The following is a 90,473-nucleotide window of genomic DNA, read 5'->3' as shown; positions in this document are numbered from 1 at the left end:
CCCCTAAATGCAAAAAACTTTTCAAGCGCGGTATTTTTCGACAAAACGCTGCACAAGCCAGCGTTTTCGTCACTTTTCATACTGAATATGGCCAAACTCTTGGGCAAAACGTTCCACTTGCTGCCAATCGGTGTATTCCACTTCTTTACTGCTGTCTGTTTCGCCCCCGGTCATACGCATAATAAGTTGAATCATTACGCGATCGAGCCAGCGATAACGTGGATAACGCAGTGCGCCGGCAAACACGGCGCACTGTTTTGGCTGCCAAGGCGACGCCAGCAGGAACTTACGGGTATAAGCATTGGTCTGCGGGGAACGTTTGTCCGCTTTACGGGCGGTCAGGTTGACGCTAAAGAATGCGCTCGGCATCCGGTTCAATTGTTCAGCGTGGCGTTTGACGAACTTTCCCAATGTCGGATGGAAATGACCATAACGCACCGATGCGCCAATCAATACCTGCTGATACTGCGTGAGGTCAATATTATCCGCCTGCAGCAAATCGATCACATCGCAGCGCAGCGTATCCTGCAGTTTGTTTGCTATATAAGAGGCGATAGAACGTGTTTGCCCATCACGGCTAGAATAAAGAATCAGTGCCTTCACGGCGTTACTCCTTTTATCAAGGTCATTCGCGCCAGAACGTCGGCGTAAACAGAACCAGCAGTGTAAAGACCTCAAGGCGACCGAACAGCATCGTCAGAACCAGGATCCACTTTGCCGGTGCAGGCATGGTAGTAAAGTTATCCGCCACCACCCCCAACCCCGGCCCCAGGTTGTTCAGCGTCGCCGTCACAGCAGCGAAGGCAGAGAAATCATCCACACCGGTTGCGATAATGGCCAGCATGCTGACGATAAAGACCAACGCATAAGCCGAGAAGAATCCCCATACCGCCTCCAGGATCCGTTCCGGCAGTGCGCGGTTACCCAATTTTATCGTGTAAACCGCGTTAGGGTGCACCAGCCTTTTTAGCTCACGCGAGCCCTGCAAATAGAGCAACAGAATACGGATCACTTTCAGGCCGCCCCCCGTCGAACCGGCACAGCCACCGATAAAGGCAGAGCAAAGCAGCAACATCGGCAAGAATAACGGCCATTTGGAAATGCTGTCGGTAGTAAAGCCCGCCGTCGTCGCCATCGACACCACCTGGAAGAATGCCTGATTGAGCGTTTCCATACCGGTTTTGTAAACACCATGCCCCCAGAGTACGCCAGTGCAGACCACCACCAGCGTCAACTGGACGGCGATAAACATGCGAAACTCAGGATCACGCCAGTACACTTTCAGGCTGCGCCCGCTCAACAAGGCAAAGTGCAGGCCGTAGTTACAACCGGAGATCAGCAGGAAAATAGCAATAATGGTGTTGATGGTGGGACTGGCGTAGTAACCGATGCTGGCATCGTGGGTAGAGAAGCCGCCAATGGCGATGGTCGAGAAGCTGTGTCCTATGGCGTCGAACATCGACATGCCTGCCCCCCAGAGCGCCAACGCGCAGGCAATGGTCAGCAGAACATAAATCAGCCACAGGGTTTTAGCCGTTTCGGCAATGCGCGGACGCATTTTGTTATCTTTCAGTGGACCCGGCATTTCTGCCCGGTACAACTGCATCCCCCCGACACCGAGGATCGGCAGTATCGCTACGGCCAACACAATGATCCCCATCCCGCCCATCCATTGCAGCATCTGCCGATAGAACAAGATGGCTTTGGGTAACGAGTCCAACCCCACCAAGGTTGTCGCCCCCGTGGTGGTCAAACCGGAAAACGACTCGAAGAAGGCATCGGTCAGCGACAGGTTAGGCCGCTCCGAAAATAAAAACGGCAATGCCCCGACGCTGCCCAGCACCGTCCAGAACAGCACCACGATCAAAAAGCCTTCCCGCGGCTTCAACTCGTGCTTTTGTTTACGGTTAGGCCACCACAGCATCAGGCCAATGGTCACCGCCACAAAGAAGGTCTGGCTGAACGCCCGCCCTGCCCCATCGCGGTATATCAATGCCACCAGACCAGGAATAAACATCGTCCCGGAGAACAGGATGACCAACAAACCCACGATACGGGTAATAGCGCGAAAATGCATTTCAGCACGATCCTTAGCAATTCAGTTGGGGGGAATTATTGCGAAATGGGGGTTAATTGCAAATTACCGCGACTGAGATCACGTAATTTATTCCCGAACGCCTCAACGCCGGTGACCGGTAAAGCCAGATGCAGCACGACGGAGGCACCATATTCCCCCTGTACAATCCGCCCTTCTGTTTGCTGCAACAGATTCTCTACCAGTGCCAACTGAGCATAGTCGCATTGCAAAGTATATTCGGCCTGCGGGATCTTGTAGCTTACGGCCAACTGTTTTAATGCCTGCTGCACCCCGCTGCCGTAGGCTCTTACCAAACCGCCGGTGCCCAACTTGATACCGCCGTAGTAACGTACCACTACGGCGGTGATTTCGCCTATGCCACTACCCATAAGCTGCGCAAGGATAGGTTTACCCGCCGTGCCGGAGGGCTCCCCGTCATCTGAGAAGCCTAATTGCTGAGAATCGGTCGGCGGCCCGGCGACAAATGCCCAGCAATGGTGCCGCGCTGCCGGGTGCTCATCACGTACCTGCTGAATAAACGCCTTGGCCGCATCAACCCCGCTGGTCGGCGCCAGCAGGGTGATAAAACGGCTCTTCTTGATTTCCTCGCTGACGCTAATGGGGCCTGCGGGGATCGGATAAGGCTGCATCAGGCCAAGTTCAGATCGCGCGTCATGTTCTCAATGCGCTTTTCATGGATCACGATATTGTCTTCAATACGGATACCACCATAAGGTTTCAGCGCATCGATACGATCCCAGGCAAAGTGTTGGCTGAATTCGCCGCTGCGCCACGGTGCAAGCAGGGATTCAATAAAGTAGAGGCCAGGTTCGATGGTCAACACCATGCCAGGTTGTAATACGCGGGTGCAGCGCAGGTATGGGTACTTAGATGGCGCGGCCAGGTGAGTACCTTGTTCATCCTGCATAAAACCGGCTGAGTCGTGTACCTGCAGGCCCAGAGGATGGCCCAAACCGTGCGGCAGGAATGGCGTGGTAAGCCCTTGTTCCACCATGGCTTCTTCGCTGATACCGCTCACCAGTTTGTGGCTTTTAAGCAATTTGGCGATGCGCTGGTGCATCTGCACATGGTAATCGGTGTAACGCACACCGGCTTTGATGGTTTCCATCAGCGCCAACTGCTCGTTATTAAGATCTTTAACCAACTGGGCGAAATCGCTGCCGCTCTGGCCAGCATAAGTACGAGTCAGGTCGGCCGCATAGCCGTTATATTCCGCACCAGCATCGATCAAGAAGCTCAGCATTTCAGCCGGCGGTTGGTGATCCAGCGTGGTGTAATGCAGTACCGACGCATGCTCATTCAGCGCAACGATATTGTCGTAAGGCACATCGGTATCGCGATGGCCTGTCGCCGTGAGATAAGCCAGGTTGATATCAAACTCACTCATGCCTGACAGGAAAGCTTCGTGGGCAGCACGATGCCCCATAACCGCGGTCTTCTGCGCTTCACGCATGCAGGCCAGCTCGTAGCCGGTTTTGATTGAGCGATGGAAGTCGAAGTAGTTCAGCACCGCTTTAGGGTTAACGTTCTCTGCCGAAATACCGAGATCGCGAGCGCGCTGTTGCGCATAACCGATATAGCCCACGCGCTCACGCTGGGCTGGCAGCTGCTGAGCGATATCGTCAGCATTAGCCAGCGGTATCAGTTCAACAGATTTGGTCCAGAAACTGTCCGGCAGCGGCTCAACGCTATGCCAGTAATCGACCGGCGAATAGAACCACAGCTTCGGTTTGTTAACGCCGTCCACCCACAGCCAGCAGTTTGGAACCGAAGTCACCGGTACCCAGGCTTTAAAATGCGCATTCACTTTGAACGGATAACTGCGGTCGTCCTGGAATATCCGCTGCAGTTCCCCTGAGTGAATCAGCAACGCGTCCAGTTTGTTGCGCGTTAACACTTCACGCGCGCGTTTTTGCAGTTCTGCTAGGTGGTCGTTATACAAAGAAGCCAGTGTTTCCATCACAATACCCTTTTACATACCATTAGAACGGAATGCCTCATCTTAGCACACCGTTCCTGCGTACCAACCTCATCGCCTCTGGCATGCGGGGCGCTTCGCAAATCACTGTAAATGTCGTTACATCCGCAGCTTAACAATTAACCAGGCGATAAAACCTGACGAGGCGATCGCGGCGGCCCACAGACCGTGATGCTCAAGCAAAACGGCACCGGCCGCAGCGATACCCGCCAGGCACTGCTGCAGAAACCCACACAACGCCATGGCATAGGCACCCTGCTCTTTGGCATCGCTGACGGCCATCGCCATACTGTTAGGGAACAATACCGCCTGGCCAAAAATCGTCAGGCAGTACAGCACAATGAATAACGCCATGCCGGAAAGCCCCACCAGCACACCGCTCCACCACAGCAGCATGATCGCGACGGTCGTCATAGCGACAATACTCACTCCTACCTGCATTAGCCGTTTGCCGCCGAAACGCGCCACCGTCCGATTCACCGCCATCGCCCCGGTAAAGTAAGCTACGCCGATCACCAATCCTAGTGCCCCAAAGGCCGTCACGTTCAGACCAAACCCCTGCTGCATAATAAACGGGCTCACCTCTTGCAGGGTTACCGTAGTAGCGAACCCTAATCCACCGACGCATGCCGGCCAGAAAAATCCCGGTCGACGCAAAATGCGCCAATAAGCCGTGGCCATCGGCGGACGAGGCCCCGCCCCCCTGCCAGCTTCCAACGGCAGCGTCTGCATAAGCAGCAGGATCGCCAGCCCGGTCAGCCCCATCAGTACAAAGCCCATTTGCCAGTGCGAATATTGACTCAGCAACCCACCGATAAACTGCCCACCGCCCAACGCGGCGATAAAGGCAATCGACAATACCGAAAGGCGTCGTGCCAGCTCGTCGCCGCTCCAGTTATCGCGAACAATAATGCGTGCGATGATCGCGGCGCCCCCGGCGGCAATGCCCTGCAGTGCCCTCAGCACCAATAATTGGGTGCCATTGCTGCAAAACGCCAGCAGCGCGCTGCAACTGATAAACAACGCCAACGACAACGTCAGCGGCAGACGCCGCCCAAAGCGATCGGCTGCCGCGCCCCAGAACAGCACCGGTAGCGCGGCGCCAATGACGAATATTGATATCGATAGTTCGGTGGCACGGCGCGTCATCGACAATTCCTGCATCACCGTCGGCAACGAAGGCAGATACACCGTTGTCGCCATCTGCGCCATGAAGACCAGCAAGCAGGCCAGCGTCATGGTTCTGGCGGGAAGACTCCAAAACCCACTCTGTTTTGCACATACCGCTTTACTCATTTCGCACCTCTGGGTGTTTAGCGCTTCGCTCCGGCAAGTGTATGAGGGGTTTCCCACACCAGCAAATCACCATAAGACATAAAATATAACTTCGTTTTAAATCAAAATATTAACCCAGAGTCATGTGATCCGCCCTGCAAAAATGCAATCTCTTATTTGCATATTGTTAACATAAAAACCACACTCCTCATCATCTGGTCATACCAGATCAAACGCTGATTCAGGAGATAGACATGCTCTACCAAGGCGAAACATTACAACTGCACTGGCTCGACAACGGCATCGCCGAGCTGGTGTTCAATGCCCCAGGTTCTGTAAACAAGCTGGATACCCGCACCGTTGCCAGCCTGGGCGAAGCGCTCACGGTTTTGGAAAAGCAGACCGAGCTGAAAGGCCTACTGCTGCGTTCCACGAAAGCCGCCTTTATTGTCGGCGCCGATATCACCGAGTTCCTTTCTTTATTTGCGGCTCCAGCAGAAAAACTGCAGGAATGGCTGGTCTTTGCCAATAGCATCTTTAACCGGTTGGAAGATCTGCCGGTACCGACCATTTCGGCCATTAACGGCTATGCGCTCGGCGGCGGTTGCGAATGCATTTTGGCTACAGACTTCCGCGTCGCTTCACCGGATGCACGCATTGGCCTGCCGGAAACCAAACTGGGCATCATGCCTGGTTTCGGCGGTTCCGTACGTTTACCACGCCTGTTGGGTAACGACAGCGCACTGGAGATCATCGCCGCCGGTAAAGACGTCAGCGCCAAAGACGCACTGAAGGTTGGCCTGGTAGATGCAGTGGTTGCCCCGGAAAAATTGGTCGATGCCGCGCTGAAAATGCTGCAACAGGCGATCGACGGCAAACTGGATTGGCGCGCTTATCGTCAGCCAAAGCTCGAGCCATTGAAGCTTAGCCCAATCGAAGCCGCCATGAGTTTCACTACCGCCAAAGGCATGGTGATGCAAACCGCGGGCAAACATTACCCGGCACCGATGACCGCGGTCAAAACCATTGAGGCCGCTGCCAAGCTGGGTCGCGATGAAGCGTTGAAATTGGAAACCGCCAGCTTTGTGCCATTGGCCCGCTCCAAAGAGGCGCGCGCCCTGGTCGGCATTTTCCTCAACGATCAGTTTGTGAAAAGCCAGGCGAAGAAGCGGGCGTTGAATGCTGAAGCACCGAAGCAAGCTGCTGTGTTGGGGGCCGGTATCATGGGTGGCGGCATCGCCTACCAGTCCGCGCTGAAAGGCGTGCCGGTGATCATGAAAGACATCAGCGACAAATCCCTGACGCTCGGCATGAATGAAGCCGCCAAGCTGCTGAACAAGCAACTGGAGCGCGGCAAGTTGGACGGCATGAAGATGGCCCAGGTGCTGTCGACCATTCAGCCAACGCTGGACTATGCCGGTATCGAGCGCGCACAGGTCATCGTCGAAGCCGTGGTCGAGAATCCTAAGATCAAGGCGGCAGTGCTGTCCGAAGTGGAAGGCCTGATTGGCGAGGATACCGTCCTGGCCTCCAATACGTCGACCATTCCGATTAATCACCTGGCGAAATCGCTGAAACGTCCGCAGAATTTCTGCGGCATGCATTTCTTTAACCCGGTACACCGTATGCCGCTGGTAGAAATCATCCGCGGCGAGCAGACCAGCGACAGCACTATTGCTGCGGTGGTGGCCTACGCCAGTCGCATGGGTAAAACGCCGATTGTGGTGAATGACTGCCCGGGGTTCTTCGTCAACCGCGTGCTGTTCCCGTATTTCGCCGGTTTTAGCCTGCTGCTGCGCGACGGCGCGGATTTCCGTCAGATCGACAAAGTGATGGAAAAACAGTTTGGCTGGCCAATGGGCCCGGCTTATCTGCTCGACGTGGTGGGGATTGATACCGCGCACCATGCCCAGGCAGTGATGGCTTCCGGTTTCCCTGAGCGTATGGGCAAAGATTACCGTGACGCTATCGACGTGATGTTCGATAACCAGCGTTTCGGTCAGAAAAATCAGTTGGGCTTCTATCGCTACAGCCAGGACAGCAAAGGCAAGCCGCGTAAAGACAACGATGAGCAAACCGATGCCCTGTTGGCGACCGTCAGCCAGCCACGTCAAACCGTCAGTGACGAAGAAATCATTGCCCGCATGATGATCCCGATGATCAATGAAGTGGTGCGTTGTCTGGAAGAAAACATCATCGCCAGCCCGGCCGAGGCCGATATGGCACTGGTCTACGGCATCGGTTTCCCGCCGTTCCACGGAGGGGTATTCCGCTACCTGGATACGCTTGGCACCACCCATTACGTCGAAATGGCTCAGCGTTACGCGCATCTTGGCGCTCTGTATCAGGTGCCTGCCGGCCTGCGTGCCAAAGCCGAACGTAATGAAAGCTACTACCCGGTGGCAGCGCCGCTGTCCGATGTCTCCACTGGCCAACCGGCATGAGGTCATAAAGATGGAAAACGTAGTTATTGTTGATGCCGTACGCACGCCGATGGGCCGCTCCAAGGGCGGAGCCTTCCGCCAGGTACGAGCCGAAGATCTTTCCGCTCACCTGATGCGTGCCGTACTGAGCCGCAATTCGGCGTTGGACGCAGCCGAAATTGACGACATTTACTGGGGTTGTGTGCAACAGACGCTGGAGCAGGGCTTTAACATCGCCCGTAACGCTTCGCTGCTGGCTGAGATCCCGCACAGCGTACCGGCCGTAACCGTCAACCGGTTATGCGGCTCCTCCATGCAGGCGCTGCACGATGCAGCGCGCGCCATTATGGTCGGCGACGCGCACGTCAGCCTGATTGGCGGCGTCGAACATATGGGCCACGTGCCGATGAACCACGGCGTGGATTTCCACCCGGGGCTCAGCCGCAGCGTGGCAAAAGCCGCCGGCATGATGGGCCTGACCGCCGAGATGCTGGCCAAGATACACAATATCAGCCGTCAGATGCAGGACGAGTTCGCCGCGCGTTCACACCAACGTGCGCATGCCGCCACCCTGGCCGGCTACTTCAAGAATGAAATTATTCCCACCACCGGCCACGACGCCGACGGTGTGCTGACACGTTATGACTTCGACGAAGTGATCCGCCCGGAAACCACCGTTGAAAGCCTTGCGGCACTGCGCCCGGCATTCGATCCGGTCAACGGCACTGTGACCGCCGGCACCTCTTCGGCCTTGTCCGACGGGGCATCCGCCATGCTGCTGATGAGTGAATCTCGTGCCAAAGCGCTCGGTCTGAAAGCCCGTGCACGCATTCGCTCAATGGCGGTCGTCGGCTGCGATCCGTCCATTATGGGCTACGGCCCGGTGCCTGCCAGCAAGCTGGCGTTGAAGCGCGCCGGACTGACCGTGCAGGACATCGACCTGTTCGAACTGAACGAAGCCTTTGCTGCACAGTCATTGCCATGCATCAAGGATCTGGGCCTATTGGACAGCATCGATGACAAGATCAACCTGAACGGCGGCGCCATTGCACTGGGTCACCCGCTGGGTTGCTCGGGCTCCCGCATCTCTACCACCCTGCTGAACAACATGGAACGCCGCGATGTGCAGTTCGGTCTGGCGACCATGTGTATTGGCCTGGGCCAGGGGATTGCCACCGTCTTTGAACGCGTTTAGCTGTGTCTATTTGGCCTGACTGCGTCACACTTTAAACCGCAGCACGCCAACAAGTTTAGTTGCCGTACTTCCCGCCTGTCAGGGGCGGGTTTTTTTATGCCTGAAATCCGCAGACGGCCAATAAAAAAGGGCAGCCATTGGCCACCCCAATTTTTCCCGCTTCGCCGCTTAGATAAACGAGAAGGCGTCGCCAAACATGTGCGCTTCCAGCGCGCCACGTTCGGCACAGAAGCGTTCACGAGCGATTTTCGCCATCTCGAAACGACCGGCAATATAAATGTCGTGCTCCGCCAGCGTACCGAAATCCTGCAATACCGCACTGAGCACCGTGCCGCTACGGCCACGCCACTCTTCTTCCGGCTGTTCAACCACCGGAATGACTTTCAGGTTCGGATGCTGCACTGACAGCGCTTCCAGCTCGCTCAAATCATACAGGTGCTTGAGCTCGCGCCCGCCCCAATAGATAGAGATATCGCGGTCAGGCTGCTGCTCGAGTGCGGCCAACAGAATCGAGCGCGCATATGAGAAGCCGGTACCGCCGGCGATCAACACCAGTGGACGGCTGCCCTCTTCACGCAGCCAGGCGTCACCGTGCGGAATATCAACGGTAATCGCCTGCTCTTTCAGAATGCGATCCATCACTGCCATGGCGTACAGATTCAGTTCCGAAGCACCGATATGCAGTTCAATATAATCCTGCTCTGTCGGGGTCGATGCCAGCGAGAACGGACGCTTGTCGCGCTCATCCATCACCACCATCAGATACTGCCCTGCCTTGAAAGAAAACGGCGCCTCTGGCACCAAACGTACCCGGTAAACCGTATCGGTAATGGCCTCTACGGAGGTCACTTTACAGCTCAATATTGTCATGCGTTCCCTCTGTCGGGTCATCAATGCAAAACTGAGAACAGAGCCTGACATACCCTTCATATTTGAAGCTGCATCTTTGTTGGCTTTTCTCGCTTACCCCAGTCACTTACTCAAGTAAGCTCTTGGGGTGCGCTGCGTTGCCGCCGCAATGCAACTCCAATTATTTTGGGTACATTATAATGTCGGTTCTCTGTCACTGAAAATTGCGAGCTCATCCCAGATGTCATCGATGCGCGCACGCACCTTTTCATCCATCTCAATCGGACGGCCCCATTCGCGCTCGGTTTCACCCGGCCATTTATTGGTGGCATCCAGCCCCATCTTCGAACCCAAACCGGAAACCGGTGAGGCGAAGTCCAGATAATCGATCGGCGTATTCTCCACCATCACGGTATCCCTTGCCGGATCCATTCTGGTGGTAATCGCCCAAATCACATCATTCCAGTCACGCGCATTGACGTCATCGTCGCAGACGATAACAAACTTGGTGTACATAAATTGACGCAGGAACGACCAGACGCCCATCATTACGCGTTTAGCATGACCAGCATACTGTTTCTTGATGGTCACCACCGCCAGACGATAAGAACAGCCTTCGGGCGGCAGATAGAAGTCGACAATTTCCGGGAACTGCTTTTGCAGAATGGGAACGAAGACTTCGTTCAGCGCCACGCCCAGCACCGCAGGCTCATCCGGCGGACGGCCGGTGTAGGTCGAGTGGTAAATGGCATCGCGACGCTGGGTGATGTGAGTGATGGTAAATACCGGGAAGTGGTCGATCTCGTTGTAGTAACCGGTGTGATCGCCATACGGGCCTTCCGGCGCCATTTCACCCGGTTCAATGTAGCCTTCCAACACGATTTCCGCGCTGGCCGGCACTTCCAAATCGCAGGAGAGGCACTTGACCACTTCGGTTTTGTTGCCGCGCAGCAGCCCGGCAAAAGCATATTCAGACAGGGTATCCGGTACCGGCGTCACCGCGCCGAGGATAGTGGCGGGATCCGCCCCTAATGCCACCGCAACCGGGAAACGCTCACCGGGATGCGCCTGACACCATTCCTGATAATCCAACGCGCCGCCACGGTGGGACAGCCAACGCATGATCACTTTATTTTTGCTCAGCACCTGCTGGCGATAGATGCCCAGATTCTGGCGCTCTTTTTGCGGCCCGCGGGTTACCGTCAGCCCCCAGGTGATCAGCGGCGCAGCGTCTTCCGGCCAGCAGTGCATCACCGGGATACGGCTGAGATCAACGTCATCGCCCTGCCATACTTGTTCCTGACAAGGGGCTGAACCCAACACCTTGGTCGGCATGTTCAACACTTGTTTGAACTTCGGCAGTTTGTCGAACAGATCGCGAAAGCCCTTCGGCGGCTCTGGCTCTTTCAGGAACGCCAGCAATTTGCCGACCTCGCGCAACGAGCTGACATCTTCCTGGCCCATGCCCATCGCAACGCGGTTGGCGGTACCGAACAGATTGCACAACACCGGCATATCGTACCCTTTAGGGTTTTCGAACAGCAGTGCCGGGCCGCCCGCACGTAAAGTACGATCGGCAATTTCTGTCATTTCCAGATAGGGATCAATCGGCTGGCTGATGCGTTTTAGTTCCCCTCTCTTTTCCAGCAACGAGAGGAAATCGCGTAAGTCACGGTATTTCATGCTGATCATTATAACGGCCAGTGAGGAGGGCATTATAAGCCCTCTTCACAGTTGTTGCTGCACTTTTGTTAAACACCGGTAAAGACATCGTCGGCGTTAGTGGCAGGTAAAGGGCACCAGCGGACGCAATGCCCGGGTATCGCGATATTCCTGAGTTTCCACACCGTGGCGGAACACCTTGAAATCTTGATCTCTGGCGCTAAAGTAACGCAGATCATTACCCTCAACGTGCAACAGGCTGCCCTCGCGCAGCGCCACCACGGATTCGCTCGGGTTAACCGCGCAGAACTCGGCCAGGCGTTCATCACGGGTTTCCCCCATGTGGCCGCTAATATGGGCGTCGATGTAATGCGGGTTAATCTGCACCGGGAACAGGCTCAGTGCCGGCAGTACGACGCTGTTACGCACCGGCATGTCATTGGTGGTGCGAATACTTGGTGTGGCAACGTTACACCCGGCGCTCCATCCCACGTAGGGCACGTTACGTTCACGAACCGCCCGTTGAATCGGGACGATTAGGCCGTTTTCATGCAGCATCTGGTTCAGCATCCAGGTATTGCCGCCGCTGACCAAAATGCATTCTGCCTGTTCAATCGCCGCCGCGGGAGAGTCGGCGTGGTGAATACTGGTGACCTTGATGCCGAGAATTTTCGCCAGTTCCTGTGCACGCTGATCGTAATCGCTGCGGATCATGGCATAGGGGATAAATACGGCGGACGTAATGCCACGGCGCGCGATCATCGCCAGCAAGTGGCTCTTGGCATAACCCAGCAGCTCATCCTCACCGGACAGCTTGCCGTTGCTCAACAAAAATAACTCCATTTTTCCCCCTCAATCGAAAACGATGAATAACGTCACACCCGACGAAAGCAGCACAAGGCATACTCCGACGGTAACAAATTTTTAGCCCTCTGTTATACCCAAGCCGTGCGAATAAGTGTGTGACCCCTCGCTAATTGCCAACGATTCATGCAGATAGCGGCCGTTACATGCTGAAACTTGCATCACTATGTATCCGTAATGGCTTTTGATATGCTTACCGGCTGACAGAAAGGCATGTGAAATTATGGAATCTTGGTACCTACTGTATTGCAAGCGCGGCCAACTTTTACGGGCGCAGGACCATTTGGAACGGCAGGAAGTGAACTGCCTGAGTCCGATCATAACGCTGGAAAAGATCGTACGCGGTAAACGCATTGCGGTCAGCGAACCCCTGTTTCCGAACTACCTGTTTGTGAAGTTCGATCCGGAGCGCATCCACACCACAACCATCAGTGCAACTCGTGGTGTCAGCCACTTTGTACGCTTTGGTTCAACGCCGACCACTATCCCGCAGAAAGTCATCGAAGAGCTGCAGACGCATACCGGTGAAACCTACGTCGATCCGGAAATGCCACAGCCGGGTGATAGCGTGTTAATCGTCGATGGCGTGTTCGAAGGGCTGAAGGCGATTTACACCGAGCCGGACGGCGAAGCCCGTTCGATGCTGCTGCTGAATCTGATCAACAAGCAGGTAAGCCAAAGCGTGGATAACCGGCAATTCCAAAAACTGTAATGCAAAAAGGCGCCCAGGGCGCCTTTTACATAGATGACTTACGCCTTAGCGCTGCATCGCTTCGTCATGCATCCACTGAGCGACTCGCTTGGCGAAGTAGGTCAGTACGCCATCGGCGCCGGCACGCTTAAAGCACATCAGCGATTCCATCACCGCCGGTTGCTCCTGCAACCAACCGTTTTGAATCGCCGCCATGTGCATCGCATACTCACCGGAAACCTGATAGGCGAAAGTCGGCACGCCAAAGGTATCCTTCACCCGACGCACTACATCGAGATACGGCATACCAGGCTTCACCATCACCATATCCGCACCTTCCTGCAGATCCTGTGCGATCTCCTGCAGCGCTTCGTCGCTGTTGGCCGGGTCCATCTGATAGGTTTTCTTGTTGCCGCCTTTCAGATTACCGCTGGAACCGAGCGCATCGCGGAACGGGCCATAGTAGCAAGACGCATATTTGGCGGAGTAAGCCATGATTTGAGTATTCACCAGGCCCTGATGTTCCAGGCGATCGCGGATCGCGCCGATACGGCCGTCCATCATGTCACTCGGTGCCACGATCTCTGCTCCGGCTTCCGCGTGAGACAGCGCCTGGCGAACCAGGATCTCTTTGGTGATGTCGTTAATGACATAACCTTGTTCGTCGATAACGCCGTCCTGACCGTGAGTGGTGTAGGGATCGAGCGCCACGTCCGTCAGAATACCCAGCTCAGGCACCGCGTCTTTCAGTGCACGCACCGTACGCTGTACCAGACCTTCCGGGTTATAAGCTTCTTCCGCATGCAGTGACTTCAGGCCAGGTTCAATCACCGGGAACAGGGAGATCACCGGCACGCCAAGCTTGGCGATAGCTTCCGCTTCTTTGATCAGCAGATCGATGCTCATGCGCGATACGCCGGGCATCGATGCCACCGCTTCCTGACGGTTACTGCCTTCCATGACAAATACCGGATAAATCAGGTCGTTAACCGTCAGTTGGTTCTCGGCCACCAGGCGGCGGCTGAAATCGTGACGGCGCACACGGCGCATACGGCGACCCGGGAAGGTACCCGGAAATGCATAGCTCATAGTTTTCTCCTAACTCATTCCAGCCGGAATAGCCGGCGGGCGTTCTCATCGGTTTTCTGCCCCAGCCATTCGGGATCTTCTTGTCGCCAGGTAGCCACCTGCCGGACGATATGAGGCAAAAAACAGGGTTCGTTGCGGCGAGATGCAGGTTTCGGATGTAAATCCCGGGGCAACAGATAGGGTGCGTCGGTTTCCAACAACAGACGTTCGGCCGGGATCTGCGGCAGCAATGCACGCAACTCCAGGCCACGTCGCTCATCACAGACCCAACCGGTAATCCCGATCGACAGGCCCAGCGACAAGCAACTTTCTAATTCTTCGGCGGTGCCGGTAAAACAGTGCACCACCGCCGCGGGCAGTTTATCCAACCACGGCGTCAACAGTGCGGCAAAACGTGCGTGCGCATCACGGCAGTGAAGAAAAACCGGCATCTCCAGCTCCGCCGCCAGCGCCAGTTGGGAGCTGAATGCCCTCTCCTGCTGCTCTGGGGTAGAAAAGTTACGGTTAAAGTCCAGCCCGCATTCACCTATCGCTACGACCTGCTGCTGCGAGGCCAACTCGCGGATCCGCTCCGCGGTCTGCTCATCCCAACTGCTGGCCTGGTGGGGATGCACACCGGCGGTGGACCAGCAATAACCAGGATGCTGCTGCGCCAGTTCACAGGCAGCCTGGCTTTCCTGCAAATCAGTACCGGTAATCAATAGCCCTGTCACGCCTGCGGTTCGTGCGCGATCCAGCACCGCTGGGCCGTCTTTGGCAAACTGTGAACTGGTGAGGTTTACGCCAATATCAAACATGGTTTTCCCAATGCAAAAGCCGCCCATCGGGCGGCTCAGGAGCAAACAAATTTAAGGTGCCGGGGGTTCGTCACCCTCGTCTTCTTCTTCCGGTTGCGGACGACGTTTACCGGTGTAGAAACGAGCAAAGAACACGCCCACTTCAAACAACAGATACATCGGAATGGCCAGCAGGGTTTGCGAGAACACATCCGGCGGGGTCAGAAGCATGCCGACCACGAAAGCCCCGACCAGAACGTAAGGACGTTTCTTTTTCAGATCTTCCGGTGAGGTGACGCCACTCCAGCACAGCAAAATAATGGCAACCGGCACCTCAAATGCCACGCCAAACGCCATAAACAGCGCCATGACGAAGTCGAGATAGTTATTGATGTCGGTGGCAATCATCACCCCGGCCGGCGCGGTTTTGGCAAAAAAGCCGAACGCCAGCGGGAAGACGATAAAGTAGGCAAAGGCCATGCCGAGATAAAACAGCAGGCTGCTGGAGACCAGTAAAGGCATCATCAGACGGCGTTCATGCTTATACAACGCCGGCGCGATGAAGGACCAGACCTGATACAAGATAACCGGTGCGGACACGAACACCGAGACGATCATCGTCAATTTGATCGGGGTAAAGAAAGGGGAGGCCACGTCTGTGGCGATCATGCTCGCCCCGGCAGGCAACTGCTTGATCAGCGGCGCGGACACCAGTTGATAAATATCATTGGCGAAAAAAACCAGCACCAGGAAAATCGCCAGTATGCTGATAATCGAGTTTAACAACCGCTTACGCAGTTCTATCAGATGACTGATAAGGGGTTGGGTATCTTCAACAGCCATGTTTTAACGATCGCCACTAGGTTGGTGAGACGCTGGGGTTTTATCCACAACAGGTTCTGGGGTTGCCTGAACAGCCGGCTCGACCGGTTGTTTCACCGGTGCAATGACCGGCTGCGCAGCCTGCGGCGTTGCCGTTACAACCGGCTCCGGCACTGCAGCCGGAGAGGATGCTACGGCCGCGGCTTCCGCCGGCGTCACGCCGTCATGAATGGCTTCCGGGTCTGTGACCAGAGGGTTATGGATGGTGTGCGCAGGTTCGGTTTTGGTGCCACTGTCACCCTGATAGGAGCGTTTCAGCGATTCCGCTGCGTCTTTCAGCTCATCCATTGACGCCTTCAGCTCCGGCGACAAATTCTGCATGCCCGCCTTCTCTACCTTTTTCAGGCTGTCCTGCAGTTCCTGCAGCTTCAGTTCCTGAGAAAGTTCGTTCTGCACCGAAGCCGCAAGCGAACGCAGCGCGCGGATCCAGCCCGAAACTGTTCTTACCGCTACCGGCAACCGTTCTGGCCCGAGTACCACCAGGCCAATCACCAGAACCAGCAGCAGTTCACTAAACCCAATGTCAAACACGGTTTATACCTGCTCTTTGTTCTTCGACTCTTCCGCTTTCACTTCCGGCTGCTTATCGGTAATAGGCTTGGCCGTGAAGTCAGCGTCATCCAGGCTGCTTTTCTCAGCCGTGTTGGTTGGCGGCGTGTTGTCATCGCCGATCGCCTTTTTGAAGCCCTTGATTGATGCACCGAGATCAGACCCCAGAGTACGGAGTTTTTTGGTACCGAACAGCAGCACCACGATCACTGCGATGATCAACAATTGCGTAATACTAATACCGCCCATTGCAATTACCTCTATTTTTACAGGGTTTTTTCAAAATCCGTCGCATTATACGGCAGATTTTACCAGAGTTTCGAATCAATTCAGGTGGTTCGCTTCCAGCCAATCATCCAGGATACGATGCCGGCTGCCATCAGCCATGCGGGAAACACCTCGACGTCCCCCAACAGCAAAATCGTACCGCTTACTAACAGTGTAGCGCCAACGCCGAACAAATAACGTGATTGCCCTTGGCGAACGCGCTGAGCCTGCATCTGGTTGGTGAGCTTATCAACGCTTTGTTGCAACAGCTTATGTTGCTGCAGGCTATCGTAAAATAATTCAGGCAGTTCGGGCAGCTTCTCCGCCCAAAACGGCGCTTTTTCTTTCAGTGCCCGGATCACCGCCGGAATACCGACCTGATCGCGCATCCAACTTTCCAGGAAAGGCTTGGCGGTAGTCCACAGATCCAACTGCGGATAGAGCTGGCGTCCCAGACCTTCAACATACAGCAAGGTCTTCTGCAATAACACCAGTTGGGGTTGTACTTCCATATTGAAACGGCGCGCGGTGTTGAACAGGTTTAACAAGACGTTGCCGAACGAAATTTCCGACAGCGGTTTTTCGAAAATAGGCTCGCACACGGTGCGGATAGCGAATTCGAAATCCTCCACGTTGGTGTCGCGTGGCACCCAGCCTGAATCAACATGCAACTCTGCCACCTTACGGTAGTCGCGATTGAAGAAGGCGATAAAGTTTTCCGCCAGATAGCGCTTATCATCTTTGTTCAGCGAACCGACAATACCGCAGTCAATGCCGATATAGCAGGGATCTTCAGGATGCTCATAGCTGACAAAGATATTGCCGGGATGCATGTCCGCATGGAAGAAGCTGTCGCGGAAGACCTGGGTAAAGAACACCTGCACCCCGCGTTCGGCCAACAATTTCATGTTGGTGCCCTGCTTCTCCAGCGTCGGAATATCTGAAACCGGAATGCCGTAGATCCGCTCCATCACCAGCACGCTTTCGCGGCAGTAATCGGAATACACCTCAGGCACATACAGCATCGGACTGCCGTCGAAATTACGGCGCAGTTGAATGGCGTTGGCCGCTTCGCGCAACAGGTTCAGTTCGTCCAGCAAGGTCTTTTCATATTCGCGCACTACTTCACGCGGGCGCAAACGGCGACCGTCCGGCATCAGTTTTGGCACCCAGGCCGCCAGGCGATACATCAGGCGAACGTCGGCCTTGATGATCGGCCCGATATCCGGCCGGATCACCTTCAGCACCACTTCCTGCCCGGTGGTTTTCAGCCGTGCGGTATGGACCTGAGCTATGGATGCCGAAGCCAGCGCCTGTTGGTCAAAATCATCGAACCAGGTTTCCAGTGGGCCGCCCATCGCCAATTCGATATGCTTGCGCGCCAGGGCGCCGTCGAAGGGGGCAACCCTGTCCTGCAGCAACGTCAGTTGATCGGCAATCTGTGGCGGGAACAGGTCACGACGGGTAGACATCATCTGACCAAACTTAATCCATACCGGCCCCAGTTCCTGCAAGGCCAGCCGCAGACGCTCCCCCAGCGGTTTATCCGCGTGGCGGTTTGGCATCCAAAACAGCAGACGTCGGCCAAAGCGCAACGGCAGCGTCAAACGCATCTTGGGGATCAGTTCATCCAGGCCATAACTGAGGAAAACGCGGACGATCAAATACAGGCGGCGTAGTTCGCCAGGGGTCATCGTTTACCCTCCAACTTGTCCATGCGAGCAATCAGCGCTTCGGCACTGCGAACGGTGGCGTCAACTTCCTCGTTAAACCACACCACTTCCAGCGGGCCAGGAGCCACACGCCACTCTTCCGTCAGGGTTTCGGCCACGTAATTCTGTTGACGCTGCAAGCCTTTCTTCAGCAAATTCGCGCCCTTGCCGAACGCCTGAGTGACACCTTGTGCGGCAATATCGCCGATATAAGGCGCCAGCCATTCCGCCGGATCCCACTCAGCCAGATCAAGCAGGCCAACCAACTGCTGTACCACCTGAATATCACCTTCAACAATCAGCTCGCCACTGCGCATCAAGGGCGAAAGCTGTTGGCGGTCCCGCAGTTTCAACAGTACCGATATGCGGCTGCGCACCGTGCAGTCGGCGGTATCGTCAGACTGACCAAGCACATCGACTCGCTGCTCACTGAAGATCAGTACCAACGGCGAAGCAAGCTCCTGCAACTCTATGCGCAGCACCTTGCCAGCCAGGCGAAGACGGGCAGCCTTCATGCTGCGATCGCGGAACAGCAGGCTATTGAGCGATGTTTCCAGCACGCCGGTCAACAAAGGGGTTAGCAGCATCGGCATGTCCATATCAGAATTTGAAGCCGCGATGCAGGGCTACAATACCGCCGGTCAGGTTAAAATAGGTCACGTTGTCAAACCCGGCAGCGCCCATCATACCCTTCAGCGTTTCCTGATCGGGATGCATGCGGATCGACTCGGCGAGATAACGGTAGCTTTCTGGATCCTTCACCACCAGTTCGCCGATTTTCGGCAACACGTGGAAAGAGTAAGCGTCGTAAGCCTTACTCAGCGGGGCCAGCAAGGGTTTGGAGAACTCCAGCACCAACAAACGGCCACCCGGTTTCAACACGCGGAACATGGAGCGCAGTGCCTTGTCTTTGTCGGTGACGTTGCGCAGGCCGAAGGAGATAGTGATACAGTCAAAATAGTTGTCCGGGAACGGCAACGCTTCGGCGTTGGCCTGCACATAGCTGACGTTGCCGACAATGCCGCGGTCCCGCAGCTTCTCGCGCCCCATTTTCAGCATGGAATCATTGATGTCCGCCAGCACCACCTGCCCCTGCTCACCGACCATGCGGGAGAACTTGGCGGCCAGATCACCAGTACCACCGGCCAGATCCAACACACGCTGCCCACGGCGCACGCCGCTGCAATCAATGGTAAAACGCTTCCAGATACGGTGGATACCAAACGACATCAGGTCGTTCATCACGTCATACTTTGCCGCTACCGAATGAAAAACGTCTGCCACCATGGCCTGCTTTTCGTCTCGAGCTACGGTGCGAAAACCGAAATCGGTGGTTTCCTGCGGTTGATCTGCCATTGTCCTGCCTGCTATTCAGTCAATTTAGTGTGGTTGAGTGTACCAGAACCCCACGAAATACCCCACCTCGCCGCGGCTGTCATGCCTGCGATGCGGAGCGTGGTTGCTCTGCGGCGTCGTCATCCTCCGCCCCCGGCAGCGCGTCAATGTCATCTTCGCCCGCTGCCTCGAATTCTTCATCGTGCTGTGCGCTGGCCTGCTGGGCCAGCAGCGGGTTGATAGGTCTTTTCACCTCAACCCCCAGCGCGCGGAACCCCTCGGTCTGGCCGATAAGATTACCACGGCCTTCACTCAGTTTGTTCATCGCCTGGCGATAACTCCCCTGAGCCTTGTCCAGGCTCTGCCCAAGCGCCGACATGTCGTCAACGAACAACCGCATTTTGTCATACAGCCGCGCAGCCCGGTCGGCAATGCGTTGAGCATTCTGGCTCTGATGTTCATAGCGCCACAGGTTGGTGATGGTGCGCAGGGCGACCAGCAAGGTGGTTGGGCTCACCAGCATAATGTTGTGCTTGAGCGCTTCGCTAATCAGCTCCGGCTCACGATCAATGGCCAAAAGAAAAGCCGGCTCCACCGGTATAAACATCAATACGTAGTCCAGCGAACGCAGGCCGGGTAATTGCTGATAATCCTTACGGCCCAGCAGACGAATATGGCCACGTAGTGAGGCAATATGCTCACTCAGTGCCGCCTCACGCTCCACTTCATCTTCGCTGTTGAAGTAACGTTCATAGGCCACCAGCGACATTTTTGCATCGATCACCACGTCCTTGCCCTGCGGCAGGCGCACGATAACGTCGGGCTGCATCCGACTCTGATGGTCCAGCCGCACGTTGACCTGCGTTTCGTATTCGTGCCCTTCCCGCAGGCCTGAGGCTTCCAGCACCCGACTTAATACCACCTCGCCCCAATTGCCCTGGGTTTTATTATCCCCTTTCAGGGCCTTGGTCAGGTTAATAGCCTCACGCGCCATTTGCGCATTAAGCTGCTGCAGGTTGCGTATTTCGTGGGTCAGCGTATGACGTTCGCGAGCTTCCTGGCCAAAACTGTCCTGCACCTGGCGGCGAAAACCGTCCAGTTGCTCACGCAACGGCAACAGCAGGCGATCCAGACTTTGCTTATTTTGCTCATCCACCTTGCGACCGCTGTGTTCAAAAATGCGGTTGGCCAAATTTTCAAACTGGGTGGTGAGACGCTGCTCGCTGTTGATCAACAGGCGCTGCTTCTCTTCCGCCGCCATGCGGGTTTCCTCCAGACGGATGGTCACCTCACGCAGCTCGGCTTCTTGGGCGCTGTTCACTTCACGCTGGGCACGCAGTTCCTGGTTCAACAATTCGAACTCGTTGCGCCAGTGATTAAGCTGCTGAAGCTTTTCGTGCCCGGCAGCCAGCTGGCTGTGCAAATTGCGCAGCTCCATATCGTTCTGCCGCATTTGCTGTTCATTGCGCAGGAGCGTCTCTTGCCGGGATGCCGTTTCCTGCTGCGCCTGTTGCAGCGATTGTTCCAGCAGCCGCAGCTCGGTTTCATGCTGCGCATGGGACTGCTGCACCCTCAGGCTGGCGATTAACCAGCCCAACAGCAGGCCTATCGTCACCCCGCCTATACCGTAAACCAAACTGGTATCCACCCTGCCTCCTGTTACACCTGACCGTTCCGGCGTTTTATCCGCCCGCTGCCCGTCACGTTAAGGGGATGCTGTATGGATGTCCAGCCTGATTTCGTCCCAACGGCGCATTATTGCGAAACGCTGCGCAAGTCAGGCAAAGATTAGCCAAACCACTGGCTTAACCACTTGATGCCAAACGCTCCCGGCGCGAGAATGCCGAACGCCCAGATCATCGCCGAAGTAATATTCGCCACCTGAAAATAACGCTGGGGCATACCGCAAATGCCACCAACCAGCGGGACTACGGCCCGCAACGGACCAAAGAAACGGCCAATGAAAATGCCCAGCACGCCCCAGCGCTCAAAAAACGCATGGCCGCGGGTCAGCAGCTGCGGATTACGCGATAGCGGCCACATGTGCGCGACGCGATCTTGATAGTGGTAGCCAATCCAGTAAGAAAGCCAGTCACCAAAGAAAGCGCCCGCAGCAGCGGCGGCCCAGATAGGCCAAAAGGCAATGCCGCTTTCGCCAATCAGCGCGCCCAGCGCCAGCAAGATCACCGTGGCCGGCAACAGCAGCGACAGGAACGCCAGCGATTCGCCAAACGCCAGGAAGAAGATAATCGGGATGGCCCAGCCTTCGTGCTGACGCACGGTCTCGCTGATCCAGTGGATAATGTCATTGAGGCTCAATACGGGCTCCTGATGCGGGATTTACTGCCCCTAAGGATACGCAATGCCAGCCGGCGTCGGTTAAACCCCGGCTAAACATCCACGCGGTTTACTCGAGGTAGAACGCCTGTAGCGCTGCTCGCTGGCTTTGCCCCAGCCCGTATTCCGCCTCCAGCCAACGGTCGGTAGAACCGTATTGGTCACGGATGCAACCCAGGGCAGTCATCAGGAACTCTTCTCGGGCGCTAAGCACATAGGCAAACTGCCCCAATGCCGAGTCACTTAAACGAATCGACAGTTGATCCAACATTTGTTCACGGAAGGTCGCCAACGTGGTTTCGGTCAGCAGGTAATCTTCCACCACCGTCGCCTCATCGGCACCCAGTGCGAACAATACCAACGCCGATCCGACCCCCGTGCGGTCCTTACCGACTGCACAGTGCTGGACGATAGCACCGTTATCGGTATGGCTCAGCAACTGAGTCAACTGTTGGTAGGCCGGATTGCCGAACGGCAGTCGGCGATATAACTCCAGCATAAACGCCCGCGCATCGAAACCGGCCAGCGTTTCGCTGGTCAGTTTTTCCAGGTTGGCATTAACCTCATTGCTCAACGGGTTGGCAGGAAAATGGTGGTAATCCGCGCCCTGCCACAGGATATCGGGCTTGGCCTGCACTTCATCGGGATCGCGGTAATCCAGTACCGATCGCACCGGCACGCCGGCCAGGAAGGCGCAGTCGTTTTCCGTCAGGCGCTCCAGCGACCCGGAACGGAACAGTAATCCTCGCTTGATGCGACGGCCATCAGCAACGCTGTTACCACCGAGATCGCGAAAGTTAATGCCGCCATCAAGCGGTGCCAATGAAGGATGAAGCAGGATCTGGGCGGTCATAGACGTCCTCGTGTTTATTGTCTGATAAAACGCAACCTGAGAGCCAAGGTAAAACCGGGCTCAACGGGTCAAAGAGGTGGCCAGTTAAGATGGCGCTGATGATGATAACCGTAACAGATTACGGCTGAATGGAAAAACGGGCCGCGTGGCGGCCCGTTGAATTGCGGAGGGATTACAGCAGGCGACGCGCCGCATCAACCACGATCTGCACCGCTTTGCTCTCGGTGTTTTTCATGGTTTCCGCGTTCGGAATTTCCTGCTGGGTACGGTTAACGATCACACCGGCAACCATACCGGCACGCAGGCCCTGGCTGGCACACATGGTCAGCAGCGTGGCGGATTCCATTTCATAGTTCATCACGCCCATCGATTGCCATTCTTCCATCGAACCTTTGAAACGGCTAACGACGCGCCCGGAGAAGGTATCGTAACGTTCCTGGCCTGGATAGAAGGTGTCGGAAGACGCGGTTACGCCGATGTGCGTGGTCGCGCCTGCTGCCTTGGCAGCTTCGACCAGTGCGGTAGTACAGGCGAAGTCGGCCACCGCCGGGAACTCCATCGGCGCGAAGTGCAGGCTGGCACCGTCCAGACGAACCGCCGCGGTGGTGACCAGCACGTCACCTACATTGATGTCTGACTGGATCGCACCGGTGGTGCCGATTCGCAGGAAGGTACGAATACCCAGCTGTGCCAGCTCTTCAACCGCGATAGACGTCGAAGGACCGCCGATACCGGTGGAACAGACGATCACTGCCTTGCCGTCCAGCTCTGCACGCCAGGAGGTGAATTCACGATGGGAAGCCAGGTGCACCGGATTTTCCATCAGCTTGGCAATTTTCTCTACGCGCTGCGGATCGCCAGGAACGATGGCAAGCTGGGCCCCTTGTAAATCGTTTTTGGTCAGGCCGAGATGGAAAACGTCAGATTGAGACATACGAGACTCCTCATAGATCATGTTTATTGGGAGGAACAAAAAAGTACTCTACTGAAAATCGCCACGCAATTTCGTGACGGCAATCACTACAGACAAAGAAACAGAATGCAATCTACATAACTCTTGTGACTAAAGTCACAAAAATCAGCAAGAAGGCCCGCCTGTTGGCCCCAATAGCCACCAGTCTAGTCGACAAATCGCCCCGCCGGTTTCCCCTGCCACTCGGAGTTTATCAAGGCGGTTTGCCAATAAATCCCCTATGCAGTCACAGAAAAATAGCCTTGGTTTGTCGGGGACTTAGCCCGAATAAGCGGAACTAACGCACCTTATGGTACTAATGCAGGTCAACTTGCGTAATAGCATGATAAAAAGACAATAAAAACGCGGTAAAGCCGGATATTTAATCGTTTTTTACAGACTTGACTGAAAATGCTCCACTCGATGCCAATAACGGGTAATCTTTCCTATAGTTAATCGCAGCGCTTTTCTCTATTGATTGCACGGAGACCGCAATGAAAACCGATCATGTGATGACATTAAAACAGGCCCAGGGGGGATTCACCCCGGCCGTAACCCCCCTGGCGGCTTCTACCATCCTCACCGACGAGCAGGGCATTCATACCGGGGAAACCACCATTCCTTCTCAGGGTGACAACCTGCCTGCCTATATCGCCAAACCGGCGGACCACAGCGGCCCCTTCCCGGTCGTTCTGGTGGTACAGGAGATATTTGGCGTACATGAACATATTCAGGATGTGTGCCGTCGTCTGGCGAAGCAGGGTTATCTGGCGATAGCGCCGGAACTGTACTTCCGTCAAGGGGATGCCCGGGAATACACCGATATCAGTGAACTGTTCCAGAATCTGGTGAGCAAGGTGCCGGATCGTCAGGTGCTGGCGGATCTGGATCATGCTGCCCATTGGGCAACGCGCCACGGCGGCGATGCCGGCAAGCTGGCGATTACCGGTTTCTGCTGGGGCGGGCGTATTAGCTGGCTCTATGCCGCGCACAACCCGCAGTTAAAGGCTGCGGTGGCCTGGTACGGTAGGTTGGTGGGTGAAAAAACGCTGAATTCGCCAAAACACCCGGTCGACGTTGCGACACAGCTGACGGCACCGGTGCTGGGACTTTACGGCGGCCAGGACAGCAGCATCCCGCTGGAGACGGTGGAAAGCATGCGTCAGGCGATCCGCGCGGCCAACGCCAATGCCGAGATCGTGGTGTATCCCGAGGCCGGCCATGCCTTCAATGCCGACTACCGGCCCAGCTACAACGCCGAAGCGGCAGAGGATGGCTGGCAACGTATGCTGGCTTGGTTCGCGCAGCACGGAGTGCCAGGCGTTAAATAGCCTCTCATCTTAAGGCTGCCCGATCGGCAGTCATTTGCGATATGAAAAAGGGCGCCGAAGCGCCCAGAATAATCTACACCCAAATGTCGCTATCAGACCTGCTGTTCACGCAGGCGCTGTGCGGCCAGCACCATGTTGGTCAGCGACTGACGGGTTTCCGGCCAGCCACGGGTTTTCAGGCCGCAGTCCGGGTTCACCCACAGGCGCTCAGCCGGGATGTTCTGCGCAGCTTTGCGCAGCAGCGCTTCGATCCATTCCACGCTTGGCACGTTCGGCGAGTGGATGTCGTACACGCCCGGTCCAATCTCATTCGGGTACTCAAACTCTTTGAAGGCTTCCAGCAGATCCATATCAGAACGCGAGGTTTCGATGGTGATCACGTCGGCATCCAGCGCCGCAATGGAGTCCATGATGTCGTTGAACTCGCAATAACACATGTGAGTGTGGATCTGCGTGTCGTCTTGCGCGACAGCGGCGTTCAGTTTGAAAGCCTCCACCGCCCAGTTCAGATAGGCAACCCAGTCGGATCGACGCAGCGGCAAACCTTCGCGCAGTGCAGGCTCATCAATCTGGATAATGCCGATACCGGCTTTTTCCAGATCTTCCACTTCGTCGCGCAACGCCAAGGCAATCTGTTTGGCGATCACTTCGCGGGTCACGTCTTCGCGCGGGAACGACCAGCAGAGAATGGTGACCGGACCGGTCAGCATACCTTTTACCGGCTTGTCGGTCAGCGACTGAGCATACTTCGCCCACTCGACGGTAATGGCTTCAGGGCGACTGATATCGCCAATGATCACCGGCGGTTTTACGCAGCGGGAACCGTAGCTCTGTACCCAGCCGTTTTGAGTGAACACGAAGCCGTCGAGGTTTTCGCCGAAATATTCCACCATGTCGTTACGCTCGGCTTCGCCGTGCACCAACACGTCCAGCCCCAGGCGTTCTTGTTCAACAATCGCCTGTTTGATGTGTTCGCTAATACTGGTGCGGTAGTTATTGCCGTCCAAACGCCCCTGCTTGAAGTCCAGGCGCAGGCCGCGAATTTCCGTGGTTTGCGGGAAAGACCCTATCGTGGTAGTCGGCCAGGCCGGCAGGTTAAAGCGCGCACGCTGTGCCTGAGCACGCTCGGCGTAAGGGCGCTGACGTTCGCTGTCCTGTGCGGTAATCGCCGCCAGGCGTTGGCTTACCTGCGCATTATGCACGCGGCTGGACTGGCGACGAGCGCGGATTGGTGCGCTATAGGCGTCCAGTTCGGCCTGCTTTTCTGCACCCGGTGCGTTCAGCGCCGCGCTCAACAGGGCCAATTCGGTGCATTTTTGCAGAGCAAAGGCGAACCAGCTTTTCACCTCTTCGTCCAGGCGAGTTTCCACGCTCAGATCGATAGGGCTGTGCAGCAGTGAACAGGAAGTGCCGATCCACAGTGGGCGGCTGCCGACCAACGGCTGCAGGCGTTCAAACCAACTGCTCAGATCCGCACGCCAGACGTTGCGACCATTGATGACACCCAGAGACAGCAGCCACTCTGTTGGCAGCGCCTTGTTCAATGCGTCGATATCGTCATGACCGGCAACCAGATCAACGTGCAGCCCCTGAACCGGTAGCTCGCGGACGGTGTCGAGATTATGGCCCACGCTGTCGAAGTAGGTGGTCAGCAGCAGTTTTACCTGACCTTGCAGCGCTTCGTAAGCCGGCTTGAAGGCGTTCAGCCATTCCTGCGGCAATTCCAGCACCAGTGCTGGCTCGTCAATTTGTACCCACTCCACGCCGCGTTGCGCCAATTCAGCCAGCACCTGCTGGTAAACCGGCAGGATGTCTTTCAGCAGCGACAAACGGTCAAACGCTTCACCTTTCACTTTACCCAGCCACAGATAGGTCACCGGCCCCAGCAACACCGGCTTGATTTTGTGGCCCAGAGCCAGCGCTTCGTCCACTTCTTCCAGCAGTTGGGTCCATCCCAGTTTGAACTGCTGACTTTTGTGAAATTCAGGCACCATGTAGTGGTAGTTGGTGTTAAACCATTTGGTCATTTCTGCCGCCGCTGCCGGTTTTCCGGTTGGTGCGCGACCACGGCCGATGCGGAATAGCGTATCCAGATCGATTGAGCCATCCGCATTCTGATGACGTGCCGGCACGTTGCCCAGCAGCAGGCTGGTGGTCAATACATGGTCGTACCAAGCGAAATCGCCGACCGGCACCAAATCCACTCCGGCCTGCTGTTGTTGTTGCCAATGGCGAGCGCGCAGCTCGCGGCCAACCGCCAACAGTTCTTCCTGCGTTGAGTTACCAGCCCAGTAGCTTTCCTGAGCTTTTTTCAGTTCACGTCTTAGCCCAACGCGAGGAAAACCCAGTGTGTGATTTAAAATTGCCATCGTCATATTCCCCATTTAGCCGTCCAGATGTTTACACATCCATAATCCGCAGGTACTGTATTAACCACAAGCGCAATTTATTCACTGTCACTGTGAAGGACTCTCATGATCGAACTGAAACACTTACGGACGCTGCAGGCGCTGCGCAATACCGGCTCGCTGGCGGCCGCGGCGGCCCAACTCCATCAGACACAGTCTGCTCTGTCGCATCAGTTCAGCGATCTGGAGCAGCGTCTGGGCTTCAAGCTGTTCGTTCGCAAAAGCCAGCCGCTGCGCTTTACCGCGCAGGGAGAGATCCTGTTGCAGTTGGCAGAACAGGTACTGCCGCAAATCCAGCACGCGCTACAGGCGTGTCACGAACCTCATCAGGCCACGTTGCGCATCGCCATTGAATGCCACAGCTGCATTCAATGGCTGACGCCCGCGCTGGATAACTTCCGTCAGAGTTGGCCACAGGTGATCATGGACTTCAAATCCGGCGTGACCTTTGATCCGCAGCCGGCGCTGCAACAGGGTGAACTGGATCTGGTGCTGACCTCCGACATTCTGCCGCGCAGTGGGCTGCACTATTCACCGATGTTTGATTTCGAAGTACGCCTGGTGCTGGCGCCGGATCATCCATTGGCCAGCAAGCTGCACATTGAGCCTGAAGATTTGATTGACGAAACGCTGATGATTTACCCGGTACAGCGTCAGAGACTGGATATCTGGCGCCATTTCCTGCAGCCCGCAGGCATCAGCCCGGCGCTGAAAAACGTGGATAACACCCTGTTGCTGATCCAGATGGTATCGGCCCGCATGGGGATCGCGGCGTTGCCGCACTGGGTGGTGGAAAGTTTTGAACGCCAGGGGTTAGTGGTGACCAAAACCCTGGGGGATGGGCTTTGGAGCCGCCTGTACGCGGCGGTACGCGACGGTGAACAGCGCCAGGCCGTCACCGAAGCCTTTATCCGCTCGGCTCGGCAACATGCCTGCAACCATCTGCCATTCGTGCGTGATGCTGCACGCCCAAGCGCCGGTGTCGCCAGCGTCAAACCGCTGGCTTCGCAACCCTAAATATCAGGGCAGCTCGCGCTTGGGCTGCCCGTTTATTTGCTGACTATTTTAGGCGCCACCCAACGGCGATGCACCCACAGCGAAGCGACAATCACCGCCCCGCCGATAATGAAACTTGGCCAATGCGGCTGTTGCTGCCAGATGGCCAGATTAACCAACAGTCCTGCCGGCACATGCATGTTATTCATGATGCCCAAAGTACCGGCATCCACCTGCGTTGCGCCGTAGTTCCACATGAAATAACCCAGCCCGGAAGCCACTACGCCCAGCCAGACCAAAATGCCCCACTGCAGGTTAGTGGTTGGCAGCTGCTGCGGATTGCCCCACAGGCACCAGGCGACCACCGCCACGACCAAGGCCCCCAGATAGAACCAGGAAAATGCGGTGTGTTGCGGCAGCGGGTGCACTTCCATCAACCGTTTGTAACCGACCATGCCGATGGCAAAGCTGATGTTCGCCGCCTGCACCAGCAACAGCCCCCACCAAAAATGCTCGCTCAATTGATGATATCGAATAATCGCAGCGCCCAGCACCGCCAATAGCGCACTGAACACATAACCCCAGCGCAGGCGCTGTCCACTGATCAAGTCATAAATCAGCGTAACGTACAGCGGCGTCAGCACGGTAAACAGCAGGAATTCCGGCACCGTCAGGTACATGTACGCGCGGAAGCTGAACAGATACATGATGCCAAGCTGGCAAGCCCCCACCAGCATGTACAACAGGATCACTTTTGGCTTGATGTTGCGCCAGCGCAGGAAAGGCAGGAACACCGCCGCCGCCAGGCCGATGCGCATCAGCACCGAGAACCAGCTGTCGACCTGGCCCGCCAGGTATTCGCCAATCAGGCTGAAAGAAAATGCCCACAGGATGGTAGTAATCACCAGAAGCAGCACGATGGGTTCACCCTAAAGATTCAGAAAGGGCGATTGTAACGGAAGGCAGAAAGGGGTGTAGCGAAAAGAAGGTTTACATCTGAGCAAAATACAAACTTTCAGCAAATTTGCACCGCTGGGTTAGGCTTAATAAAAGACGAGGAGAACATCATGAAAAGTTATCATCTGCTCTATGGCCTGTTGCTGCTGTCCGGATTGGCCACCGCGGCCAACGGCGTCACCGAGCTCAGCTCGCAACAGCAGTTTCTCAACCAACGCACTCAACAGGCGCAGCAACAGCGTATGTTGAATAATCAGCAGCTGGATCAGCGCCGCCTGCAACAGCAGCGGCAGTTCGATAATAACCAGCAACAACTGCAGCAAACGGCGCCAAACGGTGGGAAGTTGTTACCCAACGGCAACCAGCCGCGCAGCCCATTTAACCGCACAGCACCTGCAGTCCCCCAGGCACCGCTGCCGGCTAGCCCCGCACGCCCATGATGGTCAGGATCAATGGCGTAGTCACTGCTGCCAGCACGGTGGACATCACCAGGCTGGTGGCGGCAGGCCCGGTCAATACGTTGAACTGGCGTGACATCAGGTAAACATTGACCCCGACCGCCATCGAACCCAGCAACACCACCACCCGGGTTTCCATCGGCGGCAGGTCCATCATCCAGGCCAGTAGCCAGATGATCAGCGGTTGAACAATCAGCTTGAGGAAACAGATGCCGCTGCTGAGGCGCCAGCCTTCGCTGATGCGATACTCCGCCAGCCCCATACCCAGCACTACCAGCGACAGCGGTGCGGCAACCTGACCAAGCATGCTGACCGGCTGGTCGACAAACGTCGGCAGCGGCAAGCCGGTCAGGCTGAACAGCGTGCCGGAAAGAATGCCGATAATCAGCGGGTTGGTCAGCACGCTACGCGCCGTTTTGATAAAGCCCTGCAGCGTCGGCGAACCATTGCGCGCCCATTCGATGGAGATAGTCACCAGCGTCCAGAGGATCAGGCCGTTAAACACCAACACCAAGGCCACCGATGGGATTGCCGCCTCGCCAAGCATGACGCTGGCGATGGGCAGGCCCAGCATCACGTTATTGGAGAAAATTCCACCCAACGCGAAAACCGATCCCGCCACTCCATCCAGTTTAAACACCCGACGCGCGGTGATGCGACCGATCACGAACACAATCAGGCAACTGCCGAAAAAGGCGATCAACAGGCGGGCATCTACCGCTGGACGCTGCGAAAAGTCGCACATCATGCGGAACAACATGGCGGGGAGAGCCAAAGAGAAGACAAAACGCGTTAAACCGTCGGTGATGGTCGCTGGCCATTTACCCCAGCGGATAAGCCCATATCCCAACACGATCAGCACAAATAGCGGCAAAGACAGCGCTATTTGATGCCATAACGAACCCATAAAAACAGACATCACATCCCTTCCGTTAGCGCGGCGGCAAAGGACTGACGTCGCAAAATTCAACAGGCGCCGACGACTTTCTCACGGACGCAGCAAACTGCGTCCATGGCAACGGGATCACGCGTTGGGAAAGTCCGGGCCGATCAAATCTATCCGGTCAGTGCAAATGCAGTCAACGCCCCAGTTCAACAACAAGCGCGCACGCGCCGGCTGGTTAACGGTATAAACCAGGATGCGCAGCCCTGCCGCTTTCAGCGCCGACACCCGTTCGGCCGTCAGTTCTTTATGGTTGATGTGCAACGAAACGCAGCCCAATCGTTCGGTCAACGCCTGCCAGTTGTCGTCCCACTGATCCAGCAACAGGCCGCGCGGGAGTTCCGGCACCGTACGCTGCGCCGCCTCAAGCGCCTCAATCGAGAAAGAAGAGAGCAGCGGATCGGTCTGCCCCTGCCACAGCAAACGTGCGGCTAGCGCCACGACACGACCGGTTTCATCATCGCTGCCGGTGGTAGGCTTGATTTCAATGTTCGCCATCATGCCGTGCTGCTGACAGCGCTCCGCCACTTCGGCCAACAACGGTAAACGTTCGCCCTTGTAAGCGGAGTTATACCAGTTGCCGGCATCCAGCTGTACCAGCTTGTCCCACGGCAGCTCACCCGCCACGCCCCAGCCGTTGCTGGTGCGATCCAGGGTATCGTCGTGCAACAGAAATATTTGCCCGTCCTGCGCCAGCTTGGCGTCGAACTCAATCATTTTATGACCGTGGCGTGCGCCGACGTCGATCGCCGCCAGGGTATTTTCCGGTGCCAGAGAACCGCCGCCGCGGTGGGCGACAATGTGAGGGTAAGGCCAGGCTGTGGTCATGATTCCATCCGTAATCCGCTATCGGTATCAAAAAAGTGCAGCGCCTGTGCAGGCAACTGCAAATATAGCGTGCTGCCCGCCGTCGGCATAGTTTCATGCGACAAACGCGCAATCACGCCGTGACCGCCCCACTGCCCATGCGCCAGGTTATCTGCGCCCAATAACTCCAGCGTTTGCAGCGCCAGGGGCACGCCCCCTTGCTCGGCGGTGGTCAGTTGAAGATGTTCCGGGCGGATGCCAAGCGTCAACCGGCGGCCGCCCCACTGCGCCTTGGGTTGCGGTAAATTCAGTGTCATCCCCTCTGCCAGTTGCAGTTGGCTGCCGTCGGCGCTCAACGTGCCGGGCAATAGGTTCATCGCCGGCGAACCGATAAAGCTGGCGACGAACAGCGACGCCGGGCGCTGATAGACCTCACTGGGGGTGCCAATTTGCTCTGCCACGCCTTTGTTCATGACGATCACCCGCTGTGCCAACGTCATCGCCTCTACCTGATCGTGGGTCACATACAGGCTGGTGGTTTTCAGCCGGCGATGCAGTTGTTGCAGTTCCAGGCGCATTTGGACGCGCAGCTTGGCATCCAGATTCGACAGCGGTTCATCAAACAGGAATACCGCCGGCTCGCGCACGATAGCGCGCCCCATCGCCACCCGTTGACGTTGGCCGCCGGAAAGCTCGCGCGGCTTGCGTTGCAACAACGGCTCCAGCTCTAAAATGCGCGCGGCTTCCTCCACCCGCTGTTGAATATGCTGTTTGCCGAAGCCGCGAATTTTCAGGCCATAGGCCATGTTGTCGTATACGCTCATGTGCGGATACAGCGCATAGTTCTGGAACACCATCGCGATACCGCGATCTTTCGGCTCCATATCCGTTACGCGTTGACTGTCGATATAAATATCGCCGCTGGTGGTGCGTTCCAGCCCGGCCACCATGCGCAACAGCGTCGATTTACCGCAGCCGGACGGGCCGACCATCACGATAAATTCGCCGTCCGCCACGTCGAGGTCAATTTGCTTGATCACCGGCGTTTTACCGTCGTAAGACTTGGTGACTGCCTGTAGTTTTAAACCTGCCATGTGAAAATTTCTCTCGTTACTTTTCGCTATCAACCAGGCCGCGTACAAACCAACGCTGCATCAGAAGAACCACCGTCAGCGGTGGAATTAAAGTCAGAATCATCGCCGCCATCACCTGATTCCACTGAGTCGGCGCGCCGGAGGTGGAGATCATGCTCTTGATACCCGCCACTGCGGTGCCCATCGAGGCATCGCTGGTGATCAGAATCGGCCACAGGTACTGGTTCCAGCCGTAGATAAAGGTGATGACAAACAGCGCCGCCAGATTGGTCTTCGACAGCGGCAACACGATATCCCAGAAAAAACGCATCGGGCCGGCGCCGTCAATCCGCGCCGCTTCCAGCAGTTCGTCCGGTAACGTCATAAAGAACTGGCGCAGCAGGAAGGTGGCGGTCGCCGACGCCATCAGCGGCAACGTCAGGCCGGTGTAGCTGTCCAGCAGGTTGAGGTTGGAGATAACCTCCACCGTCGGGAAAATACGCACCTCAACCGGCAACATCAGGGTGAGGAATATCAGCCAGAAGAACAGGCTGCGCAGCGGGAAACGGAAATAAACGATGGCATAGGCGGACAACACCGACACCACAATCTTGCCGAAGGTGATGGCCAGCGCCATCACCACGCTGTTCAGCAGCAGCAGCGAAAACGGCACCTTAAGGTTGCCCACGCCACCCTGCCAAATATTGCTGATGTTTTCCCACAGATGACCGCCGGGGATCAGGGTCATCGGCACCTGAAACACCTGTTTGTCGTCCAGCGTAGCCGCCACAAAGGCCACGTACAGCGGGAACAGCACCACCAGCACGCCGATAATCAGCATTACGTGGCTGAAAATGTCCAGCCCGCGTCGGTTCTCAATCATTGGTAACGCACCTTACGTTCGACAAAACGGAACTGGATCACCGTCAGGCCAATCACCAGCAACATCAGGATCACCGACTGTGCCGCGGAGCTGGACAGATCCAGACCGGCAAAGCCTTCACGGTAAATCTTGTAGATCAGCGTGGTGGTGGACTGTACCGGTCCGCCGCCGGTCGCAGCATCGATCACCGGGAAGGTATCGAAGAAGGCGTACACCAGATTCACCACCAGCAGGAAGAAGCTCACCGGCGTGATTAACGGCAGCACCAGATTGAAGAAACGCCGCACCGGGCCGGCACCGTCAATGGCCGCCGCCTCAACCAGAGAGCGGGGAATTGACTGCAACGCGGCCAAGAAAAACAGGAAGTTATAGCTGATTTGCTGCCATACCGAGGCCAACACCACCAGGAACATCGCCTGCCCGCTGTTTTGCGCGTGGTTCCAGCTGTAGCCCAGTCCATTGAGGAAATGGGTAATCAACCCCAGGCCGGGGTTGAACAGGAAAATCCACAGCACCGCCGCCACCGCGGGCGCCACGGCGTAAGGCAGGATCATCAGCGTCTGGTAGATCCGGCTGCCGCGCAGCACGTAATCCACTAACGCGGCGAAGAACAGCGACACGACCAGCCCGATACCCGCCACCAGGAAACTGAAAATCAGCGTGGTGTAAAACGAGTCCAGGTAGTAAGGGTCGTGGAACAGTTGGGTAAAGTTGTCCAACCCGACAAACTGGCTGGACAGGCCAAACGGGTCGAGGCTTTGCACCGAATACCACAGCGCCTCGCCGGCGGGCCACAGAAAGAATATTGCGGTGATCAGCAACTGCGGCAGCACCAAAACATAGGGCAGCCAACTGCAGCCGAAACCGGGACGATGTGAACTCATCATTAGGGACTCATGAAGACAAAAAACGGGTGACTCGAGCAGGGCGTCGCGAGCAAAGCCAGTCTGGGTGCGGACAGCGCACAGCTCCCGGAGTGGACATAAAGTCCATGAGGAGAGCGAGCACTGCCCAATCCCAGAATGGCAAAGCGCAGTAGCCGCTATTACTTAGTCTGAGACTCGAAGCGACGCAGCAACACATCACCGCGCTGTACGGCGGCATCCAATGCCTGCTGTGGCGTTTTCTTACCGGTCCACACGCCCTCCAGCTCTTCATCCACGACGGTGCGAATCTGCGGCATATTGCCCAAACGCAGCCCCTTGGTGAACGGCAATGGCGGCTTGTTCAGCATTTGACGCGTCGCCACGTCCGCCCCTGGGTTCTTGTCATAGAACCCCTGTTGTTTGGTCAGGTCGTACGCTGCGGTGGTGATCGGCAGATAACCGGTCTTCTGGTGCCACTCGGCGGCGATTTCCGGCTGTGCCAGATACTGCAGGAACTCGGCTACGCCTTTATAGGTGGCGGCATCTTTACCGTTCATCACCCACAGGCTGGCGCCCCCGATAATGGCGTTCTGCGGTGCATTTTTGGCATCGGCGTCATACGGCATCATGCCCACGCCATAGTTGAATTTGGCGTAATGCTTGATGTCCGCCAGCGAGCCGGATGAAGCGGTGGTAATCGCACAGTCACCGCTGTAGAACTTCTCGGTGGATTCGTCTTTACGGCCGAAATAGGTGAAGTCACCTTTTTTGTTCATCTCTTCCAGCAGTTGGATATGCTTGACCTGCAACGGCTTGTTGAACTCCAGCTTGGCGCTCGCGCCCCCAAAACCATTGTTCTCCGTGGCGAATGGCACGCCGTGCCAGGCACTGAAGTTCTCCAGTTGGATCCAACCCTGCCAACCGCTGGCATAGCCGCATTTCATGCCGGCTTCACGCAGTTTGGCGGTGTCCGCCGCCAGCTCCTGCCAGGTTTTTGGCGGCTGGTCTGGGTTCAAACCGGCTTTCTTGAAGGCATCTTTGTTGTAATACAGCACCGGGGTGGAGCTGTTGAACGGCTGCGACAGCAGGTGTCCGCTTTTGTTGTCGGTGTAGTAACCGGACACCGTAGGCACGAATACCGATTCGTCAAAGCTGATGCCCGCGTCTTTAAACACTTCGTACACCGGCTTGATCGCCTTGCTGGCCATCATGGTGGCCGTACCCACTTCATACACCTGCAGGATCGCCGGCGCTTTACCGGAGCGGTAGGCCGCGATGCCCGCTGCCAGGCTCTGTTCGTAGTTGCCTTTGTAAACCGGAACAATTTTGACGTCGGTGTGCGACTGGTTAAAGCGGTCCGCCAGGGAATCCACTTCTTTACCCAGTTCGCCCTCCATCGAGTGCCAGAACGGGATCTCGGTCGCCGCCAGTGCCTGAGTGCTGACCGCCAGGGTCAACGCGACGCACAGCGTGGTTTTGCGAATAGCGTAGGTGAGCATGCCTAACTCCTGAAAAAGCTGGTGTATCCCCTGCATCTTTCACGCCGCAGCCGTGTTGGTTTCCCGCCATCACCTCAGTCATTTACCTATATGTAAACTCCTGAGGATTCTGGCGGTCACCGCCTTGCTGCTACGTGAAATCTTTTGGGGCAATAAGCGCGTGAGCGAAAAGAATCAGTTTTTTGTTCGGAAGCTAACATGCCATGCTCGGATGACAGAAAAATAACCGTTAGATGACAGCCATATGACGGAAGAGTGAAGTGCAGATTGCGGTTTGATGTCGGCGACGGGGAAAGATCCCCGCCGCCGTGAGGATCACAGTGAACGGCGCAGGCGGGCAACCGCTTCCTGCATTTGCTGTTCAGTGGCGGTGGCGAACGACAGGCGGAAGGTAGAACGGTCCGGATTGTCTGAGAAGAAGTATTCTCCCGGCACAAACACCACGCCCTGCTGCAGGGTGGTTTTCAGCCATTCGGTGGCGTTGAACGGCTGACGGAAACGCGCCCACAGGAACATGCCGCCTTTCGGCATATCGAAGTTGATATGGTCACCCAGCTCTTTTTCCACCAGCCCGGCCAGGATCTCACCCTTTTGTTTGTAAGCCGCGCGGATCTTTTCGATCTGCGCCGGCAGGCGATCCAGCCCCAGGTAACACTCTACGATGCTCTGCGACAATGCGCTGGCATGCAGATCCGCCGCCTGCTTGATGATTGCCACTTTATGCAGCAAAAACGGCGGCAGTATAGCCCAGCCCAAACGCAACCCCGGAGCCAGGATCTTGGAGAAGGTCGAGGTATAGATAATGTTATCGGTATGGCCCAGCACCTGCTGCGAAACCTGGTGCAGCGTCGCGTTACGCTCTTCGGTAAAACGCAGTTCGCCGTACGGATCATCCTCGATGATCAGGAAATTGTGCTCGGCCGCCAGCTTGACCAACAGTTCGCGACGCGGGGCGCTCAGGGTAATGCCGCTTGGGTTGCCGAAGTTCGGCACCACATACACGCCCTTGATGCGCTGCGTTTTCAACAGCTCGGCCAGTTCTTCGACCACCATGCCATCGCTGTCGGACGATACCGACATGATGTTGGCTTCCGCCAGTTCCAGCGTCTGCAACGCCGCCAGGTAGGTCGGACGTTCCACCACGAACACGTCGCCCGGGTTCACAATGGCGCGCATCACCAGATCCAGCGCCTGCTGGGAGCCGGCCGTGACCATCACTTCATCGGCGGTGGCGGTGACGCCGCGTTCGGCACACAGCTCGCAGATGCGTTCACGCAGCACCGGGCTGCCTTCGGTCAGACCGTACTGAAAAGCGCTTTTCGGCTGTTCGGTGATCGCCTGATGAGTGGCGATGCTCAGCCCTTCGAAATCAAACAGGGCATCAGAGGGGATGCCGCCCGCCAGCGAAATGACGTTTTCCATCTTACTGTGCTTGAGCAATTCACGGATTGCCGAGCTTTTTACTTTTACGATGCGCTGCGCGAGTAACCCTTCTGTGTTCATTTCTTATTCTTCTCGTAATCGTTAAAAATGTTGTAGGGGTCCGATACGCTGCGCCCGAGTCGCTCGGGGCGAAGATATTCGCCCCCTACCGCTTCGACGGGTATTTCAACCGCCCAGATACGCCGACCTAACTGCTTCGTTTGCTAACAATTCGGCCCCCGTATCTTCCAACACCACGCGCCCGTTTTCCAGTACATAACCGCGATCTGCCAATTTCAGCGCCTGATTGGCGTTTTGTTCGACCAGGAAGATGGTCATGCCCTCTTCACGCAGCTGCTGAATGATGTCAAAAATCTGCTGAATGATGATCGGCGCCAGCCCCAGAGAGGGCTCGTCGAGCAACAGCAGCTTCGGCTGGCTCATCAGTGCACGGCCTATCGCCAACATCTGTTGCTCACCGCCGGACATGGTGCCCGAGCGTTGTGTACGGCGTTCCAGCAGGCGCGGAAACAGGCCAAACACCCTTTCGATGCGCTGTTGATATTGGTGACGGTCGGCAAAGAAACCGCCCATCGCCAGGTTCTCTTCCACCGTCATGCGCGAGAATACCCGCCGGCCTTCCGGCACGATCGCCACCGCTTCGCGCATGATGCGCGACGTCTGCCACTGGGTAATGTCCTGATCGAGAAAGGTGATGCTGCCTTCGCTGGCGCGGGGTTCACCGCACAGCGTGCCGAGCAGCGTGGTTTTACCGGCGCCGTTAGCGCCGATCAGAGTGACAATCTCGCCCTGCTTTATGTTCAGGCTAACCTGATGCAGCGCCTGAATTTTGCCGTAATGGGCGGATACCTGATTAAATGACAACATAAATTATTCGCCCAGATAGGCCCGGATCACGTCCGGGTTGTTACGGATTTCTGCCGGGGTGCCCTGCGCCAACGGCGTGCCCTGGTTCACCACGTAGATACGATCGGAGATGCCCATCACCAGTTTCATGTCGTGCTCGATCAGCAGCACCGACACCTTATGCTGATTGCGCAATTCGACGATCAGGTGATCCAGCTCGTCGGTTTCCTTTGGGTTCAGGCCCGCCGCCGGCTCGTCCAGCATCAGTAATTCCGGCCGGGTGACCATGCAGCGCGCAATCTCCAGCCGCCGTTGCTGGCCGTAAGCCAGATTACCCGCCGAACGGTTCGCCATCTCCAACAGGCCCACCCGTTGCAGCCAAACCGAGGCACGCTCCAGCGCATCGGCTTCGGCACGGCGGAAGGCCGGCGTTTTCAGCAGCCCGGCGAACACGCCGCTTTTCAGATGCTGATGCTGTGCGACCAACAGGTTTTCGATCACCGTCATCTCGCGAAACAGCCGTACGTGCTGGAAAGTCCGCACCACGCCCATCCGGGCGATGGCCTGGCCGGGCAACCCTTCCAGATGGCGCTCACGCAGTTTGATGGTGCCGCTGGTCGGACGGTAAAAGCCGGTCAGGCAGTTAAACACCGTGGTTTTTCCGGCACCGTTCGGGCCGATCAGCGAGACAATCTCGCCCTCGTTGAGCGTCAGCGCCACGTTATTGACCGCCAGCAGGCCGCCGAAACGCATCGACAGCCCTTCGACCTTCAGCAAAGGTTGCATGCTCATACTTGCTCCCCCTTGCCTGCTTGCATATCCGCCGCCTTCAGTTTTAGCTGTGGCCGCTTCATCGGCAGCAGCCCCTGCGGCCGCCAAATCATCATCAATACCATTAAGGCACCCAGCAACAGCATGCTGTATTCGTTCAGGTCACGCATCAGTTCGCGCGACACCACCAGCAGGATCGCCGCCAGGATCACCGCGAACTGCGATCCCATGCCGCCCAAGACCACGATCGCCAACACGAAGGCCGACTCGACAAAGGTGAAGGATTCCGGGCTGACGAAGCCCTGGCGCGCAGCGAACAGCGTGCCGGCAAAACCGGCGAAGGCGGCGCTGATGGTAAAAGCGGTCAGTTTGATTCTGGTCGGATTAAGCCCCAGCGAACGGCAAGCGATTTCATCTTCGCGCAAGGCTTCCCAGGCACGGCCCAGCGGCATGCGCAGCAGGCGGTTGATCACAAACAGCGTCAGCACCACCAGCAACAACGCCACCAGGTACAAAAAGACAATGCGATCGCTCGGATCATATTTCAGGCCAAAGAAGTTATGGAAGGTATCCCAGCCGCCGTCACGCGCGCTGCGGTTGAACTCCAGGCCGAAAAAGGTCGGTTTCGGGATCTGGCTGATGCCGTTCGGCCCGCCGGTGATCTCGGTATTGTTCAACAACAGGATGCGCACGATCTCACCGAACCCCAGCGTGACAATCGCCAGATAATCGCCGCGCAGGCGCAGCACCGGGAACCCGAGCAGAAAACCAAAGAGGGCGGTGACCATACCCGCCAGCGGCAGGCTCTCCCAGAAACCCAGGCCGTAATAATGGTTCAGCAGTGCGTAAGTGTAAGCGCCAATCGCATAGAAACCGCCGTAGCCCAATACCAGCAAACCGGACAGCCCCACCACCACGTTCAGGCCGAGGCCCAACATCACATAGATCAACGTCAGCGTGGCGATATCCACCGAGCCGCGTGAGACCAGAAATGGCCAGGCAACCGCGGCGATAATGATCGCTGCGGCCAACAGCTTCTGCCGGGCAGTCGTGCCATCGAAGCTCGGTAATACCCAGGCCGGGCCGGAGATTTTTTTCAGCCCGTGCTGCATCAGCGGGCGCAGCAGTTGGAAGAAAAACACGATGACGCAGCCGATGCCGATCCACATCCAGCGCACTTCCGCTGCGCCGTGCACCACCAGTTTGGTACCGTCCAGGCTCAGCTGCATGCCCATCAGGAATGAAGCCATCACAAACAGCACCAGGGTGGCGATCAGCGCGTTGAGCAAATTGAGTTTCATACCTTCTCAACCTCCGGACGCCCAAGGATGCCGGTAGGCATGATCAGCAGCACCACAATCAGCAGCGCGAACGACACCACGTCTTTATATTCGGTACTCAGGTAAGCCGAAGTCAACGCCTCTGCCACCCCCAATACCAGGCCGCCAATCATCGCGCCGGGGATGCTGCCGATGCCGCCCAACACCGCCGCGGTGAAGGCCTTCATGCCGGCCATAAAGCCGATATAGGGGTTAATCACTCCGTAGAATTGCCCGAGCAGTACGCCGGCGACCGCCGCCATCACCGCACCGATCACAAAGGTCAGCGAGATAACCCGGTCGGTATTGATGCCCAGCAGGCTGGCCATCTTCAAATCCTCCGCACAGGCGCGGCAGGCGCGGCCCATACGTGAATAACGAATAAACATCGTCAACGCCAGCATCGCCAGGAAAGTGACTATCCAGATAATCAGCTGCATGGTGCTGATGGTGGCGGCAAAGCCGTTGCTTTCCCCCAGAACCCATTGCCCGGTGACCAGGCTTGGCAACGCCAGGTCGCGCGAGCCCTGGGTCAGACTGACGTAGTTTTGCAGGAATATCGACATCCCTATGGCGGAAATCAGCGCGATCAGGCGTTTGGAGTTGCGTACCGGCTTGTAGGCCACCCGCTCGATGCTCCAGCCGTAAGCGCTGGCGATCACGATCGATACCAGGAAAGCCGCGCCAATCAGCAGCCAACCGACGTCGATGCCGATCATCATCAGGGCGGCGATAACAATAAAGGAGACATAGCTGCCGATCATATACACCTCGCCGTGGGCGAAGTTGATCATGCCGATGATGCCGTAGACCATGGTGTAACCGATGGCGATCAATGCATAGGTGCTGCCCAACGTGACGCCGTTGAACATTTGCTGCAGAAAATAGAGAACCTGCTCAGACATACTCTAACCCTTGGCTGTGCTTTCTATACCCATCACACTTGAAGCTGCATTTGTGTTGGCTGCACTCATTCACCCGAATCGTTCCCTTGCCGCCTTGATGCAACTTCAATTTATTTTGGGTAAAGCAAACCTGAAATGACAATCATTAAAAACGCTTATACCCAATGGATTTCGCGTTGCAGCTAGGCGGCAAGCGGGTAAATCCCCAGGAGCTTAGTAAACTAAGTGACTGGGGTGCACCCGTGAAGCCAACAACGCTGCAACGTGAAAGACGACGGGTATATTATTTAATCGGCGTTGAAGTGCCGTCAGCATGCCATTCGAACACGCCGAACTCGAAGCCTTTAAGATCGCCTTTGTCATCCCAGCTCAACGGCCCCATCACGGTGTCCACCGGCTTGCCGGTTTTCAGGTCCTTGACGATGTCGGCCGGTTCCTGGCTGCCGCTGCGCTCCATCCCGGCAGTCAGAGATTGCAGCGCCGCGTAAGTGGTCCAGACGAACGGCCCGGTTGGATCCAGCTTTTTGGCTTTAAGCGCATCTACAACAGGTTTGTTGGCAGGGACCTGATCGTAACGTTTAGGCAGGGTCACCAGCATGCCTTCAGAGGCGGCACCGGCGATATTGGACAGTGAGGAGTTGCCCACGCCTTCCGGCCCCATAAAGCGGGTGGTCAAACCGGCCTGTTTAGCCTGACGCAGGATCTGGCCCATTTCCGGGTAGTAACCGCCAAAGTAAACGAAATCGACGTTTTCTTTCTTCAGGCGTGCCACCAGGGTGGAGAAATCTTTATCGCCAGCGGTGATACCTTCAAACATCACCACGTCGGTGCCCTGCTTTTTCAGGCTGTCGCGCACCGAGCGCGCCAGGCCTTCGCCATACTGCTGCTTGTCGTGAACCACGGCAATGCGCTTGGGTTTGATCTCGCTGAGGATGTATTTCGCCGCCGTCGGCCCCTGATCGGAATCCAGGCCGGTGGTACGCATGATCATTTTGTAACCACGGGTGGTCAGATCGGCGTTAGTGGCCGCCGGGGTGATCATGATTACGCCTTCATCTTCATAGATGTCGGAAGCCGGCTGCGTCGAGGATGAGCACAGGTGGCCAATCACATAGCGGATACCGTCATTGATTACCTTGTTGGCAACGGCTACCGCCTGTTTTGGATCGCAGGCGTCGTCATATTCCACGCCGACCAGTTTGTCGCCCTTGATACCGCCCTTGGCGTTGATATCGGCAATCGCCTGACGGGCGCCGGTGAATTCCATATCGCCATACTGCGCCACCGGGCCGGACATCGCCCCGACGATCGCCACCTTGATGTCTTTCGCCATTGCCGCATGCCCGATAGCCATCGCGATACAACCCGCCAACAGCGCCTTACCTTTTGTTAATTTCATCCGCAAATCCCCATCTGTCGTTGTGAACGTACCTGTTGTGTTTGCCGACACCCAACCCTTATTTACTGCTTTTATTCATAAGTAATAATGATTTAGGTGTTTCTGTGGCAATATTTTCTAATAAGACTTTATTTTTCATGCCATTAAACAGGAATTTTCTGCTGCAAATCAACTTACACAATCAGAAACAAGCGGTGTAAACAGCATAAAATCCGGATTAAATCTGCGCTGTTTTGCATCAGGCACAGCGCGTTATGCTGGTTCTCGATCGATTAACTACATATTTACTCGGAAAATGCGTCCTGCAAAAAACATTTTGCGCAGTAATCGTACAGAAAAACTTACACAACGCTCTGTGCAAGATCTATTACACTGTCGGCATCGATTAGCCGTTCGGAAATCCTGCATGAAACTGACTATTGAGCGATTAACCACGCTGTCCCAGCAAGACCTTATCGACCTTGGCAAAATTTGGCCGCATCAGCAGCCGGAACAGTGGCAAAGCGGGTTAAACGGCAATAAAGCGCTGTTCGCCGCACGCTTCAATGAGCGGCTGTTGGGGGCGGTGAAACTCGAGCTGGACGGTGAACGTGCCCAACTGCAGGATTTGCTGGTGCGTGAAGTCACGCGCCGTCGCGGCGTCGGGCTGTATCTGGTGCAGGACATGCAGCGTCAATTACCGCAGATAACGCATTGGCAGCTTTCGACCGCCGGTCTGACCCCACGCGAGCGGGGCGAGGTGGATAACTTTATGCGCGCCTGCGGTTTCACTCAGCAAGGCGAACTCTGGCAACGATGAAGCGCAGGTTCCTCGCACTGTTGGTGCTGGTGCTGGCGTTAATCGCCTGGTTCGGCGGCCGCCAGCAGGCGCTGCGGATACAACCTACCTGGGATAATCAGGTCTACGTCTGGCAACGCGTTTGGACGCCGCAGCATGCTGCCGCACTAGGGCAAAGCCGCGATCTGTTCCCTACGCTGCGGGTGCTGGGTTTACAAGTGCACCCGCGTGAGGGCTGGCGGGAAATCACGGTCAATCTCCCCTTACTGAAACAAGATGGCCGCCCGCTGTGGCTGGTGGCCCGTCTGGATGGGCAGTTGACGCAACTGGATGAAGTCGCGATTCGCCAACGTTTGCTAAAACAGGTGCAACGCTGGCAAGCCGCCGGGCTGCAAGTGATCGGCGTTGAAATCGATCATGACGCAGCTACCGCGCGCCTGCCCGCCTATCAGCATTTCCTGCAGCAGTTGCGTCAGCAATTGCCCTCCTCACTGCAACTGGGCATTACCGCATTGCCGGCCTGGGTCGGCTCAGCTGCGCTGCCCGGTGTCTTGCAACAGGCAGACAGCTCCGTGCTGCAGGTGCATGCCGTACTGTCGCCCGAACAAGGCCTGTTTGCTGCCCCGCTGGCACTGCGGTGGGTAAAACAGTACGCACAAATCACGCCAAGACCTTTCCGGGTGGCGCTGCCTGCCTATGGTATGGGTTTGGTGGGGTTCGATACGCAAGGCGCGCAGGTGGAAAGCGAAGCCTCCATACGCGTGGCGGGTACCTCGCGCGAGCTGACGGTCGCGCCGCAGCAGGTGGCCGATTTTCTGCGCCAGTTGAACACACGGACCACACCACACCTGCTGGGCCTGATCTGGTTCCGTTTGCCACTGGAGGACGATCGCCGCGCCTGGTCACTGGCTACGCTGAGGGCGGTAATAGAAAAGCAACCGCTCGACGTCAGCTGGCAGGTAAAATTTAGCCCTCAGGCGCTGCAAAATGGGCTGAATGATCTGATAATTCAAAATAACGGGCCGGTGGATGCACCGCTGCCGCACGAAATCGTCATCACCGCCAGCGAGTGCCTGGCGGCGGACGCGGCAGGCAACTACCGGCTGGAAAGCGAGCCTCAACGACTACGCTTTGTGCTTACCCGCAGTGACCAGCTGCGCGCCGGGCAGTCCCGGCCGTTGGGCTGGATCCGCTGCCAACAACTGACGCCAGGAGGCACCCTTGTCACACCGTAATGCACGCGCTACACGGACTCTGCGCGGCCGAACTCTTCCGCTGGCTGCCCTGATCGGCTCGGCGCTGGCGATGCCACTTAATGGCTACGCCTGCGGGCCGGATTTCCCTAACCGTTTACTGGTCGATCGCAACGGCACGCTGCTGTATATGCCGGAAGGCAACTTTGCCTTTGAAGCCGGGCGTCTGGTCGCAGTGGATAAACAGCTGCCGTTGTGGAAAGCACCGCCACCGGCGATGCCACCGAAACCGATGCCGCTGTCGCCGGAAACTATCATCATCGAGAAAATGCGTGCGGCAAAAACCGTTGAAGAGGCCGATGCGGTCAATAGCCAGGGGCTGTCTGACGCGGCCCGCCTTTACCAACTGGGTGCAGTGGCCTTCGCCGGTAAAGATCCGCGCGCCAGCGAGTACTTCCAGCAGGTTCTGGCGCTACCTGCCGCAGATCAAGGTGACTGGGGGCTAAGGGCGCAGTATTCACTCGGCCGGTTGTTGATGGGCGATCACGGCACGCCGGAAAACGAAGGTGACGGCTCGAGCATCGCAGTCGAACATCCCGCGAAGCCCCAGCTCGAGCAGGCGCTAGCGGCCTTCCAGCAGGTGATTGATAAAGTGAAAGGCGGTACTGCCGATCCAGATCAACTGGCGCTGAGCAGCCTTGGGCAGCAGGCCCGCATTCATTTCTGGCTCGGCAACGTTACCCAGGCAGCGAAGTTATATGCTCAACAGGCGGCACAGGGTGACCAAAATGGGGCACTGTCGCTGCAGTACGTCTCCAGTTACCTGGTCAATCCGGATCACTTCGATGTTCTGAAGCAGACAATCGCCGATCCGCTGATCCAACAACTGGTCACCATTGAGCTGTTTGCCCGCAGCAGTAATCTGCAAATGACCGATACGGACGGCACCGGCACTCGCTCAGCACAAATCATCAGCCAAATCCTGACGCTGCTGGACGCCTCGGTGAAAAGCGGTTTCAGCGGCAGCGACCGGCTGGCGGCGCTGGCCTACCGAGCAGGACAATACCCGATGGCGGCCAGCCTGCTGAAACACGCTGGCGACAGTGGCCTGGCCTGGTGGTTACGCGCCAAAATGGCGCTGCGCGACGGGGATGTTAAAGCCGCTACCGCAGACTACGCCAAAGCGGCGGCCGCATTCCCCTCCAATGAAAGCTGGGGCGAACAGCGTAATGCGGACTTTACGCCAGAAACCATCGTGCCCGAATGCCGGGTGGCTGGGGAGCAGGCTATTCTGGCCCTGGATCGCGGCGACTATCTGCAGGCAATGGACTTCCTCTATCGCGGCAAAGATATTTACTGGGCGGACGTCGCCGACGTGGCCGAACGCGTGCTGACCATCGATGAACTGAAAGGCTTTGTTGATAAGCATGTGCCGGCCCCAGCTACGCCATTGAAACCGGTCAATCCCGACGACTACAACGGCCAGCCGCTTACGCCGGAGGTGCAACTGCGCGAGCTGCTGGCGCGGCGACTGATGCGCGCCGGACGCCCTCAAGAAGCAATGGCCTACTTTGACATCCCGAACTATCGTCAGGTTGCCCAACAGTACGCCGATACGCTGAAAACGGCGCAGGATAAATCCGCAGACAAGCTGGCGCGGGCCAAAGCCTACTATCAGGCTGCAACGCTGCTGCGCAGCCAGGGATTGGTGTTCACGGGTTATGAGATGACACCGGACTATGCAATTTATGACGCCGGTTATTCCTATCTGGGGGATGCCTTTGATACGCGTGAGCTCAAGCATAAGAGCTGGATCAGCAGTGCCGAGGCAGCACGGGCCAAAGCGGCGTTACCGCCGCAGGATAATCGCTTCCTGCACTACCGCTGGCAGGCGGTTGATCTGGCGCAGCAGGCCGCCGACTTACTGCCGCCAAAAAGCCAGGCCTATGCCGCCGTGTTGTGTAATGCCGCCGGTTGGGTGATTAAACGTGACGCGAAAACCGGCCGGGCGCTGTATCAGCGCTATATCAATAACGGGACGCGCTATGCCTGGGCCAACAAGTTTGGTTATGACTGTCCAGCACCCGATTTTGCGGCGATCGCGCCATAACGTCGAATTTCAGGCACAAAAAAGCCCGGCTAGCCGGGCTTTTTAACGCTTATGCGGGATTAGGCTTCGATCGCCATTTTCAGTTTCTTCATGGCGTTCTTTTCTAGCTGGCGCACACGCTCAGCGGAAACACCGTACTGATCGGCCAGCTCTTGCAACGTGGATTTATTGTCGTCATCCAACCAACGGGCGCGAATGATATGCTGGCTACGCTCGTCCAGACCTTCCAGCGCATAGGCCAGTTTGTCTGCGGCGTTGCTTTCCCAGTTATCTTCCTCGATGCCTTCGGCGAAGTCCGAGCTTTTATCCTGCAGGTACAGCACCGGCGCCATAGACTGGCCATCACGGGCTTCGTCGTCTGGCGTAGGATCGAACGTCATGTCCTGCGCCGCCATGCGGGATTCCATCTCGCGGACATCCTTGCTGGTCACACCCAACTCGCGAGCAACCAATTCCACCTCATCCTGATTGAACCAGCCCAGACGCTGCTTGGTTTTACGCAGATTAAAGAACAGCTTGCGCTGTGCTTTGGTGGTAGCCACTTTGACGATACGCCAGTTGCGCAGTACGTACTCGTGAATTTCTGCCTTGATCCAATGCACCGCAAAGGAAACCAGACGCACACCAACCTCTGGGTTGAAGCGGCGAACAGCTTTCATCAGGCCAATATTACCTTCCTGGATCAGGTCTGCCTGAGGCAGGCCGTAACCGGAGTAATTACGGGCAATATGAGCGACAAAGCGCAGGTGAGACAGGATGAGCTGCTTAGCGGCTTCCAGATCGCCCTGATAATGCAGCCGTTCAGCCAGCTCCCGCTCTTCCTCTGCCGTCAGCATCGGATAGGTGTTGGCGGCCCGGATATAGGCTTCCAAACTGCCCTGGGGCACTAAAGCTAAAGTTTGCATTTCTTTGGTCATTCAAACCCTCTCTTGAAAAAACAGGTCATGCAGGTGATTGTCACGGCGGGGAAATGATTGATTCAACGGCAGTTGCTATTGCAAAAGCGGTCCACACGCCGGGCACCATAACATTTTGCTGCAGATTTTGACCGCGTTCCGCCCTATTAGTTCACAGTTTTTCGATCGCATTGTCCATGACAATACGTGACGAATATTCAGGCCGATAGGGAATTTGTGCGCTAAGAAGAGACTGGATGGTGCTTAAGTTAGTGCCGGTAGCTCTTCTCCCGCAACACGCTCGGAGCAGCAGGAGAAGAGTATACCAAAAAATCTTTATTGTGGTGTAAATCGGCGTAAATGTTGCACCGTCGCCAGCCAGGCGGCGATCCAGCCGATCATCGCGGAAACAATCAGCAGCAGTAACGCCTCATCCCAACCCAGGCCGTGCAGGGTAAAGGTGGTGCCGAACACCTTGGCCACGCCGGTGACCACCGACTCCAGCCGCCACACCATCGCCCCGGACAACACCAACGACAGCAATGCGCCAAAGAAGCCCAGCATCGCACCGCCGTTCAGGAACGGCCGCAGGATGAAACCGTCGGTGGCGCCAATCAGCTTCATCACGTTGATAGTATCGCGGCGGCTGAAGATGCTCAGACGTACGCTGTTGCCGATCACCAGGAACACCGCCACCACCATCAGCACGCCGATCATTGCAGCCACTTGCCCCACCAGCCCGGTCAGTGCAGCCAGACGAGCAAACCAGCTGTCGTCCATCCGCACTTCATCCACCCCCTGCACCGCCGCGACGCGATCGCGCAGGGTATTGAGGGTGTCGGAACTTTGGAAGCTCATTTTCGGCGTGATGATAGCGACCGCCGGTAACGGGTTCTCTTCCAGCATATCCAGCGCGCCGCCAAAGCCGGACCAGTTGCGGAATTCGCCCCGGGCCTCTTCACGCGACAGGTAATTCACTTTCTCTACGCCGGCTTCCGCCTTGATGGCGTCGAGCACTTTCACCGCCGCGTCGTCATCCAGGGATTTATCCAGGTACACCGTTAACTGCGGCGTAGGGTACCATTGCGTCGCCGCGGTGCTGACGTTTTTCCAAACGATATAACACACGCTTGGCAGCGTCAGGGAGATGGCGATGACCATCACCGTCAGCAGCGTCGCCAGTGGCTGGCGCAGCATATCCTTGACGGCGTTCATCCAGGCGTAGCGCCATTGTTCCCGCCAGCCGCCACGCAGCGCTTTGCTCTTGGCGGTTTTTGCATTATTCGCCATGATGCGCTCCTCCAGCCATGCGGCCCTGGCTCAGGCGCAGAATGCGGTAATTGCGACGGGCGATCAGCCCGGTGTCGTGGGTGGCCATCAACACGGTGACACCCACGCGGTTAAACTCTTCGAACAGGCGCAGAATGCCTTCCGACAACGCATCGTCCAGGTTACCGGTAGGCTCATCCGCCAGCAGTACCGCCGGCTTGTTCACCACCGCGCGGGCGATACCCACACGCTGCTGCTCACCGCCGGAAAGCTGAATCGGGAAGTTCTTCGCCTTATCCAGCAGCCCGACCTTGTCCAACGCAGCGGAAACGCGGCGACGGATGTCTTCGGTGCTGGCGCCGGCGATAATCAGTGGCATTGCCACGTTGTCATAAACCGTGCGATCCAGCAGCAGATGGTGATCCTGGAAAATCATGCCGATTTGACGACGCAGGAACGGCACCTCGCGGTTTTTCAACCGGCTGATGTCATGGCCGCCAAACCAAATATGGCCGGCGCTTGGCCGTTCGATACCACAAATCAGTTTCAGCAGGGTACTCTTCCCCGCGCCGGAATGGCCGGTCAGAAACGCCATCTCTGCCGGGCGCAGATGGAAATCGACCCCCTGCAGGGCCTGCCGTCCGCCCAGATAAGCTTTACTGACCTGTTCAAAGCGAATCATCCGTATTAATCCTCTCGGGCAAAAAGTGCCTCAATAAAATCGTCAGCCTTAAATGGCCGCAAATCTTCGATGCCTTCCCCAACGCCGATATAGCGAATCGGGATACCGAACTGATCGGCAATGGCGAAGATCACCCCGCCCTTGGCGGTACCGTCCAGTTTAGTCAGTGTGATACCGGTTAAGCCCACGGCTTCATTAAATAATTTCGCCTGGCTGACAGCATTCTGTCCGGTGCTGGCATCGAGAGTCAGCATAACCTCATGGGGGGCCTGGTCGTCCAGTTTTTTCATGACGCGGACAATCTTCTTCAGCTCTTCCATCAGGTGTGCTTTGTTCTGCAAACGCCCTGCAGTATCAGCCAACAGCACGTCGATGCCACGGGCCTTGGCGGCCTGGACCGCATCGTAAATCACCGAGGCGGAATCCGCGCCGGTATGCTGCGCCACCACTGGAATACGGTTGCGCTCGCCCCACACCTGCAGTTGCTCTACCGCCGCGGCACGGAAGGTGTCCCCCGCCGCCAGCATCACCGATTTGCCTTCCGCCTGGAATTGGCGAGCCAGCTTACCGATGGTGGTGGTTTTACCCACACCGTTCACCCCAACCATCAGAATGACATACGGGTTTTTACCGCCAACATCCAGCGGCTGATCAACTTTAGCCAGAATTTCGGACATTTCCTCCTTCAGCTTGCCGTATAACGCATCGGCGTCTTTCAACTGCTTGCGGCTGGCATGCTGAGTCAGAGAGGTAATGATTTTACGCGTGGTTTCCACGCCGACGTCGGCAATCAGCAACTGTTCTTCCAGCTCTTCAAACAGTTCGTCGTCAATTTTCTTGCCGCGGAACAAGCCGACAAAACCGGATCCCAAATTTTGCTTGGTTTTCACTAGACTACGTTTCAGCCGGGCAAAGAAGCCTTCTTTGGTCGGACGTTCCTGCTCCTGAGTGACCGCAGGGGCCAGCAGCTCGGGTTCTTTTTCTTCTTCTTCGATAATGGCCGGCGCGACAATAATCGGTTCCAGCGCCACGCTGGCCGACAATGGCTCTGGCTCTGGCTCTGGCTCTGGCTCTGGCTCTGGCTCTGGCTCTGGCTCTGGCTCTGGCTCTGGCACGATAGTAGGTTCAGGCTCAATTACTTCCAGTTCGGGCACCATCACCGGTTCCGGTTCTGGCGCAATAATCGGCTCTGCCGTAACCACTTCGGGTTCTGATACCGCGGTCGTTTCTGGCTTAGGCTCGATGACAAGTTCGGGTTCAGGCTGAACCACGGCCACAGGCACGGCAATCTCTTCCGCTGCCGGCTGTTGCTGTTCTGCCGCCACCTGTTCAGTAAGGGTGACAATCTCTTCCGCCAGCTTTTCTGCCGCGGCAGTGTGTTCGACGATCGCCGGCACGCTTTCTGCAATATGCTCGCCGGTCAGACTGCCGTCCCACTCCCCAGGCGTCTCTACGGAAGCGGCAGGTTCAGATTCCTGCGCGGGGAGCTGGTCATCCAGCTTGGGAGCGACCGGTTCAGCCGGGGTCTCCACGGCCTGATTTTCCGCCGCTTCTACCGGCGTCTCAGGTTGCTGTTGCTCTTCTTCCTTCTGGCCGAAGCCCAGCCAGGAGAAAAACCCGCGTTTCTTATCTTTTGCCATGTTATGACTCTACTCCGTACCGAAGGCTTGCTTATGCTGACAATAATTCGCCGAGTCTATCACTTTCCCTCGTTCAGCAACACGCATCCGGCATGCTTTCCACTGTGAAATCAGGCAACAAAGTTTTACCGTTTCCCCCAGCGCCTCTCACCGGTAGAATAGAGGCAACTTATCGCCAACTCATTCGGCCTCACCGCCAGAAAACAATCAAAGCAAACCTATGACAAGACTATCGCCACGGGCATCGGCAAAAAAACCGCCTCAGGCTGCGGCCGGGCAGATCCGCATTATCGGTGGCCAATGGCGCGGGCGAAAACTGCCGGTACCCAACAGCCCCGGGCTGCGTCCGACCACCGATCGCGTTCGGGAAACCCTGTTCAACTGGCTGGCGCCGGTGATCCAGGGGGCACGCTGCCTGGACTGTTTCGCCGGTAGCGGCGCACTCGGCCTGGAAGCGCTGTCGCGCTATGCCGGCAGCGTCACGCTGTTGGAGTTTGAACGCCCAGTGGCGCAGCAACTGGAAAAAAATCTGGCCCTGCTGCAGGGCAATGGCAAGGTGGTCAATACCAACGCGCTGAGCTGGCTGGCGACCCCCGCTCAGCCGTTTGACGTGGTGTTTCTCGATCCGCCTTTTCGCAAAGGCTTGCTGGCTGAAACCGTCACGCTGCTGGAGCAGCAGGGCTGGCTGGCCGATGAGGCCTGGATCTATGTAGAGGCCGAAGCCGAAAGCGCCGCCGCTGATGTCCCGGCCAACTGGCAATTACACCGTGAAAAAGTCGCCGGTCAGGTGGCTTATCGTCTTTATATCCGTTCGCAAGAGAAAACCGAAAATGCTGATTAATCTGGGTCGCCTGCTGATGCTGTGCGTGTGGGGCTTTCTGCTCTCCAACCTGTTTCACCCCTTTCCCAAGCCGCTGAAATATTTCATCGACGTGGCGCTGTTCTTTATGGTGGTGATGCACGGACTGCAGTTGGTTCTGTTGAAGTCCACACAACCGAAAGATCAGCCGATAAGCTACTGGCAAGAAGCCAAGATCTTCATCTTTGGCGTATTCGAACTGCTGGCCTGGCAGAAAAAACAGCCGCCAATCAAAAGAAAATAACCCCACATGGGCACCGGGTCCGGTGCCCTACGGCTGGGCAGTAAAGGAGACAAACCGCGTGCCCTGCATGCTCAACGTGCCCTGTGCGCCTTTTTCAATCGGATTATACTGCCACGGCTTCAACCGCAAGCGGATCTCCTCGCCACCGCGCTGCGGGCTAAACACCACCTCATAATGCATCGGCTCATTGACCAGCGGCTCACGCTGCGGTGCCCGGGTCTTGGCGACCGGAAACTCACGTTTATCACTCACCGTGACCTGCAAACTGCGTACCGGCGCACGGTCGTTATCCGCTTCAATACGGCGCTGATTGAAATAGCGGTGCGTCGCCAATACGGCGATCAACGCGATCACAGCGATAAAAAACAGCGGTGGCTTACTCATCTTACTTCCCATCTCCACGCGGTAAAATCAGCGTAAACATAGCACAAGCCCTAAACTGACACCGCTGTTGCCTGGGACAACCCCATGCATAACATTGATTAGCGGCTTATTACGAACGGCTCTTCAGCATGATGGGTTATGCTGAGTAACTCCCCAAGGGAGTATGAGGAATGTTGATGCCTGCATAGCGCAGGATATCCAACAGGCGATTTTCCCCCTGGTGATGGAATAGCCGCCGATCGCTACTGGCACCCAGCTTGCGCAAGGCATGGGCCTTATGTGAACTGATGGTTTTTTCACTTCGCCCCAACCGCCGTGCCAGTTGCTTTTGCGGCTCACCATGCGCCAACGCGCTGATAACCAAAAGCTCTTTTTGCGTCAGATGACAACAGACGCGCATCTGGGTCCGACGGTGTTCAGCCAAAAAATGATGATGTCCCAGCCGATGACGCAACACCAACAGTGAGTTCAACTCGGTCGGACGCAGCGTTTTTTGCAGACAAACCGGCAGTATCATTTTGGAAGATAAACCCGACAAGAAAGGACTATAACCGTCGCTCCACATCAGCCAGGTCACATTAGCGTGTTTCTTCCAGAATCTCCCACGGAAAACAAAGAAGTCATCCAGGCTTTCATCGTGTCCGTGGGTATCTGACAACAACAGGTCGAGCGGTTGTTTGTGCAACAGGCCGCGCAATTCCGACAGCCGGTCAGTCACCCCACAAACCTCATACTGGGCGGGGAGTGACGCAAGCACCGCCAGGACTCCGTGCCGAAACCAGGGATTCGGCTCCATAACCATCACTTTTAGAGGTGTCATTGTTTCTCCTTAAACCTGGGGCCGTGACGACCACCGTACGATATTCCACTTCAGCCACCCCGCCCTGTGGCAAAAACAGCTGATCCAACAGTTGCCTACCGGCCAGCCGGTGCAACATGTCACAGAAACGATTAAGTTCGCAGCGTTGGACGCGGGTCAATGGAGGACTGACATCGGTTTCAGGGCCTATTCCCCATTGAGCGAAGCGATCGCTCAGAACATGGAAATAACGCCCGGCATGATTCGCAGGCGAAGCGTCGAGTATTTTGGCGTCATGACGGCATTGTGCCAGCCGCTGAGGCAATGCGTTCTTCCCACTGCGACCAATAAAGGACGTCGGCAAGCCATTCAACAGCGTGCCAGCCTCAGCTTGAGGGAAAAACAGCACGCCCCACAACAAAGTCACCGCCACCCTAACCGTGAGCGTAATGACCTGAGGGCATAAGCACTTGTCGGTAAATTGTTTTAAGAGCCGGCTTGACCAAGCGCGGCCAACCATTAAATACCGGCGAATTTCAGTGCGCACCAAATTACCCCCCACCCAAAGATGCCGCATACCAGCAACATCGCCAACCAGGTGTAGCGGCGGATGTGTTTATCTCTGGCTGAGGGCAACATCAGGCAACCTCCTTGTTGGGCATAAGCGAGAACCATACAGCAACGCATGGAGTTCTTGATCGCGATGCACACCCAGTTTGCGCATCGCGCTGCGCTTATGGGCGCTCAGGGTCTTCGTCGTGAATCCGCCCGTCGGCGTAGTGAGATGTTCCAGTGCACCACAGACAAAATGACTGAGGACCTGTAACTCCGGCCAACTGAGAGCAATCTCCGACGGCGTCCGACACAGCAGGCCCTTGGCCATAAAAGCCGGATGCCCCAACGCCTGACGTTTCAGCAACAAATCGTGCAACTGATGCGGCTGCAGATCGTGCGGTAGGCACAATGGCCCTTCGCTCGGCCTCAACGGGCTCAGAGTGGTTAGCAACGGTGTTAACGGTTCGCTGTACAACAGCCAGGTAGTATTGAGGTCGAAACGCAGATAGTGGGAATAAAACAGGAAAAAATCGCGCAGTTTGTCGCGATGTCCGCAGAGCCCAGTGATAATGATATCCGCTCCGTCTTGCGATAACGTCTGTCGCAGAGTCAATAGATCGTCGACCACAATTAACGATGCGATCGCCTGACGGGTAAGTGCTAACACTTTCAGGGTGCCTTCTCGCACCAGCCCCGGCGCCATCATCACGACCACGCGCAAACGCGATGGAAAAGAGGTAGCTGACATAAGGGAGTCACTCTGCTGTAGATTCAGAACTGCTGCTGATCGGCCTGATAACGTTGACGCACCAGCAAATGAGTGGCTGGATGAGCACAGTGGTGATAGCGTAGCCGGGCATAGTGACGTTCGTTTTCAGCCAGCAAGGGCGTCTCACTGAGGCTACGCCACAATTCGGCGGTCTTGTGCAACGCATACAGCCAATCTTCTACACCGTAAGCCATCCCGCTGAGTTGCATGATGCGCCGTTCCAGGCTGGCGGCTTTGCCAGCAACGGCACGGGCGGCCTTGCGGGTGAGTATCGTGGGTGCTGCCATCGCGGTTAATTCATGCTGCATGGTGGTTTTTACTCCTCCTGTCAGATCAGCTGCCGCCATTTATTCGCAAAGAAAATAGATGCGTAAAAAAAATGGAAATAGGCTATTTTCTCTCCAGTAAGATCCTCATACGGCATCGGGTCGGAGAGGCTATATGGAGCCAAAATAATGAAAACTCGAAAACACCTCACTCTCGGTGAAATAAATGACATCCTGCTTGCCACGCACATTGGAAAACATCCGGAGCGTGACCGTTGTTTAATACAGATGTGTTTTATCCACGGGCTGCGCGCCAGCGAAGCCTGTCAGTTAAAAATATCTGATATCGATCTGCGCGATAACGTGATTTATATCCGCCGCCTGAAGAACGGTTTTTCGACCGTGCATCCCTTAGCGCAAGATGAGCTGCCGCACTTGTTGTGCTGGCTCAATTTGCGCGACAAGTGGCGCGATGCTGACAGCGAGTGGTTATTCCTGTCGCAAAAAGGCGGCCAACTGACGCGCAAACACGTGCATTACTTGATTAAACGCTACGGCGAGGCCGCCAATATTACGGTGGCATCGCACCCACATATGCTGCGACATGCCTGTGGCTATGCGCTGGCGGATTCGGGCGTCGACACGCGTTTGATTCAGGATTATCTGGGTCACCGGAATATTCGACATACGGTGATATATACCGCCAGCAATCCCAATCGCTTTATTGGATTATGGCAAAAAAAGTGAGGTGGAAAATAGGTCATTTTGGACCAAAGTGTTACATATCTTAGTTTTGTACGATTTCAAGTCAATAAGAATACCCCCCGCTTTTACGCAACAATTTTATTTCCTTCAATATCAACAACCCACTAAACAAAATAAAAAAGGCTCACCGAAGCGAACCTTTGTTAAATAAATTAACGCAATTAAACAGCGAAGCAACGTCATTTTATTTTCAGATACATACACTGACAAATCCGTCAGCGCCCCACTAAAAATAAAACATTAGCCCACTGGAACGCCTAAAAACAGATTAATTATCTGAATGTCACATTTTGGTCCAAAATGTCGCATTTTAAGCTCAAAAAAACAACGCATCACACTGAAATAAAAGGAGAAAATAAAAAATAACTTTAATTATTATACCAAATGGAAATTCTGCATCTTTGCACCGGTCCCCTTTAAAACAGCAAAGGTGGAAATACTGGTGGAAACATGCACGTGAAGAAAATACGCAATAGTGACGACAGATTCACTCTTGTTTTTTTTCAAGACACCCGACACGGGTTTCAGCATTAATCGGAAGCACCGGGCGCAAGACAATTTATCCATGGCAAAGCCACCCCAACAACGATTCATTGTACAAGGAGACAGGGGGTTTTATGAAGCTTCAGCATGACGAGAATATCACCCTGCCGGAAACGGTAGCGCACCTGGCCGAACAGCCGTTATGTCGCATTGTGGCCACCTGGGGGTTGCTGCAAAACCACTATCTGAATCGTCAGCGCATCATGCAGGCCTTTAACGTACCGCGCCGTAAAGCGGGTTACATTCTGCGCTATATCGTTCACAGCCCTTGCATCACCTGCGACCAACACGTTTATACCCATCCGCGATCGCACCGCCAGGAACTGCGGGTCTGGATCCGCACGGTAAGCCAACCTCTGCCATTACGAACAAAGAGCACCAGGGTTCGCAATGTAGACAGGCAAAGCGTCTGGGCACAACTGCTTCAACGGCCGTGGAGCGAACTGCATCTGTGATAACCGGCCCTTTTCGCTCCCCTAATTAGAGAGGTTGCCTATAGACAACTTTTTCCCATCGGGGCCAAGCCGTGATGACATGAACAGCGTTGCGTCTAACCGGCCCCGACTTTTTCAAACCAAGGGGAATGACCCTGCCTTGACCAAAAGAACCTTGTATCACCTGGAGCGGCTTGCCTGGAACCTGATGCTTACCCTCAGTGCACTACTCTGGTGTCTTTTTGCGCTGCTGCTCTACTGGTTTTTTTAACCCCGGCGCAATTTTTTCATTTGATTGCAGGAGAGATGATATGCGTTTGACCGTTAACGATCGCACCGGCTATTTCCCCGCTCCCAAAGAGCTGGACCTGCTTCGTAATATTGCCACGGCGGACAGTCTGCCCAGCATTGTTCTCAAACTGCACCCCGCCGCCGAAAGCGCCGTGCGGCTAGAGCCCCTGCCCCATACCGGCGGTGTCAAATGGCTACCGCTGCTGTGGCAACTGGTTGTGCTGAAGTCTTGCCGGCATGACCTGAAACTGAATTTGCAAGCACCGTTTTCCACCCCCGCCTGGCACCGTCTGTTAGGCGTGCTGAACATCTCTCCCGATCTGTCCACCAAACAACCACAGAGCCTGCCACTTTTGACGCTAACAGAGAGTCGGGTGTTGCTGACATTGCTGGGCGGCATGCATCCCTGGCAGCTGGCCGCCCGCATGAACCGAGATATTCGCACCATTTCCAGCCATAAAAAACGGGCCATGGACAAAGCCGGTTTGCAACACAACGGCGAACTCTATGCGCTGGGGGCGCTGCTTTACGGCCCACAGCATGCGACCGCGCAGATTGCCTTGCCGGCAGCGGAACAGCAGGTGTTGACCGCCCTACTGCGCAACGGCAGCGTCACGGCAACCGCACAGTTGCTGGGGAAAAGTGTCAAAACGGTGAGCGGCCAAAAACACAATCTTATGCGGCGACTTAATGTGCCTCATGAGGTGGCACTGTTTGCCGCCGCCGAACACTACAATACAGAGCCAGAAAAAAACCAACCCAAGTCATGCTGAATAAGTATTAAATATTCAGCCAATGACCTAACAGGAATAAACCGTCGCTTAATTATCACACTGTGGCCATTTCGCGCGAATTAAGCCCTGACCGAAAGTTAAAATTCAATTCTTTTGAATCGTTGGGCATTGCTGGCGGTATAGAGTACCGTATGCTGAATATTCCGATGGCCGAGATAGTCTTGTATCAGTCGAGTGTCCATACCTTTATTTGCCAGGCTATAACCGCAGGCGTGACGCAACATGTGGGGATGGGCAGGTAATTCGAGACATGCCGCTTTGCCGTAATCGCGGATCAGTCGGTAGATTTGCTGGCGCGATAGGCGGCCACCCTTGCGCGACAAAAACAACCAGGGCTGGCCGGCATGCGGGCTGTATTTACGGTCATCCAGCCAGCGTTTAAGCATCAGGGTCTCATCCGGTTGTAATGGGTGCTGAACCGACAGACCATTCTTCAGTCGCGAAATAAAAACCCGCCGCTCGGCGAGCTCTATATTGTCCAGCGTCATACGGCTTAACTCGCTGGCCCGCAAACCGTGAACAAAGCACATGGTGATCATACAGCTGTCCCGTACCGAGTTTAGTCCTCCCTTTATATTTTTTATCATTTTTTTATTTCTGATTCATTCAGATATTTTCTTATTTCCAATTGCATAACTCCCCAGAAACATCATGTATCAAGCAGGACCGATGGCGGGTTTAAAAAACAGCCAAAAATGCAAATACAGTTACCCAACTGTGCTAAATAATAATGAGACTCTAAGATTAATCCTTAGCTATTATTGTCACGCGCAGCATTAATTACTAATTAATTAGCATTCGCATCGAGCAGTTATGGCTCTCAGAAAATGATCCGCAACGGTAGAGCAGCCATTGTCAGTAAATTTTCCCGAGAAAAACTACGGCTCCCTTTCTTACTCTGCAAATAAGTTACAGTTCATCAGCAAGAAAGCATTGTCGATCGCAGAGGCGCTGCCTACACTGCAAACAGAAGTGACGCTGGTGACAATTTGGAGCCGGTTGCTGTGGTTCCCATAATGAATAAGGAAGACATAATGAGTTGGCCGTTCCTTGCCGTATTCTTTTCCGGTTGGCTGTTCGTCGATGCCTCCTACCGTGGGCCTCGCTGGCAGCGCTGGGTGTTTAAGCCCATCACCCTGCTGCTGTTGTTATTGCTGGCCTGGCAAGCGCCGGTGTTGGGGCCTGCCGGCTATCTGATCGTCCTCGGCCTGCTGGCAACCTTAATCGCCGACACCCTGCTGCTGCTGCCGCGCGAACGCGTGCTTTACGCCATCGGTGCCTTTTTCCTGTCGCACTTGCTGTATACCCTGAGCTTCGCCAGTCAGATGACCTTCAGCCTGTTTTGGCCGCTGCCGCTGGCGCTGCTGATTATCGGCGTGCTGTTACTGGCAACAATTTGGACGCGACTGGAAGAAATGCGTTGGCCGATCGCCACTTATGTAGCGATGACGCTGCTGATGGTGTGGCTGGCGGGTGAGCAGTACTTTATGCGCAGCACCGATTTCGGTTTCTCGCTGCTGGCGGGCACTTCACTGCTGCTGCTGGCCAACGTGGTGTGGCTGGTTAACCGCTATCGCTGGACCTTCCGCGCTGCGGATGCGCTGGTGGCCTTCTGCTATTTCTCCGGCCATTTCCTGATCGTACGTTCGCTGTATCTGTAAGGCTGCTCAGGGCGGGTTCGACTGCCGAACCCGCTGTTGTTATACCAGCGCTTTCAGCGTCAGTCCGTCATCCGCGCCAAGCTGGTTGCGGTAAATATCGCCATCGCGCGAGAAGAACGCCAGCGTACTGCCATCCGCCCGCAGCAAAGCGATGCCGTCCGGTGCCGGGCGCCAACCGACCACCTCGGCGGTTAACACCTTTTCCAAACAGTGCTGCCGATCAACCAAGGAGTAGCCGTTGATTTCACTCTGTTCACCGGCCAAAAACTCAATCTGACATTGTTGTTCGGCATTGGCGACCTGCCATTGCCCCGCCAATGATTGCGCGCTGGGAAGAACCAAACTGCTGGCCATAACTGCTCCCGTTACCATCATACCGCCCACGACTGCAGCGACGTGCGTCACGTTGCCCTTCATATCGGCTCCTGTATAACGCCCGGCCAACCGGCGCCGGGCGTTACCGCCTGCACTGTTAAACGATAAAGTCAGTGGCGACGTCAACCTGGCCGACGATCTTCACCAGGAAGTCCGGGGCCTGATGGCCACCGATATTCAGGGCCAGATCGCTGACGTTATTCGACGCATTGTAAGACAGCAAGGCTTCGCCCGCTGCGCCACTGAAATGATCGACGAAGTGGATCTGATCGCCACCCTGCGCGCCCTGATTGAAGAATGACAGGTCGATTTTATCGATGCCTTTCTGGAAATCCTTGATCCAGTCGGAGGCACCCGGCGCAGAATCGCTGACCGCAGAGAAGACAAAGGTGTCTTTGCCCGCACCGCCCCACAGCTCATCAGCCCCACCACCACCGAACAGCACGTCGTTGCCCGCGCCACCTTTCAACACGTTGTTGGCCGCATTGCCGACGATCACGTCATTACCTGAACCGCCAATCGCGTTCTCGATGGTCACACCTGCGGCAATGGACACGTTGCCTTTCAGCCCACCCACGTCGGAGAAAGATTTCTCGTTCAGATTAATACGCTGGTTAGCGGTGTAACCGGAGAAATCGAAGGTGTCATTACCACCCGCATCCCAGGCCGCAAAGATCACTTTTTGCGAATTGCTGGTGGTACTGAGGAAGTCACGTCCGGTATTTGAGTTGAAGCCATACACGGTATCGCCGGTACGGGTGGTCTGGTTGGCACCATACAGATGCTGAATAGCGGAAATGTCATCCAGCAGTGGCGCCGCAGCGTAGTGCCCGCCGTTGTCGCCACCGGTGTTGGTTTCGCTCCAGTAACTCATCAGGCTGAACTCACGAGTATCTTCGGCGTAGCTGGCGTCTCTGTAGGTCGGGTTGCCTTCACCGGCGTTGTAATCGCCCGGATGACTCAAGCCCAACGCATGGCCAATTTCGTGGGTAAAGGTCTGGCGGCCGTAGTCTTCGCTGGCCGGATGTTTCACGTTGGACTGGTTGACGTTGTACCAGGTCTGCCCGCCCAGGTTTTGGCCCTGATAAATGGTGTTCGGCAGGAAGGCGTAAGCCTGGGTATCGTAGTCATAATGGCCGGGACGATCCTGGCTGTAGTTACCGAAGGTGATATTGGCCTTCTGGCCGGCACCAACTTCGGTAAAGGTGATATTGGCCACGTCAGACCAGGACTGCAGCGACAGCTTAGCCTGCTGCTGCTGTTCCGCGCTGAATTTGCTCAGTCCGGTATCGCCGGCGACGTTGGTGGAAGAGAATTTATAATCCGGGAAAGAGAACGTTAATTTAACCGGTTGGCCAAAAACTTTATAACCGTTCCAGGTTTGGTTCTCGCGGGTAATAAACAGCCCGGCTTGTTCGGTAGAAAATGAGTCCTTGCCATTAACCTGAATCCCGTTGCCTCGCTCATGATAATGCAGCAAATTATCTACTGCATTGTAAGCGGAGCTCGCAGCCGCAAGGCTGGATTCAGTAATTTCAATTGCCTTTTTAGTAGATTGCATTGGTTCGATTCCACTCATTAGCTGATTGTTTTCAATCAGACAGATAGACATAACCTGCCAGGAAGCCACGGAGAACGAACCGCACGCTTACGGGAAGGAGTTTATGCGCCGTTGCCGGCAGTGTGTTAGAGAGAATTAATGCATATATATCAGCAAATAAGATTACCACCATAAATGGTAATCGATTCCAATTATAGGCAGCGGTGTAAAACTGCACATAAAATAATCAGCCATTTATTATCGTTTCGAAGGCGATTTATGCTGGTTTTTTGCGTTATTTACAATATTAATGAAACTTAAATGCCATGAGTTGGTAACAAACTCCAACAAAAATGCGGCCTGCAGAGCCAAGCGAATCGTGCTGGGATTTAGACGGCTAAAAGTTAAATTTGGCTAAAGCGTTATAGATTAATAACTCTTTATTATTAGCCGCCGGTACTTTTTAGTTCCCGCAGGAATAACATTTTCTTTTTTTGACTAATCACCTCGTGCCTTCCGGGTCTTTCGCGCTCGTCGCCCCCTGATAAACGACATGGGAAAAAAGAAATACCCCAATTCTCCCTCCGGTGCGCCATTAGCAATAATTCTCATCCGTCGCTTGACTCTGGAGTGGACTCCAGGGTGTAGAGTTTGTTTCAAGAAGCTCATTAACTGCCCTGAGGGGGGACGTTATGCATAACCATGAAAATCACAATCATCAGGAACATAACCATGCCGAAGGTGGCTGCGGGTGCAATCACAGCCACAGCAAAACCCAGCACGGTTGCAGCAGTGAAAAACAAAACGCCGTCAACCCTGGCGAACACTCTCATGCTCACGATCATGGCGCCAGCTGTTGCAGCGCTGACGATCATGGGGATCCGGACGAAGAAAGTGACAGGCTCGCTGCCGCCCCTCTCTCCGGCAGCGAGCGCTACAGTTGGAAAGTCACGGGTATGGACTGCCCCAGCTGCGCTAAAAAGATTGAAAATGCCGTTACTGCCATCCCGGGTGTCGTAAACGCACGGGTGTTATTCGCCACTGAAAAGCTGGTGGTAGACGGCCAGTCGAACCTTAGCCTGCGCATCCAGGACGCAGTGCAACAAGCCGGGTTTACTCTGCTCGGCACTCAGGCAAACCAAGCCGAGCCGCCTAAACCTTCACGCCTGGGGGAATTCGGCCCGTTGCTGCTGCTCACCGCGCTGATGATCGTCAGTTGGGCACTCAGCATGGTCAACCCTGAGCTGAGCCGCATTGCCTTTATCGCCACCACGCTGGTGGGGTTAGCACCAGTCGCCACCAAGGCGATACGTCTGATCCGCTCCGGCACGCCGTTTGCCATCGAAACGCTGATGAGCGTGGCGGCCATCGGCGCGCTGTTTATCGGCGCTACTGCCGAAGCGGCCATGGTGCTGCTGCTGTTTATGGTCGGCGAAATGCTCGAATCCTACGCCGCCAACCGCGCCCGTCGTGGCGTGAAAGCGTTGATGGAGCTGGTTCCTGAAGATGCCCTGCTGCTGCAGGGTACCGAGCGTAAACGCGTGCCGGTCTCCAGCTTGCGTCCCGGCGATGTGATTGAAATTGCCCCCGGCGGTCGCCTTCCGGCCGATGCCGAACTGCTCAACCCGTTCGCCAGCTTCGACGAAAGCGCCCTGACCGGCGAGTCGGTCCCGGTAGAACGTCAGCAAGGTCAGAAAGTGGCGGCGGGCAGTTTGTCGGTCGATCAGGCCGCGCAGATGAAGGTGATTTCCGAGCCGGGCAAAAACGCCATCGACCGTATCCTGCAACTGATTGAAGAAGCCGAAGAACGCCGTGCGCCGATCGAGCGTTTCCTTGACCGTTTCAGCCGTTACTACACCCCGGCCATTATGCTGCTGGCCATCGCGGTAATTCTGGTGCCACCGTTGATGTATGCTCAACCCTGGGATGTCTGGATTTACCGCGGCCTGACCCTGTTGCTGATCGGCTGTCCTTGTGCACTGGTGATCTCCACTCCGGCAGCCATTACCTCCGGCCTGGCGGCGGCAACCCGTCGCGGCGCGTTAATTAAAGGTGGCGCGGCGCTGGAACAGCTCGGCCAGGTGCAAACCATCGCCTTCGACAAAACCGGTACCCTGACGGAAGGCAAACCGACGGTGACGGATGTGCTGCCGCTCAACGGCATCAGCGAACAGTCACTGTTGATCCTTGCTGCAGCGGTAGAAGCTGGCTCCCATCACCCGTTGGCGCAGGCCATTATCAATCGCGCCGAACAATATGGTGCTCCTTTGCCGCCGGCACAGAACCGCCGTGCGTTGGCCGGCGTCGGTGTGGAAGGCATTGTCGACGGTAAAACCGTGCTGATCAGTACACCGGCCAAACTGGCCGCAGGCTTGCTCAATCAGCAAGGTGCTAACCAGGTGGAACGGTTGGAAAATGCCGGTAAAACGGCAGTAGTGGTACTGGAAGATGGCGTGCCGATCGGCCTGCTGGCCCTGCGCGATACGCTGCGCAGTGACGCCAAGCAGGCGATTGCCGAACTGAATGCGTTGGGGATCAACGGCGTAATGTTAACCGGCGACAACCCTCGAGCAGCCGCAGCGATTGCCGCCGAGCTGGGGCTGGACTACCGTGCCGGTTTGCTGCCGGAAGATAAAGTGAGGGCGGTAACCGAGCTGAGCGAACTGCGGCCAACGGCGATGATCGGCGATGGCATCAACGATGCGCCGGCAATGAAAGCCTCCAGCATCGGTATTGCCATGGGCAGTGGCACCGACGTGGCGCTGGAAACCGCCGACGCGGCGCTGACGCACAATCGGCTGCTGGGCGTGGCGGAGATGATCCGCATCTCGCGCGCTACACACGCCAATATCCGCCAGAACATCACCATTGCGTTGGGTCTGAAAGGGATATTCCTGATCACCACCCTGATGGGCCTGACCGGGCTGTGGCTGGCGGTGTTGGCGGACTCTGGCGCTACCGCGCTGGTCACCGCCAACGCCCTACGCTTGCTGAAGAAACGTCAGTAATAAGAACCACCTATCAGGATGCCAGCAATGGCATCCTGATTCACTTAGCCGAAAAATAACACCGGCAAGTCGCACGTAATAACCATAAAACCAGCATGCCTTTCTATATTCTTCCGCCACCTATTCCTGAAACCCGATAAGCCTACTTAACTTATCAGAGTCATGGCCGAATGAATGAAACCGCTATATTTTAAAATCCTGAACCTGATCGTCGTCCCTTTTATCCCTACACTGGCTCTGGCGCAGCAGCCTGACTCTGCCGCCACAGAGCAACTCATTGATAGCGCCGATCGCCCCCTTTTCACCACCCCTAACGCCTTACCCGCAGCCCAGCATAACGATGCGCCCAAGGCAAAACCCCAGCCTGAGCATCGCCTGTTGCCGATTTGGGGGGATGAAGCACGCGCCCGTGGTTATGATCTGCCGGAACCCTTCGGGATCGGCATCAACTACATGAACATGCGGCAAAATATCGATGTCGACAGTATCCAATTTTCCGGCCTCAGCCTGGGTAAAACTCCCTTGCCATCCAATTTGTTCAACATCGACGTGGGCAAAACTCGCGAGAAAAGCAAAACGGAAACCATGCGTCTGGACACCTGGGTACTGCCATTCCTCAATGTTTACGGGATCATCGGCCATACCAAAGGCAGCTCGCTGTCCCAGGTTTCCGTAGACGCCGATCCCAGTCAACAAAAAGGCTTCCTGAACAAGGTTATCGCGGGTCAGGTGCACCGCATGAATCAAAGTGGGCAACTGCGCGATCTGGATTTTAAGCTCGATTTTAAAGGCACCACTTACGGCGCCGGTTTCACGCTGGTTGGGGGATATGAGAACTGGTTCACCTCGGTCGATACCAACTACACCCGCACCAATTTCGATATCCTTGATGGTCAGATTTCCGCACTGACGGTGTCGCCTCGGGTAGGTTACCGCTTCCTGGTGCCCGGTATCAGTGGCCAAACCCATCTCAACCTGTGGGTCGGCACCATGTATCAGGACGTCCAGCAGAGGTTCAAAGGCAGCCTGAGTGATTTAAAAATGCCAACCGAACTTCAGAGCCTGATGATGATGGCCAATCAGCAGGGTGAAGGCCGTTTTGACGTGAAACAGCACCTGCAATCGCCGTGGAACGTACTGATTGGCACGCAATACGAGATCACCAGACACTTTAACCTGTTGACCGAATTTGGCTTTAGCGAACGTAACAGCTTTATGGTCTCCGGTGAATATCGCTTCTGATGGCAATATCGATCCGCAGTTTGCCGCTGGTATTGTTGGTTCTGCTACCCGGAGCTCACGCCACTTTGTTGTCACGCCAGCAAATAGATGAAATGTTGGCCCCTTTGGGGTCTAACAACCAATTCGACAGCAGCAAAGCCATCGATTGGGGAGTCTTGCCCGGCCCATTCTATACGCCAGAACTCGGTCTTGGCATCGGTACCGCCGTCGTGGGGATATATCGCCCGGACAGCCAGGATAAAGTCAGCCAAAACTCGACGCTGGCGTTAAAGGGCTTTTTCAGCACCACCGGTGCCTTCGGCGTCGGTTTCCAAAACCACAGTTTTTTCGCTGACGACCAATGGCGTTTTTTTGCCGACGGCTCGCTGAATAATATGCCCACCTATTTCTGGGGCACCGGTTACCAGGCTGGGCATAACAACGGCAACAAAGAAAAGTACACGCAGCAGGCATTCCAGATAGCCCCACAGCTGCTGTATCGCATTGCCAATGCCACCTACGCGGGGGTGGGCTGGGATTTTTCCTCGACGCACGCCAGCAAGAGTGATGAGGATGACAGTAGCCTGTTAAGAGCCCAAAAAGCCGGCGTTTCATCGCTAAGTTCAGGAGTCAGCGGTTCGCTGAGTTACGATACGCGCGACTTCGTTTCTAATGCCAGCCGTGGTCAGTATCTTCACCTGAGCGACACCTATTTTGCGCCAGAGTTGGGCGGCGACAGCCGTTTCAATGCTGTAGAAGGCCAGTACAATGCCTACCACAGCTTGAGTGCGAAAAGCGTGCTGGCGTTAGACGCTTACAGCCGCCTGACGACGGGCGAGGTACCCTGGGACAGGCTGTCCGGCCTGGGTGACGACAAACGCATGCGCGGCTATTATCAAGGCCGCTATCGCGACAGAAATGTGTTCAGCAGCCAGATCGAGTATCGTCGCAAGCTGAACTGGCGCCACGGTTACGTTCTTTGGGCCGGCGCGGGAACGCTAAGTAGCAAGGCTGGCGATTTGGGCCAGGGGCCCTGGTTACCCACGCTGGGAGCGGGTTACCGTTTTGAATTCAAACCGAAAATGAACGTGCGGCTCGATTTTGGCATCGGACGTGGCAGCAGTGGATTTTACTTTCAGGTTGGGGAAGCTTTTTAATGCGCTCTGTTGTACTGCTGGTTTTGTTGTCGTTTACTTCCGCGCTATCTGCCAAACCCGTGGAAACGTTGGTGACCTCGCAACCCATCAACGAAAGCCGTATCGCCTGGCCGGTGGCTGCGCCGCTGTCCCCGCCGGATGGTTTGCGCCCCTGCTGTGCCTTTGGCTACAACCTCAAAGCGCAAGTTTGGGGTATCCCAGTCCCCTTTTATCAGTTGGGTAACCTGGTGGATGCCGACCGGCTTGGCCGTCACCACTATAACGACAGCGCTTTCAATGCCGTTAGCAACTTGATGGGACTTGGCAGCGAGCAATTGGGGGTGATGTACACCCGCCGCGGGGGATTTATCGATATCGCTCACGTACGCGACACCGCCGACAATACCCTTTTCCTGTTCAGCCAACTGCTACCCCGATTGGGCCAGCAATGGAATATCGATCTTAGCCCCGAGTTGGCAATACGCCGTATCCAGCTGAACGCCTTTACCCCGCCTCAGGATGCTGCGCAGCGCTATACGCTCGCGGCGTATTTGGCAGGAGAACTCGCCTTTCAAATGGCGGCGTGGCATGAAGTGGCACAGTGGTATGGCTATCAGTCGGTACCGGGGTTTTCTGAGGAGGTTTCGGCTTTTTCACCGGAAGATTTGTATTCCAACCTGCTGGGATCACGGCTGGCGATCGATGCTATCTTGCAGGGGCAGGCGGTTTCCATAACGGCCTACAACCACGCCATGGAGAATTTGCTCCCCCAGGCCCTGCACCAGCTTGGCGCCGTCTCCATCAGGGCAACTCAGCGGCAGTTTGACGGGATTGACGGCGACTGGTGGGACAGCCATCGCCGGGTACCGGAGAAGTTTCTGGTCTTAAAACGGGATTACACGACCGGCAGCAATCGCCTGCCGGCTCTGCCGCCGTTCGAAAACACCGCCCCACAACGCCTGATGTTACCGCTGCAGGTTCAGGGGTTCTGGCTGGCAAAGCTGGGTGAACTGCAACTCTGGCCGACGGATGCGATGCATTCTCTGCCGGTGCCGCCCCACTATTACCGCCCGCAGGATTTCAGGGGGCTGGCAATGCATGCTCGCGCATCGGACGCACAGCAAATACTGCAAAAACGCTAGGCAAAAGCGGCGATTAGCGCTCAACACCTTTACGCAATAAATAGCGGTAAGGCGTTTTTTCAGTTTCCTGCGCCACCAGCGTGTGCTCCATAAAACGGCAAAAACCCGGAATATCGCGGGTGGTGGCCGGATCGTCAGCAATAATCAGCAGGGTTTCACCGTTATCCATATGGCGCACGGTTTTACGCACCATCATTACCGGTTCCGGACAGCGCAGCCCCAGCGCATCAAGCGTCTGGTCGGCCTGGGCAAACAAGTCAGTCATGCAATTTTTCTCGGTCAAAAGCGATCGGCGTACGCTCGCCGCATCTCATTAGCGCCTAGTTTACGCCGGTAGTTTTTCTGTGCAAGATGCGTTAACGTTTGCGTTAAATTTAACCATTGCATTGGTTGCGCAAACGCGTATCATGCGGCCGCGCAGCTTATTTCGCTGCACAGACAAGACATTCTGGGTTCCCTCACCCCACTGCTAAAAAGGCTACAACATGTATTCGTTTACCGCTCGACAGCGCCTCACCGCGTTGGTCTGGCTATCGCTGTTCCATATTGTCATCATTACCTCCAGTAACTACCTGGTGCAGTTGCCGATGTCCATTTTCGGTTTCCATACCACCTGGGGTGCGTTTACCTTCCCATTTATCTTTCTGGCAACCGACCTGACGGTGCGTATTTTTGGCGCCCCGCTGGCGAGACGCATCATTCTTTCGGTGATGGTGCCGGCCCTGTTTATCTCGTACGTCATCTCCACCGTCACCTATCAGGGGGAATGGCAGGGGTTTGCCGCACTGGGTAGCTTTAACCTGTTTGTCGCACGTATCGCCGTCGCCAGCTTTATGGCTTACGTGCTCGGTCAGATCCTCGACGTACACGTTTTCAACCGGTTACGCCAGCGCAGCGCCTGGTGGGTGGCCCCTGCCGCGGCCATGTTCCTCGGCAATATCAGCGACACGTTGTCGTTCTTCTTTATTGCATTCTACAAGAGCAGCGACGCCTTTATGGCCAACAACTGGGTCGAGATTGCGCTGGTCGATTACAGCTTCAAGGTGCTGATCTGCATGCTGTTCTTCCTGCCAATGTATGGCGTGCTGCTGAATATGCTGCTCAAACGCATTGCCGCTCGCCAGGGCGACAGCAGCCTGCAACCGAGCTGACCCGTGTTATCATTGGCGGCCTACCCATCCGGAGGCCGCCATGACCGTCACCACCCGCCACGCCACCCTCGAAGAAATTCATCGTCTGTATCAACAAATCCCCGAATTCGGCAATCTGCACAACCTCAACGATCTGCAACAGCGCATCGGCTCACTCCCGATGGCCGCACTGATCGCCGAAGTCGACGGCCAGGCTGCCGGTTTCAAGCTCGGTTATCAGCAACAAGACCGAGTGTTTTACAGCTGGTTGGGTGCCGTATTGCCGGCTTGTCGCCGCCACGGTGTGGCGTTAGCGCTATTGGCCGAGCAGGAAAACTGGGCACGGGCGCAGGGTTATCACCAGTTGAGGGTGAAAACCCGGAATCAGTTCCGTGCGATGCTGATGATGCTTATCAACAATCACTATCAGATTGTTCAACTGGAAAAGAAAGGCGAAGTGGCTGATTATCGGCTATTACTTGAGAAAACCTTGTGACAACATCTGCCTTGCATTTCACCCTGGAATAGGTTGCGATACGGCAGTGAAACCCTACCTGAAAGGAAGAAGGAAGCCCAATGCGTAAAGTAGCAAAATTGATGGGTATCAGCCTGTTAGTGCTTGGCCTCGCGGCCTGCGACGGCGAAACCAAAGACACCAAAGCGCCGGCGGGCGATGCCGCAGCCAGCGCACCGGCCGGGCAACAGGTAAGCTTGCTGGAGGGTAAGCTGGCGTTCACCCTGCCGGTCGGTATGGCGGACCAAAGCGGCAAGCTGGGTAATCAGGCGAACAACATGCACGTTTACGCCGACAGTACCGGCCAACGCGCAGTGATCGTGATCCTCGGCGACAAAACCGCCGACAGTCTGGAAACCCTGAGCAAGCGTCTGGAAGATACCCAGCGCGCGCGTGATGCGAACCTGCAGGTGGTCACCAACAAAGCCATCGACGTAAACGGCGTGCCGCTGCGTCAGTTGGACAGCATCATTACCAGCGGCGGCGAGAAGGCCTACTCCTCCATCCTGATCGGCACGCTGGATAACAACATGCTGACCATTCAGGTGACGCTGCCGGCGGATAACCAGCAGCAGGCGCAAAGTGAAGCCGAAGGCATCATCAAAACGCTGAAACTGAACAAGTAAACTTTTACTGACTCAGCCTATAGGGCGCAGTTCACACTGCTGCGCCCTACGCCAGGGCCTGTGCCAACAGGGTAATCGGGTGTTCGCAGCGCTTGCTGGTCGACATCTCGATTTGCCATTTACAAGTTTCGCAGTCCGTCACCACCAAATCGACCCCACTCTCCTCAATCTGGCGAAACAGCGATGCGCCAATCCCTTGCGAAGTCGCATAGTTCTCGGATTTAAATCCGTAGGTGCCGGCAATGCCGCAACACTGCGAATCTAATACCACCAGCTCCAGCCCCGGTATCTGCCGCAATAATTCCAGCGTATAAGCCGTCCAGCCCATTTTCTCCATGTGACACGGCGTATGGTAGGCCACCCGCAATGGCGTGCGCTTCAGCGGCAGGCTGCGCCCCTGATTGAGCAGGCGGTACAGATAGCGCGTCGCCAGCTCCACCCGTTCACGCACCGCCGAGGTATCCACCTCCAGCAAATGCGGGTATTCGTCACGCAGCGTAAAAGTACAGCTCGATGATGTGGCCACTACAGGGATACCGCGCTCCAACACCGCCTCATGCAGCGATTCGGCATTCACCTTGGCCTGTTTCTTGGCCTGGGCGATAAAGCCGTTGGCAATCAGCGGCACACCGCAGCATTTTTCGCGCTTAAGCAGCTGCACGCCGATATCCATCGCATTGAAAACTTTGATCAGATCCTTACCCAGCTGTGGATGGTTGTAATTGACGAAGCAGCCGTGGAAAAAAGCCACCTGCTCGGCGTAACGCTGTTGGGCCTGCGCTTGCTGGCGGTACCAGCGGCGGAAGGTGCCGAACGAGTATTTGGGCAGTTCGCGACGGTGATCAATTTTCAACGCCTTGTCCAGCAGCGCGCGCACCGGCTTTAACCCGGTGGCAGCGTTGACGATCGGCGCAAACGGCGTCGACAGTGAGCCCATGATATCGGTATGACTGAGGATGGCGTCGCGCAGCGTCGGCTTGCTCTGGGCAAAGTCGGCACGCGCCCGCTGAATGATATCGCCAATTTTGACGTCGGACGGGCAGGCCACCTCACAGCGTTTGCAGTTGGTGCAATACTTCAGCGCTTCGTCGTACAGCGCCGGATCTTTTAACCGTAGGCGTTCGCCGTCCGGCCCCGCCTGCTTGGGCCCGGGATAAAGCGGATTGACCTTGGCCACCGGGCAATAGGTGGTGCAGACGGTGCACTTGATGCAGTTCTCAAAACTGTTGTCTTTGCGCAGGCTCATGGTTGCTCCTCCTGTGCCGCAATCTGTTGCGCGACATGCAATGCTCCCACCAACGAAACACCTGCACCGCAGCCCTGCTGCAGCGGATCGTAGCCGCCGGTCACCGCCCCTATGGCATACAGGTTACTCAAAGGCTCTCCCTGCCTTAGGGCACGCAGTTGGTTATCGGTGCGTACCCCAAACTGCAAATAGGGTTGCGGAGCAAACAGCTCGCGACAACTCCAGTCTGCACGCTCCGCCTTACTGTCGACATCCAGTCCAAATACCGGTTCACGTATGCCGTCGAAGTCCGCCACCAGCCCATTACTGAAAAAACTGCCGCTGGCCAGCACCACCTGCTGCGCCACCAACGGAATGTCAGTGTGGTTGCGGGTATAAACACCGATGACTCGCCCGGCTTCAATATCCGCTCGCAGCACGCTGTCCCCCGGCATAAAAACGCCGCCCAATTGCTGTAATCGCGAGCGCAGCGCCTGGTGCAACCGCATCCCCAGTACCGAAGGCGGCAGCGTCGGCAGCAGGCGAATCGGTTTGCCGACCGCCGCCTGCAGCGCCGCCAATGGCGCGTCATCCTCCAGCCCCAGACAGGCCGGCAAGAATATCGCCTCGGCGTCCGCAGCCAACCGCCGAAGCTCGTCCGCCATTGGCGTCAGGTTTTCCGGCAGATCCAGTACCCTGGCGATATTTACCGCTCGGAACTCACTGGGGTTATTGCGCAGCCGGTCCAGCGCCGGCAAGTGCATATCCGCCACCTCAGCCCGAACGTCCAGGGCCTGCGTCAGGGAACTCGCGGCCAACTGTGGCTGAAAATCCAAAAATCCTTCAATACCGATCACCGCAATGTGCCGCCACGGCAGTTCACCGCCTAACGGCGTAACGGGGATAGCCTGCGGGCTGAGCCAGGTGGCCCGGCGCGTGCCCAGCGGCGTGATGCGCAGATGATTGCGTTCGCTGCCACCCTGCAAATCAAGCCCACAGCGCTGTAGCAGCGATGCAGCTTCACCCGACAGCGCCGCCACCCGCTCGGCACCGATCAACGCATAGGGATGCCGGGGTGCCTGTGTTGCCAGTGCGGACAGCGCCGCCAATGGCTCTGTCACCGGGGTGCCGTCGGGCAGTTGCGCCAACAGATCAAGCGAGCCGGATGAAAAATAGAGTGCACTCTGGCCAGAACTGACCACCGCACAGCGCTTGCCCTGTTCCGCCAGGCGGATGGCGCAGGTCATACCCGCCAGGCCACCGCCAATCACCACTACGTCAAATCGCATCATCGGCCTCCTGTTCCCCCCGGGCATCGAGCCCGCACAATCCCTGGTAAACCCAACTGGTAAATTCACTTTCGCGCAGCGCATCGCCCCAGGCGATAGGCCGGACGCCTTTCCAACGCTCGTTGAGGAAATGCGATAGCTGGTCGATCGACTGCTGCGGGGTGGTGACGTTAAAGCGTGTCAGCAGCCCCGCGGCACGGCAGGCGCAAAGCTCCCCCTGGCAGGTGCCCATGCCAACGCGGGTACGGCGACGCAAATCGACCAGGTTATTGACGGTGAGAGAGTTAACCGCATAACGCACCTCGCCGGCGGTCACCGCTTCGCATTCGCACACCAGGCTGTTGTCCAACCGATCCCCCGCCGGTACGCGGTTTGCACGGTCGCCGTGGCGATAAACCGCCGAGCCACGAATACTGGCAGGCAAAGACACCACGCTACGCACCGTTTCTTCCGCCGACTGACGAGAACCCGGCAACGCCTCCTGTGCGGTAGTGCAGGGGCTGTCTGCCCGAAGCTTTTCACACACTTTATCGGTCGCCCACTGCGCCATCAGCCGATAGGTCATCAGCTTACCGCCGGTGATGGTGATAAAGCCTTCCAGGCCGTCGCGGCTGGCATGATCGAGCAGCACGATGCCACGGCTGACGTTGCGACCGCTAGGGTCGTCGTCACTGGCTACCAGAGGCCGAACGCCGGCATAAGCACGCAGAATTCGGGTTTGCGCCAATTCAGGTGCCAGCAACGCACCCTCGCGGATTAAAATGTCCACTTCCTGCGGGGTCACCAGCATGTTGTCGATCTGGTCATAGTCAATGTGGGTGGAGGTGGTGCCAATCAGCGAGATGGTGTCGCCCGGCACCAGAATGTCGGCGTCCGCCGGCTTGCGGCAGCGGTTGATCACCATGTTGTTGATGCGATGACCCAGGATCAGCAAAGCGCCCTTGGCCGGGAACATGCGAATTCGCAGATCGGCATATTCTGCAATCTGCTGACCCCAGATACCGGCGGCGTTGACCACCACTTCGGCGTGAATATCGTAACGGCGCGACGATTGATGGTCGAAAACACGCACTCCGGTAACGCGATCGCCCGTGCGTAATAAACCGACCACCTGGTGATAAGTGAGGATCTGCGCGCCGTGCTCACGGGCATCGAGCATATTGGCGGCGGTCAAACGGAAAGGATCGACAGTACCGTCCGGCACGCGCACGGCACCGATGAGCGCCGGATTAGCTGCCGGCTCCAGCCGCAACGCCAACTGCGGATCAATAGCTTCAGCGTTGATACCGGCGCTGTGGCAGGAGACAATAAACTGCTGTTGGTAAGCCAGTGAATCCTGCGGCAGGGTGATAAACAGCCCGTCGGTTCGCTCAATACAGTGATGCGCAATGCGTTTGAGGATACGGTTCTCTTCTATGCATTCGCGCGCAGATTCGCCGTCGGTTACCGCATAACGCGCACCGCTGTGCAGCAGGCCGTGGTTGCGCCCGGTCGCGCCGGTCGCGATATCATGACGCTCCAGCAGTATGCAACGCAGTCCGCGGCGTGCGCAGTCACGAGCAATGCCCGCGCCGGTCGCGCCGCCGCCAATGATGATCACATCCGTTTCGTTTTCTGCTGAATGGCTGCTCATGACGCTCCCTCTGGATCCGTGGTTATTGCCCTATTGGGCCACAGTCATTGGGGTCTTTGTTTGATAAGGAACAATAACGAACTTAAAACGAAAGTAAAATGTCCACAAAAAACCACGAATGTGATCACAATCACGATTTTTAGGCGTTTTTCTATTTCATAACGTTAACGAATCGCTCAAAATCCGCCGGTGTTTCATAAAAGTGTAACATTTGCGCCATTCATCACAGCGACACCAGGCGGTTTTGACTAGGATGACGCTCGTTATGGAACAAAAAAACACCACATTCGATATCCGCTCAATCATCAAATGAACGTAAAAGATCATATTGATGTGATAACTAGATAAAGCCATCGGAGGCGCTCATGTTGAGTATTTTTAAGCCGGCAGCACACATTTCACGTGTGCCGGTCGACAAAGTCGACCCGCTGTACCGTAAATTGCGCTGGCAAATATTTATGGGGATTTTCTTCGGTTATGCCGCATACTACCTGGTGCGCAAGAACTTCACCCTGGCCATGCCTTACCTGATTGACCAGGGCTTCAGCCGCGGTGACCTCGGTTTCGCGCTGTCCGGTATTTCCATCGCCTACGGTTTCTCCAAATTTATCATGGGGTCGGTTTCTGACCGCTCCAACCCTCGCGTGTTCCTGCCCGCCGGCCTGATTTTGGCTGCTGCGGTCATGCTGTTCATGGGCTTCGTTCCATGGGCGACATCGAGCATCGCGGTCATGTTCGTGCTGCTGTTCCTGTGCGGTTGGTTCCAGGGCATGGGCTGGCCGCCTTGTGGCCGTACCATGGTGCACTGGTGGTCGCAGAAAGAGCGTGGCGGTATCGTTTCGGTCTGGAACTGCGCCCATAACGTGGGTGGCGGTCTGCCACCGCTGCTGTTCTTGCTGGGTATGGCCTGGTTCAACGACTGGCACGCGGCGCTGTACATGCCGGCCTTCGGTGCCATTCTGGTAGCCCTGATCGCCTTTGCCCTGATGCGCGACACCCCGCAATCCTGCGGCCTGCCGCCGATTGAAGAATACAAAAACGATTATCCGGACGACTACACCGACAAAGCGGAAGAAGAGCTGACGGCCAAGCAGATCTTCATGCAATACATCCTGCCGAACAAACTGCTGTGGTACATCGCCGTAGCTAACGTGTTCGTTTATCTGCTGCGTTACGGCATTCTGGACTGGTCACCGACCTACCTGAAAGAAGTGAAACACTTCGCGCTGGACAAGTCTTCCTGGGCTTACTTCCTGTACGAGTATGCCGGTATTCCGGGCACCCTGCTGTGCGGCTGGATGTCGGACAAGGTGTTCAAGGGTAACCGCGGCGCTACCGGCGTGTTCTTCATGACGCTGGTGACCATTGCCACCGTCGTTTACTGGCTGAACCCGGTCGGTAATCCTGGCATCGATATGGCCTGTATGATCACCATCGGCTTCCTGATTTACGGCCCGGTCATGCTGATCGGCCTGCACGCACTGGAACTGGCACCGAAGAAAGCCGCCGGCACCGCCGCAGGCTTCACCGGTCTGTTCGGTTACCTGGGCGGCTCTGTTGCAGCCAGCGCCATCGTCGGCTACACCGTTGACTACTTCGGTTGGGACGGCGGCTTTATGGTGATGATTGGCGGTAGCATCGGCGCGGTAGTGCTGCTGTTGCTGACCATGATGAGCGAGAAAAAACACCACGCGGAAATCGCTGCCAACAAACGCGGTTAAGCGTCATACAACTTTCGCATTATTTAAAGGCCGCCTTGCGGCCTTTTTACTACCCCTGCACCTACAACATGGAGAACAACAATATGCGGACTCAAGTCAAAGCCCTGCTGGCAGGGATTATCCTGGCCACCTCAATGGTCAGCGCCGCACAAGCCGCCGACAAGGTGGTGATCGCCCACCGTGGCGCCAGCGGTTATCTGCCGGAACACACGCTGCCGGCGAAGGCCATGGCCTACGCGCAGGGCGCGGATTTCCTCGAACAAGATCTGGTGATGACCAAGGACAACGAGCTGGTGGTGTTGCATGACCACTACCTCGATCGCGTCACCGACGTAGCAGAGCGTTTCCCGGACCGCGCGCGCAAAGACGGCCGTTATTACGCCATCGACTTTACGCTGCCTGAAATCAAGTCGCTGAAGTTCACCGAAGGTTTTGAGATCGAAAATGGCAAGAAGGTACAGGGCTACCCGGGTCGTTTCCCGATGGGTAAATCCGACTTCCGCGTCCATACCTTCCAGGAAGAGATCGAATTTGTGCAGGGGTTGAATCATTCAACCGGCAAAAACATCGGTATTTACCCGGAAATCAAAGCGCCGTGGTTCCATAAGCAGGAAGGGAAAGACATTTCCAGCAAGGTGCTGGCGGTTCTGAAACAGTACGGCTACACCGGCAAGGGCGATAACGTTTATCTGCAATGCTTCGATGCCAACGAGCTGAAGCGGATTAAAACCGAGCTGGAACCGAAAATGGGCATGGATCTGAAGCTGATCCAACTGATCGCCTATAACAAGTGGCAGGAAACCTATGAGCAGAAAGCCGACGGCAAATGGGTGGAATACGACTATGACTGGATGTTCAAACCGGGCGCGATGAAGCAAATCGCCCAGTATGCCGACGGCATCGGACCGGACTACCACATGCTGGTGGTGGCGGAAAAATCCAAGCCGGGCAAGGTGGTGCTGACCGACATGGTGAAAGAAGCGCATGCCAACAAGTTGGCGGTGCACCCATTCACCATCCGCGCCGATGCGCTGCCAGACTACGTGACCGACGTGAATCAGCTGTATGACGTGATTTACAACCAGGCGGGCGTGGACGGCGTGTTCACCGACTTCCCTGACAAGGGCGTGCAATTCCTGCAAAAGCAGGGCCAGCACAAGTAATACCAATCAGGGCGCCGCAAGGCGCCCTGTTCATATCAACCCAGGAACATTTTCCGCAGGTAATGTGGCACCGCGTCGTCGACGTTTGAGCCAATGACTTCCAGCTCAGGCAGTTTATCTTTCAAACGCTGATGCGCGTCGCGCATGATGCAGCCTTTACCGGCCATCGACAGCATTTCCAGATCGTTCATGCCGTCGCCGAAGGCGATGCACTCTTTCAACGTATAACCGATGATCTTGGCCACTTCTTCCAGCGCATGCCCTTTTGACACGCCACCCGCCATCACTTCCAGACAGGTTGGGAACGAGAAGCTGACGTTAACCCGATCGCCCCAGCGTGCATTGATGGCATCTTCCAGCGGCAGCAGCTTTTCGTGATCGTCGCAGGTGAAGTACACCTTGCACACGCCGTCGGTTTCCAACAGGCCCGGTTCGAACAACTGGTACTGGAAAATGGATTCCTGGAAAAACTCTTTCTGTTCAGGGCTTTCGCGGTTGATGTACCAGTCGTCGTTGCGGTAGACGTTGGTGGTGATATCGGCATCGTTATGCAGCATGCCGTAAAGGTCGCGGGCAATGTCTTCGGCCAGGTTATGGCTGAAAATCAGCTCACCGTCGGTGTTGTGCACGCGAGCGCCGTTGGACGTGATCATAAAGGCGCTGATGTCGAGGTTATCGCGGATCTGCGCAACGTCGATATGGTGACGCCCGGTAGCGAAGACGAAATGTACCCCACGCTGGGTCAGCAGCTTCAAGGTCTCTTTGGCGTACGGGGACAAGGTGTGGTCAGGTGACAGCAGCGTGCCATCTAAATCGGAAGCGACGACGTGATACATAGCGGTATGTTCTAACCTCTGATGGAGTGGTCGGCGGTAGGGGTACCACCTAAGTGTTGAGCAAAGAAACGCAGGATTGCGTTCAGTGCTTCGGCGCGCATCGCGTCCCGCTCAAACAGGATCTCATGCCGTGCGCCTTCGATAACCTGCGGTTTTTCCCCTTCGCAAGGGTGCCCCGCTTCTGACAATGCCTGACAAAAAGCCTGGTGAGAGCGGTTGTCGACCACCCGATCCTCCCCGGCCTGCAATAACAATAGCGGCGTAGTGATGTTAGCCGCCTGAGCGATGATATCCCGACCGGCCTGGAGACTTTCTCGCACCCAATGGTAAGTGGGCCCCCCCACCTGCAGCTCGGGATAGTCGGCGTAATAGCGCAAGCAGCGCCGATAACGTTCACGACTGTGGGTCAACACGTTGACCACGTACGGCAGTGGGCGCCACTGGCCGGTGCCTATCGCATAGTACTCACGCACCTTCGGGTGCTTCTCCGCCCAGTCAAGAATGCGATTGGCCATCCAACCCGGCATCGGTAAATAAATGCCGAACATTGGCGCACAAAACGCGGCGGCGTCAAAGGCCTGCGGCTGACGAGCCAGGAATTGCGCCAGGATCGCGCCCCCCATTGAGTGCGCCAGCGCAAAGCGTTGCCGGTAACCGCGTGGCTTCACTTCCTGCTGATAGAACTGGGTGAAATCGTCGACGTAATCGCTGAAGTTTATCACATGACCACGGTGCGTATCCGCCAGCAAACGGCCGGAACGGCCTTGCCCACGGTGATCTAAAATCATCACATCATAGCCACACTGGAACAGATCGTAGGCAACCTCAGGATATTTAACGTAACTTTCGATGCGGCCGGGGCTTACCACCACCACCCGCTGATGACGCGCAGAACAGAATCGTACGAAGCGGATGGGTACGCCGCCAACGCCGATGAACTCGCCCTCCTCACGCAGCCGCCAAAAGTCCAGCAGCGGGCCGGTGGCGAAAGCAGCAAACTGCGTTTCACGCGTTAACCAGTCATCGGTGCTGAGAGTAAACGACGTCATCAAATGCTTTTCCCTGAGCCGCCAGCGGTAAAAATGTGACCGCTGGCACAAGAAATAATACTAGCGTATTGTGATTCAATTCCTACAAAAACCGAATCATTTTGGCACAAATTGGCGCTTTCAGGGAGCACTGCAATGACTTTGGACTGGTGGCTAACCTACCTGCTGACAACCCTTATCCTCAGCCTGTCACCCGGCTCTGGAGCGATCAACACCATGAGCACCGGCATCAGCCACGGTTATCGCGGGGCAGCAGCCTCGATCGCCGGGCTGCAGGTCGGGCTGAGCCTGCATATCCTGCTGGTGGGCATTGGCCTGGGGGCGCTGATCTCGCAGTCGCTGATGGCTTTTGAATTGCTGAAATGGCTGGGTGCCGCTTATCTGGTGTGGCTCGGTATTCAGCAGTGGCGCGCCGCCGGTTCGCTGGACTTGCATACGCTGGCGGGCACCATGCCGCGCCGCCGTCTGTTCCGCCGCGCCGTGCTGGTGAATCTGACCAATCCGAAAAGCATCGTTTTTCTGGCGGCGCTGTTTCCACAGTTTATTTTGCCCAATCAGCCCCAAGCCGAGCAGTACCTGGTACTCGGCGTCACTACGGTGGTGGTCGATATCATCGTGATGATTGGCTACGCCACTTTGGCGACCCGTATTGCCGGTTGGCTGAAGACCCCACGCCAAATGCAACTGCTGAACCGCATCTTTGGCTCGCTGTTCATCCTGGTCGCAGGGCTGCTGGCCACGGCCCGAAAAGCCTGATGCAAAAGGGCCGAACATCGCTGTTCGGCCCTCTGGTTCACTGCCCCAAAATTAACGGGTAAAGATCAGGTGCAAGCCGAAACCGGTGAACAATACCCCCGCCAGTCCGTCGATCCATTTCGCCAGGCGTTGATAGCCCCGGCGCATTGCCGGTAGCGCAAACACCACGGCCACTAGGCTGAACCAGACAAAAGTCTCGGCGATGATCAACAGGAACAGCCCCCAGCGCGCACCGGCGCCCACGTCGTCACCGACAAACAGTGAGAACACGCTGCCGAAATAGATAACGGCCTTTGGGTTTGACAGGTTGGTCAGAAAACCGCGAATAAAGCTGCGTCCCGGCTTAGGCAAGGCCACTTTCACTTCCGGCGCTGGCGTTGATTGTGCATTCTGAGAGCGTGCGGAGCGCAGCAGCTGCCAGCCCATCCAGCACAGGTAAATCCCCCCGCCCACCATAATAACCTGATGCAGCCAGGCCATTTTTTGCAGGATCAGGTGCAGACCCATCAGCGCCACACCTGCCCAGACGACGATGCCCAGCGAGATGCCCACTACCCCCATCATCGCCTCACGGCGTGAACGGCTGGCGGCGGTTTGCGAAACAAAAAAGAAGTCCGGCCCCGGGCTCATCAGCGCAATCAGGTGCACCAGCGCCACGGTCAGAAATAACATCAGCATGATTTACTGCCCTTAGTCTTCGTCATTATCGAGATGATCGCGGATCATCGCCATAAACGGGGCGCCAAAACGCTCCAGCTTACGCTGGCCAACGCCGTTAACGCTCAACAGATCGCCGGCCTTGATTGGCATCTGTTCCGCCATTTCCAGCAGCGTAGCATCGTTAAACACCACGTAAGGCGGAATATTTTCTTCATCGGCAATCGATTTACGCAGCTTGCGCAGTTTGGCAAACAGTTTGCGATCGTAGTTGCCGCCGTAGGATTTCTGGTTGGCACTGCCACGCGATTTCAGGCTTTGAATGCGTGGCACCGCCAGTTGCAGCTCCAGCTCGCCGCGCAACACCGGGCGTGCAGCCTCGGTCAGCTGCAATGCCGAATGCATGGCAATGTTCTGAGTGATAAACCCCAGGTGGATCAACTGACGCAGCACGCTGGTCCAGTGTTCGGTGGTTTGGTCGCGGCCAATGCCGTACACCGGCAACTTTTCATGGCCGTATTCGCGGATACGCTGATTATTGGAGCCGCGTAACACCTCGACAATGTAGCCCAAACCGAAACGCTGCCCGACGCGATAGACACAAGACAGTGCTTTGCGCGCATCTTCCAGCCCGTCGTAGCGCTTGGGCGGATCCAGGCAGATATCGCAGTTGCCGCAGTTCTGATGTTTGCCCTCGCCAAAATAGTTAAGCAGCACCAGACGGCGGCAGGTTTGCGCTTCGGCAAATGCGCCCATGGCGTTCAGCTTGTGGCGCTCGATGTCCAACTGTTGTCCGGCAGGCTTTTCTTCCAGGCAGCGGCGCAGCCAGGCCATATCGGCCGGGTCATACAGCAAGATAGCTTCGGCGGGCAGGCCATCGCGCCCGGCGCGGCCAGTTTCCTGATAATAAGATTCGATATTGCGCGGAATATCAAAGTGCACCACAAAGCGCACGTTCGGTTTATTGATGCCCATACCAAAGGCGACGGTGGCCACCACCACCTGTAAATCGTCACGCTGGAACGCTTCCTGCACCTGGGCGCGGCGATCGTTGTCCAGCCCGGCGTGATAGGCACCCACGCTCAGCCCACGGCTTTGCAGGCGCGCGGTGGTGTCTTCCACCTTGGCCCGGCTGTTGCAGTAAATAATGCCGCTTTTGCCGCGTTGGTCCTGTACAAAACGCCACAGTTGATCGAGAGGTTTAAACTTCTCCACCAGCGTATAGCGGATGTTCGGCCGGTCAAAGCTGCTGACCTGTACCAGAGGGTCCTGCAGTGCCAGCAGGCGCACGATGTCGCCACGGGTAGATTCATCGGCTGTCGCCGTCAGGGCTATCACCGGCATCGCGGGGAAGCGTTGCTTCAACTGCCCCAAGGCACGGTATTCTGGGCGGAAGTCGTGGCCCCACTGCGAGATACAGTGTGCTTCGTCTACTGCCAGCAACGCCGGCGGACAGTGGTCGAGCAGATCGAGAAAGCTGTCCATCATCAGCCGCTCGGGAGCGATGTACAGCATTTTGATCTGGCCGCTGCGGCACCCCGCCATCACTTCGAGCTGCTGCTCACGCGTTTGCGTCGAGTTATAGCAGGCGGCGGAAACGCCATAGGCCAACAGCTGATCGACCTGATCTTTCATCAGCGAAATCAACGGGGAAACCACTAACGTCAGGCCATCCATCACCAGCGCCGGGATTTGATAGCACAAGGATTTACCGCCGCCGGTCGGCATAACAACCAGGCAATCCTGCCCGCCGATCGCCGTGTTGATAATCGTTTGTTGACCCGGTCGGAATTGCTGATAGCCGAAGGTATCGCGTAATACCTGCTCTGCCAGCAACTCTTTGTTTATCACTGCTGCGGTTGACACACACTTCCCCATTTTTTGCTGCGTAGCGACGCCTGTATGACGGCCGGATTACATAATATCGTTAAGCATGACACCAACGCCAACCCGTGTCTGCCGGAAGTTGTAATCAATCAAGGATTCGCCGTAACCGCTGAAGACTTGCGTGTAGAAACGCACGTGCTTGCTGATCGGGTAGCTCCAACCCATTTCCGCGCCGCCGTAGCCGCTGTTCCAGTTATAGTGGCTGTCGACGCTGAAGATGCTGTCACCCCAGGCATAACCGACTTTCAGGCGGTAGTAGCCCATGTATTTGGTGATATCCGGGTTATCGTCGCTGCTGCTGCTTTCCGAGAAACGGAACCAGGGCTTCAGATCCACCTGCCAGTTGCCGTTTTGCGCCATAAAGCGCGCGTAACCGCGGTTCCAACTGCGTGAGGTGGGATCAGAACGGCCGTTGGACTGGTGATTGAGGCCCACTTCCACATCGCGCAATGTCCAGCCGGCGAAGCGGTAATCGGTCGCCCAGCCGAGGAACACCTGCGGCTCGTAGTTGGTTTCGCGAAACGGTGATGATTCACCGTGGTTGGACAGCTGCCACCAGGAGCGCTGAGTATAAGATGCACCCAGCACCGAGTTGTCGCCGGCAATGCCGCGCCACAGTGGGAATGCCAGACTAAGCTGGAACTTCACCTCGTCCTTGCGGGCGTTATCGGACCAGTTATAGGACTGAATGGCTTCTTTATTGATATTGCTGGTATCGGTATACAACACATAGTTGGTTTCATACGGATACAGCGTAAATGGGTTGTCGTGATCCTGCAGCATGTTGGCAATAATGCTGCCGCGTACCGCCGGTTTATCATGAATTTGCTGCTCTTTGGCTTCTTCCGCCTGTACCAGCAGCGGCGCGGCCAGCGTGGCCAAAACGATCCCTGACAAAATGCGCATAACGTTCCTCACCCCAACAAAAAATGACAAACTCTGAAATAAAAACAGGCCATTTTACACACAAAGGAGATTTTACAGCAGCACGGCGTGTATTTATTGGATTAGTCTGGAAAGCAACAAAATATAGGCATAATATCAACAAACGGTTAACCTGGACTGACCAGTTTACTTCCCTACGACACAGAACAAGAATGGGTATTTATGTCTACCACACCACTCACACTAGAAGCCGCACGCCAAAAAATTGGCGAAATCTTTGTTTATCACATGCCGTTTAACCGCGAGCTGGGTCTCGAGCTGCGCCGCTTTGACGACGACTACGTGGAGCTGAGTTTCACCAATCAGCCCAAGCTGGTTGGCAATGCGGCCCAGAAGATCCTGCACGGTGGGGTGATCGCCTCGGTGCTCGACGTCGCCGCCGGGTTAGCCTGCGCCGGTAGCGTGCTGATGCGCCTGGATCCACTGATCGAAGAAGAAGTCGCTAGCCGTCTGTCGCGCATGGGCACCATAGATTTGCGCGTTGATTATCTGCGCCCGGGCCGTGGCGAGCACTTTATCGCGGCTGCCAGCGTATTGCGCAGCGGCAACAAAGTCGCGGTCGCCCGCGTTGAACTGCATAACCACGATGGCCTGCACATCGCCAGCGCTACCGCGACCTATCTGGTCGGGTGATTGTATGCGGTGAGGCTCTTCAGTACACTCACCGCATCTCCGTTTTTCCCATCTGAGTAACGTCATGGACGCACAGCAAACGCGGCAGGGCATCTTCTTTGCTCTGGCCGCCTATTTTATTTGGGGCATAGCTCCAGCCTATTTCAAACTGATCCAACAGGTGCCTGCGGATGAGATCCTCACCCACAGGGTTATTTGGTCATTCTTCTTTATGCTGGCGCTGATCACGCTCGGGCGTAACTGGTCGCAGGTGCGCGCCGCCTGCCACAATCGCAAACGGCTGTTCTTGTTGGCAGTGACCGCGGTGTTGATCGGCGGCAACTGGCTGCTATTTATCTGGGCGGTGAATAACCACCATATGCTGGAAGCCAGCCTGGGATATTTCATTAACCCGCTGGTGAACGTGCTGCTGGGGATGCTGTTCCTGGGTGAACGTTTCCGCCGCATGCAGTGGATAGCGGTGGTACTGGCATTCGCCGGCGTGTTGATTCAGCTATGGCAATTCGGTTCGCTGCCGATTATCGGGCTGGGGCTGGCATTTAGCTTTGCGTTCTACGGTCTGCTGCGCAAGAAGATCGCCATCGACGCGCAAACCGGCATGCTGATTGAAACCCTGTGGCTGCTGCCGGTCGCGGCTGCGTATCTTTTCCTGTTCGCCGACAGCCCAACCAGTCACCTGAGCGCCAACCCTTGGTCGCTGAACCTGCTGCTGGTGGCAGCCGGCATCGTCACTACCGTACCGCTGCTGTTCTTTACCGCCGCAGCCACCCGCCTGCGCCTGTCGACACTCGGCTTCTTCCAGTATCTCGGCCCCACGCTGATGTTCCTGCTGGCCGTCACCTTCTATGGCGAAACTGTCGGCCAGGATAAGCTGGTGACCTTTGGCTTTATCTGGGCCGCACTGCTGTTGTTTATCCTCGACGCGCTCTATACCCAACGTAAACTGCGTTGAAGCAGCGCTAAGTTGAAGCCGGGGTGGCGCGGTTGGAAATGAATCGTGCCATCGCCGGGCCAGTCAGCAAGATGGTGAACAAGCGCAGCGTCTGCATCGCCATCACGAAAGACATGTCGACCCGACTGCCGGCGGCGATGATCGCCACCGTATCCAGCCCACCCGGGCTGGTCGCCAGATAGGCGGTCATCAAATCCACCGGCAGGAAACGCGTCAGCATCCATGCCAGCAGACCGCAAAACAGCATCAGCGCGACGATCGACACCACCATCTGCGGCAAGGTACGCAGCGCCAACAAAAAAATCGGCCGGGTGAAGCGCAGCCCGACGCTCCAGCCAATCAGGCTATAAGCCAGGGCCAACAGCCATTCCGGCACCTGTAACGCCATGGTACCGCTGGAATGCAGCGTCGCGCCGATGATCATCGGCAGCAACAACGCGCCGGAGGGAATACGCAACCGGGGGCCAAGCCAGGCGCCGACCACGGCAATGCCCAGCGTCGCCGGGAAACGCCAATCCAGTGAAGGGAACCACTCCAGCATCGCGCCGCCATGCCCCGCTTCATCACCCAACCCAATGCGCGCCACCATCGCCGCTGCGGTTGCGACAAACAGCACCCGCAGGTATTGCATAAACGCCACCAGCCGCACGTCGGCACCGAAATCCCCGGCCATCGCCACCATCGCCGATGCCCCGCCGGGCGATGAGCCCCAGGCACCGGTTGGCCCCGGCAGACTGCTATAACGCACCAGACACCAGCCTGAAACTCCGCTGGCCAGCAGCGTAGCGATCAACACCAGCAGCACCAAAGGCCAGTCATCCAGTAACGGTGTGAGAATAGCAGGAGAGAGACTTTGCGCGATCATGCAGCCCAGCGCCGCCTGTGCGGCGATGAACAGGTAACCTGGAATGCGAACCGTGGCGCCCAGCAGCCCCATGGCCACGCCGACAATCATCGGCCCCAGCAACAGTGCAGCGGGAATATGGAATCTTTGCAGGCCAAACCCCAGCACCAGCGAAGCCAGCAGCAGGATTGACCATTGGATCAAGCGGGGAAACCTCTCCATCAAAACGCATGCCTTACGGACAGATAAGCCAAAGGGGCATTCTACCCCTATTTAGCAGGCTAAGCGTTGGTCGACAGCAGAAATATCGGGCGAACAAGTTCGCCCGTCAGCTTACAGCCAGTTCTTGCGTTTGAAGTACAGGTACGGGGCCAGCCCCGCCAGGATCATCAGGCTGATGGCGCCCGGATAGCCGAACGACCACTTCAGCTCCGGCATAAACTCGAAGTTCATCCCGTAGCTTGAGGCCACCAGCGTCGGTGGCAGGAACACCACCGACACCACCGAGAAGATCTTGATGATGCGGTTCTGTTCGATATTGATAAAGCCCATCGCCGCCTGCATCAAGAAGTTCACCTTCTGGAACAACGATTCGTTGTGTGGCAGCAAAGATTCGATGTCGCGCAGCACTTCACGCGCCTGCTCCAACTGACCGGTCGGCAACCTCGCCTTACGCACCAGGAAATTCAGCGCACGCTGGGTATCCATCAAACACAGTCGCACTTTCCAGCCGATATCTTCCAGTTCGGCCAGCGTCGACAGTGCTTCGTCGTATTCATCGCCCTGATGGCCTTCCATGATTACCCGGCTGAGCTTTTCCAAATCGCTGTAGACGTTTTCAATTTCGTCCGCCAACTGCTCAATTTTGGTTTCGAACAGATCCAGCAACAGCTCGTAAGCGTTGCCGTCCACCATCGTCAGGTTACGTGCGCGCATGCGGTACAGGCGAAACGCCGGCAGCTCACGCTCGCGCAAGGTATACAGACGGCCATCACGGATGGTGAAAGCTACGGTGGAGTTACCGGCATGGTCTTCCGCATCTTCAAAGTAGAAGAAGGAGTGAATATGCAGGCCGTCTTCGTCTTCGAAGAAACGCGCGGAGGCTTCGATATCATCCAGCTCCGGACGTGTCGCCAGGCTTTGGCCCAGCTCGTTTTGCACGCGTTCACGCTCGCCTTCTTCCGGCTCAACCAGATCAACCCACAGCGAGGTGGTAAGATCATCGGAGTCATCCAACTCCAGACGGGACAGGCGGCTTTTATCTAATTTAAACGCGCTCAGCATCTGCTAAAACTCCCTTAGGGTGACAGGGGTAAACAACGCGTGGAAGCACAGAAACAGAGGGGTGTTGCATCACCAGCTTGTTTCAGACCATGAAGGATCTGACTCGTAGCGACACTTAAGAGGTCGCCGACAACCACGAAGGCTATCAGCTCGATGGGATAGCCTTAGAAGTTGTACCTGTTGTTGTCCAGGTCAGTGAGCCAGTATCTACTGGGTGTGTCCAAGGCGTATGTCCTCATTGATAATAGTGCGCGCATGTTACGCCGAGAAGAAAAAGTCTGTCAACCGGTTAGGCCCGATAATTGCGCAACAATTCATCGCCATAACCAATGGGACAAAATCGGTTTAATCCGTGATAAAGGGTCACGAAAAAGTCGCGGGGATCTCTGACCGCGTCGGTGAATATTGCTAATATGAAGCCACGATAAGCTTGCGGACTTTAACGATGAAACAGATTACCGCCCACGACCTGACCGCCATGAGTGAGCAGGCCGCTAAAGTGGCTCGCCTGCGCGCGCACCGTACGTTACACGACGAGTTGAGCGAGCCGGTGCAGCGACTGGCGATTGCCATGGAACCTGGCACCTATATTCGACCGCACCGCCATCCACAAACCTGGGAACTGTTGACACCGCTGCGCGGCCGCTTTGTGGTATTGCAGTTTAATGAGGAAGGTGTCGTCACCCAACGCACGCTGCTGGGTGAAGAAACCAAAGTACTGGAGATGCCGGCGTTTACCTGGCATGCCGTGCTGTCGGTTGATCCCGGCGGCGTGGTGTTCGAAGTAAAACAGGGGCCTTATCAGGCGCTGTCGGAAGAGGACTGCATGCACTGGGCCCCTCCGGAAGGTGGTGAAGGCATCGAAGCTGTTATGCGCTGGTATGCCACCGCGCAAGTTGGCGATCGCTATACCCGTACGCTTTAAGCCTGAGTGCTGGGGCGAAGAGATTCGCCCCTTTGGGTTCGGCGGCTACTGCCCCGCTACACCGTTTCCAATCTGGCATAGGCGGCCACCAGCCACTTGATGCCTTCCCCTGGGAACGCAATTTGCAGCCGACTGTGTTCGCCGCTGCCTTCCAGATTGACGATGGTGCCTTCGCCAAATTTAGGGTGACGCACTCGCTGCCCCAGCTTGTAGCCGGTATCGTTTTCACCGATCGGCGTGCCCATACGACGATGGCTCACCGGTCGCGATACGCTGGCACGCAACCGCACTTCTTCCACGCACTCCTCCGGCAGTTCACCGATAAAACGCGAAGGCCGATGGTAAACTTCCTTGCCGTACAGACGGCGCGTTTCGGCATAGGTCAGCGTCAGTTTCTGCATGGCACGCGTCAGGCCAACGTAGGCCAGACGACGTTCTTCTTCCAGCCGCCCGCCTTCATCCAGCGACATCTGGCTCGGGAACATCCCCTCTTCCATACCGACGATAAACACTAGCGGGAACTCCAGCCCCTTGGCCGAGTGCAGGGTCATCAACTGCACCGCATCCTGATAGGCATCGGCCTGGCCTTCGCCCGCCTCCAGCGCGGCGTGCGACAGAAACGCCTGCAGCGGCATCAGATCCTGATCTTCATCCTGATAGCTGTATTGACGGGTTGCCGTCACCAGCTCCTCAAGGTTTTCGATACGCGCCTGGCCTTTCTCGCCCTTTTCCTGCTCATACATAATGAACAGCCCCGAATCGCGGATCACCCGGTCGGTCTGTACGTGCAAGGGCATATCGGCGGTTTCATGCGCCAGTGAATCCACCAGTTCGGTAAAGCGCTGCAGCGCAGAGGCCGCACGGCCGGCCAGCACCTTGTCTTGCAGCAGGGCGCGGGTGGCCTGCCACAGGGTCAATTGACGATCGCGCGCCGTTCGACGCACTTCGTCCAGCGTCCGGTCGCCAATGCCACGGGTCGGGGTATTTACTACGCGCTCGAACGCAGCGTCGTCATTACGGTTGGCTATCAGCCGCAGATAGGCCAGCGCATCCTTGATTTCCTGACGTTCGAAGAAGCGTTGCCCGCCGTAAATGCGGTAAGGCATGGCGGTTTGCAGCAGCGCCTCTTCCAGCACGCGCGACTGGGCGTTGCTGCGGTAAAGGATGGCGCAGTCATTCAGTGCGCCGCCATTTTCCTGCCAGGTTTTGATGCGGCCGACGACAAAGCGCGACTCGTCGAGTTCGTTGAACGCGCAGTAGATAGAAATAGGTTCGCCATCCCCGCCCTCTGTCCACAGGTTTTTACCCATGCGCCCGCCGTTGTTGGCGATCAGGGTGTTGGCTGCCTTTAGAATATTGCTGGTCGAACGGTAATTTTGTTCCAGAAGGACGCTCTGCGCACCGGGGAAGTCCTTCAGGAAACGTTGAATATTTTCCACCTGAGCGCCGCGCCAGCCATAAATCGACTGGTCATCGTCACCCACGATCATCACGTTGCTGTTATTGCCGGCCAGCAGGCGGATCCAGGCATATTGAATGCTGTTGGTATCCTGAAACTCATCCACCAGTACGTTGGTAAAACGTTCGCGGTAATGGTTGAGGATATGCGGTTTGTTCAGCCACAGCTCATGGGCGCGCAGCAACAGCTCGGCAAAATCTACCAGCCCGGCGCGATCGCAGGCTTCCTGATAGGCCTGGTAGATACGCAACCAGGTTGCCTCCACCGGATTATTATAGGTCTCGACGTGTTGCGGGCGCAGGCCCTCATCTTTTTTGCCGTTGATGTACCACATCGCCTGACGCGGGGGCCATTGTTTCTCGTCGATATTCAACGCCTTGACGATGCGTTTGAGCAGGCGGAACTGGTCGTCGCTGTCGAGGATCTGGAAATCCTGCGGCAGATTGGCATCCATGTGGTGTGCGCGCAGCAACCGGTGAGCCAGCCCGTGGAAGGTGCCGATCCACATGCCACCCTGACTGGTGCCAATCAGATGTTCGATACGGTGGCGCATTTCCGCCGCGGCTTTGTTGGTGAACGTCACCGCCATGATCGAATACGGCGAACAGTTCTCTACCGACAGCAGCCAGGCGATGCGGTGCACCAGCACCCGTGTTTTACCGCTGCCCGCGCCGGCCAGTACCAACAGGTTGCCACGTGGCGCCGCCACGGCTTCGCGTTGTTTTTCATTCAGGCTGTCGAGCAGATCGGAAACGTCCATAGGCACCATTAATTGGTAAGGGAAAGCGCGTCATCGACGCGATTCCACTGGGAATTTATACAGAGTTCTGGCAGGGATTATAACAATGCTGTCAGCGATGCCAACTGCGAAATCTCAATATGTGGCAGCAGCCGGCTATC

At 56.3% G+C, this 90,473-nt stretch carries 86 protein-coding genes and 1 pseudogene (1 of these 87 cut by a window edge); 28 read left to right on the top strand and 59 right to left on the bottom strand.

Annotated features, from left to right (window positions below; translation table 11 throughout):
* Positions 1-69: 69 nt before the first annotated feature.
* The 5 genes from hemG to AC1RKC_RS13525 all read right to left on the bottom strand — a co-directional run bounded on the left by hemG (position 70) and on the right by AC1RKC_RS13525 (position 5,372).
* Positions 70-603, bottom strand: coding sequence for a menaquinone-dependent protoporphyrinogen IX dehydrogenase (gene hemG, locus AC1RKC_RS13545; RefSeq protein ID WP_020824857.1), 534 nt, complete (start codon positions 601-603; stop codon positions 70-72).
* Positions 604-625: 22 nt separating this feature from the next.
* Positions 626-2,077, bottom strand: a complete 1,452-nt coding sequence (gene trkH / locus AC1RKC_RS13540; RefSeq protein WP_020824856.1) for a Trk system potassium transporter TrkH — start codon at positions 2,075-2,077, stop codon at positions 626-628.
* A gap of 35 nt (positions 2,078-2,112) precedes the next feature.
* Complete coding sequence (locus tag AC1RKC_RS13535; protein ID WP_046374702.1) at positions 2,113-2,727, bottom strand: IMPACT family protein; 615 nt, start codon at positions 2,725-2,727, stop codon at positions 2,113-2,115.
* Entirely contained in the window at positions 2,727-4,058 is a 1,332-nt protein-coding gene (gene pepQ / locus AC1RKC_RS13530; RefSeq protein ID WP_020824854.1) for a Xaa-Pro dipeptidase, read from the bottom strand. Before pepQ ends, AC1RKC_RS13535 begins: the two co-directional genes overlap by 1 nt.
* Positions 4,059-4,175: 117 nt before the next feature.
* Positions 4,176-5,372, bottom strand: a complete 1,197-nt coding sequence (locus tag AC1RKC_RS13525) for an MFS transporter (RefSeq protein WP_115057980.1) — start codon at positions 5,370-5,372, stop codon at positions 4,176-4,178.
* A gap of 233 nt (positions 5,373-5,605) precedes the next feature.
* Here AC1RKC_RS13525 and fadB point away from each other — a divergent pair, with 233 nt between their 5' ends.
* Positions 5,606-7,795 carry a fatty acid oxidation complex subunit alpha FadB gene (fadB, locus tag AC1RKC_RS13520; protein WP_174573624.1) on the top strand — a complete coding sequence of 730 codons (2,190 nt, stop codon included), beginning with the start codon at positions 5,606-5,608 and terminating at the stop codon, positions 7,793-7,795.
* Between the two features lie 10 nt (positions 7,796-7,805).
* Positions 7,806-8,969 carry an acetyl-CoA C-acyltransferase FadA gene (gene fadA / locus AC1RKC_RS13515; protein WP_020824851.1) on the top strand — a complete coding sequence of 388 codons (1,164 nt, stop codon included), beginning with the start codon at positions 7,806-7,808 and terminating at the stop codon, positions 8,967-8,969.
* Positions 8,970-9,137: 168 nt separating this feature from the next.
* On the opposite strand, the gene fre is transcribed toward fadA, so the two are convergent.
* From fre to pepE, 3 genes are all read right to left on the bottom strand, one after another.
* On the bottom strand, positions 9,138-9,839 hold the full coding sequence (fre, locus tag AC1RKC_RS13510; protein ID WP_020824850.1) for an NAD(P)H-flavin reductase: 702 nt from the start codon (positions 9,837-9,839) through the stop codon (positions 9,138-9,140).
* A 174-nt stretch (positions 9,840-10,013) separates the two neighbouring features.
* Positions 10,014-11,534, bottom strand: a complete 1,521-nt coding sequence (gene ubiD, locus AC1RKC_RS13505) for a 4-hydroxy-3-polyprenylbenzoate decarboxylase (protein ID WP_020824849.1) — start codon at positions 11,532-11,534, stop codon at positions 10,014-10,016.
* Positions 11,535-11,597: 63 nt separating this feature from the next.
* Complete coding sequence (gene pepE, locus AC1RKC_RS13500; RefSeq protein WP_493092554.1) at positions 11,598-12,323, bottom strand: dipeptidase PepE; 726 nt, start codon at positions 12,321-12,323, stop codon at positions 11,598-11,600.
* A 244-nt stretch (positions 12,324-12,567) separates the two neighbouring features.
* Between pepE and rfaH the strand changes: the two genes are divergently transcribed.
* Positions 12,568-13,056: a transcription/translation regulatory transformer protein RfaH gene (gene rfaH, locus AC1RKC_RS13495; protein ID WP_493092555.1), complete on the top strand. Its 489-nt coding sequence runs from the start codon at positions 12,568-12,570 to the stop codon at positions 13,054-13,056.
* A 45-nt stretch (positions 13,057-13,101) separates the two neighbouring features.
* Here rfaH and hemB read toward each other — a convergent pair whose 3' ends face one another.
* The 12 genes from hemB to udp all read right to left on the bottom strand — a co-directional run bounded on the left by hemB (position 13,102) and on the right by udp (position 23,769).
* Positions 13,102-14,124: a porphobilinogen synthase gene (hemB, locus tag AC1RKC_RS13490; RefSeq protein WP_020824846.1), complete on the bottom strand. Its 1,023-nt coding sequence runs from the start codon at positions 14,122-14,124 to the stop codon at positions 13,102-13,104.
* Positions 14,125-14,138: 14 nt separating this feature from the next.
* Positions 14,139-14,921, bottom strand: coding sequence for a 3'-5' ssDNA/RNA exonuclease TatD (tatD, locus tag AC1RKC_RS13485; protein WP_392457455.1), 783 nt, complete (start codon positions 14,919-14,921; stop codon positions 14,139-14,141).
* A gap of 51 nt (positions 14,922-14,972) precedes the next feature.
* On the bottom strand, positions 14,973-15,743 hold the full coding sequence (gene tatC, locus AC1RKC_RS13480) for a Sec-independent protein translocase subunit TatC (RefSeq protein ID WP_012004722.1): 771 nt from the start codon (positions 15,741-15,743) through the stop codon (positions 14,973-14,975).
* A gap of 3 nt (positions 15,744-15,746) precedes the next feature.
* A complete protein-coding gene (gene tatB / locus AC1RKC_RS13475) occupies positions 15,747-16,313 on the bottom strand; it encodes a Sec-independent protein translocase protein TatB (RefSeq protein WP_046374709.1) in 567 nt (188 codons plus the stop codon).
* Between the two features lie 3 nt (positions 16,314-16,316).
* The gene (gene tatA / locus AC1RKC_RS13470; protein ID WP_020824842.1) at positions 16,317-16,580 is read right to left on the bottom strand and encodes a Sec-independent protein translocase subunit TatA; all 264 of its coding nucleotides are present in this window, start codon (positions 16,578-16,580) and stop codon (positions 16,317-16,319) included.
* Positions 16,581-16,660: 80 nt separating this feature from the next.
* A complete protein-coding gene (gene ubiB / locus AC1RKC_RS13465; protein ID WP_261136522.1) occupies positions 16,661-18,292 on the bottom strand; it encodes a ubiquinone biosynthesis regulatory protein kinase UbiB in 1,632 nt (543 codons plus the stop codon).
* Positions 18,289-18,897 (bottom strand): ubiquinone biosynthesis protein UbiJ, encoded by a 609-nt coding sequence (gene ubiJ / locus AC1RKC_RS13460; protein WP_142816106.1) that lies wholly within the window; start codon positions 18,895-18,897, stop codon positions 18,289-18,291. The genes ubiB and ubiJ overlap by 4 nt, the downstream gene beginning before the upstream one ends.
* A gap of 13 nt (positions 18,898-18,910) precedes the next feature.
* A complete protein-coding gene (gene ubiE, locus AC1RKC_RS13455; RefSeq protein ID WP_020824839.1) occupies positions 18,911-19,666 on the bottom strand; it encodes a bifunctional demethylmenaquinone methyltransferase/2-methoxy-6-polyprenyl-1,4-benzoquinol methylase UbiE in 756 nt (251 codons plus the stop codon).
* Positions 19,667-19,745: 79 nt separating this feature from the next.
* On the bottom strand, positions 19,746-21,293 hold the full coding sequence (gene rmuC / locus AC1RKC_RS13450; protein ID WP_493092556.1) for a DNA recombination protein RmuC: 1,548 nt from the start codon (positions 21,291-21,293) through the stop codon (positions 19,746-19,748).
* Positions 21,294-21,433: 140 nt separating this feature from the next.
* Positions 21,434-21,964 carry a DedA family protein gene (locus AC1RKC_RS13445; protein ID WP_020824837.1) on the bottom strand — a complete coding sequence of 177 codons (531 nt, stop codon included), beginning with the start codon at positions 21,962-21,964 and terminating at the stop codon, positions 21,434-21,436.
* Positions 21,965-22,052: 88 nt separating this feature from the next.
* Positions 22,053-22,835, bottom strand: a complete 783-nt coding sequence (locus tag AC1RKC_RS13440) for a tyrosine-protein phosphatase (RefSeq protein ID WP_046374711.1) — start codon at positions 22,833-22,835, stop codon at positions 22,053-22,055.
* Between the two features lie 172 nt (positions 22,836-23,007).
* Positions 23,008-23,769, bottom strand: a complete 762-nt coding sequence (udp, locus tag AC1RKC_RS13435) for a uridine phosphorylase (RefSeq protein WP_020824835.1) — start codon at positions 23,767-23,769, stop codon at positions 23,008-23,010.
* Positions 23,770-24,281: 512 nt separating this feature from the next.
* Here udp and AC1RKC_RS13430 point away from each other — a divergent pair.
* Positions 24,282-25,118, top strand: coding sequence for a dienelactone hydrolase family protein (locus AC1RKC_RS13430; RefSeq protein WP_020824834.1), 837 nt, complete (start codon positions 24,282-24,284; stop codon positions 25,116-25,118).
* A 92-nt stretch (positions 25,119-25,210) separates the two neighbouring features.
* Here the strand turns inward: AC1RKC_RS13430 and metE are convergent, their stop codons facing one another.
* On the bottom strand, positions 25,211-27,502 hold the full coding sequence (gene metE / locus AC1RKC_RS13425; protein ID WP_493092557.1) for a 5-methyltetrahydropteroyltriglutamate--homocysteine S-methyltransferase: 2,292 nt from the start codon (positions 27,500-27,502) through the stop codon (positions 25,211-25,213).
* A gap of 90 nt (positions 27,503-27,592) precedes the next feature.
* Between metE and metR the strand changes: the two genes are divergently transcribed.
* Positions 27,593-28,543: an HTH-type transcriptional regulator MetR gene (metR, locus tag AC1RKC_RS13420; RefSeq protein ID WP_020824832.1), complete on the top strand. Its 951-nt coding sequence runs from the start codon at positions 27,593-27,595 to the stop codon at positions 28,541-28,543.
* Positions 28,544-28,575: 32 nt separating this feature from the next.
* Here metR and AC1RKC_RS13415 read toward each other — a convergent pair whose 3' ends face one another.
* Positions 28,576-29,439 carry a carboxylate/amino acid/amine transporter gene (locus tag AC1RKC_RS13415; RefSeq protein ID WP_020824831.1) on the bottom strand — a complete coding sequence of 288 codons (864 nt, stop codon included), beginning with the start codon at positions 29,437-29,439 and terminating at the stop codon, positions 28,576-28,578.
* Between the two features lie 150 nt (positions 29,440-29,589).
* Here AC1RKC_RS13415 and AC1RKC_RS13410 point away from each other — a divergent pair, with 150 nt between their 5' ends.
* Positions 29,590-29,919 (top strand): hypothetical protein, encoded by a 330-nt coding sequence (locus AC1RKC_RS13410; RefSeq protein WP_020824830.1) that lies wholly within the window; start codon positions 29,590-29,592, stop codon positions 29,917-29,919.
* Here the strand turns inward: AC1RKC_RS13410 and AC1RKC_RS13405 are convergent.
* From AC1RKC_RS13405 to AC1RKC_RS13350, 12 genes are all read right to left on the bottom strand, one after another.
* On the bottom strand, positions 29,900-30,856 hold the full coding sequence (locus tag AC1RKC_RS13405; RefSeq protein ID WP_020824829.1) for an AEC family transporter: 957 nt from the start codon (positions 30,854-30,856) through the stop codon (positions 29,900-29,902). The two genes, AC1RKC_RS13410 and AC1RKC_RS13405, sit on opposite strands and share 20 nt — an antisense overlap.
* Before the next feature lie 105 nt (positions 30,857-30,961).
* Complete coding sequence (ugpQ, locus tag AC1RKC_RS13400; RefSeq protein ID WP_048762269.1) at positions 30,962-31,708, bottom strand: glycerophosphodiester phosphodiesterase; 747 nt, start codon at positions 31,706-31,708, stop codon at positions 30,962-30,964.
* The gene (locus AC1RKC_RS13395; RefSeq protein ID WP_048762267.1) at positions 31,705-32,781 is read right to left on the bottom strand and encodes a sn-glycerol-3-phosphate import ATP-binding protein UgpC; all 1,077 of its coding nucleotides are present in this window, start codon (positions 32,779-32,781) and stop codon (positions 31,705-31,707) included. Before AC1RKC_RS13395 ends, ugpQ begins: the two co-directional genes overlap by 4 nt.
* Positions 32,782-32,797: 16 nt before the next feature.
* The gene (gene ugpE, locus AC1RKC_RS13390; RefSeq protein ID WP_020824827.1) at positions 32,798-33,643 is read right to left on the bottom strand and encodes a sn-glycerol-3-phosphate ABC transporter permease UgpE; all 846 of its coding nucleotides are present in this window, start codon (positions 33,641-33,643) and stop codon (positions 32,798-32,800) included.
* Entirely contained in the window at positions 33,640-34,527 is an 888-nt protein-coding gene (gene ugpA, locus AC1RKC_RS13385) for a sn-glycerol-3-phosphate ABC transporter permease UgpA (RefSeq protein WP_041415156.1), read from the bottom strand. The genes ugpE and ugpA overlap by 4 nt, the downstream gene beginning before the upstream one ends.
* Before the next feature lie 161 nt (positions 34,528-34,688).
* The gene (gene ugpB, locus AC1RKC_RS13380; protein ID WP_020824825.1) at positions 34,689-36,008 is read right to left on the bottom strand and encodes a sn-glycerol-3-phosphate ABC transporter substrate-binding protein UgpB; all 1,320 of its coding nucleotides are present in this window, start codon (positions 36,006-36,008) and stop codon (positions 34,689-34,691) included.
* A 315-nt stretch (positions 36,009-36,323) separates the two neighbouring features.
* Entirely contained in the window at positions 36,324-37,511 is a 1,188-nt protein-coding gene (locus AC1RKC_RS13375; RefSeq protein ID WP_174573618.1) for an aminotransferase-like domain-containing protein, read from the bottom strand.
* Between the two features lie 105 nt (positions 37,512-37,616).
* A complete protein-coding gene (livF, locus tag AC1RKC_RS13370) occupies positions 37,617-38,318 on the bottom strand; it encodes a high-affinity branched-chain amino acid ABC transporter ATP-binding protein LivF (RefSeq protein ID WP_020824823.1) in 702 nt (233 codons plus the stop codon).
* 3 nt (positions 38,319-38,321) lie between these two features.
* Positions 38,322-39,089, bottom strand: coding sequence for a high-affinity branched-chain amino acid ABC transporter ATP-binding protein LivG (livG, locus tag AC1RKC_RS13365; RefSeq protein WP_020824822.1), 768 nt, complete (start codon positions 39,087-39,089; stop codon positions 38,322-38,324).
* Complete coding sequence (locus tag AC1RKC_RS13360; protein WP_020824821.1) at positions 39,086-40,369, bottom strand: high-affinity branched-chain amino acid ABC transporter permease LivM; 1,284 nt, start codon at positions 40,367-40,369, stop codon at positions 39,086-39,088. The genes livG and AC1RKC_RS13360 overlap by 4 nt, the downstream gene beginning before the upstream one ends.
* Positions 40,366-41,292, bottom strand: coding sequence for a high-affinity branched-chain amino acid ABC transporter permease LivH (gene livH, locus AC1RKC_RS13355; RefSeq protein ID WP_115057973.1), 927 nt, complete (start codon positions 41,290-41,292; stop codon positions 40,366-40,368). The genes AC1RKC_RS13360 and livH overlap by 4 nt, the downstream gene beginning before the upstream one ends.
* A gap of 283 nt (positions 41,293-41,575) precedes the next feature.
* Positions 41,576-42,691, bottom strand: coding sequence for a branched-chain amino acid ABC transporter substrate-binding protein (locus tag AC1RKC_RS13350; protein ID WP_046374714.1), 1,116 nt, complete (start codon positions 42,689-42,691; stop codon positions 41,576-41,578).
* Between the two features lie 406 nt (positions 42,692-43,097).
* Here AC1RKC_RS13350 and panM point away from each other — a divergent pair, with 406 nt between their 5' ends.
* The 3 genes from panM (at position 43,098) to AC1RKC_RS13335 (ending at position 46,772) form a co-directional block, all read left to right on the top strand.
* The gene (panM, locus tag AC1RKC_RS13345) at positions 43,098-43,490 is read left to right on the top strand and encodes an aspartate 1-decarboxylase autocleavage activator PanM (protein ID WP_046374715.1); all 393 of its coding nucleotides are present in this window, start codon (positions 43,098-43,100) and stop codon (positions 43,488-43,490) included.
* A complete protein-coding gene (locus AC1RKC_RS13340; RefSeq protein ID WP_493092558.1) occupies positions 43,487-44,704 on the top strand; it encodes a DUF3142 domain-containing protein in 1,218 nt (405 codons plus the stop codon). Before panM ends, AC1RKC_RS13340 begins: the two co-directional genes overlap by 4 nt.
* A gap of 70 nt (positions 44,705-44,774) precedes the next feature.
* Complete coding sequence (locus tag AC1RKC_RS13335; RefSeq protein WP_242501611.1) at positions 44,775-46,772, top strand: hypothetical protein; 1,998 nt, start codon at positions 44,775-44,777, stop codon at positions 46,770-46,772.
* Positions 46,773-46,831: 59 nt separating this feature from the next.
* On the opposite strand, the gene rpoH is transcribed toward AC1RKC_RS13335, so the two are convergent.
* The 4 genes from rpoH to ftsY form a co-directional block, all read right to left on the bottom strand.
* Positions 46,832-47,689, bottom strand: a complete 858-nt coding sequence (gene rpoH / locus AC1RKC_RS13330; protein ID WP_020824815.1) for an RNA polymerase sigma factor RpoH — start codon at positions 47,687-47,689, stop codon at positions 46,832-46,834.
* Positions 47,690-48,004: 315 nt separating this feature from the next.
* Positions 48,005-48,958, bottom strand: a complete 954-nt coding sequence (gene ftsX, locus AC1RKC_RS13325) for a permease-like cell division protein FtsX (protein ID WP_020824814.1) — start codon at positions 48,956-48,958, stop codon at positions 48,005-48,007.
* Positions 48,948-49,619 (bottom strand): cell division ATP-binding protein FtsE, encoded by a 672-nt coding sequence (gene ftsE / locus AC1RKC_RS13320; RefSeq protein WP_020824813.1) that lies wholly within the window; start codon positions 49,617-49,619, stop codon positions 48,948-48,950. The genes ftsX and ftsE overlap by 11 nt, the downstream gene beginning before the upstream one ends.
* 5 nt (positions 49,620-49,624) lie before the next feature.
* On the bottom strand, positions 49,625-51,259 hold the full coding sequence (gene ftsY, locus AC1RKC_RS13315) for a signal recognition particle-docking protein FtsY (RefSeq protein ID WP_493092559.1): 1,635 nt from the start codon (positions 51,257-51,259) through the stop codon (positions 49,625-49,627).
* Positions 51,260-51,479: 220 nt separating this feature from the next.
* On the opposite strand from ftsY, the gene rsmD reads away from it, so the two are divergent.
* Together rsmD and AC1RKC_RS13305 are read left to right on the top strand one after the other, a co-directional pair.
* A complete protein-coding gene (gene rsmD, locus AC1RKC_RS13310) occupies positions 51,480-52,100 on the top strand; it encodes a 16S rRNA (guanine(966)-N(2))-methyltransferase (RefSeq protein ID WP_046374719.1) in 621 nt (206 codons plus the stop codon).
* Positions 52,090-52,362, top strand: coding sequence for a DUF1145 family protein (locus AC1RKC_RS13305; protein WP_006317223.1), 273 nt, complete (start codon positions 52,090-52,092; stop codon positions 52,360-52,362). Before rsmD ends, AC1RKC_RS13305 begins: the two co-directional genes overlap by 11 nt.
* Before the next feature lie 27 nt (positions 52,363-52,389).
* On the opposite strand, the gene AC1RKC_RS13300 is transcribed toward AC1RKC_RS13305, so the two are convergent.
* The 5 genes from AC1RKC_RS13300 to AC1RKC_RS13280 form a co-directional block, all read right to left on the bottom strand.
* Positions 52,390-52,746 (bottom strand): DUF2500 domain-containing protein, encoded by a 357-nt coding sequence (locus tag AC1RKC_RS13300; RefSeq protein WP_020824810.1) that lies wholly within the window; start codon positions 52,744-52,746, stop codon positions 52,390-52,392.
* Between the two features lie 136 nt (positions 52,747-52,882).
* Positions 52,883-53,503, bottom strand: coding sequence for a helix-turn-helix transcriptional regulator (locus AC1RKC_RS13295; RefSeq protein ID WP_165366452.1), 621 nt, complete (start codon positions 53,501-53,503; stop codon positions 52,883-52,885).
* Positions 53,475-54,092, bottom strand: a complete 618-nt coding sequence (locus tag AC1RKC_RS13290) for a hypothetical protein (RefSeq protein ID WP_153263162.1) — start codon at positions 54,090-54,092, stop codon at positions 53,475-53,477. Before AC1RKC_RS13290 ends, AC1RKC_RS13295 begins: the two co-directional genes overlap by 29 nt.
* Positions 54,093-54,161: 69 nt before the next feature.
* On the bottom strand, positions 54,162-54,848 hold the full coding sequence (locus tag AC1RKC_RS13285; protein ID WP_493092560.1) for a hypothetical protein: 687 nt from the start codon (positions 54,846-54,848) through the stop codon (positions 54,162-54,164).
* 23 nt (positions 54,849-54,871) lie between these two features.
* Complete coding sequence (locus tag AC1RKC_RS13280; protein WP_493092561.1) at positions 54,872-55,177, bottom strand: hypothetical protein; 306 nt, start codon at positions 55,175-55,177, stop codon at positions 54,872-54,874.
* A 147-nt stretch (positions 55,178-55,324) separates the two neighbouring features.
* On the opposite strand from AC1RKC_RS13280, the gene AC1RKC_RS13275 reads away from it, so the two are divergent.
* From AC1RKC_RS13275 to AC1RKC_RS13265, 3 genes are all read left to right on the top strand, one after another.
* Complete coding sequence (locus AC1RKC_RS13275; RefSeq protein WP_048762248.1) at positions 55,325-55,882, top strand: tyrosine-type DNA invertase; 558 nt, start codon at positions 55,325-55,327, stop codon at positions 55,880-55,882.
* Between the two features lie 635 nt (positions 55,883-56,517).
* The gene (locus tag AC1RKC_RS13270) at positions 56,518-56,898 is read left to right on the top strand and encodes a CaiF/GrlA family transcriptional regulator (RefSeq protein ID WP_020824804.1); all 381 of its coding nucleotides are present in this window, start codon (positions 56,518-56,520) and stop codon (positions 56,896-56,898) included.
* A gap of 290 nt (positions 56,899-57,188) precedes the next feature.
* Positions 57,189-57,941, top strand: coding sequence for a helix-turn-helix transcriptional regulator (locus tag AC1RKC_RS13265; protein ID WP_493092562.1), 753 nt, complete (start codon positions 57,189-57,191; stop codon positions 57,939-57,941).
* A gap of 98 nt (positions 57,942-58,039) precedes the next feature.
* On the opposite strand, the pseudogene AC1RKC_RS13260 reads toward AC1RKC_RS13265, so the two are convergent.
* Positions 58,040-58,590, bottom strand: a pseudogene (locus AC1RKC_RS13260) (tyrosine-type DNA invertase).
* A 406-nt stretch (positions 58,591-58,996) separates the two neighbouring features.
* On the opposite strand from AC1RKC_RS13260, the gene AC1RKC_RS13255 reads away from it, so the two are divergent.
* On the top strand, positions 58,997-59,623 hold the full coding sequence (locus AC1RKC_RS13255; RefSeq protein ID WP_020824800.1) for a lysoplasmalogenase: 627 nt from the start codon (positions 58,997-58,999) through the stop codon (positions 59,621-59,623).
* A 39-nt stretch (positions 59,624-59,662) separates the two neighbouring features.
* Here the strand turns inward: AC1RKC_RS13255 and AC1RKC_RS13250 are convergent, their stop codons facing one another.
* A complete protein-coding gene (locus AC1RKC_RS13250; RefSeq protein ID WP_048762245.1) occupies positions 59,663-60,040 on the bottom strand; it encodes an AprI/Inh family metalloprotease inhibitor in 378 nt (125 codons plus the stop codon).
* A gap of 55 nt (positions 60,041-60,095) precedes the next feature.
* Entirely contained in the window at positions 60,096-61,559 is a 1,464-nt protein-coding gene (locus tag AC1RKC_RS13245; RefSeq protein WP_488765519.1) for a serralysin family metalloprotease, read from the bottom strand.
* A gap of 671 nt (positions 61,560-62,230) precedes the next feature.
* Between AC1RKC_RS13245 and AC1RKC_RS13240 the strand changes: the two genes are divergently transcribed.
* The 4 genes from AC1RKC_RS13240 to AC1RKC_RS13225 all read left to right on the top strand — a co-directional run bounded on the left by AC1RKC_RS13240 (position 62,231) and on the right by AC1RKC_RS13225 (position 68,045).
* On the top strand, positions 62,231-64,546 hold the full coding sequence (locus AC1RKC_RS13240; protein WP_116691455.1) for a zinc/cadmium/mercury/lead-transporting ATPase: 2,316 nt from the start codon (positions 62,231-62,233) through the stop codon (positions 64,544-64,546).
* A 174-nt stretch (positions 64,547-64,720) separates the two neighbouring features.
* Entirely contained in the window at positions 64,721-65,788 is a 1,068-nt protein-coding gene (locus AC1RKC_RS13235; RefSeq protein WP_116691456.1) for a hypothetical protein, read from the top strand.
* Positions 65,788-66,924, top strand: a complete 1,137-nt coding sequence (locus AC1RKC_RS13230; protein ID WP_493092564.1) for a BamA/TamA family outer membrane protein — start codon at positions 65,788-65,790, stop codon at positions 66,922-66,924. Before AC1RKC_RS13235 ends, AC1RKC_RS13230 begins: the two co-directional genes overlap by 1 nt.
* A complete protein-coding gene (locus AC1RKC_RS13225) occupies positions 66,924-68,045 on the top strand; it encodes a DUF4056 domain-containing protein (protein ID WP_493092565.1) in 1,122 nt (373 codons plus the stop codon). Before AC1RKC_RS13230 ends, AC1RKC_RS13225 begins: the two co-directional genes overlap by 1 nt.
* Before the next feature lie 13 nt (positions 68,046-68,058).
* On the opposite strand, the gene tusA is transcribed toward AC1RKC_RS13225, so the two are convergent.
* A complete protein-coding gene (tusA, locus tag AC1RKC_RS13220) occupies positions 68,059-68,310 on the bottom strand; it encodes a sulfurtransferase TusA (protein ID WP_020824793.1) in 252 nt (83 codons plus the stop codon).
* A gap of 220 nt (positions 68,311-68,530) precedes the next feature.
* Between tusA and AC1RKC_RS13215 the strand changes: the two genes are divergently transcribed.
* From AC1RKC_RS13215 to AC1RKC_RS13205, 3 genes are all read left to right on the top strand, one after another.
* A complete protein-coding gene (locus AC1RKC_RS13215) occupies positions 68,531-69,196 on the top strand; it encodes a 7-cyano-7-deazaguanine/7-aminomethyl-7-deazaguanine transporter (protein ID WP_020824792.1) in 666 nt (221 codons plus the stop codon).
* A 40-nt stretch (positions 69,197-69,236) separates the two neighbouring features.
* A complete protein-coding gene (locus AC1RKC_RS13210; RefSeq protein ID WP_020824791.1) occupies positions 69,237-69,671 on the top strand; it encodes a GNAT family N-acetyltransferase in 435 nt (144 codons plus the stop codon).
* 80 nt (positions 69,672-69,751) lie between these two features.
* Positions 69,752-70,315 (top strand): DcrB family lipoprotein, encoded by a 564-nt coding sequence (locus tag AC1RKC_RS13205; protein ID WP_048762234.1) that lies wholly within the window; start codon positions 69,752-69,754, stop codon positions 70,313-70,315.
* A 46-nt stretch (positions 70,316-70,361) separates the two neighbouring features.
* Here the strand turns inward: AC1RKC_RS13205 and glpC are convergent, their stop codons facing one another.
* The 3 genes from glpC to glpA are packed head-to-tail and all read right to left on the bottom strand — an operon-like array spanning position 70,362 to position 74,462.
* A complete protein-coding gene (gene glpC / locus AC1RKC_RS13200; RefSeq protein WP_262259377.1) occupies positions 70,362-71,561 on the bottom strand; it encodes an anaerobic glycerol-3-phosphate dehydrogenase subunit GlpC in 1,200 nt (399 codons plus the stop codon).
* On the bottom strand, positions 71,558-72,829 hold the full coding sequence (gene glpB / locus AC1RKC_RS13195) for a glycerol-3-phosphate dehydrogenase subunit GlpB (protein ID WP_488765537.1): 1,272 nt from the start codon (positions 72,827-72,829) through the stop codon (positions 71,558-71,560). The genes glpC and glpB overlap by 4 nt, the downstream gene beginning before the upstream one ends.
* Positions 72,819-74,462: an anaerobic glycerol-3-phosphate dehydrogenase subunit A gene (gene glpA, locus AC1RKC_RS13190; RefSeq protein WP_046374735.1), complete on the bottom strand. Its 1,644-nt coding sequence runs from the start codon at positions 74,460-74,462 to the stop codon at positions 72,819-72,821. The genes glpB and glpA overlap by 11 nt, the downstream gene beginning before the upstream one ends.
* Positions 74,463-74,827: 365 nt before the next feature.
* Here glpA and glpT point away from each other — a divergent pair, with 365 nt between their 5' ends.
* Both glpT and glpQ read left to right on the top strand, forming a co-directional pair.
* Positions 74,828-76,183 carry a glycerol-3-phosphate transporter gene (gene glpT, locus AC1RKC_RS13185; protein ID WP_020824786.1) on the top strand — a complete coding sequence of 452 codons (1,356 nt, stop codon included), beginning with the start codon at positions 74,828-74,830 and terminating at the stop codon, positions 76,181-76,183.
* 83 nt (positions 76,184-76,266) lie between these two features.
* Positions 76,267-77,346 carry a glycerophosphodiester phosphodiesterase gene (gene glpQ, locus AC1RKC_RS13180; RefSeq protein ID WP_020824785.1) on the top strand — a complete coding sequence of 360 codons (1,080 nt, stop codon included), beginning with the start codon at positions 76,267-76,269 and terminating at the stop codon, positions 77,344-77,346.
* 35 nt (positions 77,347-77,381) lie between these two features.
* Here glpQ and yigL read toward each other — a convergent pair whose 3' ends face one another.
* Together yigL and pldB are read right to left on the bottom strand one after the other, a co-directional pair.
* Positions 77,382-78,182 carry a sugar/pyridoxal phosphate phosphatase YigL gene (gene yigL / locus AC1RKC_RS13175; RefSeq protein WP_020824784.1) on the bottom strand — a complete coding sequence of 267 codons (801 nt, stop codon included), beginning with the start codon at positions 78,180-78,182 and terminating at the stop codon, positions 77,382-77,384.
* Positions 78,183-78,193: 11 nt separating this feature from the next.
* Entirely contained in the window at positions 78,194-79,231 is a 1,038-nt protein-coding gene (gene pldB / locus AC1RKC_RS13170; protein WP_046374738.1) for a lysophospholipase L2, read from the bottom strand.
* Between the two features lie 135 nt (positions 79,232-79,366).
* On the opposite strand from pldB, the gene rhtB reads away from it, so the two are divergent.
* Positions 79,367-79,987, top strand: a complete 621-nt coding sequence (gene rhtB, locus AC1RKC_RS13165; RefSeq protein ID WP_020824782.1) for a homoserine/homoserine lactone efflux protein — start codon at positions 79,367-79,369, stop codon at positions 79,985-79,987.
* A gap of 51 nt (positions 79,988-80,038) precedes the next feature.
* Here rhtB and rhtC read toward each other — a convergent pair whose 3' ends face one another.
* The 3 genes from rhtC to pldA are packed head-to-tail and all read right to left on the bottom strand — an operon-like array spanning position 80,039 to position 83,437.
* A complete protein-coding gene (rhtC, locus tag AC1RKC_RS13160) occupies positions 80,039-80,665 on the bottom strand; it encodes a threonine export protein RhtC (RefSeq protein ID WP_020824781.1) in 627 nt (208 codons plus the stop codon).
* Between the two features lie 12 nt (positions 80,666-80,677).
* Positions 80,678-82,510 (bottom strand): ATP-dependent DNA helicase RecQ, encoded by a 1,833-nt coding sequence (gene recQ / locus AC1RKC_RS13155; RefSeq protein WP_020824780.1) that lies wholly within the window; start codon positions 82,508-82,510, stop codon positions 80,678-80,680.
* A gap of 48 nt (positions 82,511-82,558) precedes the next feature.
* Entirely contained in the window at positions 82,559-83,437 is an 879-nt protein-coding gene (gene pldA, locus AC1RKC_RS13150; RefSeq protein ID WP_020824779.1) for a phospholipase A, read from the bottom strand.
* Between the two features lie 201 nt (positions 83,438-83,638).
* Between pldA and AC1RKC_RS13145 the strand changes: the two genes are divergently transcribed.
* Both AC1RKC_RS13145 and rarD read left to right on the top strand, forming a co-directional pair.
* Positions 83,639-84,109, top strand: a complete 471-nt coding sequence (locus AC1RKC_RS13145) for a thioesterase family protein (protein WP_020824778.1) — start codon at positions 83,639-83,641, stop codon at positions 84,107-84,109.
* A gap of 64 nt (positions 84,110-84,173) precedes the next feature.
* Positions 84,174-85,061 (top strand): EamA family transporter RarD, encoded by an 888-nt coding sequence (gene rarD, locus AC1RKC_RS13140; RefSeq protein WP_020824777.1) that lies wholly within the window; start codon positions 84,174-84,176, stop codon positions 85,059-85,061.
* 7 nt (positions 85,062-85,068) lie between these two features.
* Here the strand turns inward: rarD and AC1RKC_RS13135 are convergent, their stop codons facing one another.
* Both AC1RKC_RS13135 and corA read right to left on the bottom strand, forming a co-directional pair.
* Positions 85,069-86,127, bottom strand: a complete 1,059-nt coding sequence (locus AC1RKC_RS13135; RefSeq protein ID WP_493092566.1) for an AbrB family transcriptional regulator — start codon at positions 86,125-86,127, stop codon at positions 85,069-85,071.
* 111 nt (positions 86,128-86,238) lie between these two features.
* Positions 86,239-87,189, bottom strand: a complete 951-nt coding sequence (gene corA / locus AC1RKC_RS13130; RefSeq protein WP_020824775.1) for a magnesium/cobalt transporter CorA — start codon at positions 87,187-87,189, stop codon at positions 86,239-86,241.
* A gap of 445 nt (positions 87,190-87,634) precedes the next feature.
* On the opposite strand from corA, the gene AC1RKC_RS13125 reads away from it, so the two are divergent.
* Complete coding sequence (locus AC1RKC_RS13125; RefSeq protein ID WP_020824774.1) at positions 87,635-88,114, top strand: WbuC family cupin fold metalloprotein; 480 nt, start codon at positions 87,635-87,637, stop codon at positions 88,112-88,114.
* A 56-nt stretch (positions 88,115-88,170) separates the two neighbouring features.
* Here AC1RKC_RS13125 and uvrD read toward each other — a convergent pair whose 3' ends face one another.
* Both uvrD and yigB read right to left on the bottom strand, forming a co-directional pair.
* Positions 88,171-90,333 carry a DNA helicase II gene (gene uvrD, locus AC1RKC_RS13120; RefSeq protein WP_046375101.1) on the bottom strand — a complete coding sequence of 721 codons (2,163 nt, stop codon included), beginning with the start codon at positions 90,331-90,333 and terminating at the stop codon, positions 88,171-88,173.
* A gap of 77 nt (positions 90,334-90,410) precedes the next feature.
* Positions 90,411-90,473, bottom strand: partial view of a 5-amino-6-(5-phospho-D-ribitylamino)uracil phosphatase YigB gene (gene yigB / locus AC1RKC_RS13115; RefSeq protein ID WP_046374740.1) — the 3' end only. Its footprint extends 654 nt past the window's final position; only the last 63 of its 717 coding nucleotides appear in the window; its start codon lies off the right edge, out of view; it ends in the stop codon at positions 90,411-90,413.

Source organism: Serratia sp. GW822-FHT06E05, assembly GCF_058799445.1.
Note: the sequence above shows the minus strand (reverse complement) of the source record. Positions and strands in the feature narration are given on the sequence as shown.

What these genes read in the sequence shown, in the direction of transcription:
- ubiB (WP_261136522.1), bottom strand. Translation starts at nt 18,292, where the DNA reads ATGACCCCTGGCGAACTACGCCGCCTGTATTTGATCGTCCGCGTTTTC.
- ftsX (WP_020824814.1), bottom strand. Translation starts at nt 48,958, where the DNA reads ATGGCGAATAATGCAAAAACCGCCAAGAGCAAAGCGCTGCGTGGCGGC.
- AC1RKC_RS13240 (WP_116691455.1), top strand. Translation starts at nt 62,231, where the DNA reads ATGCATAACCATGAAAATCACAATCATCAGGAACATAACCATGCCGAA.
- ugpB (WP_020824825.1), bottom strand. Translation starts at nt 36,008, where the DNA reads ATGCTCACCTACGCTATTCGCAAAACCACGCTGTGCGTCGCGTTGACC.
- trkH (WP_020824856.1), bottom strand. Translation starts at nt 2,077, where the DNA reads ATGCATTTTCGCGCTATTACCCGTATCGTGGGTTTGTTGGTCATCCTG.
- panM (WP_046374715.1), top strand. Translation starts at nt 43,098, where the DNA reads ATGAAACTGACTATTGAGCGATTAACCACGCTGTCCCAGCAAGACCTT.
- rarD (WP_020824777.1), top strand. Translation starts at nt 84,174, where the DNA reads ATGGACGCACAGCAAACGCGGCAGGGCATCTTCTTTGCTCTGGCCGCC.
- ubiJ (WP_142816106.1), bottom strand. Translation starts at nt 18,897, where the DNA reads ATGCTGCTAACCCCTTTGTTGACCGGCGTGCTGGAAACATCGCTCAAT.
- AC1RKC_RS13255 (WP_020824800.1), top strand. Translation starts at nt 58,997, where the DNA reads ATGAGTTGGCCGTTCCTTGCCGTATTCTTTTCCGGTTGGCTGTTCGTC.
- metR (WP_020824832.1), top strand. Translation starts at nt 27,593, where the DNA reads ATGATCGAACTGAAACACTTACGGACGCTGCAGGCGCTGCGCAATACC.
- rhtB (WP_020824782.1), top strand. Translation starts at nt 79,367, where the DNA reads ATGACTTTGGACTGGTGGCTAACCTACCTGCTGACAACCCTTATCCTC.
- pepE (WP_493092554.1), bottom strand. Translation starts at nt 12,323, where the DNA reads ATGGAGTTATTTTTGTTGAGCAACGGCAAGCTGTCCGGTGAGGATGAG.
- AC1RKC_RS13405 (WP_020824829.1), bottom strand. Translation starts at nt 30,856, where the DNA reads ATGTCTGTTTTTATGGGTTCGTTATGGCATCAAATAGCGCTGTCTTTG.
- AC1RKC_RS13375 (WP_174573618.1), bottom strand. Translation starts at nt 37,511, where the DNA reads ATGAACACAGAAGGGTTACTCGCGCAGCGCATCGTAAAAGTAAAAAGC.
- AC1RKC_RS13235 (WP_116691456.1), top strand. Translation starts at nt 64,721, where the DNA reads ATGAAACCGCTATATTTTAAAATCCTGAACCTGATCGTCGTCCCTTTT.
- rfaH (WP_493092555.1), top strand. Translation starts at nt 12,568, where the DNA reads ATGGAATCTTGGTACCTACTGTATTGCAAGCGCGGCCAACTTTTACGG.
- corA (WP_020824775.1), bottom strand. Translation starts at nt 87,189, where the DNA reads ATGCTGAGCGCGTTTAAATTAGATAAAAGCCGCCTGTCCCGTCTGGAG.
- ftsY (WP_493092559.1), bottom strand. Translation starts at nt 51,259, where the DNA reads ATGGCAAAAGATAAGAAACGCGGGTTTTTCTCCTGGCTGGGCTTCGGC.
- fadA (WP_020824851.1), top strand. Translation starts at nt 7,806, where the DNA reads ATGGAAAACGTAGTTATTGTTGATGCCGTACGCACGCCGATGGGCCGC.
- ugpE (WP_020824827.1), bottom strand. Translation starts at nt 33,643, where the DNA reads ATGATTGAGAACCGACGCGGGCTGGACATTTTCAGCCACGTAATGCTG.
- glpA (WP_046374735.1), bottom strand. Translation starts at nt 74,462, where the DNA reads ATGAGCAGCCATTCAGCAGAAAACGAAACGGATGTGATCATCATTGGC.
- rpoH (WP_020824815.1), bottom strand. Translation starts at nt 47,689, where the DNA reads ATGACCAAAGAAATGCAAACTTTAGCTTTAGTGCCCCAGGGCAGTTTG.
- AC1RKC_RS13300 (WP_020824810.1), bottom strand. Translation starts at nt 52,746, where the DNA reads ATGAGTAAGCCACCGCTGTTTTTTATCGCTGTGATCGCGTTGATCGCC.
- AC1RKC_RS13125 (WP_020824774.1), top strand. Translation starts at nt 87,635, where the DNA reads ATGAAACAGATTACCGCCCACGACCTGACCGCCATGAGTGAGCAGGCC.
- glpC (WP_262259377.1), bottom strand. Translation starts at nt 71,561, where the DNA reads ATGAGCCTGCGCAAAGACAACAGTTTTGAGAACTGCATCAAGTGCACC.
- rhtC (WP_020824781.1), bottom strand. Translation starts at nt 80,665, where the DNA reads ATGCTGATGTTATTTCTGACCGTGGCGCTGGTGCACCTGATTGCGCTG.
- AC1RKC_RS13270 (WP_020824804.1), top strand. Translation starts at nt 56,518, where the DNA reads ATGAAGCTTCAGCATGACGAGAATATCACCCTGCCGGAAACGGTAGCG.
- AC1RKC_RS13225 (WP_493092565.1), top strand. Translation starts at nt 66,924, where the DNA reads ATGCGCTCTGTTGTACTGCTGGTTTTGTTGTCGTTTACTTCCGCGCTA.
- fadB (WP_174573624.1), top strand. Translation starts at nt 5,606, where the DNA reads ATGCTCTACCAAGGCGAAACATTACAACTGCACTGGCTCGACAACGGC.
- AC1RKC_RS13245 (WP_488765519.1), bottom strand. Translation starts at nt 61,559, where the DNA reads ATGCAATCTACTAAAAAGGCAATTGAAATTACTGAATCCAGCCTTGCG.
- pldB (WP_046374738.1), bottom strand. Translation starts at nt 79,231, where the DNA reads ATGACGTCGTTTACTCTCAGCACCGATGACTGGTTAACGCGTGAAACG.
- AC1RKC_RS13350 (WP_046374714.1), bottom strand. Translation starts at nt 42,691, where the DNA reads ATGAAATTAACAAAAGGTAAGGCGCTGTTGGCGGGTTGTATCGCGATG.
- AC1RKC_RS13410 (WP_020824830.1), top strand. Translation starts at nt 29,590, where the DNA reads ATGAAAAGTTATCATCTGCTCTATGGCCTGTTGCTGCTGTCCGGATTG.
- metE (WP_493092557.1), bottom strand. Translation starts at nt 27,502, where the DNA reads ATGGGGAATATGACGATGGCAATTTTAAATCACACACTGGGTTTTCCT.
- rsmD (WP_046374719.1), top strand. Translation starts at nt 51,480, where the DNA reads ATGACAAGACTATCGCCACGGGCATCGGCAAAAAAACCGCCTCAGGCT.
- AC1RKC_RS13250 (WP_048762245.1), bottom strand. Translation starts at nt 60,040, where the DNA reads ATGAAGGGCAACGTGACGCACGTCGCTGCAGTCGTGGGCGGTATGATG.
- tusA (WP_020824793.1), bottom strand. Translation starts at nt 68,310, where the DNA reads ATGACTGACTTGTTTGCCCAGGCCGACCAGACGCTTGATGCGCTGGGG.
- AC1RKC_RS13265 (WP_493092562.1), top strand. Translation starts at nt 57,189, where the DNA reads ATGCGTTTGACCGTTAACGATCGCACCGGCTATTTCCCCGCTCCCAAA.
- AC1RKC_RS13440 (WP_046374711.1), bottom strand. Translation starts at nt 22,835, where the DNA reads ATGACCGCCCAGATCCTGCTTCATCCTTCATTGGCACCGCTTGATGGC.
- AC1RKC_RS13305 (WP_006317223.1), top strand. Translation starts at nt 52,090, where the DNA reads ATGCTGATTAATCTGGGTCGCCTGCTGATGCTGTGCGTGTGGGGCTTT.
- livF (WP_020824823.1), bottom strand. Translation starts at nt 38,318, where the DNA reads ATGTTGTCATTTAATCAGGTATCCGCCCATTACGGCAAAATTCAGGCG.
- tatD (WP_392457455.1), bottom strand. Translation starts at nt 14,921, where the DNA reads ATGTTTGATATTGGCGTAAACCTCACCAGTTCACAGTTTGCCAAAGAC.
- fre (WP_020824850.1), bottom strand. Translation starts at nt 9,839, where the DNA reads ATGACAATATTGAGCTGTAAAGTGACCTCCGTAGAGGCCATTACCGAT.
- glpB (WP_488765537.1), bottom strand. Translation starts at nt 72,829, where the DNA reads ATGCGATTTGACGTAGTGGTGATTGGCGGTGGCCTGGCGGGTATGACC.
- pepQ (WP_020824854.1), bottom strand. Translation starts at nt 4,058, where the DNA reads ATGGAAACACTGGCTTCTTTGTATAACGACCACCTAGCAGAACTGCAA.
- AC1RKC_RS13285 (WP_493092560.1), bottom strand. Translation starts at nt 54,848, where the DNA reads ATGTCAGCTACCTCTTTTCCATCGCGTTTGCGCGTGGTCGTGATGATG.
- AC1RKC_RS13395 (WP_048762267.1), bottom strand. Translation starts at nt 32,781, where the DNA reads ATGGCAGGTTTAAAACTACAGGCAGTCACCAAGTCTTACGACGGTAAA.
- pldA (WP_020824779.1), bottom strand. Translation starts at nt 83,437, where the DNA reads ATGCGCATTTTGTCAGGGATCGTTTTGGCCACGCTGGCCGCGCCGCTG.
- ugpA (WP_041415156.1), bottom strand. Translation starts at nt 34,527, where the DNA reads ATGAGTTCACATCGTCCCGGTTTCGGCTGCAGTTGGCTGCCCTATGTT.
- AC1RKC_RS13360 (WP_020824821.1), bottom strand. Translation starts at nt 40,369, where the DNA reads ATGAAACTCAATTTGCTCAACGCGCTGATCGCCACCCTGGTGCTGTTT.
- udp (WP_020824835.1), bottom strand. Translation starts at nt 23,769, where the DNA reads ATGTCTCAATCTGACGTTTTCCATCTCGGCCTGACCAAAAACGATTTA.
- AC1RKC_RS13525 (WP_115057980.1), bottom strand. Translation starts at nt 5,372, where the DNA reads ATGAGTAAAGCGGTATGTGCAAAACAGAGTGGGTTTTGGAGTCTTCCC.
- AC1RKC_RS13230 (WP_493092564.1), top strand. Translation starts at nt 65,788, where the DNA reads ATGGCAATATCGATCCGCAGTTTGCCGCTGGTATTGTTGGTTCTGCTA.
- hemB (WP_020824846.1), bottom strand. Translation starts at nt 14,124, where the DNA reads ATGAGCTATGCATTTCCGGGTACCTTCCCGGGTCGCCGTATGCGCCGT.
- AC1RKC_RS13275 (WP_048762248.1), top strand. Translation starts at nt 55,325, where the DNA reads ATGAAAACTCGAAAACACCTCACTCTCGGTGAAATAAATGACATCCTG.
- AC1RKC_RS13340 (WP_493092558.1), top strand. Translation starts at nt 43,487, where the DNA reads ATGAAGCGCAGGTTCCTCGCACTGTTGGTGCTGGTGCTGGCGTTAATC.
- AC1RKC_RS13215 (WP_020824792.1), top strand. Translation starts at nt 68,531, where the DNA reads ATGTATTCGTTTACCGCTCGACAGCGCCTCACCGCGTTGGTCTGGCTA.
- AC1RKC_RS13335 (WP_242501611.1), top strand. Translation starts at nt 44,775, where the DNA reads ATGCCACTTAATGGCTACGCCTGCGGGCCGGATTTCCCTAACCGTTTA.
- AC1RKC_RS13145 (WP_020824778.1), top strand. Translation starts at nt 83,639, where the DNA reads ATGTCTACCACACCACTCACACTAGAAGCCGCACGCCAAAAAATTGGC.
- AC1RKC_RS13535 (WP_046374702.1), bottom strand. Translation starts at nt 2,727, where the DNA reads ATGCAGCCTTATCCGATCCCCGCAGGCCCCATTAGCGTCAGCGAGGAA.
- yigL (WP_020824784.1), bottom strand. Translation starts at nt 78,182, where the DNA reads ATGTATCACGTCGTCGCTTCCGATTTAGATGGCACGCTGCTGTCACCT.
- tatA (WP_020824842.1), bottom strand. Translation starts at nt 16,580, where the DNA reads ATGGGCGGTATTAGTATTACGCAATTGTTGATCATCGCAGTGATCGTG.
- livG (WP_020824822.1), bottom strand. Translation starts at nt 39,089, where the DNA reads ATGAGCATGCAACCTTTGCTGAAGGTCGAAGGGCTGTCGATGCGTTTC.
- AC1RKC_RS13430 (WP_020824834.1), top strand. Translation starts at nt 24,282, where the DNA reads ATGAAAACCGATCATGTGATGACATTAAAACAGGCCCAGGGGGGATTC.
- uvrD (WP_046375101.1), bottom strand. Translation starts at nt 90,333, where the DNA reads ATGGACGTTTCCGATCTGCTCGACAGCCTGAATGAAAAACAACGCGAA.
- AC1RKC_RS13205 (WP_048762234.1), top strand. Translation starts at nt 69,752, where the DNA reads ATGCGTAAAGTAGCAAAATTGATGGGTATCAGCCTGTTAGTGCTTGGC.
- AC1RKC_RS13280 (WP_493092561.1), bottom strand. Translation starts at nt 55,177, where the DNA reads ATGCAGCATGAATTAACCGCGATGGCAGCACCCACGATACTCACCCGC.
- glpQ (WP_020824785.1), top strand. Translation starts at nt 76,267, where the DNA reads ATGCGGACTCAAGTCAAAGCCCTGCTGGCAGGGATTATCCTGGCCACC.
- AC1RKC_RS13135 (WP_493092566.1), bottom strand. Translation starts at nt 86,127, where the DNA reads ATGGAGAGGTTTCCCCGCTTGATCCAATGGTCAATCCTGCTGCTGGCT.
- ubiE (WP_020824839.1), bottom strand. Translation starts at nt 19,666, where the DNA reads ATGGCAGATCAACCGCAGGAAACCACCGATTTCGGTTTTCGCACCGTA.
- glpT (WP_020824786.1), top strand. Translation starts at nt 74,828, where the DNA reads ATGTTGAGTATTTTTAAGCCGGCAGCACACATTTCACGTGTGCCGGTC.
- AC1RKC_RS13210 (WP_020824791.1), top strand. Translation starts at nt 69,237, where the DNA reads ATGACCGTCACCACCCGCCACGCCACCCTCGAAGAAATTCATCGTCTG.
- ftsE (WP_020824813.1), bottom strand. Translation starts at nt 49,619, where the DNA reads ATGATTCGCTTTGAACAGGTCAGTAAAGCTTATCTGGGCGGACGGCAG.
- tatC (WP_012004722.1), bottom strand. Translation starts at nt 15,743, where the DNA reads ATGGCTGTTGAAGATACCCAACCCCTTATCAGTCATCTGATAGAACTG.
- ubiD (WP_020824849.1), bottom strand. Translation starts at nt 11,534, where the DNA reads ATGCCCTCCTCACTGGCCGTTATAATGATCAGCATGAAATACCGTGAC.
- livH (WP_115057973.1), bottom strand. Translation starts at nt 41,292, where the DNA reads ATGTCTGAGCAGGTTCTCTATTTTCTGCAGCAAATGTTCAACGGCGTC.
- ugpQ (WP_048762269.1), bottom strand. Translation starts at nt 31,708, where the DNA reads ATGACCACAGCCTGGCCTTACCCTCACATTGTCGCCCACCGCGGCGGC.